This window comes from Rossellomorea aquimaris TF-12, assembly GCF_001648555.1.
Lineage (GTDB): Bacteria > Bacillota > Bacilli > Bacillales > Bacillaceae_B > Rossellomorea > Rossellomorea aquimaris.
Map to the genome: position 1 here is coordinate 1 of NZ_LQXM01000025.1, position 115,343 is coordinate 115,343.

Sequence of the window (115,343 nt, forward strand, 5' to 3'; positions counted from 1 at the left end):
GTTGAGGATTAACGTGTAGAGTTGATCATTAAAGTATAAAGTTGATCATAAATCGTTTCACCCGATAATAAATTCAACCCATTCTTTGAAGTTGAAAATAAATTCATGAAAGTTGAAAATAAAATCTCAAATGTTGATAATATATCTTCTCCACACTCTTTTTCAAATTTAGTGTCACCCTAATTTGACCTCTCAGACTACTTTTTCAACATCCCAACCCTTTAAATTTATCCTTTTTTATAAAACACACTCTATTTGCTTGAAAAAACCACGTTTTTAGCAATTCCAAACAAAAAACGACCCTCCAAAAAGGGCCGCTCTTTCATTATCATATAAAAATTTATCGTACTTCTACCCAGCCATTTTTAATCGCAGTGACAACTGCTTGGGTACGATCGTTTACATTCATTTTTTGCAGAATGTTACTTACGTGGTTTTTAACGGTTTTTTCGCTAATGTATAGTGCTTCACCGATTCCACGATTACTTTTTCCGTCTGCAAGCATTTGAAGCACTTCGCACTCGCGACGAGTTAATAAATGTAGCGGGCGGCGAACTTCTGATTGTTGGAATCCACCAGAGTTTTGCGCGTTAGCCAGGCGCTTGTATTCTGCTACCAGGTTATGTGTTACCTTCGGATGAACATAAGAGCCACCTTCAGCTACCACTTTGACAGCATTGATGAGAGCATCTGAGTCCATTTCTTTAAGTAAATACCCTAGTGCACCTGTTTTTAGTGCATGATTCACATAGTTTTCATCATCGTGAATGGATAAGATGATGACCTTTGTGTCGGGATATCTATTCATAAGCTCACGCGTTGCTTCTACGCCATTTGTTTCCGGCATATTGATGTCCATAAGAACAACGTCTGGTTCATGAATTTCTACCAGGTTCATTGCTTCTGAACCGTCATCGCCTTCTGCGACAACGTTAAAAGAAGGTTCGAATTCCAGGATTCGTTTTACTCCTTCTCTAAATAGCTGATGATCATCAATGATAACAATATTTGTTGCCATGTCATTCGCCTCCCTAAACCTTAGAAAAAATTTACATAGTAAGCGGAACTTGTATGAGTACTACGGTTCCCGCTCCAATTTTTGAGTCGATCGTGATGTCTCCTTCAAGAAGGTCGACACGCTCTTTCATCCCCATAATGCCAAAGGATCCGCTTTTTTGTTTTTCTTTGTCGAACCCTTTACCGTTATCTTTTACGACAACTGTTATTTTGTCTTTCTTTACTTCTACTTTAACTTGTATTTGTTTGGACTGCGCATGCTTTAAAGCATTTTGCACGCTTTCTTGTACTAATCGAAATAGAGCGACTTCATATTTTGAAGGAAGTCTGATATCTAGTCCAATATTCACAAACTGAATACTAGTCTCTTGGTTATACTCTTCGATTGTACTTAAGTACTTTTTGAGGGTCGGGATTAATCCCAGGTCATCTAAAGCCATTGGTCTGAGATCGTAAATGATTCTTCGCACCTCATATAAGGCCGAGCGGACCATACGTTTTAAGTCCCTGATTTCCTTAATGGCTTCATCTGCGCCTCTTTCACGATACACTCGTTCAATTAGATCGGAGCGCATCAAGACGTTGGCCATCATTTGGGCTGGTCCATCATGAATTTCCCTCGATAAGCGCTTTCGCTCATCTTCTTGGGCTTCAATGATCTTGAGTCCGAAATCCTGACGCTGCTTCGCGTCTTCTAATGCCTCATTCACTTGTCTTAGATCACTGTTTAAGTAGTTAAGAACCACGGATATCTGTGAGCACAGATGCTCTGCTCTCTCAATTGTGTCTCCCAACGATTGCAATCGTCGTTCCAGTTCATCACGACGCTCTCTTAGCTGCTGTTCTAGTTGTCTATTCATGGAAAGTTTCATTTGAAGGTCATGTGCCTTCTCGTACGCTTCCCTTACTTGGTCTTCAGAGTAGGTTTGAAAGTGCTTGCTTACTTCTGAAAGCCTGAGCCTTGCAAACTTGGACTGTTGATGAAGACCTTCACCTTCATCAATCACCTTAAAGACCATTTCACGTACTTCATTTAATTCTCTTGTTAATTCTTCAAAATCGTTTCGACACTGCTCTCCAATTTGAAAGATTTCATCCTTACTTTGGTCGACCGTATCCACCATTTTTTTCAGGATGGTATCTAACATCTTGGTGTTTATTTTTTTTAGTGACACGGTACACCCCTCTTTTGTTCCACAATAGTAGTATCTCTAGAATTTAGAATGAAGTTGCTATTCTTCTATAGTAAAATAAATTGGTTTATTTTTCTCATGGTGCAACAGGCTGCCAACATATGTCTAACGACCTATCACCCCTCTATAAAATAATACCTATTATTACTTCAATGGTAAATAACAAAACTCCTTTATTCATCTAGGCATATTCCTACGTAATACTTCTATTAAGGGATTATACGCTCAAGCTCAGTTCAAAAAGCAAGATGATCAACTAGACCATTCGAACTTCCCAGACTGACTAAGGAACACGTGAAGTATTACTATCAGCGTCCATTATACCATGTCACAAATTGTCGGAGATTAAAGTTTCATTACATTGTATTACCATTATTTCATGTAGAACCATATATTTCCTTGTAGGATAAACTCAATCTGTGCAATTTTTTGTTAACTCCTTTATAGTAAGAAGAAGAAAATAAACCTAAACTATTTACCCTTTACATATAGTTCTTAAACATACACTAAAATGGAGGAGAATGAATATTGCTACATCACTATAATACCGTCAAAGGCTACGGAGAAAATGAAATCAATATTGAACGATCTCGGTTTATCGCTCATGTTAATCGGGTTGAAAGTGAAGCAGAAGCTCAAGACTTTATTTCAGATATTAAAAAAAAGCATTGGGATGCGTCTCACAATTGCTCCGCCTATATGATTGGAGAAACCAACCTTATACAAAAAGCAAACGATGACGGGGAACCCAGTGGAACGGCAGGAGTACCAATGTTAGAGGTGTTAAAGAAACGAGATCTAAAAGACACAATTGTCGTCGTCACACGATATTTCGGCGGAATTAAGCTTGGTGCAGGTGGTCTGATTAGAGCTTATGGAAAAGCAACCTCTGAGGGTCTGAATGCCACAGGAATTGTCGAAAGAAGCTTGATGAGAGTGATGAAAACGAAGATTGATTATACATGGTTGGGGAAAGTTGAAAATGAAGTAAGATCTTCCCATTATCAACTCAAAGACATTCATTATTTAGATGCTGTTGAGGTCGAAGTGTATGTTGAGGAAGCTTCTAAAGAGAATTTTGTGGATTGGATGACGGAGCTTACAAATGGACAAGGATTTATTGTAGAAGAAAATATCGAGTATTTAGAAAAGCCAGTCAAAGAGTAATTCAATTTCATTAAAGTTACTTTTCTTACAAAATTAAATGAATGATTTACCTATTAGATATTTTTAGTTAATATATATAGATGCAAGTAATTAATCATTTTTAAAGTAGGGATTATTTTTATGGATATGTACTCCAGAAGCAACTATAGGGCTAGAAAAAGGTTGAGAAAGAAAAGGATTTTTAGAGTCATACTATTTCTCTTTTTAATAATCACAATTGGTGGAGCAACTTTTTTCGGAATTAATTTTTTTACTAATACACAAAGTGCCACAAACAAAATTTATCAAGAGCTTGATCCAGATAAATTTGGTGAAAAGATGAATGATGTTGAAGTAACGAAGGACCCTTTTACAATTTTAATGACCGGCGTTGAAAATCAAGAAGGTGGACTAGGCAGGTCAGACGTTCTTCTACTATTAACTGTTAATCCTAAAACGGAAGAAATTAAAATGCTCAGCATTCCACGAGATACTCTCACATATGTTGAAGAGGCAGGGTATGAGACAAAGATAACACATGCTTACAGTTATGGGGGCATTGAACCTACCATAGAAGCAGTTAATGAATTAATTGATGTTCCAATTGATTATTATGTAACGACAAACTTTAAAGGTTTTGAAGATATTATAGATACTTTAGGTGGTGTCACGGTAGATGTTCCATTTACATTTAAAGCTCAGTTAACAGACAGTCTTCGTTGGAAAACCTATTACGAAGGTAAAATGGACTTGAATGGAAATGAAGCTCTTGCTTATGTACGTATGAGGAAGCAAGATCCCCGTGGTGATTTAGGAAGAAATGAACGGCAACAACAAGTTATCAGAGCTATAATGGAAGAAGGTACATCAATTTCAAAACTACCTAAAATAAATAATGTGATTGAAGACGTGGGTAACAACGTTAAGACTAATATACCCCCTTCTAAGTTTTTAAGCTTTGTAAAACTGTATACCAAAATGAAGGATACTAAAATTGAAAGATTATCTATAGACGGTGTAAATGATTATATAGATGGTGCATCCTATTATTTAGCTAGTGAAGAGTCATTGGATGAACTAACAGATATACTAAATAGCACCTTAGAAAAAAACACATCTTCTAATGAATGATTTCATCACATATATTATGATTTTAAAAAACACAGAAAAAAGGAGTTCCTGCTCTTTTTTTCTGTGTTTTTTACATTTTTTGTAAGATATGGTATTTTTTTATTGGCGAATATCCTCTATTTTTGTCACAATTTACATTGGAATATTTAACAAAATCAGATAAAATAAAACATAGTTTGAAAGATTATCTGAGGAGGAAATTATGAAAAAAATTGTTGTCTCTACTGTTTTAGCCGCTTCTGTCGTATTTCCGTTAACATCTTACGCTGACAGTTTTCCGCAAAATTTGGAAGTTTCTAAGTCAGCGCTAGTAAGAACTGGTGCTACAACAAATTATCAAGTCATCACAAGTCTTGATAGTGGAGAAGATATAAAAGTCGTAGGAGAATTCATTAATAGTTTAGGAGAAAAATGGTTTCGAGTGGATGTAAATGGCAAGCTTGGATGGACTCAAGCTGTGAATTTTGGTGATACCACTTCCTTGGATGTAAAAGCTTTTGTTAACGAAGATAATGTTCATGTTCGAAGAGGAACCTCTACTTCATACGATATTGTAGATAAATTAATGGAAGACAAGGAAGTAACAATTCTAGATGAACATTTAACTGCTAGTCAAGAAACATGGTATCAAATTGCTTATGATGGAAAAATTGGTTGGATGTACGGCACTTTCCTAACTAAAGTGGAAAAACCAACTACTTCTGGTCCTGAGCAATTGGAAAAGGACATGGTAGTAAATACATCTAATACTAAAATGCACACTGGTGCCACAACTGAATATAAAATCGTAACTACCCTTAACGAAAAACAAATTGTTCATACTGTTTCTAAGTTTACGAACTCATTGGGAGAATCTTGGTATCAAGTTGAAGTAAATGCAAATCGTGGATGGATCAATGCTAAATACTTATCTGATGTAGAAGAGAATAATCCTCCTTCCCCTGAAGAAACAAATTCAATAATTCAAGTACAAAAAGCTGAAATTCGAACAGGAGCTTCAAGCGCCTATAAAATTATTAAATATGCTTATTTAAATGAGAGTTATGTAATTATTGACACGTTTAATAATTCTCTAGGCGAAAAATGGTTTCGAGTAAAAGTAGGTGACAGTGCGGGATGGATTAAAAGTAGTTCTTTTGAAAAAAAGCAAGATGTTTCGACTAAGACTGTAACAATAGAGAAGGCCGAAATAAGAACCGGAGCTTCTAGTGCCTATAAAGTCATCCAATATGCATATGAGAATGAAGACCTTAAAGTAGTAGGAGAATTTAGTAATTCATTAGGTGAAAAGTGGTATCAAATTGATTTGGTTACTACAAAGGGATGGATTAATGAAAAAGCATTTTTAGATGCTCTTCCACCAACTCCAGAAAACCCAGATTCTAACGAATATAAATTCACCGTAGGTGCTATCGTTTATTCTAAGTTGGATCAAACGAATGTACATAGTGGTGCTACTTCATCTTATAAAATAGTAACTAAATTGAACGTTAATAGTCCTGTAAACGTAGTCGATTTTTTCACAAACTCTTTAGGTGAAAAGTGGATTAAAGTTCAAATAAGCCCAAGCTTGATAGGGTGGGTTAAAGAAAATGAGCTAAGCAATAATAAGGCATTAGGGTATCCCCTATATATTAGTGTTGATGTAGCAAATTTAAGAAGTGGCCCTTCACTTTCTAATGAGGTTGTAAATCAAGGAGCAAAAGGTGAAAAGTTTACTGCTATTTCTTCGACTAAAGACTCCGATGGAGATACATGGTATGAAATCTCCAAAGATAGCAACGTTTATTGGGCACACGAGTCAGTTGTTTCAAAAACTGAAACACTACTAAACGAGGTTCGTACTATTAAATTATTAAATTCAGTAATTCGATCAGGAGCCAATTACAGTTATCCTATAACAAAATATTTAGCTTACGGTAATAAAGTTACCCTATTAAAAGAATACGTAAACGCATCTAATGAAAAGTGGTATCAAGTTAAAGCAGAGTCAGGCGAAACAGGATGGATGTCTGAATATGATGTGCAGGTAGGATATCCAGTAGGGTACGCAAATAAAGATGGGGTTGCTCTTAGAAGAGGAGCAAGCACCAGTTATAGCGCTGAATCTTACCTTAAGTTAAATGATGAAGTGAAAGTAATTAGAGAACTAAATGGATGGAAAAATGTTGAGACTCTCAATGGTACAAGAGGTTGGATGTTGTCTAGCGACATTTCAGCTATCTCAATGAAACAGCTATCTTCCCCTGTAATAAAAAATCTATGGAAAGAATCAACTATTACATGGTCAAAAACATCAGATTTCCATGTGACGTACGCAAGAAATACATTTAATTCAATAAAAATCTATGGTGATATGACAAGCATTCAAATTCCTAATGAATCTACACCTGGGGTAGAAAAAGCTTATGTATCTATCGCAGCCGACGGAACAAAAGTATTATATGTGACCTTTAAACCAGGATATACCTTTACACTTAGGGAATATTCTGATCGATTATCACTAAAGGTTATGCCTCTTGGACTCCCTGGGAAAAAGATTATCATTGATGCAGGTCATGGCGGAAAAGATACTGGTGCGGTAGGATATTCCGGACTCTATGAAAAGGAAGTCGTTTTAGATACAGCGATAAAGTTAAAAGCAGAGTTAGAGAGACAAGGCGCAACGGTTCTACTCACAAGGGATACTGATGTATTTTTAGAGCTATATGAACGCACAGATATCGCAAATGACTCTGATTATGATGCTTTTGTTAGTATTCACGGAGATTCTCACACGACTACATCAAGAGGTTCGACAACCTATTATAATAAGTCGGTTAACTTTAATGGACCAAAAAGCTATGATTTAGGTCTTACGGTTCAAAATAACCTAGTATCTAATATAGGGACCTATAATCGCGGTGTCCAAGAGCAACTATTTTATGTTAATAGAAAGAATGAACTTCCTAGTATCTTGGTAGAGTTAGCCTTCTTATCAAATCCAACAGAAGAAGCAAGAATGAAAACACAAGAATTTAGAATTAATGCAGCTAAAGGAATAGCTAACGGATTGAAAGAATATTTTTCAACACCTTAAAAGTAGTTTAAAGTAAATTACTAGTATGATAGGATTATAATGGTAATTGTTTGGGGATTCGTGCCCTCGAATCCCCTGAATAATATTTTAGGAGGAAAATATGCAATGAAAAAAATGAAAAAAAAGTCGCTGATACTAATTTTCGGTTTATTAATAGGACTCTCTGGTTTATTCTTTACCCCAATTGGCACTTCCGCAAACAGCAATGTTTTATTAGCGAGTGTAGAATGGGTTACATCACAAATCAATCCTTTAAATTCCAAAATAAGTTCACTAGAAAACAAGGTTCAGACTCAACAAAGTGAAATTGATACTCTAAAAAATCAAGTGGCAGAACTTTCTGGAAGTGATCCATCAACCCCACCTCCTACATCATCATTGCCAAGTGAAGTTTTTGTAACTAAGTCTTCTGCAAACGTTCACTCTGGCGCAACAGTTGAATATAAGATTTTAGCAACTAAACCTTATGGATCTTCCCTCAAAGTAGTAGATGATTTTGTTTCAGGTTCAGGTAAATGGTATAGAGTAGAACTCTCTGCAACTGTAAAAGGGTGGATTTATTCAGGTGACGTATCTACTACTAAGCCATCTACAACAAAACAAGTATTCACTTTCGGTGATGTTTATCTCCGTACAGGTGCTTCGACTGGCTATCAAGTAGTTACTCTTATCCCTAAAGGAACGACACTAACGTATATTCAAACATTTAAAAATAGTTTAGGTGAAACTTGGTATAATGTGAAAACTTCTTCAGGTCAAGTAGGATGGGTATATAGTGGCCTTGCTGAGGTGAGGTAATGATGAAAAAGTTCGGTATAGTTAGTTTTATTTTGTTGCTAATGGTCTCTCTACCTTTAACAGCAATGGCTGCGGATCCGGTCAAATATTCAAACCAAGTAGATGTAAATATAAAAGAATCATCAAGTGTGTATGTTTCACTAAAGGGAAGTTATCAACTAGTCAATCTTGATACACAATCAATTGAGATTCTGCCTGTAAACACTACAGTTTATGGTAAAAAGACTTCAAGCGGTGTTCAAGTTGATTATCAATCTAAATATCAAACATCAGCTAAAGGGTTTGATATTCAAGAGATACCGGGGAATCAAAAGATTGCTATTTTCACTCTTCAAAGTGAGATGAAAAAAGGTGCTTCAAGCGGTTATCCTACAATAAAAACATTTAGTGCTGGGGACAGTGCTACTTATATTCAATCGTTTACAAATTCATTAGGTGAAACCTGGTATAATGTCACTTCGGGTTCTTCCTCTGGATGGGTACTAGGTTCAACCACTCAATTACAAACAATTTCTGGATTGTCTCTAGTTGATGCTAGTGATGGTAGAACCTATAGAGGGAGTTTCTTATTCTCCCCTTCAGGTACTAATGTTAAACTGATTAATTATTTAGGTATGGAAGACTATCTTAAAGGTGTATTGCCTAATGAAATGCCTGCCTCTTGGCATACTGAAGCCTTAAAAGCTCAAGCTATTGCAGCTAGAAGCTACGCATATTCAACGAAGAGCACCCTTTCTAATACAGTTGCAAGTCAAGTTTACAAAGGCTACTCAAGTGAAGATTCCAGAACAAATGCAGCAGTGGAAGCTACTAAAGATTTAAAAGCCGTATATGGCGGAAAACCTATTCAAACGTTTTTCTACTCTACCAGTGGGGGGAAAACTGCTAATATTTCAGATGTATGGAACACCTCTCAACAGCCATACTACACTTCAGTTGCAGATACTTATGAGAATTCACCTCATAGTAACTGGACCCAATCGTTTACTCCTAACGAGATTTTGAAATCTTTTGGAGTAACAAAAGCAGATACTGTATTGTATGACATGTCTTTATCAAAAACTGGTGCTAATGGAGAAGTTTCTGGAGTTACTCTTACTACCTCTGATGGGGTTATCACAAAAACCGGGAACGAAAATACGATTCGTAAATTATTCCCAATTTCAAGTTCAAGCTCCTATGGGATGATCAAATCAAATTGGTTTGATACGAGCTTAACCAAAAGTAAAAATGCTTTTGTTGTTCAAACTGCTTCAGGACAAAGCAATATTTCTTCTGCTGTAGCGCAAACCGTTCAGACAAAATCTGGACAAGTTACACTGTCTAACCCTACTTATTCTATTCAAACCAACTCTGGAGTTATAACTTCAAGTGGTATTACAAGCGTCACAGATATCACTTTAAATGGTAAAGGATTTGGTCATAGAATTGGAATGAGTCAATATGGAGCAAAAGGATTTGCTGAAAATGGCTGGAATGCTGAAAAAATCATAACTCACTATTTTCAAGGATCTACCGTTAGTAAATAAAAAAATCACGAGCCTAGGCTCGTGATTTTTTTATTGCTTAATAGCATTTACTAAATCATCTACAACTTTACTCCATGAATATTCTTTTTGCGCCAGTCTTCTTCCATTCTGACACATTAGTTGATATTCACTTGGATCAAGCTCATGTAGTTGTTGGATTATTTTTGCCGTTTCAACAGGATTCTCAGGTGGGGCAATTCTCCCACATTGATGCTCTTCTAAGATGCTTGCACTTTCACCTGCACCACAATACAAGACAGGTGTTCCAGTAGAAATAGCAGGAAAGATTTTAGAAGGTCTTGCACCTTTAAATAACTCAATGTTTCTTAACGGTACAATACTAAAATCTGTAATAGAAAAAATGGTTGGCATTTCTTCTAAAGGAACTGCACCATAAAATGTAACATTCGTTAAATTTAACTCTTCTTTTATTTTGTGAAGTTTCTCTCTTTCAGGTCCGTCCCCTACAATAAGAAAATGGATATCAGGATTTGAGTCTTTTACTATTTCAGCTGTGTATAGCAAGCTGTCTAATCCTTGAGCATAACCAAGATTTCCACCGTAAGTAAAAACTTTTTTATTTGTTAGATTTAACTTATCTAACAGCTCAATGTTTTTTGGAAGAGGTTGAAAGAATTCTGTATCTACTCCATTAGGCAGTAAGAAAACATCCTCACTTTTTTTACCATGATCAATCATGTAGTCTTTTATTCCTTGAGTTGCTGATGCAATTTTCCATGATTTTTTATAAAGGAAGTTTTCTAACTTCTCTGCCATTTTTATAAAGGATTTATTCGTTACAAGTCCTAGCTTTACTGCAGACTCCGGCCAAATGTCTGCTACATTAAAGACAAATTTAGCTTTTTTCACTTTCGCTCCCAAATACCCAGTTAACCCTAGGAATAGAGGGGGAGAATTACAAATGATCACATCAGTTGGTTTTGCTTTTAATAAAGCAAAGAAAGAGCTAAATGTAAATGAAAAATATGATGCTAACCTTTTCCAAAATGTTCCTTTAGGAGATGGATAAATCCAAGATCGATGAACCGGAATACCATCCCATTCCTCTAACATATAAAACTTACCTCTATAATTTTCAGGTATCACTCCATGAGGATGATGAGGGAAAGCGGTTACCACTTCTATTTGATGACCTCTTCTTAAAAGCTCTTTACTAACCTCATAAACCCTGATTTGAGGAGCTCCTGTTTCTGGAGGGAAGTGTTGACACAAGTATATAACTCTCATTTTTGCCTCCATATTTAATTCTTAATAGTATTTAAATAAGCTTGGAGTTTGTCTCTTAGATCATCTCTTTTCAACGCGAAATCAATTGAAGCTTGAAGAAACCCAAATTTATCTCCAACATCATATCGATCACCATTAATGATATAAGAATAGATCTCTTCTTTTGTTAGAAGTTTATCAATTGCATCCGTTAACTGTATTTCTCCTTTTTTATCAGGAAGAACTTCTTCTAATGTATTAAATATCTCTGGTGTTAGGATATAACGACCAACAATAGCTTGAGTAGATGGTGCTTCTTCTACTGACGGCTTCTCCACAAGACTATTCACTTTATATAAATCGTTGTGTTTTTCAGAGTAATCTACGATTCCGTATTTATTTGTTTCAGAACGTGGTACTTCTTTTGCACCTAAAATACTGGATTCTACTAAATTATATTGCTCAATCATTTGTTTTAATGCAGGCTGTTCACTATCAATGATGTCGTCGCCCAATAGAACAGCGAATGGTTCATTTCCAATAAATTTCTTTGCACAAAGTACAGCATGTCCTAACCCTAGAGGTTCCTTTTGACGAACATAGTGTATATCCACTAAATTTGAAATTGATTCCACTACTTCAAGCATCTCATGCTTACCTGTTCGATCAAGTAACATTTCTAATTCTACTGATTTATCAAAATGATCCTCGATTGCTCTTTTATTACGTCCCGTTACAATAATAATATCTTCTATTCCAGATTGAACAGCTTCTTCAATGATATATTGTATTGTTGGCTTGTCTACAATAGGTAACATTTCCTTGGGTTGCGCTTTCGTGGCAGGCAGAAATCGAGTACCTAGTCCAGCCGCTGGAATAACTGCTTTTTTTATCATGATCTCATCCCCTTTTTTAAGGTTTGATTATATAATTCAAGCATTCCGTTTGCATTATCTATCCAATTATAATGGTTATTAACGTGTTGAATCGCTTGTTGTCCTATCTTTTCTTTTAATTGAGGATTTTCTATCAAGTAACTAAATTTCTCTGCTAATTGATCAGGGCTCTCTTTAGGAACGACGTAGCCAGTTTCACCGTTTTTCACTACCTCAGGTAAGCCTCCTACATCTGAAACAACTACTGGGACTCCACAAGCCATCGCTTCAACAGCAGCTACCCCAAAGCTCTCACTGTTTTCAGTTGAAGGTACAGCGAATATATCCATTTTATTAATATAATTAGGCACATCATCATTAGGAACTTTCCCTGTGAAAACCGTTTTTTCTTCAATGTTTAACTTAGCAGCCAGCCCCTCATATTCTTTTCTTTGAGGTCCGTCCCCGATAATTAACAGGCTTAGGTCTTTTTCAGGGTATTTTTTAGTTACTTGAGAGAATGCCTTGATTAGATCACCAATTCCGTATTTGTCCGAGAGTGCTTTAACCGTCCCAATAACGAGTGAATCTTTTTCTTTCTCATGTGGTATTGGTCGGAATTTTGCTAAATCCACTCCAAATGGAGTAACATATACATTCTTATTTGTGTAAAGGTTTGTTTCCTCTGCCATTACTTTACTTGTAGAGCATATAACTTGAGCTTGCTTAAGCGTAAATTGAACCAATCGCTTATTTAGCATATTTTGTAGTGGGAATTGAAAGATATCTCTTCCCCATACTGATACAAAATGGGGTTTAAAACCTGTTAAAGCTCCCACTAAACCATAGCTGGATACATAATGAGAGTGAAGGATATCGGGCTTATACTCTTGAATTAATTTCTTTAATGCTCTTACACCACTAAAATATGCAAGCTTTCCTGGAAGAAGCTTAGGTAAAACGAACGTATCGACTTTACTAGCATTATCTTCTGAATAGTGGTCAGCAAACGTAACTACCTTCACTTCAATATTATTTTGTTTATAGAATAATGCCCATTTTTGGGTATGAATTGATTTACTAGGAGCGAGCAGTAGGATTCTCATATTTCCTCCCTCGATAATAAATGATGAACTTTTTTAACTCTTGCTTTCCAAGAGTGCTTTTCTAAGAAAGTAGCCTGGATATTTTGCTTATATACCGATTTATTCTTCACCATGGTTTTGATTGCTTCATACATACTATCAGGGTTATCCTCACATATAACTCCATAGCTTCCTTCTTCAATAAAACTTTTTTGAGCTTCACAGTTGGTAGCTACAATAGGCAATCCATTTGATAAATACTCCACAAGCTTTACTGGCACAGAAAAATCATTATAAGTTGATTTGTATCTGGGTATATAAGCAAAGTCCACGGATTTATACAGTTCATTTAAACTCTCACCGCTAACGTGCTTTACTTGAGCGTTTATCGAGTTAATGCTTTCCTTCATTTCTTGCGTTACATTTTTATACTCATCTTCCCTACATACTATAGTTAACGAAACAACACCAGGGTTCGACATATTTAGCTTTCTTAAAGATTCTATTAATAGTCCTAAACCATAGTCCTCATTGTTTATACCACCAACATAGAGGCTATGAAACATGGAGGTGTTTCTTTCACCAGTAGAAGGCCTCATCTTTCCGCCAGGAGGCAAGTTTGCAAAAGTTTGATTAATATCTACAAACTTCCCCATTTCCATGCTAGGAAGGAAAATTACGGAACAGTACTTTGAGTAAAAGCGTTCTTCAAAACGGTAAATGGTTTGCATTATTTTTTTCTTTATACCCTTTAATGGATATAACTCATCAAACTTCCAATACACATCTCTGTAAAACACTCCCACAGGAACCCTCTTTTTTTGTAAAAAGGAAAGGACTTGATAATCAATAAATGGCGCTTTCGGAATGTGATTTGTATCCGTTAGCCAAATTGGAATAGTCTGGTTCTCCATATAGCAATATAACAGGTTGTCTAATTTCCCTAATGCTTTAAGTTCATTAAATTGGTTTTTTCTTTCTTGTGAAGACCCAGATATTAAAATAACATCCAATCCATGTTCTTTACCGAAGTCTTCAAATGCAGAAAGCATTTCGATCGGCCTAAGCTTTGAACCACTATTAGCATTTCGGGATATTGTGAAAGGGTAATATACTAAAATTGACTTCATTAAAATGCTCCTTAACGAATGCTCTGTTTTCTATTAGAAAGGAGGGCTATAACATCATTCTTCACCCTAAATAGGAATAAAAACCCACCGAATAAAACGACTAAAAATACCCAAATCGGATTAAATAAAAAGTCTGTAAATCCTCCTACAATCGTTCTTGGAATATTAATAGTAAAATACACAAACAAACTAATAACCACTGGATCCTTAGGTAATCTAATAAAAATTATATATAATGTTTGTGTCAATATGGCAATATATATTGTACCAACAAGAATACCTATATAGCCAAAGTTCGCGTAAGCCTCTCCAACGTATAGCGTATTTAAGACCCCAGCTGTACCATTTTCAACTTTTTCAGGAAATATCTCTGTCATAACGAGTCTAGCTGATCGAATTTGGTCAATGTCGAATAAATTAATTAAACTCCCAGGCAAACTTTTCCCATGTAGAAAAGGCTGTAATTCACCAAACACTTGAAAATGTAGAAATGTAGGTGAAATTTGGGCGAAAATCAGCCTCCCAACAGGACCAGAGTTAAAGGATAAAAATGAACTTACATCACTGACTCCTTGGATCACAATATACATTGACACCAGAACACCCGCACCTACTGAACCTAATAAAAGGACTTTCTTTACATTTAAGGTCATTTTCCCTACATAGATTCTTAATAGAAAAAACATAATCAAGTAAAAGAAAATAGGTGATTTGGCTAAATCATAAACATTTATGAAAATAGAACCAACAAACAAAATCCAAAATAAGGATTTCCATTTCAAATCTTTTGAGTATATTGAGTAACAATAAGCAATAAGAGAAAGAAGTGGTGTAAGTGCAATACCAAATATATTTCTTATTAAATAATTACCTTGAAAGTTCCTTGCCGCTTCTATTCTCATTTGTCCTGGACTTAAATCTGAATTCCCTACCATTATTTCAAAAATAGGAATTAAAGGTGAATTCAAAATGGTATACAGGATTGCTAAAATTGATACAATAGATAATCCCAAAAAAAACAGGAAAAATTCTTCAGAGTTTTTAAAAATTGGACTGATTTCTTTTTTCAGGTAACGTGGATATTCATTTATCGCATCAAAACCAAATAGCTTAGAAACCATTACTAATATCATAGGAAAAAAAAGCATCACACCTATAATCGTGTAAAATCCTATCCATCGATATTCTTCCTGGGTCAATTTATTAATCATATAGTATTGATCTATCTCTAAGACAATCAACAATGGCCCAATAAAACTTGAGATCAGAAATGAATAGTAATAAGCTATAGAAATCATATTTGGTTGTAATATACTTAAGCTACCACTTGCCTTACGAAACAAGAAGGTTGAAATAAGTAAAACTATAAACCACACGGTTACATGAATCATCACTAAACATCCTTAATGTTTTTCTAAGTATTCTACAATCTTTGCTGATGCATTACCATCCCCAAATACTTCCTTGTATGTTGGATTAACCTCTTTATTTACTGCATCTAAAATCTTCTCTACATCTGTTCCTACAAGTATATTTGCATCATTTTCCAGAGTTTCCACCCATTCTGTTTGTTCACGAACCGTTACACAAGGAACCTTCATAAAGTACGCTTCCTTTTGAACTCCACCTGAATCCGTAACAATCTTTATTGCTTGATCCTCTAAAGTTAGCATATCTAAATAACCTATTGGATCTATGATCTCTAACCCAGGAATTTCATCTATATTTATACCGTATCCTTTTAGCTTGTTTTTCGTTCTAGGGTGAATCGGCCAAACTTTTTTCCCCTCTATTTTTGAGAATGATTCCAAAATATTTCTCATTTTCTCTTCATCATCCGTGTTTTCTGCTCTATGAATTGTGATTAAGTAATAGTCTTTCCCTTTAAGCTCTAATTCAGTAAGAATAGACGTTTTTTCTTTAGCTAATTCTTTATTGTAAAGAACAGCGTCATACATCACGTCCCCAACATTCACTACATTTTCATGTACATTTTCATTTTTTAAATTTTCAATAGCAGTGTCTGTTGGACAGAATAAATAATTTGAAACATGATCGGTCATGATTCTATTAATTTCTTCTGGCATTTTTTTATTAAAGCTTCTTAATCCCGCCTCAATATGTATTACGGGAATGTGAAGTTTTGAGGCAGCTAAGGATCCTGCCAGTGTAGAATTTGTATCTCCATACACCATTAGGTAATCTGGCTTCTCGTCTACAATGATTTCTTCAACCTTTGCTAACATTTCCCCTGTTTGCTTACCGTGATTCCCAGAACCAACACCTAAATAGTAATCAGGTTTAGGAATATTAAGCTCCTCAAAGAAAATATCTGACATATTGCTGTCATAGTGTTGCCCTGTATGAACAATAATTTCTTCGTATTTTTTTCGTAATTCTCTTGAGACAGGAGCCGCTTTAATGAATTGTGGTCTTGCACCTAAAATAGTTAAAATCTTCAATGGTCTTACCTCCATAATAATCAAAGAACCCTACGCAGATTCTTTGATCGATTTTTTTCTTATATCTTTATCCACTCTACTAATTAGTATCATAATAATTAGGAATATCCATCCTCCTGCAATCCACAAATTATGAATTGAGGATTCTTGAATATATATGATTCCTACTACACTGATGATCATAGATAGAAATAATATAGACATTTTCCCATAAGAAACAGGAACATAATATAGTTTTTGACTCTTTTTAAAAATAAACGTAATAGCAGATAAATAACTAATCAAATATGCTGCTACGGCACCCCATACACCAAAAGGAGGGATTAGAGTTACATTTAGTATGATGTTCACAATCCCTACTATACCAAATGTATAAGAAATTATTCCTGTTTTCTTTTGAATAAATAACCCTACTGAGATAATTAAATAATAGAAATTTAAAAAAGTTGCAGCTGAAACTAATGCTACGTATTTATAGGCTTCTGTATACTTCGGATCTAGTATTTTGATAAGCCATGGCATTACAGTTGCTATCGCCATTACACCAAAAATGCCTACTAATAATATCAAGTAGTATACTTTTGAAAATAGTAGAGGACTGTCCTCTTTATCTTTAATGGACATAGAATAAGGTCTCCATGCCATTTGCACTCCACTGGTAAGCAAGGTGATTATTGTAGCAAATTTTGTAGCGGCACCGTATATTCCAACGTCCTCTAAGGTTCCATAATACTTAATAAAGAAAGCATTAGAGTTAGCAATAATCCAAAATGCTAAAGAAGCAGGCACAAGTGGAGTAGCATATTTCAAAATTTCTTTAACCGTCATCATATTAAAAGATGGCTTAAAATACTTCCAACCAAAAAACAGAAGCATAAAAAAGACAAAGGCGTTACTAACCATTCTCCCCATTAGTACACCTTCAGGGGTACGATTGAAAAAACGAATGATTACGTATGAGATGACCGCAATAAGAAGCATTTTTAGCACGGTAAAAATAACAACTCGTATGGTTTTAAAGTCAAATCTAAAAACCATTAACATGACTACGACCATCGTATCAAAAAATAAAACCCCAGCCGCCCAATAAAATAGGGACTGATAAGAAGCATTATCAAAAAATTCAATCGCTAACCACTCGCCAAATACAACAGCTACCATAAATAATATAAAAACGATAAATAATCTAAAGTACATGACCGTTCTAACGTACTCTAATTTTTTATGTTCATTTTTTGTATCAAAATAATAATAAGAGAGAGCCGAGTCAGTCCCAAAAATCACTAAAAAAATTAGCATGGACGTAATTCGATCCATAATATCTAATACTCCATACTCTGCAACAGTTAGGTAACCTGTATAAATAGGAAGCATTAAAAATGCGATTAATTTGGTGCCAACATTCATAAAAGCGTAAAGGAGCGAATCCGCTCCTAAACGCTTTAATTGGGATAACAAGGTTATAGTAGCTCCCGACTATCTACCATACGAAGGTATTTAGCTGGAAGTCCTTTTACTACGGTTTTTTCTTCTGTATCTTTTGTAACAAGGGCACCAGCGGCTACAAATGTTTCTTCTGCAATAGTGACTCCTGGAAGAATAATTGAAGCTCCTCCAACTCTAGCACCTTTTTTAATGTGTGCACCTTTAATTTTTTCAAATCGCTCTTCTGTACGTCCCATATAGTTGTCATTTGTTGTCGTAACACAAGGAGCAATAAATACATAATCCTCTAAAGTGGTGTACGCTGTGATATACGAGTTAGATTGGATTTTTGATCTAGTCCCAATCTTTACATGATTTTCAACTGTAACGCCTCTTCCAACGATAACAAACTCGCCTATTTCAACGTTTTCTCTTACAGTTGCTAAATCAGCAATCAGTGTATTCCCACCAATGTTAGCACCTCGGTAGATAACACAATTAGCTCCAATCGTACAACCTTCTCCAATTACCAAAGCAGGAATGTCTTTTTGCAGCTTAACAGTACTTGTTTTTCCGGGCTTTGGCCCTTTCCCAAGAACAGCACCGTCATCTATTGTTACATTATCGCCAATTACTGTGCCTTCTTGAATGGACACACGATTCCCAATTTGAACATTTTTTCCGATATGAACATTTTTCTCAATGACTGAAAAATGACCAACCGAAACTGATTCATCTACCTGAACAGACTCATCAATAAAATTCATGTTCTCTCCACCTTTGCTTTTTATCATTAAAGTTTAACGTATTTATTTACTTTCTTGATGTCTTTCATTGCATTTCTTGTGTCAAAGATAACAGGGCTTTCTTCAGCAATTAGATTGTAGTCAAAATTACTGTGATCCGTTGTTAATAGAACTAGGTCAGATTGGCTTAGAACTTCTTTCGTTAATTCCACTGGTTCAATCGTATTACCTGATGATCTAAAGGATTTTACATATGGGTCAACTACAGTGTAATCTGCACCTTGTTGTTCTAGAAGCTCAATAATCTTTAATACAGGGGATTCGCGAACATCCTCAATATCTTTTTTATAGGCTACGCCTAATACGGTAACCTTAGCTCCACGTAGAGCTTTACCGTCTTCATTCAAAATTGACATAACACGGTTAATTACGTATTCAGGCATACTATTGTTGATTTCACCTGAAAGTTCAATTAAACGAGTATGGTAATTGTACTCTCTTGCTTTCCATGTTAAATAGAATGGATCGATAGGTATACAATGTCCGCCAAGACCTGGTCCTGGGTAGAATGCCATAAAACCATACGGTTTCGTCTTCGCAGCATCAATAACTTCCCACACGTCAATCCCCATTTTTTCACAAAGAATAGCCATTTCATTTGCTAATGCAATATTAATATGACGGAATGTATTTTCAAAGATTTTTTCCATCTCAGCAATTGCTGGACTTGACACTTCAAATACATCGCCTTCAAGAACATTACGATATAAAGTTGCTGCTACTTCCGTACAGTTTTCTGTTATCCCACCTACAACTTTTGGTGTGTTTTTTGTTTTGAATTGTTTATTACCTGGGTCTACCCTTTCAGGGGAATAAGCTACGAAGACCGTTTCTCCCGTAACAAAGCCTCTATCCTCTAAAGCTACCTTTACAATTTCTTCAGTCGTTCCTGGATAAGTAGTTGATTCAAGAACCACTAAAATGCCTTCATTAGCATGTTTAGCGATTTCTTTTGATGAGCTTTCAACATAAGAAGTATCTGGTTGCTGGTGAATATCTAAAGGTGTAGGCACGCATATAGCTACAGCATCAACATCTTTAATTCTTGCGTAATCAGTAGTCGCTTCGATATGTCCACTTTTAACCATTTCAGCGAGATCTTCGTTTACTACATCACCAATATAATTGATGCCACTATTTACTTGCTCTACTCTTGAAGCTTGTACATCAAAACCGATGACTTTGTATCCTGCTTTTGCTTTTTCAACAGCTAATGGTAATCCTACATACCCTAACCCTACTACTCCAATTACAGCATCTTTTGATTTAATTTTATTTAATAATGTTTCATATGCACTCACACAAACATCTCCTTTAATTCTACTTAATAAATACTTCTTTCCCTGTTTCCGCGGATTCTAAAATAGATAATATTAACTGTACAGGAGCCATACCATCTTCACCTGTTACAATAGGTTCACGATTTTCTTGAATTGCCTTTACCATATCTTCAATAATCCATTGGTGACCAGGCTTACCAAAAGGATCGTTTTGGATTTCTTCCTTCGTTGAACGCACTTCTTCTTCGTTGATGCCTTCAATATCCCATGTCTCAATCAAATTGGCTGTTCTTCCACTAATTTTAGCTGAGCCTTTTTCTCCAAATACGGATAAAGATTCTTCTAGATTCTTAGGGTAAATGGTTGTAGCTGCTTCGATAATCCCTAATGCACCACTTTTAAACTTCACTATTGCTCCAGCTACATCTTCCGTTTCGATTTTTCTTAATCGAGTGGCTACCATAGCCTGAACAGATTCGACTGGACCCATTAACCAAAGCATCAAGTCTAAATTATGAATCGCTTGATTCATTAAAACACCACCATCAAATTCCTTTGTACCTCTCCAAGGAGCTTGATCATAGTATGCTTGGTTTCGATTCCATCTCACAGTGGCATTGGCGTGACTCATTACACCAAATTTTTCATTAGCAACTTGCTCTTTCAACTTTTGAATCGCTGGTCTAAAACGATTAGGGTGAACTACTGCAAGCTTAACACCATTTTCTTTTGCTACCTTATTCATTTCAACAGAGTCTTCCAACTTTAATGACATAGGTTTTTCTACAATAATATGTCTTTTTTTCTCTGCCACAATTTTGGTTAATTTAGCGTGTAACCCTGAAGGGACACAAATATTTACGACATGAATATCTTCATTTTCAATTAACATTTCTTCCAGATCCGTATATGTTTTTACGTTCTCTGGAGCTTCTTTGAGTCGGTCTTCGTTTGTATCACATATTGCTGTTAGGTTAGCTCCTTCTGCACTTTGAATAGCTTCAATATGCTTTTTAGCAATATGTCCCATACCAATAATGGCAAAGTTAATCATGTTTGTAATTCCTCCTAGCGTTTTCAATGTACTTCATCAGAATAAGAAGTCCTATTGTTAACACGAATCCAATAAGAGCACCGACTATTGAGCTTTCTTTCCAATATGTTTTAGGTTTTTGGATTTCCACACCGAACTCTTTGGGCATTTCAAAGAATTCAAGGTCTCCTCTCTTTCGATGTTCTATTTCAATTGCTTCGTTATAGGTATTTTCTTGTTCGTTAATTAATTGAGCCAATGCCTCATATTCTAGGGATGTACCTTCAAAGCTCAATAAATCCTGTTTATATTCTTTTAAAAGCTTATTCAAACCTTCTGACTGTTTTTCAAGCTTATCAAGATATACATTAGTAGCGTCAAATCTATTTTGAACATTGATATTCAAAGCTTCATAATATTTACTGGTTATTAAGTCTAAATCTTTTATTAATTTATCCTTATCTTTACCTGTTAAAACAAATTGAACATAATCATTTCTAGGTACATTGACTTCTAATGAATCATTATGTTTCTTATAATCAAATTCAATATGTTTTTTGTCTTTTAGCTCTTCTTTATTAACAGAACCAATAAAAACAGTCTTTTCTACTTGAATATTAGAATCATGTTTGATTAAATAAACAATCCCAGCACAAAGAATGGCTGTTATCAGAGGTATTATGATAAAAAAATGCTTTTTCTTCCAAAAAAACATAAGGTACTCATATAAAACAAATTTTTCATCATTTTTCGACAATTGAAGTCACCAACTTTCAGAAGTCAGTAAAGAAAACGCCCCCGTAAAGGGAACGTTTTCTCCCTGTTTCTATTTCTTAAAAAACTCAACGATTTTGGATACAACATATTCTTGTTGTTCAATTTTAAGTTCTGGGAACATTGGTAGAGATAATGCTTCTTCTGCAGCTTGATCTGAAATTGGGAAATCTCCTTTTTTATAACCAAGTTCTGCAAATACGGGTTGAACATGAAGTGGCAGTGGGTAGTAAATCATACTCGCAACTCCTTGTTCTTTTAAATACTGTTGCAACTCGTCTCTTCTTTCCACTCTAATCGTGTATTGATGGAAAACATGATAGTTTCCGTCTTTCTCAACAGGTGTTTGAACGAATCCTTCCAACTGCTCATTTAACATCCTTGAATAGTTATCTGCTTTCTCACGTCTTAATTCACTCCATTTATCAAGGTGAGGAAATTTAACGTTTAATACAGCAGCTTGAAGTTCATCTAACCGGCTATTATAACCCAATACGTGGTGGTAATATTTAGGCTTACTACCATGTACACGAATCACTCGACATTTCTCAGCAAGATCTTCATGATTGGTTACGATCATTCCTCCATCGCCATAGGCTCCAAGGTTTTTCGTAGGGAAAAAGCTATATGTAGCAGCAGAACCTAATTCACCCACTGACTTCCCATTTTGTTTTGCTCCGATAGCTTGTGCAGCATCTTCTACCACACCTAAATTATGTTTGTTGGCAATCTTAGAGATTTCTTCCATATCAGCCATTTGCCCATATAAATGTACAGGGATAATCGCTTTTGTTTTTTCTGTAATCGCTTCTTCTATTTTATTTGGATCAATATTAAATGTTATAGGATCAATATCGACAAATACCGGTTTAGCACCAGCACGTGCAATAGCCCCACCTGTTGCAAAAAATGTAAATGGTGTCGTGATTACTTCATCTCCAGGTCCAACTTCTAGAGCTTGTAATGCAATATGAATTGCGTCACTTCCGTTTCCACAACCTATCCCATAATCAACGCTACTATATTTAGCAACATCTTCTTCTAACTTTTTAACATTGTCACCTAATATAAATCGAGATGAGCTCATCACTTCATCTAGGACCTCTAAAACTCGAGGCTTTAAATCTTGATATTGTTCACTTAAATCTAGCATTGGTACTTTCATAATAAATACCCTCCAAATTTTCCAAAAAATAAATGTGTCGAAATACATGTATAGTTTATCACAAACATCTAAATTTCGACGTTTTTTTTTATGACAAATTCATTATAAATAAGTTACATTGAATTTGATAGAATTATTCATAAAAAAAGCTATTTGTGTCATATTATGACACAAATAGCTTCATAAACAAAAGTTAATGACGACCATAAGACTTATGACCAGTAATTTTTCTATATATTGATAAAATCGGTTTGTACTTTACATGTACAATTCCGATCAGTTCCGCAATCAATTCTGTGATAATAAGCAATCCAAAAATGATAAACACACTACCCCATAAAGTTGATTCTGAAAGCAATAATGCTGCTACACTAAAGAGGATACCAAATCCGTAAATCGCTAAAACTGTATTACGGTGAGTTAATCCTAAAAACAACAAACGGTGATGCAAATGGGATTTATCCGGCTCTGATATTGGTTTTTTATTCACTATTCGTCTGACAATAGCAAATGTTGTATCGAATACCGGCACACCTAATATAATAATCGGTATTAAAAAACTAAAGAGCGTCACACTTTTATATAAGCCCAGTAATGACAGAATCGAGATAGAGTAACCTAAAAATAACGATCCTGTATCCCCCATGAATATTTTCGCTGGGTGAAAGTTATAAAAGAGGAACCCAATGATGCTTCCGAGCAATATGAGAGCGAGAGTGAAAATTAATTCTTTCCCTGCCATACCAGCAATGAAAGCGATAGTTGCTATGCCAATACCTGATATCCCAGCAGACAGCCCATCAAGTCCATCAATCAAATTAATTGCATTTGTAATGGCTACTATCCAGAATATTGTTACAGGATATTCCCAATAACCTAAATGTAACTCTCCTACATAGGGAATTGAGATAAAATCGATTGTTAACCCTGAAGCCACAATAATTCCCGCAGCCACTAACTGACCTAAAAGTTTTATCTTTGCACTTAATTCAAATTTATCATCTAAAATTCCAATAAGAACAATGACTATAGCACCTATTGAAATTGCTGTTACCTTTTCTTCATGTAATCCTGCAGTAAAGAAACCTGCAACTACTCCAATGAATATAGCCAATCCACCTAAGCGAGGCATGATCTTACTATGAACTTTTCTTCCATTCGGTTTATCAGTTGCACCAATTTTCTTTGCGAATCTAATGACAAATGGCGTAACAATCAGCGTCGTGACTAATGAAATAATAAAAGCTAATATTATCTGCAAATTCATACATCATCACCTTTAATAGGTTTATTATTAATATTTCCATGCCCTGTATATCGTATCACATCTATTTGGTTTGGCAAGATTTTTTTCGTTTCCACGTATATTTTTTAAACTCCTTCTACATACTAAAACGTTGTTTAGCTATATACAGAGGGGAGTAAATAATTACCAATAGTCCAAGAATTTGTTTATTATGTTATAATTCCTCATGAAATGAAATTTTTAAAGCTTTTAAAAAGAGGAGAAATTAATATGGTAGTGAAGAGTCTTCGTAATCTATTTACCCAACAATCAAAAGAACTAAAACCATATATACAAGTGGTCAACAAAATAAACCAACTGGAGAAGGAAATTTCTGTCTTATCGGATGAAGAACTTAAATGCAAAACTTCTTATTTTAAAGAAGTACTTTTAACTGGGACTCCATTGAATGAACTTAAGGCAGAAGCTTTTGCAGTTGTTCGTGAAGCTTCAAAAAGAGTTCTCGGAATGAGGCATTACGACGTACAATTAATAGGTGGATTAGTATTATTAGAAGGAAATATAGCTGAAATGCAAACCGGGGAAGGAAAAACTTTAGTAGCTACCCTACCAAGTTACCTGCGTGCCCTGGAGGAAAAAGGTGTTCACGTTGTTACTGCCAATGAGTATTTGGCATCTCGAGATTTCGAACAAATGGGAAAGGTTTATGAATTTCTGGGATTGTCAGTCGGGTTAAATATATCTAGCCTAGATGAAGAAACTAAAAAACAATCCTACCTAGCTGATGTTACCTATGGAACAGGTAGTGAATTTGGTTTTGATTACTTAAGGGATAACATGGTGTATGAAAAGGAACACAAAATTCAAAGACCGTTTCATTATGCCATTATCGACGAAATTGACAGTGTATTAATTGATGAAGCAAGAACCCCACTCATTATAGCCAATAAGTCCAACTTTGGAGCAGAACTATTCCAAATAACTTCCTCGTTGGTAAGTGTCTTTCAATCTGATGTAGATTATGAATACATTTCGGAGACAAAACAACTATACTTGTCCGATGAAGGATCTTATAAAATTGAGGAAGCTTTTGGTATTGAAAACTTGTATGATTCAGAACACCAGGAATTACTCCATCATGTGATGCAATCATTAAAAGCAAAAGTTATCATGAAGAAAGATGTGGATTACATCATTCGTGATGGTGAGATTAAACTAGTTGATCAATTCACAGGAAGAATTATGGATGGACGTACATTTAGCGACGGACTCCATCAAGCCATCGAAGCGAAAGAAAATATATTAATTACAGAAGAAAACGTAAGCCAGGCAAGTATTACGATTCAAAATTATTTTAGAATGTACAACATCCTTTGTGGTATGACAGGTAGTGCAACTCCTGCAAAAAAAGAGTTCTTCGAAACTTATCAAATGAGTGTACTCACCATTCCAACTAATCGTCCTTTAATCCGAGATGATTTTGATGATATTGTTTATGCAGCGGAAGCTGACAAACACAAAAAAATCATCCAAGAAGTGAAAGAGATACATTCTACACAACGACCAATATTAATTGGTACAACTTCTATTGAACAATCTGAAAAACTTTCTGAAGAATTAAGAAAAAACGGAATAAAACATCGCGTATTAAACGCAAAAACGGTTGAAGATGAGGCAAAAATGATTGCCACTGCTGGACAAAGGAACGGAATAACAATCGCTACGAATATGGCTGGCCGCGGTACTGACATTATGTTAGGAGAAGGCGTAAAAGAACTTGGCGGATTGTATATCATAGGTACCCAACGACATGAAAGCTTTAGAATTGATATGCAACTTAGAGGACGTTCAGGAAGACAAGGAGATCCTGGTTCTTCAAAATTCATTATCTCTTTAGAGGATGACCTATTTGTCAATTATGATGAAGAAGAAATGGAAAAATTCCTAAAAAGGGTTAAAACGAACTCAGAAGGGCTAGTGCTTACACCAAATCCTCATAAGTTTGTTAAAAGTGTCCAAGAAACGGTTGAATCTAACCACGAATCCTCTAGAAGGCATATTTTAAAGCTAGATACTGTTATTAATCAACAAGGTGAAGTTATTTATGAATTAAGGAATAGACTACTTAATTTAGCACTCGAGAATGTAATTCAAGAATTTACTGAATACCTTAAGAAATCTGTTCAAACAAAACTAAACCACTACTTGGTAGAAGAAAACTATATATCAACTGAAAAATCACGCAATTTACACACTGAATTATCTACTTTACTACTAGACTTACCGTCTGTTAGTAAACTGGAAGAAATAGACAAATCCGAATTGCAGAAAATGATTGATCCCTACATAGTAGAATCAATCGAACGGATATCAAATTTTCAAGCTTCTGAAGAACTAGCTATAAAACTAAGACAATACATGCTCCAATCCATTGACAGGAACTGGATTAACCACTTAGAAATCATAACACTTATTAAAGATGGTATTCTACTAAGAGGATATGCCCAAGAAGATCCGTATCGAATGTTTGAGCAAGAAGCACTTAATGAATTTGAAAATCTAATGGTAGAAATTCAAATGCAAATAAGCACTAGTTTTATAGAATTTATTAAATCTATCAATATATCAAACGAAGATATTCAACGAGAGGAGAGTGAATATGATGAACATATTTAAAAGAAAAACACGTAAAAACAATGATTCAAATATCACAAGCAGTGAAGTTCCAACAAATTCATCTTTGGAAGAAGAAAACTCAACAGTTAAAACCTCATTGATATTCCATTCTGATTGGGAAATGTCGGAACAGGAGAAATACGTTTATAAATTCAAACACGCACAATTAACACCTTTAAAGAAGAATCAAATATCTATTAGCGGCATGAAAATATATGATTATAATGAAGGTTTTGTTACAGTTGCTTTTATTCGTAACACACTTGATAAACCAATCAAATTCGAGGAAGTAGATTTACTATTATTAAATGAGAACGGCCAAGCTTTCGCAAAAAAAAGATTTGACCTAACTTCTTTAAATGATTTGCAGGCAAATAGTTGTATGCCATGGAGGTTCCTTTTTGCTAAAGAGGACCGGCTACAAGATATTCCCTCTACGGAGAATTGGACCATTGCATTTGAATTAAAGAATAAATCATCTGTACAAGAAGAGCACTCTTTAGAATTAGATAAATCATGGGAAAACACCATTAGTACTATCCAAAAAGAACATCTGCAAACTATTGTTAAGCAGTTGCCTCAACTATCTCAAGGAGAATTAAATCTTTTTGGAATCTCTGCTGAGTTTGATGCTCAAAAAAACTTATCCATTACTTTATTGTTAAGAAACGGAAGTAATACAATTGTAAATATTGAACAGTTACCTATTCAATTGGTGGATGCTAAAGGTGATTTAGTTTGTAAAGGTGGATTTAAATTAAACGATTTTAAAGTTAACCCAAATACAAGTAAGCCTTGGAGCTTTGTTTTCCCTGATGAATTAGTACTAAAGAAAAATCCAGATTTCAGTTCTTGGAAAGTACAAATCATCCAACATTAAAAAAAAGAGAGTAGAGGAATTCCTCTACTCTCTTTTTTTAATGTTTTAATATAGTGAGATATGGGTAGGCATATTAGTAATATAGTAACCGCCGCCAACACTGTATTGACCACCGTAAAGTGAATCATAACCATAAACTCGGTATTTAGAACCTGGATACAGGATGCGTGAGAATTCTAGTGAATTATCACTATTTCTCTTCCATAGGTTAATAGGTTTATTTATGACTACGTAACTGTAACTAGGTGGAGCTGCATTATACTCTTCTTCATGATCTATAAAGCTCCTAGCCCCCAGATACCTAGTTTTATAATATGTATTATTGAGATTGGATACTACTACGCCACTATCGGAGGCATGAATAAACTCGTTATCACCTACATATATCCCCGAGTGTGACGGACCAGCCTTGTATGTAGTGAAAAACACTAAATCTCCAGCTTGAAGTTCACTATCGCTAATCTTTTCCCCTTGATAGAATTGATCAGCACTTGTTCTAGGTAAAGAAATTCCGTGGTTTGAAAAGACATAGGTTAAGAATCCTGAGCAATCAAATCCAGAAGGAGTGGTACCTCCCCATTTATAAGGTACACCTGTGAATTTCTTAGCAAAATTCACAATTTGAGTTCCACTTGTAGAAGCTTCAACACCAGACTGACCTGACAACATCACGACCATAGACAAGAGAACAACAACAGAGAGCTTTAGTAGTTTTTTCATTCGAAATCTCCTAGCAATGTTTTGTTAATACAATCTTAATATAGATTAAACTTTCAAAACATTTCATTTATGTTAAAATTTCAACATAATATGACAATTGGATTACAAAAAAAAAAAAAAAAAAAAAAAACTAAGACATTTTTGTTAACGGGTTCGGTTTTCGAGTACAAAAACTAAATTAGCACACCAATTAGAAGTCCAATTCGCAACTGAATTGGACTTCTCTTTTTTGTTGATTTATTAGGGTTTTTATATAAAAAGATGACAAATTCGCACCCGAAATCGTACATCTTTTAACAGGGTGACAAAAGTTATTGTCGTCGTGCGAATTGATATGATAATTCTAATTGGGGTGTTAAAAATTCAGAGGGGGGCTATTGGTTTTATATGTTAAAATAAAAGAAGCTTACTGTAATAACTGGAGATGATGTTTAACTGTTGAGTAAAAGTTGGGGGGAATTTAACTATGAAATTTAGTAAAACATATATTGATAATTTCTTTAATAACATAAATGATTATCATTCAATGGTCGAATTGTTTACTATAGCATATACTGAATTAAAAGAACAAAGCTCCTTACCTGATTGGTATGTTGAATTAAGAGAGATAATTAATTGGCAAGCACATTCCGATAGGTCGGGAGTTTGGACATATTATGAAATATTAAATGATACTTCAGCCACAACACTTATAAGTAGACTTAGAGCAAAAGAAGAAAATGAAATTCTTACTATGTATATGATGGGGATAAATAAATGCAGTAATGAAACCATAATGGAACAGATTGATAATTGGATTTTGGAGAATGAAGAGAAGATATACCAACACTTAAGTAATATATTTATAAGTAATAAACATTGGTTTTATAGTATCTAATTCAAAACTAACAACTGTCTTAAGGGCATTTTATGTTGCCATAATATAAGTAAAAGGACTTGGAACCATATCGGTCGCCAAGCCTTTTTATGCTAATTTACCTACCCAATTGGATGCTAATTCTAATGCGAATTACTATGTGAATAGCACTGTTTATTCAAATTTTGTACTTCAAAACAGAACCCGTTACATTTTTGTCCTAGGGTTTTTTTTACGAAAATTCTGGCCAGTTTTTCTGATATTCATCGTTCTCAATTTTGTCAAGAGTTCTATATTGAAATGGTTCTAATTCATCTTTTTTTACTTTAATATGTTCAACCGCCATCTCGTATGGTATTAATTCAAAATGTTCTTGGTTTTCAGAAACTAAATAGATGCCATTTACTTTCCCTCTGTTTTTACGATCTATCGTAATAATAGAAGGGTAAAATGTATTATTGTTGGCCATTAAGATTGCTTTTGCAGAAATAATTTCATTTTCATCTATTTCAATAGGATCATTACTGATACGATCTAATAGTTTTGTAGCCCATCCTTGTTTTTTGTAACCGCCAATAATTTTAGGAGGGCTACTATTATTTATATTCTGTTCTGAATTGTTGCTCATTTCTAAAAACTCCCTCCGCCAAACAACTTAAAAATTAATTCTTTAATAGAGTAGCATATTCAAATTTGAAAGACAATTTCACACTTATTATATTATATTTACCATTTTACATAAAAAAGCAAGAAAAACAATAGGGAAAATTCGGAATAATTAACCAATTATACCATTAATTTGTATAATTAGCCACTACATTCCTCCTCTATCTATTTTTGAAATTAAAATGTAAGACTTAGGAGCTTTTGTCTTTAAAATATTTCTTGTAGATTCACTGTTGTAGAAAAACGCAAAACACTCTGCAAAATATTCTTCGCTATAATTTTGGTAATATCCTGTATATGGAAAAATATTCTTCGCTTCCTCTTTCCACACCGATTCAAACTCATTAGAGAAAGATAGACGATTAAGGATGACTTTATCAATTGTATGACCTGCTTCATGTAGAATTAAATTGATTGACCCATGGCCAGTTCCGATAGATAACTTTGAGATATTTAAGGCGATAACCTTCCCCCCACCAATACCAGGCACATCATCCCACGTCTTTCCTGTTTCTTCCCACCCTCTTGGTACTTTTCCTTTTAAATGTGAAAATTCATTAAGGTCTGTAATGTTTGTAGAAATTAATTTTATATGAACAGTGTTCTTATCTAATTCCTTTAAAAGGTATAAAGGCAATTTGTATAATATCTCTTTAACCTGTTTTATTCTTTCTGCATTTTCATCTTGAGTAGATAGATTGATAATAATTTGATCAACTAATTTTTCTTTTTCTTCTAAATCTTGATTGAAATAAAAATCTTTTTTAACTTTCTCAATTTTCCACTTTGATGGAGTGTTATACATAATATATCCTTTCATATTCGTAACTACATATGAACCACCAACAGAGAATTGTAAGTTAACTGGATTGTATGCATACACACGATACGTTTCACCAGGATATAATATTCTTGAAAAGACTAGGCGATTACTTTCCTTTTTCCATAAGTTTATGGGCTTAGTAATGGTTAGTTTTCCTATTTGTCCAACTTTAAGCTCCATCCCATCCCAATATACTTTTGCGTCTGCTATTCTTGGAGAATAAATAATAGAAAAGACAAAAATAATTATCATAACTTTATGAATAATTCCATTACGATACATTAAGAAACGCCCCTTTCTATAAAGTGAATATTATTTTTTATTATACTGTGATTTACAAACTCTTCGAAGAGATTTTACTATTAAATGAATAATAATTAAGAAGAAATAGTGCGGGATAGTGAATTGGAAAATGAGAGATTCTATGAAAGGACTTCGTTTCTTTAAAAATAGCATAAAGAAGATGTCGAAAGCATGAGAAGTTTGCCTTCACTGAAAATTTAATTCAAGATGAACTTGTCGAAAAAACTCTAATACACGTATAATATGCTTTAGTGACAAATTAAAAGATTGACAGGAGTACTTCACATTGATATTCAATTCCTATGAATTCCTTTTCGGTTTTTTGCCGGTTACTCTGATTCTTTATTTTTTAATAAATAAAATTGGTAATAGCAAAAGCTTTTCAAAATGGTGGCTAATCTTTACCTCTTTATTTTTCTATGGATTTTGGAATGAGAATTATTTGCTATTAATCATCGTATCTATTTTTACTAATTATTTTATAGGCAAAATGTTTAGTAAGTCCGTTTCCAAGAGAAAAGGTATTTTGATCTTTGGCATTTTTTTTAACCTTTCTTTATTAGGTTATTTCAAATATTATGATTTTTTCATCGAAACCGTTAACAAACTATTTTCATTTAATATTCCTTTTCTTCATCTTGCTTTACCATTGGCTATAAGTTTTTTTACTTTTCAACAAATTGCTTATATCGTAGATTCTTACAGAGGAGAAACTAAAGACTATACATTTAGGGACTATGCACTGTTTGTTTTGTTTTTTCCTCAGTTAATTGCTGGCCCAATCGTCCATCACAAGGAAATGATGCCTCAATTCCAGAATTCTGTAGGTATTAACTATGAAAACATAAGCAAAGGTTTATATATTTTCTCAATCGGTTTGTTCAAAAAAGTAGTGTTAGCTGATACATTTAGTGTTTGGGCGACAACAGGTTTCTCACACCCCTCGCAGTTAACATTTATTGAGTCTTGGATATCTTCCTTATCTTATACTTTACAATTATATTTTGATTTTAGTGGGTATACTGACATGGCTATAGGGGTAGCTCTTTTATTGAATATTAAACTACCTGCAAACTTTTTATCTCCATATAAAGCAAGAGATATTCAAGATTTTTGGAGACGTTGGCATATTACATTAAGTCGGTTTTTAACCCAATATTTATATATTCCATTAGGAGGAAACAAGTTAGGTTTATTTAGAACCTATTTAAATATTTTCATTGTATTCTTTTTAAGTGGATTATGGCATGGTGCTGGTTGGACCTTTATCATTTGGGGAATTCTACACGGAATCGCCTCAATTACCAGCAGATACTGGAAGAGTCTTGGCAAACCCCTTCCACATTGGTTCGCTTGGTTTGTTACCTTTCAATTTGTCAATGCTGCCTGGGTTTTCTTCAGAGCCGACGATGTAAATGATGCACTTAGCATTTTAAAGAGTATGATTTCTATTCAAGAATTACCACGCATTGTTAATTGGGACTATTTGTATTCTCTAAATATCATTGAGTTATCTAGTAGCTCACTATTGAAATTATCTTTATTTCTATTAGGTGGACTTGTGATTGTATTATGTACAAAGAATTCTATTGAAAAGATGGAATCTATGAAATTAGATTGGAATCTTGCGTTTTTCACCGTAATTCTATTTATCCTTTCTATTTTGAACATGACAAAAGTTAGTGAATTTCTATACTTTAATTTTTAGGTGATTATATGAACCCTTATCTGAATTGGTTAAAAAAAGTAATAATCGCTTTCGTTCTATTTGTAATCAGTATTGTTCTACCTATCATTTCATTTAATTATTATATTGACCCTCTTTGGTTATTCGGTCATAAAAATCAATGGAATGATATACAACAAGGATTTAACGAGCGACAGCAAAAAGTGAATAAATGGACTTTCTCTGAAAGCAAAAAACAGACCGATGCTTTATTATTGGGTAGTAGCCGCTCAACCTATTTAAACGAACATGATTTTAAGGGTATCAATGTCTACAATTTTGCTGTTAGTTCTATGCAAGTCGAGGAATATGAAGGGTATGTAGAATATGCTAAATCTCAAACAGGAAAAGAATTTGACTATATTTTTTTAGGATTGGATTTTTTTGCAAGCAATACATTTCGACCTGCTCCAGAAAAAAAGCCATCCTATTATATTGAGAATACAAACAGCTATCTATACCGTCTTAAATCATTAGCCTCCATTGATACTCTTAAAAAAAGCATAGTGGATTTCCAATCATCTAGAATTAATAAGCCAACGTTTATTGACCATCGCTATTATTCAAGGACAAATATTGCCAAACCTTTTAGTGCACCAATTGATCTTGTGAATAGACGTATTGAAACAAATATCTATGAACATTATCAAATGCCTGAACGCTATAAATATGATTCAAATATTAAAGATATGCTCATTCGATTAAAGGAGAAAAACCCTCATACAGAGTTTATCGTCTATACTACACCTATTACGTATCCGAGAATGGCCGTTGAACTGCAACAAAAAGAATATTGGCAAGGGTACACAAATTGGTTAACAGATATTGTAGATGTTTTCGGTGAAGTACATCACTTTATGACGGTAAATAAGGTAACAACAAATCTTAGCAATTTTGTTGATTCTCATCATTTCAAACCAGAGATCGGCTCTGATATCATTGATCATATTTGGAATAAATCTAATCAAACTAACGAGAATTTTGGGGTCGATATTACCAAGAAGAATATTGATGAATCGATAAAATCAACTAAGCGAGACTTAAAGGAATATGAGAATTCAATATTCTCTTACTTAGAACCGATAAAAGGCACTAAAATCTTTGAATGGAACACTGCTAGGTTCCAGGGACCATTAAAATCTAGTTCAATATTAGATCAAACACATCCTTTTCAAATAGTCGGACTTAAAGGTGATTTTCAATTTATTAATAAAGATTCTTCTTTACTCATTCAACCAACGAATGTTAAATCATCACCCCTTATTCAACTTGGTTATCAACTTGATGAATCTATAGAAACAAAGAGTGAGAAAAGATTATCTGTGATTATTTCTTTAAAGGGATTGGTGAAAAATCCTGGGGATGTCCAGCTTTTCATTCAGGATCAGGCTAACGATACGTGGGAAGGGGTAAATTACAATACAATTATCAGTCCTAATCAAACACGTGCATTCAAGGTAAGCAAAGTAATTCGTGACCATCCTTCTTCTGTTTTATTCGGGATTAAGTGGACAGCAGATAATGAGTCTGAATGGGTTCAAATTGAAAAAGTAGAAGTATTTGAAGAATGACATTTTGACGTTTTCTAGTCTTATCGGAAAGCGTCATTTTTTATTTTCAAAATTAATCTTTTACTATAAACTTTTTGTTAAATATTCCGTTACTACTATTATAAAACTATTTACTGAGAAAGGATTTATTATGACAAGGATTACCCATATTTGTTTTATTGTTTTTTTATTTGTGTTTTCTTTTTCAATTCCCTCTAATGCTCAATCGAATGATATTTTAGAAGAGGTACGTGAAAACATAAAAAATCATTATTATAAAACAGTTGATGACCATATTCTTAATTTGTCTTCATTAGAAGAGATTCTTTCCAATCTAGATCCTTATTCAACATACTTTTCACCTGAGACCAACTCATCTTTTCAAAATTCGATCAATAATAAATATATTGGGATAGGAATTGCCCTTTCTCATGAACATAACAAATATATTATAGAGCATGTTTACCCTTCATCTCCTGCTGACCTTGTAGGTATTGAGGAAGGGGATCAAATTTTGCAAGTAGACGGGGTATCTATCGTAGAATTAAGTACAGAAGAAGTATTACATAGGTTAAAAGGAGAGGTTAATACTGAGATATCGTTAACGATAAAAAGGCTTGATCAAACAAAGCGCTTTTTATGTATGAGAGAGTATATTACCCTTCCCACTGTAACCTTTAAAAAGTTAGGAGAAAATGTGGGATATTTATCTATAAGCAGCTTTAGTCAAAGCATGGTTAGTGAGCTAGACTATTGGATTAACCAATTTCCCGATACTGACGACTGGATTATTGATCTTCGAAACAATCCTGGAGGATATGTCTCTGCTGCTCTAAAGATGATTGGAATGTTTCCAAATGTTGAAGATGCAATTATTGTTGAAAATCAATATGGTAGAGACATGATTCATCCACTTTATCAAAATAGCAAATTTAAAAACCGAGTGGCTTTATTAACAAATTCATTTAGTGCCAGTGCATCAGAAATTGTCACAGCAGCTGTAAAGAATACGAAAAATGTACAAATTTACGGAGGTCAAACATATGGAAAAGGATTGATGCAATCAATCATTCCTCTTTCTAACTCTGGTTCTCTTAAATTGAGCACGTATCAGTTTTATACACCAACTGGAGAAGAAATCCATAAAAAAGGAATAGCACCAAATATCCAAACACTTCTACCCTTAAAAGATGCACACCATGACTTGATTCATGCCAGGTACCCATCTTACAAGAGAATAGCTTCATTAACATCCATTTCAACCACCTCACTGTTTTCTGTTTCATTTAGTCAATTGGTGGATGTGACTTCCTTTCAGCATTCTATGGTTACGTTGGAAACATTAGGTGGAAAAAACGTATCCGTCATTCTTTATGGGAACAATCAGAATCTGTTTGTCCAGCCTATGGAGGAATTAATTCCAAACGAAAGATATGTACTTATCCTTCATCCTGGATGGCATTCAAGTGACGGAAAAGCTTCTACAGTAGGAACTATTTTAGATATTCAAGTTTCCAACAACGAAACTATCAATCCGGTAGATATTGAATAAATATATATAGATTAAGAAAAACTTGAAATATTGAGTGATTCTAACAATATTTCTATCTATTGGATATTATATTAATGCCAAACTACGGTTTGATTAAACTACATTTACAAAAAGGATTTTCGATAGATATTCATATACTATATAAGAGGTAATTTAATTGAGTTACTTTACTTCTTTAAGGATGTGACAATCATGAGTAAGACACGTGGACATATCACGGAAATCCATTTTCTAAGGGCTATTGCCTGTTTACTTGTTCTTCTTGTCCATGTTTCTGGTTCGTTCTATTATGAACATGGAGAACAATACAATGAATTTACTTTATTTGTAAATCAAATCAGCCGTTTTGGTACTCCTATGTTTGCTTTAATTAGTGCTTTTCTTCTGTGTTATCAAACAAAAATGAAAGGTTTTAATCTTAATAGATTTATTTCTAGCAGGTTTACAAAAATAGGCCTTCCTTTTTTATTTTGGAGTGTCTTTTATTTAGTATTTATGTATTTTGTTCAAGACTCTAATCCCCTCGAAACGGGAAAAAGATTATTTCTTGTTAATTTTGCTTTTGGTAATTCTTTTTATCATTTATATTTTATGTCGATTGTATTTCAATTTTATTTATTATTCCTTGTATTACAGCTTTTTCGATCTAAAAAGAGTTGGACGTTTTTACTGATCATATCAATTATTATAAATGTTTATTTCTTGCATTCATTTCAGCCTGGTCAATATGAAGGTATCATTGGAGTTATCCTTAGTCAGAGGGCATTCTTACCTAATTGGATCTTTTTCTTCATATTTGGTGGATTTTTAGCCTATTTCTGGGATCCCTTATTAGATGCAGCTAAAAAATACTCTTTATATTCAGGTATAGCTGTACTATTGGTTGTCCTTGCTGCTGTTTGGGAATACAAAGTTATGGGTTCGATTGATTCAAATCGTTCAAGTAATATCATTAATATTCCTTTAATTACTATATTTATTATTGGCATTGGGGACCGTATAAATCAAAACAAGTGGATCAGTCGTTTTCTGACTCAAATCGGTACGTTATCCATGGCCATATACCTTGTCCATCCGTTCGTATTGTATTGCTTTCAGGCATTTGCTCCTAAACTCGTTTGGCATACAGCAGCCTTTCCAATCGTCTTTGTTATCATCTTATTAGGTTCGATTGGGATGATAAAGGTAATTCAAGCGGTACCTTGGAATCACTATGTTCTGACTATTCCTAAAGTCAAAATTACTAATCAAAAGAAAATGGTAGGAAATATTCCTTTTGATGTGAACTCTACTTTTCAAAAGTCTTAGTAACGGCATAATTATTATTTTCAACCCCTAGTTAATTATACTAGGGGTTCTTCCTAGTGGATATTACATTGGTTTCCTCTAATATGCCCTTTTTAACAAATCAATTGGTAAGTTCCCAATTACAAAACTTTAGTATCACCCAGCAAACGGGAATATTTATTATTCCTTAAATTCATAGGTGAGAACACGAAAATTCTTAGGAGTTAATACCCTCTTAAAATTTTAGATAAAAAAGAACATACACTCACTTGTAAAGAGACATGTGTCAGATCAAATTTGTAACATTATTTCGTTTCTTACAAAAATTTATTTTTTATCGAAAATGTGGGTAATTATGATTATTTTTGATTTTTATCTCTTGAAAAATGGTATTTTGTGGGTTTTGTGTTACGGTATTATTACAAATACTTTTTGGGAGGAAAATAATGAAAAAAATTCTTGGTGGAACCCTTATATATCTTCTACTATTTGGAATTTTTATAGGTAACGCTTCAGCATATAATCACACTCATAGACTTGCAGTAAAGTGGGACGCCTCAACTTTAGTTGAAGGTCAAATTGGTCGAGTAACGCTATTAGAGGCTTCGGATCTCTATTTTTACTTTGAAGATATTTCAAAAACAAAAAACCAAAGAAAAAAAGAATCAATATATAGGGTCTATAATTACAAAAAAATTGATGGTGTTTATTACTATGGTGTAGGAGCTGGTTTCTATATAAAAGATACACAGGGTATCTTTTATGAAACACCTTCGTCGGTAAAAAAAAGACAGTTAAAAGATTTAGTCATTGTTGACCTAATAACTGACCCAACATTTTCACTTATTCCTGATGATGGGAAATTAGCAAACTCTTACCCTCTTCATTATTCTATTGAAACAATCTCTGAATTAACCGGATATCCAATCAAAATGAATGGTAACGTAAAAATATTAGAAACACCTTTATACATTTATTATCAAAATAAAGGTGAACAAAAACTTTCTAAAATACAAATTCATTGGCCATACGAACCTTCCTGGACCGCAGAAAAACTCGCGTCCATCTATGAAGAAAGAAATGAATATAGCCTTTCTGATACTTCTACTAATAAATTACTTTATGGATCTATCTATACAAAACTCACAATATTATTCCAAGAAGATCCTCATGAAGCTATTATTACTTTAGAGAAAATGAAATAAGGAAAGCTATACTCTTATCCTTTTTTGCTTTTGGTTATGAACTGCTATAATTGTTTGAGATAATGTCCTCGTTTTCAGGGATGGAAGTGGTTGGTCTCAAGCGATTTTAATAAAAAAGGAAAGAGAGTGAGAACAGTACTGTTCTCACTCTCTTTCCTTTTTTATTAAATTTAGTTTAAACCAAATGCTTTATTCCATTCTCTTTGCCAGGCATTAAATGGATCGTCGTTTTCATTAACTAAAAAGCTACATACTTTCAATTTCTCGAACTTCATTAACCCCAGAAAAGTTTGGGTTTGGAGATGATTCAACATCTACATAGGAGTCATCATACAATATCACACTTTTACCTGCTTAAAAAATAGAAGAGTTTATATATCATGTCATTCCATGAAATCCAAAGTATATTTCTCGACTTTTATCTAAGTTGGTCCATTTAGTAATCCCCGCTAGTTAAGCATGATCAAATATCACCTGTAAATTTTGATCCGTTTAAAGTAACTTCTAAAGAATCAGTTGCCGTTATGTGTACAAAAGGTGTGTTTAATGAATGTCACTTTACTGTCAGTACCTACTCCCTCAACTATTGTAGTTGATGATGCAGTGTTAACAGTTTATTTTAGCGATTGTACAATAAATCCAGTTTAGACTTACTCGGCGTTTCATATTTAATGTATCCATTCATTTTTGTAATGTAATAACCTCCTCCTAGGCCATATTGACCAAAATATAAGTTATCGTAACAGTAAACTCGATACCTTTCTCCTGGCCATAAAATTCTACTGAACTCTAGGCTATTGTCTGCATTGCGCTTCCACAGATTAATTGGAGTTTGAACTGTAATTCTACCTATCTGACCTTTTTTTAATTCAGCTCCATCCCAATAAACCTTTTGAGTTTTTAGTGTAGGTGTTGTTGTAGGTGTTGTTTGTTTGGTTAGATCTTCCCCTTCAACATAAAAGGCTTTGTATTCAAAAGGATCATACCCAAATTCACCTTCCTGAGCGTTCAAGAATAAATATCTGGCGGTGCTTGGATTTGCAACATATTCATAAACCGTAACCTTTTCTTCTGATTGCTCAACTCTGTCAGCCTCGCTTTTAAAAGAATAGTTGTTCAGATATCTAATATAAGGAGTGACCTTGTCGGTACCATTCCACTCACTATCTTCTTTTTTCGTAATTTCAAATACAAGTGTACCTGCATTCTTTCCATAAACATTTACAGTGTATCCAGAGATCACTTCTAAATTTTTGTTATGGACTTCATTTCCTTTCATCTCTTCTCCACCATCAAATGCCAAAGTGTTACTAATTGGTAAGAGCATAAAAACTAATAAAACCATGATTGTTTTTTTCAATGTAATAATTCCTCCATTTTTTTAATTTTTTTACATACTTACCTAATATCGGTTTATTTTTTAATTTTTTTAGGTATAAAGTAGTAAAATGTACTCTATTTTCCTTTACTTAAATAGAGTATCTACAACATTCTTTTCTATTAGTTGAAGAATTTTATACTATTTAATTGCATAAAAAAAAGAACCACTGAATGACAACAAGTCATCAAGTGATTCTTTTCCAATTGAGGGAGTGCTAAATTAAAATTATTGAATAATCTTTAATTTAGCACAATCCTCCTTTATGAAGAGTCCGAAGACTTCTTAATTTTTATTACTTAGAAACAATTCCGTCTTTAACATTATTTCCGTTTGCATCAACTAGGTTAGTAGACTTGAATTCAACAGAAATGCTATCAGTCATAGCAAAATCATTAGTAGTTGTAACAGTTAGTTTACCACCAGATACTGAAGCAGTAGCTGGAGTAACAGTAGATCCTGCAATCTTAACAGTTAGACCATTAATAGATCCATTTACAGCATCTTTAACTGTTTCAGAGAAATCTACAGTGAAAGTCTTGCTGTCCATTACAGAAACCTTAGTAGCCATTGGAGCTACACTTTCTTTTAATGAAACTAGAGTAGTTTGCTTGCCATCTTTAAGAGTGTTACCTGCAGTATCAACTACGTTTTTAGCTTCAAATACATAGCTTCCATTAGCAGTAATAGATCCTTGAGGTAAAGTGAAACGTACCTTTTTAGTTCCATCTACAAATTGTAATTGAGTTCCAGAAGGCAAAGCTTGTCCTCCAAGAGTATAGTTAGCAGCATTAGTTGCAGAAGAAGTCACATTTACAGCATATTCAAGTGTAAATATGTTGTTATCTGAACTTACAACTACAGGTGTAGAAGCAAACTCAACTGAGTCAGTAACAGTTCCTGGAGCTGGTGTGAAAGTACCAGAAGATACATTAAATGTAAGAGCGCCAGTCATAGCATTTCCAGCAAGATCAGTTACTAATCCATTTGCTAATTCAAACGTGTAAGTTGAGTTAGCGTCTAAATCTACTGAAAGCTTAACAGTATTTAATTCTGCTCCTTCAATCTTACCGTTACCATCAACATCTACTCCAGTTCCAGAAGTATCAGACACTGTAGTTGTACTGCTAGTATAAGCAATACCGTTTTGAACTTTCTTTGTAAGAGTTCCAGAAGCAACTTTTACTGGCTCATTGAAAGTCAGGTAAATTGCATCCACATCTGAAGTAGCCGCTTTGTCATCTGCAACTAGTAGTTTAGCTGAAGAAGAAGCGAAAGATGGCTTAGTTGTATCTTTTGCTAATGTAGTTGAGAAAGTGAATGCATCCCCAGCATTGTTAGCAGAATCTTTGAAGCTTTCTACTTTAACAGTAGTATTGATAAAGTTTGCTCCACCCAATGCAGAAGCTGCATCAAGAGTAAATTTAGTTTTATCATTTGTATCTTTGATTTCTGTATCAGTTAGATAAAATGCTGTAGTGCCCACAGTTACTTTAGCATACTCATCCGTTCCAAAAACTGCGTTCAGATCTTGCTTCATTAGTTCTTCAGAGAAGTCTAATGTGATTACAGTTCCATTAACAGAAGTTGAAACAGTTGGCTTAGAGCTATCTACTTCAGCTTTTGCAACAGTAAAGTTTAACCCGATTGGGTTAGCAATGTTATTAGCAAAGTCTTTTGCTCCAACAATGTCAACTTTGTAAGACTTCTCAGCAGTTAAACCAGTAACTGTTAGAGTTTTGCCATCAGCACTTAAAGTATAATCTGATGTTACAGTAAGTTCAGATCCATTCAAACTTACAGTTCCAGCAGTTTGTACTGGTTCAGCAAACTTGATTACAGCAGTAGTACCTTTAGCATCAACAGATGCAACTGAAGGAGCTTTTGTATCTGCAAACGTGAATAATGTGTTATATTCCACAGTTTTCACAGTTGCATCAGCTTTAGTTTTAATTGAAGCAACAGTTAACTTAGCGTTAGTCACTTTCAACTCATCACTAGTTCTAAGTGTAACTGTTTTTCCATCTGCAGATACAACAGGAGTACCGGTAAAAGTCTCTCCAACTAATGCATAGTGAGCAAGATTTTCAGCATCAGTTTTATCTACAGCTTTGTTGAAGCTAACAACAAGTTCTCTAGCGTTAATCGCACTTACACCAGTAACCATTGGAGTCATAGCAGCTTCATAATCAGCTTTAACGTCAACTACCATTGTTTTTAATCCAGCTGCAAATTCGCCAGTGTATTCATCAGAAGAATCTAGATCAGATAAGAATGGCTCAGCTTTATCAATTTGTGCTTTAGCAGCATCTAAGTTACCTGCTGCAATGTACATTTCAGCTTTATCATAAGCCATTTTGATTGTAACAGGAATCATAAGAGCGTCTCTTGCACTGTCAGCTACTTCTTTGTATTGCTCTAACATTAACTCACGAGGAGCTTCTCCGTAGAACTTATAAAGGATAGCAGTTGCTGCTGAAAGTTCATAAGAAACTTCATGGTAATACTTTTCAAGTTCATCCCAGTTACCAGCTTCGCGTGCTTCTTCAAGCTTCACAAGTTTTGGTTGAAGACGAACTGTTGCGTATGTATACGCATCGATATAAGGGATAACACGTTTAGAGATGTAAGTGTTATAAACAGAATCTAGATCTGCTAATAACGCATCCTTGTTAGTTGCATTAGAAGCAAGTACTGATGCTTTCGCTTCAGCATAAGACTTCTTTGCTTTGTTGTAGTGTGCGTGGATTACAGATTCTGCTACTAATTTACCCTCAGTTTGTGGAGGTGTGCTGTACGCATAGTAAGCAGCCTTCATATCCATTTTTGCACTATCTACAACTGATTGTAGATTTGATGCTGCATCCGCTTGTGCTGGAGCAGTAGCTACTAGTGCTGATGCTGCAATTGTTGATCCTGCAATAACTTTAATTGCTTTTTTCTTGTTCATAATGATGAACGACTCCCCTCAATTTATAAATATGTAGTTCAATGATCAAGTCTAATAGTGATCATTGACTATCAGACTTAACGTCTACTAATTTACCATTTTATGAAAATATCCCCGTTCGAAACACCGTCATAAAACAGTAGTGTAAGTAAATAAAATGAAATATTATTTCCATATTTATCTTACGTTTTCTATAATAATACAATTTTAGAGGAAAATCTAGGGTATATTACAATTTTATTCTTTTTTTACAAAGAAATTTTTTCCAAATATCTTTTTATTATCCTTTTTTATCTAGTTTCTTTACATTTAAGTTACATTTATCACTCCTTATTATATCTAGTATAATAGTACTTTATTTTACTCAACACTTTCACTTTATACAAACGAATAGGCTTTTATGGCTACTATCGGGTTAAATATTTTTTAATAAATGGTTTTCTTCTATTATTAATTCAGCACCCCATTTATTTTAATTTCAGTAACAAAAGGAAGAAATGATCTTTATGTAAATAAACGATATAAAAAACGGTCCTCACAGTTTTTTGTGAGGACCGTTTTTTATATCATTTAACTCATTAATTTTATTAGTAATATACTTGATATATTTATCATCTTCTTGCAGCTCAAATACGGATAAAGCTTTTTTCATATTCTTTTTTGCTTTTTCCGGATTATTCACTAGTTCATAATTATATCCAATATGATAATGCAACTCGCCTAACAAATACAGGCTATCTTTATTTAGGCACCATTTAATAGCATCCTCACAATATTGGCAAGATTCTTCTATTCTATTCAATCTTGTCAGTGCTCTGGCTAAATTATACAACAACCTTGTTTTGATTGTGTAATCGTTCATATGTGGGAGGGTCTGAAGATGACTTCTGATTTCTTCGAATACCTTTAATGCTTCATTGATATCTTCTTTGAAATAGATAGCCCCAATGGTAAGTAAGATTTCTAATTCTCTCTCTAATAATATTTTCCCTTTGATATGAGTAATCGCTATCGCTTGACGAAGAACATTGATGGACTCTGTTAATTCGTTTTTTACTTCATATAAATAAATACCTTTATGCCACAGAAGTAATTGCATGTTTTTATTATTTTGTAGGAAAAGTGGGTTTACCTCCTCCGCTTTGACAATCTCCATCATTTCTTCATAGCGTAGATTTCTTCTCATAATCTGAAGCTGTTGAGTTACTTCTCGAACATAGTCAAGTCTGGGTGTAGTTCCTATATCAAAGAAGTAGTTTACATCCACTCCTAACTTTTGTGATATTTGATATAAAGTGGATGCATAAGGGAATACATCTCCTTTTTCAATTTTACTAATTTGTGCTTGAGTGCATATTCCTTCCGAAAGCTCTTCTTGAGATAGTCCGCTATTTTTTCTGAGCTCTTTTATTTTTTTTCCAACAGCAGTAAAATCCATCTAACCCTCTCCTAAATATGCCTAAAGTTATATTTTCACAAGAAAATGAAAGAAAATATCATTTTTACAGTTTATAACTAAGATATAAGACATTAGATTCAAATTATAGATATTATTATAATATGATTTAATTAGAATAACACTTTATTATACTAATCTTATCGAATTTTTATTTCAATAAGAAAGGGAGGAAAGTCCTATGAAAAGACGTTTTCTTGCATTATTGACTGCTTCAATCCTTATTTTAGGTATCTCTGGTATATCTGTAAGTTCAGTTGAACAAGCGGGTACTATTACACTTCAAAAAGAATTACCAAACGCTTATTAATAAAAATCAAACCTAATATCTTTTATTGAACACTCTTGTTTCGTCGAGAGTGTTTTTTAATATTCTTTTAAGAATATTCCTAAAGTTATAAGTTTGATTAATAAAGGGACTTTTATGCAAGAAACAAAAGGTATATATTAAATATCCCTTAATGAGTCTAAATACCTTATCCCCTACAATCTGATAGGATGAAAGTACAATATAAGAAAGGGGGCTTCATGATGAAAGACATAAGCATGAAAGTAAATCCTCTATATTTGGAAGTAGATTTGTCGATTGCGTTTCAATTCGAATTTGAACAGGGTGGTAATAAGGTCGGTGAAGCTCTTGTATCAATTTATCCTACAAACGAGAAAAACATCTCAATTCGCAAAGGTAAACATATCTCCGTTGCGAAACAAACCAAAGTAGCTGTTATTGATCATTTCGATGTGATTGGAGAAGTTGAAGAAGTTTGCATGAAAAAACTTAAATACTTTCTAAGCGTAATTGGAATTAGCGATGTACAAGCGGGCTATAAGATAAATCGTGGATTTGGTAAATAAATACGTATTAAAGGCTTTTTATTTATCAACAAGGTCCGTCCCTAGGAGGTTGCTTCCTTTTGAGGGACGGACCTTGTTTTTTTTAATTACTATAACTTTTGTTTGTGGCCTTCCCTGTTGTCATTGGGGTAGATTCTCCAGATTTGTTAGGCGGCACCTTACTTGATATTTTTAAAGAGACATTCTATATTTATTATATTTTTCATTAGGTTTGATAAAAAGCTTAAATGATAATCATCTCCAAGAAAGGTTTATAACCCCTTCTTCTTCATTATTCCTTTAAGATTTTATCCTCATCTGATAGATCCCTGGTTTCTATTCTTATACGTGAGTTTAGTTCACTTTTTAAATGTCTTTTTTTAACGTACTTTCTTCAAATAGATCTTTCTTTGGCAAAGAACTTCTAACTAGTCTAGATAAATTCAAAATGATATGGCTGCTGTACCAAAATTTATAAAAATATGTCCTTCTTCTTTTTTCAGTTTTGTTGAAGGATTTTAAACCTTATTTTCCTTTTTATGACTAACGAACTTCATTTATATTTTCTTTTAAATTCTTCTTTTGTGTTGTGTGAATTTATTCTCATTCATCAGTCCCCTCCTTTTGAAGCGTGACCTTTAATTTCTGTCTTCCTCTTTCCAATCGTGTCCGAACAGTAGATGAATTAATATTTAGGAGTTCTCCAATTTCTTGGGTTGATAGTTCTTCATAATAATATAATAGTATGATTTCTTGGTATTTAAGTGGGAGCGCAAAGATGTGCTGAGATACCTTATTTTTCTCTTCAGACTTCAAAAACTCTTGTTCCGGGATAGCAACAACTGCTTTGTTAAAAAATCGATGAAATTCATCAACTAACTTGTTTCTTCTAAAATAGGCAGACTTCCTATAGTCCTTGCAATGGTTCACAGTTATTCTATAAATCCAAGTTTTATAGGACGAATCCTTATGAAAGTTGTCAATTGAATGGTATGCTTTAATAAATACTTCCTGACAAATATCCTGTGCTGTTGACCAATCCTGCACATATAAATATGCAAGCTTTGTAATTTGAGTTTCATAACTATCAATTAACGATTCAATCAAACGCTCTCTATTAGTCTCCTCCAAAAGCCAATACCCTCCCCCTCACATGTTGTTTATATCTGTTAAAAAACGCCTTCCCTAATGTTTTTTAAAATGGATATTAAGTAGCTCCCATTTTTCGGGAGGAAATCCTAAGGATTAATCACTATCCAACCTACTAACAAAAACTTCCTGCCTTAGTCATAACAAGCAGGTGTTAATTCTCCATTTCTTGATGTAATACTATTGTATGAATATTTGATTTGTCTCCCGGTATATTCCTTTAATAACCGCTTCAATTCTTCATGAGGATTAAGAATAAACGATAAATCGAAAGTTATGTTCTGTCGTGGTTATAAAGATATCTGTGTCTGATTTTTACCATTTACTTTTTTCTTTTATCTTTTAAATGTGCATCAATAGGTTAACTACCATCACTTTCAGTTTTGGTTTAGCTATTCCAGGTCACATTTTTAAATTACTGAGGCCCTTTCCAACTGTCCTTCTATTTCTGAATATTAACAGAATCATCGGTTGTTCCATTTTTCTTCTTGAAAGACACCCCTCACGCATTCTTCAGTAGAATCAACGGTTGTTAAGCAAACAACCAAAACAACATATATGATTATGACTACGATTTCACACCAAACTATTTCCCCCATTTGTTTCTTGGCAAGTTTGAATGTGTCTATTTAGATTGTTTCTTATAATTATCATGCTTCAATTATTCTAATGGAGATTTCCCATTTAATGTTAGACGAAACAAGGAAGAGCAATGTCTCAATTATTTCTAAGTAAATATAAAGATTTATATCCCTATACAGTATTCTTCTTATTATATACTCTTAATAAAGGTAAACTAACACACTGAGGGACGGACCTCCAAGTAGGTCCGTCCCTCAGTATTTATATTTTTTTATTCCCATTTTGGATTTAGCCAAACTATGTCTGGGTATCCCCATTTGTTGAGATTCTCATCTTTCTTTCTTCCATGGACGTAATAATCTGCTTTTTCTAGGGTTTCTTCATACTTATAAATATAAATCAGGTAGGAATAAGAGTGCCATAAGGATGTTTCTTGTAAATCCTGTCCAGATACTTTGGTTAGTTCTTCGAGAAATTTATGAGATATATCCTTAATCATTTCATCGGACGTGTTTTCCGGGACATAAATACCATATTCTAACCATTCAGATTGACTATACTGTTTAACTTCCGTTGCCTCAGTCGTGTTAATAATCCTTTCACGAGCCCAAGAAAACCACTCGCTATTATAGTCTTCGGTTTCCTCGTCTTGTTGATATGAAACCTCGCTATCATACCATTCAGAGTTAATGTTATTTTTACGCAGCTCCACCAATGTAATTGAGGACCCCAGGTCAATGATTTCAATATCTTCATTTCTTTCTCCAGTGCTAATTGTATTAAAACCCTCCAGTCTCATTTCAATTTGATAATCACCTAAACCATATACAGCTAGGAAATAATCATTTAAAGCATCAAAATAGTAAATGGGTTCACCAAAAACCTCTATTACTTGTTTTAATTTATAACCTGTATTTCCATGGACAGATCTGATTGCATTTACGTATCCATCTTCTGCATGAGTGTATGACAAATGATACTCTTGAATCTTTTGATAGATACCATGCCCGGTTACAATGAGATCTTTATTTCCATATTCTTTTTTGATGCTTTCATAGGAATCTCCAATATTAAAAGAAGTAAGGTAGAAATTTCCTTCTCTGGCTGCTTTCTTAAACCCTTCAGGATTATTCATTAATTGTGAGAAGTCAAAAACCTGAGTTGACTGGTTTGTTTCTTTTTGTTTTGTTTCTTCTTGATTTTTTTGTTCTTCATTTTTACTCTCTACTTCTTGCTTCCTTCTTACTTCCTCTTGATTTTTTCTTTCCTTCTCTGCTGATTTTTGATATATTATCTTTTCATCCCTCAATTTTTCTTCGAATTCGTCGGATGGAATGAATGTATATTGAGCACTTGGTTCCTTTATATCCTCTACCTTCATTTCTTCAACCAATTCTATTCTTGAAAGATAACTGCTACTTAATATCGTGACTAATACTATTACCATTAGTGCTGCTGCAAAATTGGTGAGGGGTTTATTTCGTTTTATCACTTTCGAATTTTGCTTTTTAATTTTTGTCATTATGCTTCTTTTCTGACTCACCAATTCAATATCTTGAAACATTTCCTTGTCGAGCTGTTTCTTTAAGTTCTCTAAAGGGTCCCTACTCATTAGTTAACCTCCTCTCTCCCATTAAAATTTGCAATATTTCTTTTCTCTCGATCAAAACCATTAGGAACAGTTGAATTCTTCATCTGATAATTCTTCAAAAGGATAGATTTTCCCATGAAAAAAACTTGCATCTAATAGTCCTTTAAAATTTAATTGCAATCCGATATATCTAAATTTTATAACTTAATTCCCCGCTAAAAGTATTAAATGATTGGCAGTAGACAAATCCTGAACATAGAAATAAGTAAGCTTTAGGATTCGGTGTTCAAATTCTTCTATTAACCTGTCAATTATCTTCCCCCCCTAATCTGATGTACAATACTCCCTATATATTTCTCTCCTATTAATCCAACCGTCCCCATCGTTCAGTTTCAAAAATTCATTTTTTATTTGAAGTACAGCCTCTCTTTTTGTGGTTTTTCTAAAGATTAGACGATTCTTGTGTTTTGAGTGTCTCAAAATGGTTTGATTTATTTGAAAGATTTTATTAATGAAGAAATTAAGGAGGAGGCATTTGACAAGAGGTTCTATTTTATCTCGTTCTATTTACTGAAGTTTTTACAATAGAAAAAGGTATATCCAATTAATGAAGGGATATACCTTTTTCTAGATAGATTATTGGTTGAGTAATTCAAGTATTATTAGCGCCGCCCTCCTACTCGTCATATCCCTTACATCCAACGTAGGATCAATCTCCACAATATCCATCATCTCAACCTTCGGATGTACCAGTGCCGTTTCAATGGCTTCAGATAGTGTATCAGGATGCATTCCCCCAGGTCCGATGGCAGGACAACCAGGAGCGTAGGCTTGGTCTAGCACGTCCATATCGACGGATAGGTAGATGGTGTCGACTTTGTCTTGAAGCTGTTGAAGTGATTTTGTGATTATGTCTGTGATTGGGTGTTGTCTGACGTCCTTCATCGTGTAGACCGTTACACCTTTTTCTATCGCATAATCGTGATAGGCTTTCGCATTGGCATAGTTTCGAATCCCGATTTGAATGAGGTGTTCTCCTTGAATGTGTCCACCTTCTATTAACCTTCTAAACGGAGTTCCATTCGTTGGTCCGCCATCATCGGTGTTTCTGAGATCATGGTGAGCATCGAATTGTATGATTCCTACTGTGCCCTTTGTTTCCTTGATGGCTTTGACTGCAGACGTAGTGATTGAGTGGTCACCGCCTAAGATGATGGTGAAGGGTGCAGCGTTTGAATTTGCGACTTCTTTAACAGATTGATAGATTCGTTCGTGACAGTCTTCTATGGATGTTGGGTGCATAGTGATGTCACCGAAGTCTATAATTTTTTTGTTGGCTTCGGCGAGGTCCGTCCCTTTTTCAATGTTGTACGTTGTAAAGGAATTCAGGCATTTTCTTATGGCGTCTGGTGCAAAGCTTGCTCCTGAGTGGGAGATGGAGGGCTTGGAAAGGGGAGCGCCTAGGATAGCGATGTCCCCTTTCTCCCCTTCTCCCCACGGAGCCAGAAGCTCGGCTGCTTTTGTTGTATACCGGTCCTTGAATTGGGCCTTCCCTGCCGGTTTAATGTGTTGAAAATTGGTCATGAAGCTTCTCCTTGCGATAGATGATTCGTCCATTCTTGATCACCGTGTGGGTATGGTTCACGCCATAATGATACGGAACATAATGATAGTTCGGTACGTCCCATAAAACGATATCTGCTTTTCTTCCCTTTACAAGCTTCCCGGCCTGTTCACCTCTATTGATGGCATAAGCAGCATTTACCGTAACGGCATTCCAAATTTCTTCCGGTGTCATTTTCAGTTGAAGTGATGCTAGGTTCATAATGAACTGGAGATTCTCTGTTGGTGAGCTTCCTGGGTTAAAATCTGTTGAAAGAGCCACTGCTGCTCCCGCTTCCATCATGCCACGAGCGTTGGCGAATTTCCCTTTGTTTAAATAGAAAGAAGTACCTGGAAGAAGCACAGCAATTGTGTCTGTTGCGCCAAGTGCTTGGATTCCCTTTTCTGACGCTCCAACTAAGTGATCACCGCTAGTAGCACCAATTTCTGTCGCCATTTCCGTCCCACCCAGTGGATCGATTTCATCGGCATGAATTTTCACAGAAAAGCCCTTTTCCATCGCTTTTTGTAAAAATTGGCGTGACTCCTCCACGGTGAATACTCCGGTTTCACAGAAAATATCAACAAACTCCGCTAGGTTTTCTCTTTCTATATCATTTAACAACGAGAGCATTTCTTTTAAAAATTCCTCTGAGCGACCTTTGTATTCAGGTGGAATCGCGTGAGCTCCTAAGAAGGTTGAAACAATATCTGCTGGATGCTCTTCGTTTAGCTGTTTCGCTACAAGTAATTGCTTCATTTCTGTTGGACGATTCAGTCCGTAGCCGCTTTTCGCTTCAACGGTTGTCACACCATAAGAAATCATGCGGTTTAGGTGAAAGCGTGCTTTTTGGAGCAGCTCTTCTAATGATGCTTCCCGAGTGGCTTTGACTGTTGATAAAATTCCGCCACCCTGCTTTAGAATTTCTAAGTACGGGACCCCTTGTTGTTTCAGAGCCATCTCGTGTTCTCTTGAGCCACCAAACACTAGATGCGTGTGAGGGTCAACAAGTCCAGGAGTAACAAGCTTTCCTTCTGCGTCAATTCTTTCGGTTGCTTTTAGCTTTTGTGCTTCTTCATGTGTGCCGATCCATTCAACAAGTCCGTCCCTCATTCCGATGGCCGCATGCTCTAAAACAGGAAGACTGCTCATTTCTTTTCCTTTTAGAGGTCCGTCCCTATGGTCCATTGTGAGGAGTTGGCCAATGTTGTCGATGATGATGTCGAAGTGTTGGGTCATGTTATTCATCTCCTTTTTTCATTGGAATTTGGATGTTGTGTTTTTCGGCTGTTTCTTCGGCGATTTCGTAGCCTGCGTCTGCATGGCGAATGACTCCCATACCTGGGTCTGTTGTAAGGACTCGTTCTAATCGTTCTTGAGCAAGGTCCGTCCCGTCTGCTACAACCACCATTCCAGCGTGCAGGGAATAGCCCATTCCAACTCCTCCACCGTGGTGGAAAGAAATCCATGAGCCACCAGCCGCTGTGTTGATAAGGGCATTTAGGATTGCCCAGTCACCTACTGCATCGCTTCCGTCCTTCATACTTTCCGTTTCACGGTTCGGTGAAGCAACGGAACCGCAGTCCAAATGGTCACGGCCAATAACGATTGGAGCTTTCAGCTCGCCATTTTTTACAAGCTCATTGATGGCTAGACCCATCTTCACTCGCTCTCCGTAGCCTAACCAGCAGATTCTTGATGGCAGTCCTTGGAATGCTACCTGCTCCTGTGCCATGTCAATCCAGCGATTCAATGCTTCGTTTTCTGGGAAAAGCTCCTTGATAAGTCGATCCGTTCTATAAATGTCCTCAGGGTCTCCTGATAGAGCAGCCCAACGGAACGGTCCTTTCCCTTCGCAGAATAATGGACGAATGTAAGCTGGAACGAAACCAGGAAAATCAAAAGCATTTTCCACTCCTTCGTCTTTCGCTACTTGTCGGATGTTGTTTCCATAATCAAATACAATAGAGCCTCTGTTCTGGAATTCCAACATCGCTTCAACGTGTTTCGCCATACTTTGCTGGGAAAGCTCCGTGTATTTCTTTGGATCGTTTTTTCGAAGCTCGTTCGCTTCTGCGATTGAGTAGCCTAATGGTACATATCCGTTTAATGGATCATGAGCAGACGTTTGGTCTGTTACTACATCGATATTCACGCCTCTTTTTAAAAGTTCATGATGTACTTCCGCTGCGTTTCCAAGTAATGCGATGGATAGCGGTTTTTTGTTGTCACGTGCTTCATAAGCCATCATCAGTGCCTCTTCAATCGACTCTGTTTTTACATCACAATATTTTGTGTCCAAGCGTTTTTGAATACGTTCTGGATCCACATCAACAGCAATAACTACTCCGCCGTTCATCGTAACCGCAAGTGGCTGTGCTCCACCCATTCCACCAAGTCCAGCCGTTAGGGTAATCGTGCCTTGAAGTGAATTGTTAAAGTGCTTCTTTGCCAGTGCTGCAAACGTTTCATAAGTTCCTTGAAGAATTCCTTGTGTTCCAATGTATATCCAGCTTCCCGCTGTCATTTGTCCGTACATCATCAAGCCTTTTTGATCAAGCTCGTGGAAGTGCTCCCAGTTTGCCCATTTTGGCACAAGGACAGAATTAGAAAGAAGAACTCTTGGTGCTGCTTTGTGTGTTTTGAATACACCAACCGGTTTTCCCGATTGAACAAGCATGGTTTCATCGTTTTCCAGGTTACGCAGAGTATGGACGATGGCGTCAAAGGACTCCCAGTTACGTGCTGCTTTCCCGATTCCACCATATACGACTAGTTCTTCAGGAATTTCCGCTACTTCAGGATCCAAATTGTTGTATAGCATGCGAAGGACGGCTTCCTGCTCCCAGCCTTTACATTCGAGGTCCGTCCCTCTTTTTACATTCACGACGCGTTTGTTTGTTTTAACCATTGGTTGTTTCCTCCTTTGTTTTGGTTGTTTTATTGATGGAGCTTAACTGGAACTGTTTCAACCATGTGTTGGCGTTTTCTATGTCTTTAGAAAAGATGCGATCCTTTGTAATAGAAGGAACAACCTTTCTCGCTTCTTCGTAAAACTGACGGGTTTTACTTGCCAGGAGGTCCGTCCCTCGATGCTCGACTGCTTGCAAGTTGCAGATGAGTTCGACAGCGAGGACTCTTCGGGCGTTTTGCAGGATTTGATAAGCATGTCGTGATCCGATGGTTCCCATGCTGACGTGGTCTTCCTGGTTGGCTGAAGATGGAATGGAGTCCACGCTTGCAGGGTGAGCCAGTGTTTTGTTTTCAGATACGAGTGAGGCTGCACAGTATTGCATGATCATGGCACCCGATTGCAGTCCAGGCTGCGGACTAAGGAACGGTGGCAGATCATTGAGCTGTGGATTTACCAGTCTTTCGATACGTCTTTCTGAGATGTTTGCCAGTTCAGCAAGGGCGATTTTCATAAAGTCCATGGCAAATGCGATTGGCTGACCATGAAAGTTCCCTCCTGAAATAATCTTTTCTCCGTCATCAAAAATCAGTGGATTATCTGTTGCAGCATTCATTTCGATTTCCAGCTTTTCTTTTACATAATCAAGTGCCTGCCAGGACGCTCCGTGAACCTGAGGGATACATCTTAACGAATACGCATCCTGCACACGTAGTTCCCCTTGCTTGGTTGTTAATTGACTATCTTGTAAATAGTTTCTGATTCGTTTTGCCGTTGCTACTTGTTGAGGATACCCTCTTACAATATGAATATCTTCGTCGAAGGCATCCATGATTCCTCTAAGCCCTTCCATTGTTAAACTTGCGATTATTTCACTTTGGTATGCAAGTTCCTCTGCCTCAAGGTAACCAATCACACCCATAGCCGTCATAGCTTGTGTTCCGTTAATAAGAGCCAGCCCTTCCTTTGCTTGAAGCTGGATAGGGAAAATGTTTTCTTTTGAAAGAACAGGCAGCGTTTGATGGATTTCACCTTTGTAGTGAACCTCTCCTTCTCCCATTAAAGCGAGTGCTAAATGAGAAAGAGGTGCCAAGTCTCCACTGGCCCCGAGTGAACCCTGCTGTGGAATAACTGGATGAATGCCTTTGTTCAGAAATTCCGTTAAACGTTCTACAATAACCGGTCTGACACCGGAGTACCCTTTTAACAGAGCATTTGCTCTTAATAGAAGCATCGCCCGTGAAACATTTTCTGGAAATGGTTCCCCAACGCCACATGCATGTGAATGGATTAAGTTAAGCTGCAATTCCTCAACATCCTCAGCATCAATCAACACATCACTAAACTTTCCAAAGCCTGTGTTAATCCCATACACCACACGTTTCTCTTTCACAATTTTCTCAACTGCTGCCCGACTCTTCTTCACCCTCTCCATACTCACAGGCGAAAGCATCACCTGCTCCTTCCCATAAACAACCCTCTTCGCTTCCTCCAACGTCAACGAACAACCCGTTAACTCAACCATTCCAATCACCCCATATTTTAGGGACGCACCTCCAAAAGTTGCTTCTCCAACAACCTCTCGAGACAAACCCCTTTAGATTAATAAAACGTTTAATGTTACTTGATTGCTTTAAAGTACCGAGGGACGCACCTTTGAGTTTTCCGGCCCCTCCCTCAAAAAACACAAAAAGAGACTCGACCAAAGACAGACCTCTGCCTTTAGTCGAGCCTCCTTTCAACTAATATCTGTAGGCTCTTCTTTATATATGATTTATTCCTAATCCAATCGTTTCGTGCTCTAACCCTTTTATCGGTGCACCAATCGTTCCATACAAGGCAACGGCAATCCACTCGCCTTCTTCCTCGTTCTCATAGGGAGTTCCTCTAACGACGGAGAACCGTAATCCAACCGTACGTAAAATTTCCCCAAGCTGAGTATGTCCACGGGTCACACCTGTTAATGCTTCCATAATGGCATGGTACAAAGCATGCATCTCCCGGTAGAGATCTTCCCGGACGATATCACTTCTCTTCGCTGCTGTTTCAATGGCAGCGACTATCTTCTGACTGTCCATAGAACCAATTTTACCGGTACAGTAGCTCCAATTTAATTCATTGAAATGCTGATTCCACTCTTCCTCTTCTCTATCCAAAAGTAAAAGTAGCATCGCATTCTTTCCAATACGAGATTGCTCGATCTGTTTCAACTGGCATTCGCACCTTACTTGAAAATTCTAAAAATACTAATAACTACTTATATTGTATGGTCTTCGGTGAAAGAGGTCAACGGAAAAAGTGCTGATTTTACAAACTTAGAGAGGTAGTTTGGTAGCGTGGTAAAGGGTTTTATGTGGGACTTAGTAAAGACTATTTTGAGGTCCGTCCCTCAAAAATGAAAGTAGACGTCCCTATTGATAGGTTCGTCTAGTTGTCATCTTTCATTATTCTTCTTGTTTGTTGCTATTTCCTTTGTATACTTCTGGGTGATTCATAAGGTATGTTACGGTCCCTTCGTCATTTCGGAAACTAAGATAAGATAGAATATCATTCTTATCTTCTATTGAAAGTGGAGTGTCGTTCGGGTAGAGTGGACGAATGTTTATTTTGGTTTTTCCGTTTTGTTTTTCAAGAACCACTTTGCAATCCTTTGGAATCTGATCATCAACCCGAACAAACTTAAAGGGTATTACTTGCTTAAAATCGATTGGAACAGCAAACAGTGTCGTAAAACCAACCGTTTCGAGAATTCGATCAGAATACATAATACATTCTAATGCATGTGAGAATCCGGGAGGTCTACTGACAACGACGAGTCGATTGTAGTAATGCTGACCTTGAAACACAACTAGGTGCTTTTTCTTCCTCGTGTTTATCTTTCTAGAAACGTGAAAATCTTCGAAAACTAAGATAAAATCTTTTTTCATCTTCTCCTCCTTAGATACAGGTCTATTTTCCTACACTTAACGTTTCGACATATTTTTCCAATTTCCTGTAATTTTTTCCAAAAATATTTTATTTTTTTACCACTTTAGTTGTAATTTCTTCTTTTTCAATATATTCCTTATAAAATTTCACTTGTGGCTCGGGAAAATAGGACAGAGTTTTTGTTTTTGAGAGGAGTGGGTTATGAATGGAGTGAAAATAAGAGGGGTAACTACTCCATGGATAATTTTCAGCTCGAGAAATTAATTTAGCTTGAACTGGATTCTGATGGATATACCTGCTCAACTGAAGAAAATAAGCGGTGGAATCTACGAGGGTGGAACCATATCGTCCTTGAAATAGATGACCAATAAAATCATATTTTTTATTGAAAAATACAGCGTAACGTGTGTGAAGAGTTCTAAAAATTTGAGCAAGGGGAACGTGGTGGGTTTCAAGTAGTAAATGAATGTGGTTTGTCATGAGACAATAGGCATGGAGGGTAAAAGGGTATTTATCTTTCGTGTCTTGCAAGTAATATAAATATTTCTCCCGGTCTTCAATGTGGAGGAAGAGATCCTGCTTCCGATTTCCTCTAGCTGTAATGTGGTAGGTGGCTCCAGGAGACCAATTACGAGGGTTTCGAACCATTAAAACACTCCCTTTTCATTATTTTCACCCTGTTTTTATTCGACACTACTTGTCAAAAATCCTCTTTTTTCACTGAAAATCATTTGAGAAGAGGTCCGTCCCTCAAATAGACCTCTCCATTGATTAGGTTAGTTTTCTTATGAGTAAGTAGCTTTGATTGTTTGTGGCGGATAAGATTGGTTTGTGTTTTTACGAGATTGATTTTCTTGGTTGAAGTATCAACGAAGTAGATGAGCCGCTTGTTTCCGTAGTTTCCTTCACTGAAAATCAACCCCTGCTAAACAAACCCCTATGATTCTATGAGAAAACTTCGAAGACGAAGAAAAAAAGCGCTTAGATTCCATTTGGGAAAACTAAAGCGCTTTTTCGTTATTATTGAATGTATATGCAGTTTGCAATTCTTGTTTTAACCAATGTAACATTTTATTGGCATCCATATTCCCTTGTTGACCCTTGTCGAATGCTTTTTGCATGACAGAGAGAACATGTTGCTCATTACTGGTTTCCCTTTTCAAAAGACAACCTCCTACAAATTAGAACAATTTATATTACTTTATTACACTTATTATCTACTATTCAAACATCAATTTATAGTTATATTACCATATTTATACAAAGGAGAAAATGAATTTTCTTTGTCTAAATTTTTACGAATCGGTATTCCTTCGTACTTTTCACCTATAAATTCCACTCTTCATCATCCGATATAAAGATGGTATGGTCATGAAAAAGGCAAAATCATCGAAAGGTGATGACGCAAAACTAAAGGGGCTTATTGAGCCAGCCAGTTACCAGCCAAAGGAGTGTATAAATTGACAACGTTTTTAACACCAGAAGAAATAATGGAAAAGAAAAAAGCTCGTAAAATGTGGATGTACATAGGTCTTTTTGTATTTACCGTAGCACTAATTGGGGGGACTACCTTCCTTACATATCATATCTAAAAGCGTCCATTCGACGCTTTTTTTATTTCTTTAAAATTCATTCTACAATTTATGGAAAAATCCGATTGTTTTCGATAGAATAAGAGAAGTAATCTAAACTAGTTGGGAGCCAACCATTAATGCATAAAGAAGTCAGACTTATCAGAGGATTAAGACACCCATCCCTCTTCTTTTATCAATTAAAAGAAATGGAAGGTATTAAAGGTTATCGTCAAAAATTAATTCTTCTTTTTATCCTATCAGCCATTATTTTTGGTGTTGTTTCATCATTTGGCGTGGGGATGGACCCTCTTTCAAAGGAGCTTACTAAACTATCAGCCTCTACTTATGAATTAGAAAAGTTCATGTTTTTCATAGGAAGGCTTATTGCAGGATTGCTTTATGCAGCCATTCTGTTGTTTATTCCTTCTCTCATTTATTGGACTATATCTGATGAAGGGGAATATCGTAAGCTTGTCGTCACTCAATTCATAGTACTCATTATTTTACTAATTGAAAGACTGACTTACATCCCTTTGTCTTTATTCTTTTCACTAGAGTGGTTTTCGTCTCCTCTTTCACTTGGAGTAATCGCTCAATACATAACTTCAAAAGAATGGGTTATTTATTTCTTTGGCTGTTTTTCCTTTTTTAAAATTTGGATCGTCTACCTTCAATATAAAGGTGTCAAAAAACTTACCGAGCAAAAAAATTGGCTGGTATGGCTTGTTATACTCACTAGTAATTTACTTTTCTGGAGTATTACGGCATTTTTAGCCTATCTCGATTTATCAACTCTATTCTAACTACCTAAAGGCTGTGATCGATTATGAATAAAAGAAAAATTTTATATAGTTCTCTAACTGCATCACTTCTTTTTGTAGGAGTTAATGTCTATCTTATTGAAAAGGCAGAAAGCAAAATCGACCGCGAAGTTCGTATTGAGGATTGGGAGTCAGTACATAAAGACAATTTGGTGAAAGAACTCCCAAAATCAGGTGTTGTTACTTCTGAAGAAGAAAGCTACTTATACTTTAATGACGAATTTGGATCCTTCAAAAAGTTCCTGGTCAAGGAAGGCGATAAGATCAAATCCGGCACTTCCCTATATGAATATGAAGTAACGGATCGTACTCAGCAAAAGAATGTTTTAGAATCGGAAGTTGAACAGCTAGAAGATGAGATTGATAGTATCGAAGACAATGTTTCAGACTTGAAGCGTTTAGAGTCCTCTCTTCCATCTGGCTCTTTTAATGATGAAGATATTCCCATTGAAGCAAGTGCTCTACAATCAGAATATGAATTAAAAAAAGAAATTGCATCAAAAGAATTGGAAATAGACCGCCTAAATAATCAAATTGACAACCTGGAAAGACAAATCTCTGATATTGAGTCTTATTCTTCGACAATCACCGTACAAAGCAGCGTGGATGGAACGATTAAGGAGCTTTCTCATGAGGTTCTTAATCCATTGATCACCATCGCATCACAAACAATTGCGGTTACAACTGATTTAACTGAGAAGGAAATCATAGACGTTGAAGAAAACATGAATGCTACGGTGCAATCCGAAATCGAAAAGGATTCCCATAAAGGTTTGGTCACCAGGGTTGCTACTCTACCTAAAAATGACCCACATTTGCAAACGGATAGCGTGTACCCAGTGGAAGTGAAAATTCAAGATGAAGAAAACAAGCTTCTCCCTGGACATCATGTTCTTTTATCCATCATTACGGAGGAAGTAAAAGGGGCACTTACTGTACCAATTACGGCCATTGAATCATCTGGTTCAACGAAATATCTTTGGATTTTGACAGAAAAAGGTACAGTCGAAAAACGCAAGGTAAAAACAGGGCTCAGCGTTGATGGCAAACAACAAATCAAATCGGGTGTAAAAGCTGGAGAGTACTATATTGTTTACCCGGATGAGATACCTGCATTGAAAAAAGGAGCTGCATTTATTACAGCTCTTGACTGGGACAAGATTAAACTTCGAGATCTAAAGAAACTAGAACGCCCATCTGTCTTAGAGAATCTACTTTTAGGCATTTTGGAGCGAAAATAATGGTATCAGAGACTGGCTCTTTTAAGGAGCCGGTCTTTTTTTGATCGAAAACCATACATATTCCTTTTTTCACAAGAAATACTACTTGGTAAAGTAGCGTAACGTCTAAAAATAAGGAGCAATCTCATGAACATTCTAAAACGAATCCTCATACTCACCACTCTCTTCTCTCTACTAGCCTTCTCTCTCCCATCCCCGACCCTATTCGCTGCCTACACCACCCCACCCAAAAACGTCATCCTCATGATCATGGACGGCACCAACTCCGACATCATCACCTTATCCCGCTGGTTTCGAGGGACGGACCTCCATTTAGACGACACTCTCACAGGAGGCGTTCGCACCTATTCAATAGAATCAGCCATCACCGATTCAGCCGCTGCGGGAACCGCCATGGCAACGGGAATGAAAACAAAGGCTGACTACATCGGGATGAATGATAAAGGGCATCCCGTCCTTACGGTTCTTGAAGCTGCAAAGCTTTCTGGCTACGAAACGGGGATTGTCGCGACTTCACCAGTTCAGCATGCCACTCCCGCCGCTTTCACGTCACACGTAAAGAACCGGGATGAGTTTGGCGACATCGGAGAGCAGCAGGTTTATCAAAATCTCGATGTGGTACTTGGTGGTGGAGCCGCTTGGCTGAAGCCAAAAGGAAAAAACTCCGTTAAAAACGATGATGGCATGCTAAAAACAAAAGAAGTCAGTCGTGAAGACGGAGAAAACCTCGTCAACACCATCCGCTCATCTGGATATTCCTTTATCAAGACGAGGGACGGACTTCCCCAGGCGCCATCCACTAATAAATTATGGGGTGCCTTTGCAGAAGAAGATATCGCTTACGAAATGGACCGAAAGCTATTAAAACCTCAGGAGCCTTCATTAGCAGAGATGACAAAAACAGCTATCAAACGACTGTCCCATAGCGAGAAGGGTTTTTTTCTTATGGTTGAAGGCAGTAAAGTCGATTGGGCAGCCCATAAGAATGACCCAGTTGGGATGATCAGTGAAGTACTCAGTTTTGATGATGCCGTTGGAGAAGCATTAAACTTCGCTCGTGCGAATCAAAATACGATGGTGATTGCAGTAACAGATCACGGAAACAGTGGGTTAACTTTAGGGAATGAACAGACGAATCTTAACTACAAAAATCAACCGACTGGAAATTTCATCAAGCCTTTAAAAAAAGCGAAACTCACGGTGAAGGGTGCCAGTTCTCAGCTAAAGAAAAATCGTACAAATCTAAAGGACGTTCTTGCCTCTTACGGATTACACCATTTGAGCAAACATGAGTACTCTGCCATGAAAAAAGCAAAAAGTGTAGAAGACTTAGAGAATGAAATGGTTAAACTTCTTGCTAAAAAAGCACACCTCGGTTTCACCACTCATGGTCATACGGGTGAGGATGTTTTTTTATATGCCTATGGTCCTGGCAAACCCACGGGTCTCATTGAAAATACTTCGATACCTCATATCATTGCCGACCATCTAGGATTCTCTTTGACCAAAGGGAGATTTGCCTCATGGTATGTCGATGGGATGGAATATTTTAAACAGAGAGGATACTCTGCTTCCATCCGTAAACAAAATCCGAGTAATCCTGAATTTGTTGTAGAGCATGGCGACTTAGTATTGCGTTTTCCTGAAAATAAGAACTTTTACATAAAGAATGATGAAAAAGTTACGTTGAAGAGCGTGAATGTGTATAACGGGGAAACGTTTTTTATTCACATGGAGGAATAGCATTACCATTCGACAATTTACCCGAATTCCCCTTTCTTCCAGATTTCGGGTCCTCATATTCCCTTCCCCCCTCCTTTTACGTTATAATAAAAGAATGCGATTTTATAGATTGGAGAGGTTGGTTGATGTCGATTCGTATTCAGGAGCTGAAGGATAAATTACTTCCCATGAGTCAGTCGATACAAAATGAGTTGGATTCGAGTGCTGATGAGAGCAAGAATGTTGTGTCTAAGGGACTTCTGCTGTTCCGTCAAAATCTGGTTTCTCATGTAAAAGTGCGTGAAGAAGAAGTGACAGCTGAGGTACAGGATGTGACGCCTGTTAGCGTTGAGCTTAATTTCTCTTTTCCTCTTTTGAGTAAATGCTCATGTCCACAAACAACGTGGTGTCGACATCAAATGGCGACCTTTTTTGTTCTATACAATAAGGTTGGACGGGTAAGTGTATGGATTCAAGATTGGCGCAGTCAGTCTACCAAGACAGGAGATCAATCCAGTGCCTTGGAAAATTTATTGAAAAAACACGGTCATAACGGAGGCTTGCGTAAAGCAAGTGACCTTCTTAACGAACGGAAAACAAGAGGGAATTCTCCCGAGGATTGGTGGCTATTTTTCGAGAGTCTATTAAAGCAAGAGGATCTAGAGTTACTTGAAAGACAACCATACTTAATGGACGTCCATGTACAGAACATCACCAAACGGTTTATGAAGGAAGCTCCCTTTGAACGCGAATGGAAGCCTCTTTATCAGCTGTTTGCCACCCTGTTTCTGTCCATTCATATTGATTTATATTTACAGCAACGGAAAGTTGACTTAAATCGTGAGCAGTATAGCATGTACGATTTTCTCCTGGGTGAAATGGAGGAAGCCGTGGAAAAGCTGTCGATTCATGCCATGCCATTCAGCTTTGATCCGTATATTGCTTTTTTGAAAAAGAAAACCGTTGAAATGAGTGACTCTCAGGAACAAAGCACTCTGATGAAGGCGGAGGTTTATCGATTCCTTTGGTATTATTTGTTCAAGCAAAAATCTTGGCGTAAAGATGAAGTAGCGAGATTAGAAGAAAGTTCGGAACAAGATTCTGCCTTCTATCAAGTAGCTCTTCTACATCAATATCTACTTTTAGAGGATCTTGATAAAGCCAGCCATGTGGTGGACAACTTAGGAACTGAACTCGTAACCTATTCTGAATTTTGGCTAAGAAAATTTTTCGTAGGAAAACGGTATGAGGTTGGATTCTTTCTTGTGAAAAATATTTTATCAAGAATGCCTGATTATATTGGTCAGCTAGATTATTATGAAGCGACACGCTTTGTCCGCTGGTTTGTGCGTGTATTGCCGATGGACTGGCTGATGGAAAAGGATCGAGGTCTGGTCAATGAGCTCCTTCTTTCTATGCTCCCGTATAGCTTCTTTACGTATAATGAATATTTGATTAACGTGAAAGCCTACCGTGAGTGGGTTGAGCTTCAGAAATATATGAGCTACTCCATTCAGGAAATGGATGGGATGGGTTTACGCGATGTATACAAGGAAGCACCTGAGCTTGCTCTTCCTATTTATTATACTGGTGTGCTGAATGCCATTGAGCAAAAAAACCGTGACAGCTACAAGCTGGCCGTTCGTTATATGAAGAAAATTAGAACCATCTATAAAAAAACAAAGCAGACGGATAAATGGGACGTCTATTTAGACTATATTTTAACTCGGTACAAACGATTGAGAGCATTTCAAGAAGAATGCAGAAAGGGTAAGTTAATCGATGCTTAAACTGTCTTCCGTAAAAATCAATGTCAGCACAACTGAATATGAAGACCGTTTTTTCATTACAGCTGAAAATGCTGATGGAGAACGCTTATCACCGACGGAATGGAAAAACCAGCTGTTTCTTTGGCATGAAGAAAGCTATTACGGAACTCTCTTGCAAGACTCTATAGATGAAAAAGGGATTGTCGTAACCAAATGGCAGCTCCTTACTTTGCTTGCCGGTGAGCATTTCAGCTCCATGATCCAATGGGATTGGGATGAAACAGGTCAGGCCTGTATTGCCATTGCTCCTGTTATCTATGAATCCATTGAAGCTGGACGCTGGCTGCCCCGATTCGAAGAGTGGCAGGAAAAAGGACTGCAATTTCACATTCCTGAGGAAGTTTGGTCGAATTTTAATGATGAGTTTTGGGAGGAGGAGCTTCCTGGTGGAGGTCCGTCCCTCAAAGAACTTACTTCTGATTGGTTTCAGGGTGCTCTGAATGAGGCGATGGCGGTTGGTGGTTCGAGTGCGATGAAGCGAATTCAGAGGTTGAAGGAAAGCACGTTGACGTCTGAGGAGCTGGATGCGTATTTTGATGAAAAGCGTTGGAGTGAATGGATCGCTGGTGAGGATGAAGAGCTTCCTTTTTCCATGGGGCTTCGAATTACTGAGCCACTTGATGAGGATGAATCGTGGCAGCTTGAAACGATTTTACGTGACCGCAAGAAAACCAATCGCGTTATTTCATTAGCTGAAGATACAGTTCCTGTTGCTTGGAAAAACCATTTACCAGAGGTTCGCGAAGAGCAGGAACGCTGGATGAACATGATGCCTTTGTTGCGTGATGGGGATGGTTCCCTGCGAGACGCTCTTGGTGAACAGGATGCCTGGGATTTTCTATCTGTGTTAAGCGAGAAATTCATCGATTTGAATATAGAGATTCTATTACCGTCCTGGTGGGAAGCCATGAAGGATGCCCAAGTTCTCGTAAAAGCAAAACTAAAAAACAGCGATACAAGCTATCGTCCATCCTTCGTCGGTTTAAATGCCATGCTCGATTTTGATTGGCGATTATCTATGAATGGCGTCACTTTGTCAGAGGATGATTTCAACCAGTTAGTGGATGATCAGCGACGACTTGTGAAAATCCGCGGTCAGTGGATGAAGCTGGACCCTGCTATGATTCGCCGAATTCAACAAATGATGAGTAAAGCGAAGGAAGAAGGATTTTCGATTCAAGATATGCTTGAGCAGGAGCTTGTTCCCCGTGACTCTGATGAGCCTGAAATCGAAGCTGATGACGACTATGATCCGTTTGCATACGCCCGTATTCAGCTGGAATTGAATCGTTCTATGAAAAAGATGATTCACCAGCTTACAAATGTGTCATCGATTCCGCTAACAGAAACCCCCGATGCATTTCAAGGAGAGCTCCGTCCCTATCAGCAGCTGGGGATGAGCTGGATGCTATTTTTACGTAAGTATGGTTTCGGAGCTTGTTTAGCAGATGATATGGGACTTGGTAAAACCGTTCAATTGATTACGTATTTGCTTCATATAAAGGAAACAGAAAAGCCGGAAACACCTTCCTTAATTATCGCTCCTACTTCCGTACTTGGAAACTGGCAGCGTGAGATTGAGAAATTCGCTCCTGAGTTGAAGGTCCATCTTCATTACGGACCTAATCGTTCAAAAGAAGAAGGATTTTCAAGAGATATTAACGAAATGGATATCGTTCTTACCTCTTATGGGTTATCACATATTGATTTTGAAGAGCTCTCACAAGTGGATTGGACCTCGATTTCTTTAGATGAAGCGCAAAATATTAAGAATTCGAACACGAAGCAATCCCGTGCAATTCGAAAATTAAAAGGAAAGCATCATATCGCCTTAACAGGGACACCTATGGAAAACAGACTATCGGAATTATGGTCCATCTTTGATTTCCTGAATCATGGATATCTCGGCGCGTTTACACAGTATCAAAAAAATTATATTGCTCCTATTGAGAAGGATGAGTCTGAGGAGAAAGTAAAAGAGCTTCAGGCTAAAATCAAACCGTTCCTACTGCGTCGAACGAAAAAAGACCCGGAAGTAGAATTGAACCTTCCTGAAAAAATCGAGCAAAAAGAATACTGTCACTTAACGGCTGAACAAGCCGCTCTCTATGAGCAATTGGTGCAGGAAACCTTATCTCAGCTTGAAGCATTGAGCGGATTCGAACGAAAAGGATTAATCCTCCAAATGCTAAACAGGCTAAAACAATTATGCAACCACCCTGCTCTTTATTTAAAAGAGCCTGACCCTAAATCGATCTTATCTCGTTCAGAGAAAATGCAGAAATTAAAGGATATTGTGGAAGTAGCCCTGGAATCTGGAGAAGCGTGCTTAATCTTCACCCAGTACATTTCCATGGGTGAAATGATTCAAGAAGTAATGAAGCAGGAATTCAACGTAGATGTTCCATTCTTAAATGGAAGCATGCCAAAAGGAAAGCGTGATGAATTAGTCGAGAAATTCCAAAACGGCGAATTCCCCGTCTTCCTTCTGTCTCTAAAAGCTGGAGGAACGGGACTTAACCTAACCGCCGCCAATCACGTTGTCCACTATGACCGCTGGTGGAACCCAGCCGTTGAAAACCAGGCAACCGACCGAGCCTACCGAATTGGACAACAACGCTTCGTCCATGTCCACAAGCTTGTCTCATCAGGCACTCTCGAAGAAAAAATTGATGCCATGTTAGAGAAAAAACAAGCCCTAAACGACGAAATCATCAGAAGCGACCAATGGGTTACTGAATTGTCTGATCAAGACTTGGAGTCGTTGTTGGTGTTGGAGTAAGTTGTTGAGAATAAGTTGAGAGGGACGGACCTTGGGAGGTCCGTCCCTCGATTTTTTCCCGCGAAGTGAAGTTTGCACATTTTGGTTGGTTTTTCGCACATTCTTTGTTTGGTTTCGCACATTCTTGGTGGCTTTTCGCACATTTATAGCCGCTTTTCGCACATTCTTTGTTTATTTCCGCACATTCTCAATCCCATGCCCCGATTTCTCTACTCACTCCTCTACTAATACACCTGAATTGGGCCACTTTGAGTTAGAATTTGGCCAGAATCCTGAGGAATTGGGCCACTCTTCACATTAATTGGGCCACTTTCCAGACGTATTGTGCCAAATTGTGAACAACACAAAAAAACGCCGGCTCCTAAAGAAGCCGGCTCAATATGAAGACAAAAAGGGGAACTGCATTACTTAACATAGACTATTCTTCTTTTTCTAAGGAGGTTGGTTAGAGGAATGGTTCGGTGAATATTGAATTTAAGACATCATTTATAGGTTGAATTTTTTTAATGGAATTCTAAGAAGTGGTTTTCAAGGCTGGATCAGGGTACTCATAGCCTTGTTCGAGGGCTGTTACTCGCTGGGATAAGTAGAAATTTTCTACATTTGTTCGAGCGACTTTTTTGATTAGTTCTTCCGTTAATTTTTCCATACCTTCAATTTGTTGTAGAAGGGTTTCCAACGTTACCATGACTTCATCTCCTTTTTGTTTAAAACGGGATTTCGATTGGTTCCTTTTTTGACTGTTCAGGAGCTGGTTTGCTGTCTAGGAATCTAACGGATTCGGCTACTACTTCCGTTACATAGGTTCGTTTACCTTGGTCGTTTTCGAAGTATCTTGTTTGAATTCTACCGGTTACTCCAATCACTGATCCTTTCCGACAATATTTTTCCGTGTTTTCTGCTGTTTTGTTCCATAAGGTGCAGAGCACGAAATCTGTGTCAATCTGACCCTGCTGGTTCCTGAATTGTCTGTTTACAGCAACAGCAACATTCAAAACAGTTTTTCCATCTAATGTTTTTCGAGCTTCTGGATTTTTCGTAAGCCTTCCAACTAGAGTCACTTGGTTAATCAATTGGGTTCACTTTCTCCTTTCTTTTTAAGGTGATTACATCTTACAATTCTTTTTCTCCTGTTGTAAAATAGTGAATTTGCCAAATTCAAGCGAAATCTGCCTCGAATTTCACAAATTCTCCTAGGGGAATTTCCCATTTTCAACCTCAAAATGGTCATAAAAATACAAAATTGCATATTTCGATATTTTTTTCATGCCGCGTGCAATTAGATATTTGTTATGGAATCAATTGTCACTATGATATAATTTTTATAAAACCTAGAAATGGGAGATGTTCGTTCATGAAAACCTTTAAAGTCATTTCACTTCAAGTAGTCGAAAACGATGAGCTACGTGATTTTGAAATAGTGGACGGTCTGATTATTAATAAAGAGGATGAACACCAAACGTGGCTTGTAGAAACTTATTTATCAATTGATGAGATTGATTTTTTCAAAAAGGCTCAGCAACAAGAAGAGGAATTAGAAATTCAAGTTGTGATATCTCATGAAGCAAATGATCCAGCTGCTTTCATGACCTCTATCCGCTGTATTAAAGAGATGGATGATCATGTGAGTATTATGTTTGAAGGAAAATTAAAAAAGAATCGAAATGAGTATGCAGAAATCCTTTTAGATGATCTTGTCCAAAAAGGTTTTTCAGGCGAAGAACTTGTTCGGGAATTCCGAGAGAAAATGGTATCTAAGCCTCGTATTTCTGCTACGGCAAAGCCTAGTGTCTAGGCTTACTCAATTGTGTAATATTTCATATGGAGTGAAGGCAAACACTTTGATATAATTAAATTATTACTTTTTTTATTTTGAACTTCTTAGGTAGGTGTACTCAGTGATTGGCGAAAGAGTTAAAAAATATAGACAAGAAAAAAGAATGTCCATGACCGAGCTTGCTGATAAAGCGGGTGTAGCCAAGTCATACTTAAGTTCGATTGAACGTAACTTACAACAAAATCCTTCCATTCAGTTTCTTGAAAAAGTCTCTTCTGCCTTAGGTATACCGATGGATTCATTGTTACACGATGAACCAGAAGATCACAGTGTCGATCGTGAGTGGGTCAAGATAGCAGAAGAAGCGATGGATTCAGGAATTACAAAAGAACAGTTTAGAGAGTTTATTGAATTCAACAAGTGGAAATTAGGCAATAAATAAAGTCTTGCGATTCATTCGCAAGACTTTATTTATGATCAAATCGCCTTATATTCTGTATTTAGCTCTTGGGACTCAGTTTGTAGAAACTCTCTAATCTCTTTTTTGGATATTCCGGCATCTAAGGCTTGTTTGACTAATTCAACCCACTCTTGATCTACTTCTCTATTCCCCAAATTATTTCCCTCCTAAAATACATTAAACGTATTCCAGGCAATCCAGCCGCCCTAGTATTATATGTACTTAACTTCTAATTCCAATGAAGTAACTATCTATTTATGTGAGTTAGCACTAATACAGTAGACCTGTGACTTTGCGTCCCTACCTTTCAATAGGTTTGCCTTTGTCTGCCCCTTGTCTTTAATCATATTTTCATTATACACATAGTACTATTATCCTTATGTTATTTTTTGTCTATTCTGAAAACTTTTTAACTCTTTTTTACTACAATACAACAGTTATTTTGACAATTTGTATGCATATTAGTTCAGTAAAGAAGTGATTTGACATAGATGGTGGTGGTATTTGTCGAAACATTATAGATATCTTTTGCTTACATGAATGTTATAGGCCTCTATCTTTTTTCTTAGGGGAATGATTTTGTCGGGTCTTAAGGATGAGGTATAAAAGGGTGCGTCTGTTAAGTTCATTCCACAAGATGGGCAGATCCAATCTCCTATTTCTGTGCTACTAAAGGACGAACGAGTACAACGATTGCAGATTTTTTTATACATTAATTCACCTCTCTTCTTTTTCTATTAATATATTAAATAGTTATAAATAATATTCGTTATAGTGAAATTTTCTAAAACCTAGTTCTTTATAAAGAACATTTTATGTTTAGTATAATACAATATGGAATTTATTAATACCTTTAATTTTAATTTTTTCTTAATTAAGAACACAAAAAAGCAGAGGCTACTTTTTCTGCCTCTGCTTTTACATTACTCGTCCTTATTATCCTTATCCTGCACATCAATATCATCTTCTATTACTTCTTCTTCAGGTGTGTTTTCATCCTTAGCAGCGTCTTTATCACCTTGTACGTTCTTATCCTCGGACTCATCTAATTTGTTGTCATCCATGTCTCCGTTTTCATTCATTCCCTCATCCTCTGGAACTTCTTCCTCCATTGGCGCTTCATCTTCTGGTGGTGGCTCCTGGTTTACGTTACAGCCTACTAGAAGCATTGCTGCCAGTGCAGAACCACCAAGTATTGATAACAATTTTTTGCTCATGATGTATAACTCCTTTCTTCACGTGTAAATTAATTAAGACCGATACTTATGGTCTTTCGTTAGCTTTCCCAAAATTTATTATAACTTGCATCAGGTTATAGATTTTTTGCATAGATTTATACGGTAAATAAGAAAAAAAACCGGACTACCTATTAAGGTGTCCAGTTTATTATTCATTCCTTACTCTTGCTTATCTCCAAGAGCAAACATCATTTCCAGTTCACATGCTACTTCACCATCAACAGTAGCAATACCTTTTCCTTTACCGATTACGCCTTTAAAACGAACCATTTCCACTTCAAGTCTCAGCTGGTCTCCCGGTTTGACCTGACGCTTAAATCGGCATTTATCAATTCCAGTGAAGAACGCTAATCGTCCGCGGTTCTCTTCTTTTTTCAGCATAGCCACAGCTCCTACTTGAGCTAGTGCTTCTACAATAAGAACCCCTGGCATTACAGGGTAATCAGGAAAATGCCCGTTGAAAAATTCTTCATTCGTCGTCACATTTTTAATCCCAACCGCTTTCTTTCCTTCTTCCACTTCTAAAATTTTATCCACCAATAAAAATGGATAACGATGGGGAATAATATCTTTGATTTGATTAATATCAAGCATCATAAAAATCCTCCTACCAATATGTATGTTCCTCTATTGTACAGAAATACCGTGTGAATTGGAATAGCACGAATGGTTTGAGAAAAAAACACGATGTTTAGGTCCGTCCCTCAAAGTGGGGTCAAAAGTTGATCCGTTTGCATACGAAATTGCATATCGATTAAGAGACCAGATCCCTTTGATTTGGTCTTTTCTTATTCCTTTTATATTAACGATTATTGGGTTTTAGCTCATAATATGTCCATTTATTTTCAATTAAGATAACATGATGAAAATAATAAAAATTGTCATTAAAATGCTGTTTGCTGAGTTGATTTGATACACTTAAAAGGGAAGTATCATCTTGTGTTAAAGTAAGTTAGTGTTTAATCGTTAAAGGAGAGAAAGTAGTTGGAGTCGTATCTCTTAGATTTGTTTAAGGTATTAGGTGATTTTGCTATTGCGTTAAGCATTATATTGAATATTTTTATTAGTGTTCTTGGAGTAGTACCAAGCGTTGTGATCACTGCTGTAAATATAAAATTTTTCGGATTTGAAAATGGATTATTCATATCGATTATTGGGGAAGCACTTGGCTCAATTGTTAGTTTTTATCTATATCGTAAAGGCATAAACAAACTATTGAATTCGAAGGAAATAACCAATAAATATGTAACAAAATTAATGAAGTCAAGAGGAATAGAAGCGTTCTGTATGATCATCTTTCTCAGGGTATTTCCTTTTATTCCTTCAGGTATCGTGACGTTAGCGGCTGCTATAAGCAAAGTTGGGATAATCAATTATTCCGTTGCCAGCACAATAGGAAAAATACCTTCGCTGGTGATAGAAGCGTATTCTATTCAGCAGGTCTTGATATGGAATTGGAAAGGAAAAGGAATATTATGTTTATTTTTATTATTCAGCATTTGGTTTATATATAGTAAAAGTAGAGGGAAAAAATAAAAACAGAGCGCTTGGATTTCAATGTCCTCGCGCTCTGTTTACTTTTCCCATGGTGCTTAGTTCTTTTGAACAATGTCGATGATGTGCTGCCAGGTTTTTGCTTTGAATACGTCAGATGGGTTTCCGTCTCCGATGACTCCGTAGCCAACCATGGCACCTAGGACGAGACTTCCTGCAAGAAGAAGGACAAACAGAAGGATTCGAAGCCAGATTGGAAGCATTCGAACACGAACCCAACGCTTTGGTTTGGGTTCTTCCAGTTGTTTACTCTTTTTTTCTGCTTTTACTGATTCTCTTGTTTTTTCTTCTTGTAGTAGGTCTTTTTCACTCATAGCATTTAACTCCTTTTAGCGTATCCCGTTAACAAGGCCCATCATTTGATCTGCAAGGGAAATTGAACGAGTTTGAAATTGGTACGATCGTTGGACATTCAGCATATCCGTCATCTCTTTACCGATATCTACATTTGAAGACTCTAACGAATTCTGGACCATTGATATACCTGTACGGTCGGCTCCAGCAAAATTTGTTACGACTTCATCTTCGGTCACACCTAGTTCTTGAAGATTATCAGCAAACCCTAATAGATTACTTCCATATTGCTGAAGAAATTGAGGTTTTTCAACTGATATGATTCCTAAATTCACTTGTTGTGAAGCTCCGTTTTCTTCTGAGATGGTTAAAACTCCATTATCCCCCATCTCAAATGTTGAAGCGTCACTTGAAAATGTGATGTAGTTATCGTTTTCATCTAAAACAGGAAAACCACTCCCATTTACCAGTATGGATTCACCATTTCCTGTTGGACTTACGAAGAATGCTCCGTCTCTTGTATATCGAACATCACTTGAATTTTCATCTTGGACAAGTACTTTGAAAAATTGTCTATCATTGGTCAAAGCGAAATCCAAAGGTCTACCTGTTGATTTTAATGATCCTTGAGTTAAGATGAGCTGGGATTGTGCAAGTTTAGCTCCAGTTCCCTCTCGAACTCCAAAAGGCGTCAGTCTGCCTGTTTCAAATCGATCTACGCGCTGGTTATTTACCTGTTGAACGAGCAGCTCAGAAAATGCCGCTTCTTTTCTCTTATATCCCGTAGTATCAGCATTTGAAAGGTTATGACCAATCATATCCATTTGTTTTTGCAATTGGCTTAACGTATTGGTTGCTGTAATCATTGTTCGATTCATGTCATAGCCCCTTTTATTATAAGGTATTCAGTGACGAATTACATTTACAATCGTATAACTATCCGTTTACTCGACCAATTTCATTAGCCGCTTTTTCCATACTTCTATCATAGGCTTGAAGAATCTTTTGATTTGCTTCAAAGGCTCTATAAGCCGTTAACATATCCGTCATGGTTCGAGATGCATCCACATTAGAACGTTCGAGAAAGCCTTGCTGAGTTGAAAATGCTACATCATTTTGATTATAAGCATTGGCAAGGGGCTCGTTTTCTTCAGTTGCAAACAAGCCGTCGCCTTGTTTCACTAATCGATGGGGATTTTCAGAAAAGCCAATGCCAAGTCTTCCTACGACATTGTCATTGACGATGATTTGCCCATTTTCACTCACATCGAATTGGTCGCTGTCTAATTGAATTCTTGCTCCGTTATCATCTAGTACATAAAAGCCACTATTGGTTGTCAGAAAACCGTTTCCGTTTACAGTAAGGTTTCCATTTCGAGTATAACGGGGGTCTCCATCTGGTCCTTCAACCGTTAAGAATACAGATCCTGCCGAGCCAGTTTCTTCGTTCACGGGCATAGAAATATCTACTAATGCCAGGTCTGCTTTTCTACCTGTTTCTTGCAGGTCTCCTTGGATATAGGAAGGAATCGTTTCTTGCATGTAAACGCCAGTATTTAATTCTCCTACCTTTTTATTAAAAGGTAGTGAGAGTTTGTTCTCAGTGGGAATGGTTTTCGTGTCCATTCGTTCTAAGAGCATTTTTGGAAAGGCACGCATAGACGACTGATCTGCTTTGTAGCCAGGAGTGTTAGCATTCGCCATATTATTTGTCAGCATTTCTGTTTTCCGTTGTTGAGCAAGCATCCCAGATGCTACCGTATAAAATCCTCGAAACATAGTTTCACCTCTTTACCGTTCTCGTTCTCGTTCTCGTTCTCGTTCTCGTTCTTGCCTTTATTATATCGGTTGACGGAAGGAATTGTTGCGTGTTTTGGAAAGAGAAGATATTGGAAATAAATTAACTGATTCTTCTTCTGGAAATTTTATCGATATTTTCAAGCATTAATCCTGTACCAACAGCCACACAGTCCATTGGATTTTCTGCAACTAAAACGGGTACCTTCAACTCTTCTGCAAGAAGCTGATCCATTCCGTGAAGAAGAGCTCCTCCTCCAGTTAAAATGACACCTCGGTCAATAATATCTGCGGAAAGTTCAGGTGGCGTTTTTTCAAGCACGTTTTTGGCAGCCTGTACAATGACGGACACTGATTCACGAAGTGCGCCTTCAATTTCTTTAGAATTAATGGTAATGGTTCTTGGAAGACCTGAAACCATATCTCGACCTCGAATATTCATTTCATTCAGTTCTTCTTCATCACGGTTATCAGAGAACACAGTTCCAATCGTTACCTTGATATCCTCAGCCGTACGTTCACCAATTAGAAGCTTGTACTGTTTTTTAATATAGTTAAGGATCTCATGGTCAAATTTGTCTCCAGCCATCTTGATGGATTGACTTGTTACGATATCACCCATAGATAGAACCGCAACGTCCGTTGTTCCTCCACCAATGTCTACGACCATGTTACCTGTCGGGTTGAAGATATCCATTCCAGCTCCGATAGCAGCCACCTTTGGTTCTTCTTCTAAGTATACTTTCTTACCGCCGCTCTTCTCAGCTGCTTCTCTGATTGCCTTCTGTTCAACACTTGTAATGTTCGTTGGACAACAGATAAGAATTCTTGGCTTAGAAAGAAAGCCTTTTACATTCAATTTATTGATAAAATGCTTAAGCATGGCTTCTGTTACATCAAAATCAGCGATAACCCCATCTTTTAGAGGACGTATTGCTACGATGTTTCCTGGAGTACGGCCCACCATACGACGAGCTTCCTCCCCGACTGCTAAAACTTTACCTGTGTTTTTATCTAAAGCCACAACAGATGGCTCATTTAAGACAATCCCTTTTCCTTTTACATGAATTAAAACATTAGCCGTTCCAAGATCAATCCCAATATCTTTCGCGAACATCTTGTGTTTCTCCCTTCTTCTACTCCAAAATAATCGTTTTTTATTTCATCTATGTTTGGTTGTTTGTAGTTACGTTAAAGTGTTACGTCAAAACTTTCACCTAATTCACTATTTTACCATAAAAATGTCGAAATAAGGTGTACATTGTCAAAAAAATGTATTGAAATTGTTATTTTTTTGAAATGAAGCGGACGGTTTATTTCATGAGTGTAAAAAAGATCTTACATTCCCGTTGTAAATAGATTTTTAAAGATGTTCAGTCACGCACCAACTGGCTTGATTACACGACGTAAACCTTAGCAAAATAAAAAATACACCAAGCGCTCTCCATTTGTCTGGGGCTTGGCGTATTTCCACTAGCTGTGAAGCTCTTCTTTTTTGTACTTTTGTTTCGTGGCTTCTCCACCTCGTAGATGTCGGATTGATTTATGATAATCGAGTATTATTTTGACTTCATTCGCTAGTTCTGGGTTAATTTCTGGCAGGCGTTCTGTTAGATCTTTGTGAACAGTACTTTTGGAAACGCCAAACTCCTTCGCAATTACACGAACAGTTTTTTTCGTCTCCACGATATACTTGCCAATCTTGATTGTTCTCTCTTTGATGTAATCGTGCACACCACTCGACCTCCCTAAATTGGATGTGAGAAGTGTGAAATGAGACTCGTTTTCGGGAACAATGAAATACCACAGACCGCTACACAAATCCTCTTATGCACGCGGCAGAAAGCTTTATTTTTTAATCATGCTAGCTTCCTGATGTTAGAACGTATGAACAGATACTCAGCTAATATAAAGTAGTAAAAATACGATTCCTCACCTCAAACACTCTCTAATATTTTTGATAGGTTTGTATCATTTTATTACCCTATGTCCCCATATATGCACAAAAAACACAATAAGGACAAGGTTCGAGCGTAATTTTCTGAAAAATCAATTTGAGGGACGGACCTCCATTCCATTCTTAGACGTTCAAGAAGGATGATAAATGCCATTTGGAAAGACAAAAAAACCTCTCACTAAAAGAGCAAGAGGCACTAAAATATTCAATTACTCACTCCCACGACTAACCCGTATTAGCTCACCCCATGTGCTCACATTCTGTTCTTTTAGGAGCTCTAATAGCTCCACAAATAAGTAAGCCGTCGTAAGAGCATCTTGTAAGGCTCTATGTCTTGGGTATATACGAGTTCCAAACATTTGGGCGTAACGTTCGAGATCCCTCATATCATTCGAGGGTGTAAGATATCCAATCATATTTAACGTATCAATACTTGGACCTATTTGCAGATTCACACTTTCTTTCTTCATTTCACTTTTCAGAACTAATTCATCAAATCGTACATAATGGCCAACGAGACTATCTACATTATTTCCTTCTATAAAAGTGAAGAATTGTTGAATCACCTCTATTGCTTCAGGAGAATGTTCGACATCCTTAGAGGTAATTCCAGTTAAATGGATTATTTCCTGAGAAATGTGTCGATGTGGATTGGAAAATGTCTGAAAGGTGACTTTTTCCTTCACCTCATATCCTTCTACTTTAACAGCTCCGATTTCTAGAAGACGATCCTCTGCTGCAACTCGAAATCCTGTCGTTTCTGTGTCGAACACAACAAAGGTTAAATCCTCAATTTTCCGATTCAGGGGAATTAAATCATAATGTACAGGACATTGGATCTTTTTTTTAGAAAAAATGAAGGTCATCACCTCATCTAGTTTAGGGAGTAATGGGAAAGCATCATTTGTTGAAACTCTCGAATGGTTTTCACACTTTTGTATAACACCTCTTTTTTCTGAGTTGAAAGGGAGGAAAGGTGAATCTGGTCACCTTGTTTTTTCCTTTTCAATTCCATATAAAGCTTCATCATTTCTTGAAATGCTTCAAGTAGTACCTCTTCAAACTCACTTGAAATAGATCCTTTTTCCTTTAAGAATCTGATTTTCGTAAGGGTTGATCCTGTTACGTGTCCATGGGAAAGACTTAAGATTTGCAGAGCATGATGAAAAGGAAACAGAATTTCTTTTTTGATGGAAATGCTTTTACGATCCATACCTAATAAAGAACGAATAGAAGAGTGAAGAACTGGTACTGGCTTAGTCTTCTCTACTTGGGCTAAACGTAGCATCAGGATTTTGGCATTTTTCAGTTGTTTTTCTGTGTTTTGTTGAAACGTTCGATGGACCGATTCATCTCCATATAAAAATCGATACGAAAAAAAATTTTGGGCGGTTAATAGGGTTTCTTCTGAAGAATGAATCGACCATTCTCTCACTCTTTCTTCCCACCTATTCAAACCCCCTCGCCAGTTTTGCTGATTACTCATCATCCCACCGTCGCATAGACGCAATCCTGCCTTTGCTAAGCCCTTCACTACTTTTTCAGACAGATTATAAAAATAGTTTACAGCTTTTTCATCTTGAGTTTCATAGACCAGGAAATGATCTTGATCGGTTAACATGAATTGCTCTTCTCTTCCTGCCGAACCCATGACATAGAAGGCGAATGAACAAGGAGCGATTTCCCCTTCTTGTTCCAATTCTAACTCTGCTTGTTTGAGGACTCTCCTGTACAGACGATCAATCAGTCCAGACATGATATCAAGGATGTTTAGAACAGGCGCTTGCCCATTCCAGAGGCTTGCTAGCATTCCTTCTAGTATGGGTTTGATTTTTTCTAAAGGGAATTGCTGATCTTCTATTTTTCTAGCATTTGTTAAAGCTCCTGTGTGACTGGCTTTCATAATATCCTGCATGGTGATGATTCCCACAGGTCCGTCCCTCTTTTTTGTATCTGTGACGGGGAGGTGTTTGATGGAGTGGTCGATCATGGTGGTGAGGGCTTCGTAGAGGTAGGCTTGCTGGTGGATGAAGGTTGGGTTAGGTGTCATCCCTTGTTTTACTGGTTGGGAGAGAGGAGTGTCCCCTGCGAGGCACCTGGTGACGAGGTCTCTTTCTGTGAGAATACCAACGATTTGTTCGTTTTCTATTACAATAACGGAACTGACTCTATTCTTTCCCATCTTACTAGCCGCCTCATGTAACGACTCGCTACTCTCTACAGTTATCACCTTCTGGACCATCACATCATTCACTCTTTTTAAGATAGTTGCTCGTTCTTCAATCCCGGTGGTCTCCTTAACTTGTTTGGATAAAGAATAGTATACATCCTGCAATCGTTTTGACGTTTCATTTAGCAGGAAGTTCTTTATATAAGTCTCCTCCCAATAATCTTCTAAACTTTTATATGGAACGAGACATAGCAGGCCATCCATTTTAGCCCTTACTTCAACAGAAGAGTAGAGTCCCTTACTTCTCTCTCCTTCTTGTAAAAAAGAATAAAGGCTTGATAGACCTAGAATTCCACCTTGAGATATGATCTCCAGAACCTCTTCTTTTCCTTCTCCCTCCTTTGGCACCACCACCTCTACCTCACCTTTTACGACTAAATAGAGTCCTAAGCGATCCTCAAAGCTTTGAATAATGGAGTGATTTGCTGTATATCCAATCTCTTTACATTGGATTAATAGGGAAAGAGCTGTACTACGCTCCATCCCTTTGAAAAAAGGATGGCGCAGTACAGCTTTTTGAAAGGATTCATTATGATTTGAAATCGACATCGTCATTCACCCATACTTCACCATTTTTAAACGTCATCTGTTCTGGGTAACGTAAATCCATGACCTCTTCCTGGATTTTTTGAGATGGTGCTTTTGTGATAAGGGACACAACGATATTCGCGATAACAGCTGCTGTCGCTCCAAACACCCCTGCACCTGTATCGATAATACCAAATAGACTAAAGCCTGATTTGGCTAAGAAAATATAAGTGAAGGTGACGCATAATCCTACAAGCATTCCAGCGATAACCCCTTGGGCATTGGACCTTCTCCACCAAACCCCGAGAATGAGCGCAGGAAAGAATGTACCCGATGCTAACGCAAAGGCCCAGGCTACAATTTGAGTAATGACTCCAGGAGGATTCAAGGCCACAATTCCAGCCAGTACCGTTGCTACCACGATAGACCAACGTGCAACAGCGAGACGATTTTTCTCCGTTGCATTTGGTTTAAATACACGATAATAAATATCATGAGCAAATGAAGAGGAAATAGCAATCATCAGCCCACCTGCTGTTGATAAAGCTGCCGCCATGGCTCCAGCTGCTACAAGTCCAATGACAAACACTCCGAGATTAGCAATTTCAGGTGTAGCCATAACAACGATATCATTGGAAATCATAATTTCCTTCCATTGTAGAATGCCATCACCACTTGTATCAGCAACCTGCAATTTCCCTGTATCAACCCAGGAAGCAGTCCAAGCAGGCAGCTCACTTATCTTACTTCCCGCTACCTTTGTCATTAAAATAAAGCGGGAAAACGCTGCATAGGCAGGTGCCGATAAGTAGAGAAGTCCTATGAAAAGCAACGCCCAAGCCCCTGACCAACGAGCCGCTTTCATCGTGGATACTGTGTAGAAGCGCACAATGACATGTGGAAGACCCGCTGTTCCAGCCATCAACGTAAACATCAGGGCTATAAATTGCCACTTCGTTCCGTTCGTAAACGGTGCAAAGTATTCAGAGACACCCAGCTCCCGATCAAGCTCTCCAATTTTTCCAACAAGCTCACCATACGAAATCCATGGCGCGGGGTTTCCTGTAATTTGAAGTGACATGAAAATAACGGGTATTAAATAAGCAATAATAAGGACGATATACTGAGCAACCTGTGTCCAGGTAATTCCTTTCATTCCACCAAAAGCCGCATAGAAGGCAATGAGAATAACTCCGATCATCGTTCCCACCTTGGCGTCAATTTCAAATAGTCGACCGATAACGACACCAGATCCAGATAGCTGACCAATAGAATAGGTAAAACTGATAATAATAGTACAGAGGGCCGCAATCACACGAGCCGTATGACTGTTATACCGGTCTCCAATAAATTCCGGTACTGTGTAGCGCCCATATTTTCGAAGCTGAGGTGCTAACAAGAACGTTAATAGTAAGTATCCGCCTGTCCAGCCCATTATATAGGCTAGTCCATCATAACCTAGGATCATCACCGTACCTGCTAGTCCAATAAAGGAAGCAGCACTCATCCAATCTGCTCCAATGGCCATTCCATTGAAAATTGGTGGTACACCTCGACCAGCTACATAAAAGTCTGAAGTTGCTTTCGCTTTATTGTACACCGCTATCCCAATGTATAACGCAAACGTCAAAAGAATTATGGATGTGGAGACTAAAAACTGTAAATCCATCTATCGTTTCCCCCTCTACTATACTTTCTCTTTAGTGATCTAACGTTTTCCCGTAGCTTACTTGTTCATTTTTCTTTTCATCAATTCCATATTTCTTATCAATACCGTCACTGACCTTCGCATTGATAAAAAGCAGAAGAATAAAGATAACGATACTACCTTGTGCTCCCATAAAATAATGGAACGGAAAGCCATTGATGGTCATCTTTGAAAAGCTCTCTGCAAATAAGACCACTCCAAAGGATGAAACGAGCCAAATGACTAAATACAGGGCCATATAGCGGTTTTTTTCTTTGAAATATCGATCGGCTACAGCTCTTTCAATTTTCTTCATTTATGTAACCCCTTTTCAATCTGTTTATTTTAGACTAAAAATAAATTTAACTGTCTCAAAAAATGGCGCAGGTACTATGGCGATTTGAAAAATAAAGTAAACAAATAAAGACAAAAATGGAACGGTTAAGAACAACGCTCTTTTCTTTTTTATTGCGAAGACGATACAAGCTACTGTTATGAGTAAAAACAAGATGAAGTAACCCAATCTTTCACCTCCAACTAATTAATATTGAATATTCTGAACATTTTATTCATGACATCATTATCTTTATAGAGAAAAGCTTGGTCAATACATACTTTACGACAAATTCAATTTCAATTTTTTAAAAGTATTTTCTTACGATAGTGATTTTTAAAGAACTTATTAGATTTCATTATTGGAAATGTTTTTCCAATGTAGTAACCTTCTTGTCGAATTTTAAGGAAATATTTGTATTAAATTCTGAAAGCAAAAAAACTGACTAGACGGGAAACTCCCGCTAGCCAGTTTTTATTTATTGATTACTCATTATCCTTTGCGTCTTCCTTCTGATCAGCGTCTTCTTGCTTCGGCTTTTTTTCTGCCTCTTCTTGTTTGCCTTCAGTCGCGTCTTTTTCAGAAGTATCATCTTCTACTGCATTTTCTTCTGCTGGTTCGGCTTCTGGCTGATCACCTGAAACATTTTTCTCTTCTACATTTACTTCTTGAAGAGTAGCAAGGGATTTGTGGAAGTAATCCAGTGGATTAACAGCTACATTTTCCTTGCGAATTTCAAAGTGTACGTGAACGCCAGCATCTTCGTTAAACAGGCTCTTTCCAGCTTTTGCGATAACTTGTCCTTGATCGACGATATCTCCAACTGCTACATCAAAGTCTTTGACTGATTGATAACGAGTGACAATTCCTTTGCTGTGCTCGATTTCAACTGTGTTACCTAAAAGTGAATCCTCTTGAACCTTTGTAACCGTTCCACTCATAGCTGCTAGAACATCAAACTCTTTCCCATCCATGGAGATGTCGATTCCCTGGTTTGGATAATACATATTTCCATACACCACTAAAGCTGCTTCCTGTTGCTCAGCAGAAGCTTCAGAATCGTAGAATTCTTTTTCGATTACTGTATCTTCTGGATTTTGAACTGGCATCACAAAGTTTTCTAATGTACGATTAACTTCTTCTGCCGGCTCATTAAACTCGTTGTCTGTAGGAATTCCATCATAGCTGTAATCCTTGGCTTTTTCCGACACATCATTTCCTGCTTGGTACCACAGAATCCCCGTGATAATGATTGCTGCACTTGCTAAATAGATTGCTGGGTATGCCCAACGTTTTTTCAAAAAGTTTTGAGAAGGTTGTTTCTTTTCTTCCTCTCTCATTTTCATCACCTCAGCAATCATTCTGAACAGAATTCTGAAAATATATACATATTCCTAAAAAAATTTTTAATTCTTATCTTTCGACAAAACCAATTAAATTATGTATTATTTTAAAAATAAGTTTGAACTAAGCTACAAATGTGGCATTACATAGCTCTCTATACTCCTATATCATGGTACAATGAAGAAAAAGAAAGGACTTGCTTATGAGAATATTGCTTAAATTTGCTTTAACTGCTGCGCCTTTTCTCTATATGATTCTCATATGGGTCATGTCCAGCAATCCTGACGATGCTGTCATTCGCTTCCCAAACGACACTTGGGATCGTTTTATAAAAGAATCTCTCCATCTCATTGAATTCGCCATTCTCTATGGATTATTTGTATTGGCTCTGTTAGCACATGGAATGCTTCGTTATACATTAAACTTTGCCGTAGCATTGATTGCTATATTTTATGGCTTTATCGATGAAATTCATCAATCTTTTGTTCCTTACCGCTCTTCAACAATGATTGATGCAGCGAAGGATTTACTTGGTGTTACCATTCTCTTTTGGATCGTCAATCGCACCTATTTTAAAAAATCCCATCACTTCTTAACAAAGTTTATGAAGAGTATTGAACACTATTTTGAAGGAATAAAAAAGGATTGATTCTTTAAAGGCTTTCAGCACGCCTTAAAGAATCAATCCTTTTATTTTATCGTTGTGCCGTCACTTTTTTCAGGAGATTGTCGGACTTTGTAATCTCTACACCTTTATAATAATGGGTAACAATTTCCTGATAGTCTTTCCCCTCTTTCGCCATACCGTTTGCTCCATATTGGCTCATTCCTACACCGTGTCCAGAGCCTTTCGTCGAGATGACAATGTGATTATCCTTTAAATACCAGGTAAAATCTGAGGATCTCAAGCCAAGCTTATCTCTTATTTCCCTGCCCGTGAAACCTTTACCGCTAATCTCTACATTTGCTACCCTTTTTCCTTCTGTTCGGGAAGTGATGGTCCCTACTGAACCATCATTCGGCAAGGCCACCCCTAATTTCTGCTGAAACTCGTTAATTGGAATGATCTTGGTATCCTCAAATCTAGGAGACGCTGAATCCCAAGGACTCTCCACACTCCTTAAATACGGTAATTCAGCCTCCCAATAAGCCTCGGAATTTTCCGTATATCCATTACTAGTCGAAAAGAAGGCGGCTGTAATAGGCTTTCCATTATAAGTGAGAACCTGGCCCATCGTTTCTCGTACTGCTTCTGAAATTTTGTTGATTTTCCATTCATAATCAGCACCCCAAAGATTCGCAAGCTCCTTTTGATTTTTATAAACCTGATGAGTAACCGTATCCGTTACATCAGCCCCTTTTGGAACATTGGCGTCATCTATAAGCAGATGATTGACAATATACGTCCTTGCAGCAAGAGCCTGTGCTTTTAATGCTTCTTTTTCAAAATCTGCCGGCATCTCTCCAGCCACTACTCCTACAACATACTGTTCTAAAGGAAGTTTTTCAATTAGATCCTGTTTTGATCGGTAGACAGCCACTTCTACGGAATCCCCTAATTCTTCAACAGATGGTGGATTCTTTAGCTTTTCATCTAAATTTGCTGTTTCTTTGTCTGAGGAGAAAGGGAGTACAAGGAGTGTTGGTACGATAAAAATCATGCTAATGAAAATTGAGAAGATAATCAGTACTGGTTTTAATTGCTTCATGTTCGCTGCCTCCAATGCAAGAATAAATAGGAGAATGCCCTAGCACAATTCTCCACTCATTTACATATGTATGGTAGTGGACAAGCTTTTATGAGAATTTTATATAGTTGGGGGATGTTTTTCTTTTGAGAGTCATGAAGCTCACTTTCCGCTCTAAATAGCCTATTTTATTGAGGAAGGATGAGAAACCTCTTACTGTTATATAAAAAACGAGCCGACTTCCACCATAATCAATCCGATTTGGGGTGTAATCGAGTCAGTTTACCTAGTAATCAATCCATTCCAAACTGAAATCGATCCAAAACTTTCAATTATCGATCCGTTTTCCAATTCTATACAAACACACCGTAAACAAAAAAAGTAAGCTTCTCTAAAAGAAAAGCTTACCCTTTTTTCTAACCTATTTTATGCATCTTTAATCATGTTTTGTTCAGAAACTGCTACATCTGCTTCTTCAACGTCATTAATACGTTCGATGTCAGCACCTAAGCCCGCAAGCTTTTGGTGGAAGTTCACATATCCACGATCTAAGTGCTTAAGTTCTGTTACGCGTGTATAGCCGTCTGCTACTAGACCAGCAATAGATAGGGCCGCTGCTGCACGTAAATCTGTTGCAGCTACTTCTGCTCCTTGTAGCGCTGTAGGTCCACTCATGATAACGGAACGACCTTCAATTTTAATGTCTGCTCCCATGCGACGGAATTCTTCTGCATGCATGAAACGGTTTTCGAACACAGTCTCAGTGATTACACTAGTACCGTCAGCTGCAAGAAGCAGGGCCATCATTTGAGATTGCATATCTGTTGGGAAACCAGGATGAGGCATTGTTTTGATATCGACTGATTTCAACTTTTCCGGTCCAATAACGCGCAGACCTTCTGCTTCATCAATAATGGTTACACCCATCTCTTCCATTTTGGCAACTAATGAAGATAAATGCTCAGGAATTGCTCCCTTTACAAGAACATCTCCTTGAGTAATAGCAGCTGCCACCATAAATGTTCCTGCTTCGATGCGGTCAGGAATTATGCTATGCTCTACTCCGTAAAGACGGTCAACACCTTCAATACGAATCGTGCCAGTACCAGCTCCGACAACATTTCCTCCCATTTTGTTCAGGAAGTTCGCTAAATCAACAATTTCAGGTTCTTTTGCTACGTTTTCTAGAATCGTTGTTCCTTCTGCAAGAGCTGCAGCCATCATAATGTTTTCTGTCGCTCCTACACTTGGGAAGTCAAGATATACTTTGGCACCTTGTAATCTGCCATCAACTTCTGCTTCGATAAAACCATTTCCAACCTTCACTTTTGCTCCCATTGCTTCAAAGCCTTTTAAGTGTTGGTCGATTGGTCTTGATCCAATAGCACATCCACCAGGTAGAGCTACACGAGCTTTACCAGTACGTCCTAATAATGAGCCCATTACTAGAACTGATGCACGCATTTTGCGTACATATTCGAATGGTGCTTCTACAAATAACTCTCTTGATGCATTCACGATAACTTCATCAGAGTTAAACTCAACATCTGTATTTAAATGACGTAATACTTCATTAATCGTATATACATCGGAGAGTGGTGGTACGTTTTTAATTATACTTTTTCCTTCACTTGCTAATAATGTAGCAGCGATGACAGGTAAAACGGCATTTTTTGCTCCTTCAACTTGAACAGTACCGCTTAAGCGCTGACCGCCGCGGACGATAATTTTTTCCAAGGTATTCCCCTCCGCGTCCAATTTCTCTATATTAATATTCAATGATTAGGATGGGTGTGCCAATGACAAAGGTTGTCTTGGTGCCCAATCCACTTTTCCGAAGACCTAGTTGTATGTTCATTTCATGATTTTTTGTTGGTATATTCCGTGACATTTGTTTCGAATATGCTGAAATGGAGTAAAAGTCATCTTCTTTTAAAGATTCCAATTCTTGAGCATCTAAATTAGACATCAAATCGACAGCTTGATTCGACAAAACTTTATCAAGCTTATCATTGAATTCGCCTTTTATACAAGAGAAAATCATAGGTTTATTAGTGAAAATGATTTCCATATTTGGGATAAAATGTTTCTTTAAATACTGCTTTGTTTTTTCTCCCAATGCTTTCTGATCACCACGTATTTCATACATAATATACGAGACACCATGGTCATTTGTAAGGGTGTGCTGAATCTTAATCGTTTCTTCCCCGTGAGAACTCTGACGAACTCCCACAACGATTATTTCTTCGGCTTTTTTATTTGTCACCCATTTAAAATCAGAAAATTTTTCTTGCATAGTCATACTATATTTGGCAAATCCTTTATTCGTGAAGCTTTTTCCATTTTCTCTTGCATATAGAGACCATTCAGTTACTTGACCTTGTGTTTGATCAATAGCCTGATCAAGCTTTTCGATGTCTAATAAATGATTGGCTTCGATAGTGTTGTTCCCATTAAAGACAGGAAGAAAACCTAATCCAACAAAAAATATTAAAAAAATGTAAAGATACCGTCTCATTTTCCATTCCTCCCCTTAGTAAAAGTCTTTCCGATTAGGGGGAGAACATACTTTCAAAATGTCGTCATCTTTTTACAATTCTCTTCATTGTTGAATGTCCTGTTCGTGTGAATCGTTTAATGAAACTTTTTCACAAAGGTACAAACACAAAATCAATCTTACTGAAAACATGCGGTGATGAAAACATGTAGGAAGTCCTATTTTTTAACAGAAAAGCGGAAGATGTAAATGTAATTGAGAATATTTACTCCTTTTCGCTTAAACGTGACTACTACTTAACGATTTACTGAAAGAATACAGGTAGCTGCTGAGACCATAAGTAATAGTCTAGTAAAAACTTGCTGACGGCTGACCCGATTGCAATTGTTAATAAGATATACAATAGTCTTCCTTGAGCTACTCGATTTTTCTTCAATAGCTTATCAAGCTGAATAGCTTGAAGAGACCAAAAGGTAATCCCAAAAACAAATAGATGAACAATCATGCTTATAAGGGCCTGCTGACCGAAGCTTTCTACCATTATTCTTCCTCCAATCGAATATTTTCGACACACTTAGTCATTTTACCACATAAAGCTCTCACAATATATGTAATTTACAAAATTTTTAAGATGAGTTTTGTTATGAGATTTCCTTTGAGGTCCGTCCCTCAAATGGGCTCTTTTTTTTGGGGGTTTTTTCTCTCTTATTTAGAGCAACAATGATGTGGATGTTTATATTAAAAACCTTTTCCTAACATCTCATGGAATACGTATATAAAAACAACTATCTTCATCATTCCAACTGGGTTGTTTATAGGGTTATTTGCTCTTTATCTTTGGGTCCAGTGGTTAACTTAATTTGAAGGGGGTATTAAATGACGAATAAAATTTTATATTCAATTTATTCGTGAAGTCATACGAGTAGAGTTAGCAGGAGGAAAGTAATCAACGGCTACTTTATAAGGGTTGGAAATGAAGTTCTCATGCTTTTTGATGGGAAAGATTACGTTTTACGAGCTATATTCAAAATATCCAGTTGTTAGCCAAAGATTCCTGTGGAAATTACTGAGCCACTGAAATTTCTTTGGTTGAAGATGATGATGAAAATGCTTTAAGAAAAATCCATAGGAAGCTTTTTAGAAATCTACACAACCGGCAACCAGTCTATACACGGTTATATTACAAGTATTATGAATGGTTACTTAACATTCTTTTCCCCCATGTATAAAACGATGCTGATTCCCCTTCAACACTTAGATTGGATCATTCCAAATTCTAGTCAATCTTCACCATCCGTCTTTAATTTAGGAATCGGAGAGGATTCTATCGGTAAAATTGATAGAGTAGAAGATAATATTATAGAAATCATTACTGCCAAAGGGGAACCTAGCTTTGTCGATATAGGGCATATCCAATCGGTACACTTGTGTTAGATACTCAAAAAACACCTTTCCAATTGGAAAGGTGTTTTTTATTAGAAATTACGTTCGGAAACGTTAATTCTGTTCATGGCACGCTTAAGTGCAAGCTCGGCACGACGGAAATCGACGCTTTCCTGTTGTGCCTGAATGCGACTTTCTGCGCGGCCTTTTGCTTCTTTAGCTCGTTGTACATCGATAGCTTCTGCTGTTTCAGCAGACTGTGCTAGAATTGTCACTTGTTCAGGACGTACTTCTAAAAATCCGCCACTGACAGCTACAAGCTCAGTGTTGCCACCTTTTTTCAGGCGTACCGCACCGATTTGTAGTGGAGCAACCATCGGAATGTGTCCAGGTAAGATTCCAAGCTCACCGCTTTGAGCCTTTGTGCTCACCATTTCCACTTCTGAATCGTACACTGGGCCATCGGGAGTGACAATATTGACTTTTAATGTCTTCATTTTCTTCCCTCCTGGTCCCTAATTATACCTCTACGCCCATTTCCTTCGCTGCAGCTAATACGTCCTCAATTGGACCTACTAGACGGAATGCATCTTCAGGAATGTGATCGTATTTACCTTCAAGAATATCAACGAAGCCTTTAACTGTGTCCTTCACTTCAACGTAAGAACCTTTTTGGCCAGTGAACTGTTCTGCAACGTGGAAGTTTTGAGATAAGAAGAATTGTACACGACGTGCGCGGTGTACTGTTAACTTATCATCATCAGAAAGCTCATCCATACCTAGGATCGCGATGATATCTTGAAGTTCTTTATAGCGCTGTAATGTTTGTTGAACGTTACGAGCAACATTGTAGTGTTCTTCTCCAACAATCTCAGGAGAAAGAGCACGAGAAGTTGATGCTAAAGGATCTACCGCAGGGTAGATACCCATTTCTGAAAGCTTACGCTCAAGATTTGTTGTTGCATCTAAGTGAGCGAAAGTTGTTGCAGGAGCTGGATCAGTGTAGTCATCGGCAGGTACATAGATCGCTTGGATCGATGTTACAGAACCTACGTTTGTTGACGTGATACGCTCTTGTAATTGACCCATTTCAGTAGCAAGTGTTGGCTGGTAACCAACGGCAGAAGGCATACGTCCTAGAAGGGCAGAAACCTCAGAACCTGCTTGCGTGAAACGGAAGATGTTATCGATGAACAGAAGTACGTCTTGACCTTGCTCATCACGGAAATATTCAGCCATTGTAAGACCTGTCAGGGCAACACGCATACGTGCTCCTGGTGGCTCGTTCATTTGACCGAATACCATCGCTGTTTTCTTAATAACGCCAGAATCACTCATCTCGTGGTAAAGGTCATTTCCTTCACGAGTACGCTCTCCAACACCGGCGAATACAGAGATACCACCGTGCTCTTGGGCGATGTTGTTAATAAGCTCCTGGATTAATACGGTTTTACCAACACCGGCACCACCGAATAGACCGATCTTACCACCCTTGATATATGGTGCAAGTAAGTCTACTACTTTGATACCTGTTTCAAGAATCTCAACTTCTGTAGAAAGTTGATCAAAAGTAGGTGCTTGTCTGTGAATTGGATCGCGACGGGCACCTGCTTCTAGAGGCTCATCTAAATCGATTGATTCACCTAGAACGTTGAATACACGACCTAAAGTTACATCCCCTACTGGTACAGAGATTGGTGCTCCTGTATCAAGTACGTCAGCTCCACGTTGTAAACCGTCCGTAGAAGCCATAGCAATCGTACGTACAGAATCATCACCTAGGTGAAGGGCAACCTCTAATGTAAGTTCAGCTCTATCTGCAATTTGGACCTTTAATGAGTTGTAGATATCAGGAAGTTGGCCACTGGCAAACTTGACATCAACAACTGGACCCATTACTTGAAGAACGTGTCCTTTGTTCATCTCTTTCCCTCCTAACTAGCTTTTGACAAAAACTTTATAAAGTATAAACGGTTATAAAAACCGTTATCGTTCTATTCCAGTGCCGCTGCCCCACCAACAATCTCAGTGATTTCCTGAGTGATGGCTGCTTGACGTGCACGGTTAAATGATAGTGTAAGGTCACTAATGATTTCCTTCGCATTATCCGTTGCATTTCTCATGGCTGTCATACGAGCAGCATGCTCACTTGCTTTACCGTCCAATAATGCACCGTAAATCAAGCTTTCAGCGTATTGAGGAAGCAACACTTCCAGGATCTCCTCTGCAGAAGGCTCAAATTCGTAAGAAGTAAGCTTCCCTGAAGGAGTCAGATCCGTTAACGGTAATACTTTTTTCTCCGTAACATCCTGTTGGATTGCACTTACATAGTGGTTGTAGAACATATACAGTTCATCATATGCCTCAGACGAGAACATACCAACCGCTTTGTTTGCGATATCCTTAATGTCTGCGAAATTCGGTTGATCCGGAAGACCAACGACTGTTTCCAAGACATTATAGCCTTTTTTACGGAAGAAATCAGCACCGACACGGCCTAGAGCAATAATGGCGAATTCATCATTCGAGCTGTGACGCTCTTTAATTCGATTGCTAACAGCACGGATTACGCTACTGTTATATGCCCCCGCCAAACCACGATCTGATGTAATGACCAAATACCCGGTTCTTTTAACGGGGCGGGAGACTAGCATCGGATTCCTCACACCTTGACTACCCGCTGCAACGGATGTCACCACTTCTTGAATTTTGTTCATGTAAGGAACGAATGACTTAGCATTCGTCTCCGCACGATTCAATTTAGAAGCCGAAACCATTTCCATTGCTTTGGTGATTTGACTTGTCTTTTTGGTAGAAGTAATACGAGTTTGTATATCGCGTAACGATGCCACTGGTTCTCACCACCCTTTACATATTGTCAGACGTAAGGGAGCTTGGTACGAGAGCACAAGCTATTCCCCTACGGTTGTTGTTGCCGTTTAGCCGACAACCTTTATCCCTTATTCAGACTTAATGAATGTCTTCTTGAATTCATTGATAGCTGCTGCCATTGCATCGTCTTCAGGAAGACCTTTAGTCGTACGAATATGGTCTAACAGTTCAGTATGGTTGTGATCTAACCAGCTTAGGAATTCACCTTCGAAACGACGAATGTCTACTACTGGAATATCATCTAAATGACCTTTTGTAAGTGAATAGAAGATCATAACTTGTTTTTCAACTTTAAGTGGTTTGTTAAGATCCTGTTTCAGTACTTCTACTGTACGAGCACCACGATTTAGTTTCGCTTGTGTCGCTTTATCAAGATCAGATCCAAATTGAGCAAATGCTTCAAGCTCACGGTAAGCAGCTAAGTCAAGACGAAGAGTACCAGAAACCTTTTTCATTGCTTTAATTTGTGCGGATCCACCAACACGTGATACGGATAAACCTGCATTGATCGCCGGACGAACACCGGAGAAGAATAAGTCAGATTGTAAGAAAATCTGTCCGTCAGTGATGGAGATAACGTTTGTTGGGATATAAGCTGAGATATCTCCAGCTTGTGTTTCAACGAATGGTAATGCAGTGATGGAACCTCCACCTTTAGCATCACTTAACTTCGCTGCACGCTCAAGTAAACGAGAGTGTAGGTAGAATACGTCACCAGGGAATGCTTCACGACCTGGAGGACGGCGTAATAATAGGGAAAGCTCACGGTAAGCCGAAGCCTGTTTAGAAAGATCATCATATACAACAAGAACGTGCTTGCCGTTATGCATGAACTCTTCACCCATAGTGATACCAGCATATGGTGCTAAGAATAGCATTGGAGCTGGTGAAGCAGCTGATGCTGTTACAACGATTGTGTAATCTAAAGCACCGTGCTTACGTAATGTCTCAACTGCGTTACGTACAGTTGATTCTTTTTGACCAATTGCAACATAGATACATATCATGTCTTGGTCTTTTTGGTTTAAAATTGAGTCAATCGCAACAGATGTTTTACCTGTTTGACGATCTCCGATAATTAATTCACGTTGTCCACGACCGATTGGAACTAAAGCGTCAATCGCTTTAATACCTGTTTGAAGTGGCTCGTGTACAGATTTACGATCCATAACACCAGGAGCTCCACCTTCAATTGGACGTGTTTTTGTTGTAGCAATTGGACCTAATCCATCAACTGGTTGTCCAAGTGAGTTTACAACACGACCTACTAGTTCTTGTCCTACTGGTACTTCCATGATACGTCCAGTACGACGAACCTCATCGCCTTCACGAATGCCTGTATATGGTCCGAGAATGATGATACCAACGTTGTTCTCTTCTAAGTTTTGTGCCATTCCCATGACACCGTTAGAAAATTCAACAAGCTCTCCAGCCATGACATTGTCGAGGCCATGAGCACGAGCGATACCGTCACCGATTTGGATAACTGTACCTACGTCGCTTACTTTCATCTCAGACTGATAGTTTTCAATTTGCTTTTTTATCAGCGCGCTGATTTCTTCCGCCTTGATGCTCATGAATTTCACCCCTCATTTATACGAAAGTTAACGAATTAGTTCACGCTCAAGACGAGTTAATTTACCTTGCAGGCTTCCATCATAAATACGGGTTCCGATTTGAACCTTGATGCCGCCAAGTAAATTTTCGTCTGTCACATTGGTAATTCTAAGTGATTGTTTTCCTACTTTTTTTGCAAAAGAAGATGATAATGCTTTTTGCTCATCTTCACTTAACGGACGTACAGAGTACACTGTGGCATCTGCAACACCGTGTGCTTCATTTGCTTGTTCAATGAACGCATCCACTAAACCAACAATTTGATCCGTGCGATGACGGTCTGTAAGAAGCATTAAAGTATTTGATACATATGGTGAAGCAGTTGAAAATGCTTCTTGTATAATCGCTTTCTTCTTATCTAACGTCAGCTTTGGGTTTTCAAAAAGAACACTTAATTCCTTGTTTTCTAAGAAAACAGCTTTTACTGCGCGTAACTCTTCTTCAATTGCTTCAAGTTGATTATGCTCCTGGGCAATTTCGAAAAGAGCTAACGCATAACGCTTTGCAATTGTAGAGTAGCTCATCGCTCTTCCCCTACCTCATGAATATAATCGTTAATTAACTTCTGTTGGTCGTCTGCTGAAAGTTCTTTCTCGATAACCTTAGAAGCAATAAGTACTGATAAAGATGCAACCTGTTCGCGTAGTGCTGTAACAGCTTGTTCTTTTTGTGTTTCGATTTCACGCTTAGCTGACTCTTTCAAGCGCTCTGCTTCTAAACGAGCAGTTGCGATAATCTCTTCACGTTGCTCAGAACCTTGTTTCTTAGAGTTTTCAATCATTGTTTGAGCTTCTTGGCGTGCTTCTTTAAGAAGCTGCTTTTGCTCTTCTAAAATGTTGTTTGCCTCTGTGCGGCTCTTTTCTGCTGCTGAGATTTCACCAGCGATATGATCCTCACGTTGTTGCATAATCCCCATTAACGGTCCCCAAGCAAATTTCTTAAGAAGCGCCATTAGGATAAGGAACATAACAAGTTGGAAAAGGATATCTCCACTATTAAAGTGGCCACCTGCAGTTTCACCAATAACGAATGCGTTAGTTAACATACTCGATTCACTCCCTTCAAGAATCGATTGGATCTTATTTTTTAATAAAGAACAAATCTATACTTGCTCGAATAATTCTTTCAGTACATACGAATGGCGAAGATAATCGTCAAGACGAACTTCGCCATTTAACATTATTGCGTCAGTTCTATTAGCTTCCTAGTGCGATGAATGCAATAACTACACCGATGATTGGAAGTGCCTCAACTAATGCGATACCGATAAACATTGTTGTTTGTAAAGTACCTCTTAATTCTGGTTGACGTGCAATTCCTTCTACTGTACGACCTACGATAAGACCGTTACCAATACCTGCTCCTAGTGCTGCTAAACCAACTGCGATTGCTGCTGCGATAAGACTCATTCTAAAGTTCCTCCTTTAATGTATAAGAAAAATATTTTTTACATATATGTTTGTCCACCGTAATGAACAGGTATATATTAATGGTCGTGGCTGACTTTGTGAGCCATATAAACCATTGTTAACATACAGAAAATAAATGCTTGGATTGACCCAATAAATACTGAGAACCCTTGCCATGCAAGCATGGGAGCGATTGCTCCAATAAGACCGCCAGGACCACCATTCACGGCTAAACCTGCGATTAATGCTAACAGAATTTCACCTGCATAGATGTTCCCGTAAAGACGTAGCCCCAATGTAAGAGTATTTGCAAACTCTTCAATGATTTTTAGCGGGAATAACCACCACATAGGCTTGAAAAAGTCTTTACCGTATTCACCGAACCCTTTCAATCTGATTCCATAATAATGGGATAGTGCTACCACCATAACTGCAAGAGTCAGTGTGATTGCCGGATCGGCTGTAGGTGATTTCCACCATAGCTCATGATCATACACAACTGAGAATGGAAGCCCCAGCATGTTTGATACAAAGATATACATGATAATAGTGAGACCTAAAATATGAAAACGACCACCCGTTTTCCAGTCCATGTTACTTTTAATAATCCCTTTAACAAAGTCCATAACCCACTCGAAAAAGTTTTGCATTCCAGTTGGTTTAAGAGCTAAGCGCCGTGTAGACAAGAGAGCAATAATAAACACAATGGCAGATGCGACCGTGATCATCATTACGTTGGCCAGGTTAAAAGTCAGACCCATAAAATCGGCTAAAGGTGCTTCATGATTCAAAATACTTCACCTCTCTTCCCCGCTATTTATTAGTTTTAAAAGTGCTAAAAAAATAATCTATCATAATGACAATATAGGTTGTCATTAATCCAATAATAAGACTTAGGAGATGAAATGTTTCTGGAAAACGGGTAGCAATTATGACACCTAAGGCTGCTGCAGCCATCCTGGAAGTGGTCCCTAGTGATCTCACTTTTTTTCCTGCTAAGACGGCGTCTCCAAATTTGGTGACTCGCTTTGCCATGCCCCAGTGCATAAAGAAACTTAAACTTGTCCCTAAAATTAACCCTAAGAATACTGATTTGTGGGCGGTGAATCCCCAACCCAGGACGTAAATAGAAAGCACGTATACTATGTATTTCCGCTGTCTATTAAACATTTGATGAAGTTCCGGCATATCTTATTATTCTCCTAAGAAGAAATGTCGTACTGTACGAAGCATCGCATAGATTCCTGCTGCTAACCCCAGGAGTAATCCGATGATTAAAAAGAGTGGTGCTGAATCTACTTGTTGATCAATCCATTTCCCTAGAAAGATTCCTATTAAAATAGAACCAACAAGCTGTGATAAAATGGCAGAATAAATCGCCATCGCTTTATATGGGCTTTGGTTTTTTTGACCCATTTTAACCCTTCCCATCCATTAAAAATTGAAGGTGAGTTAAACACTATTCATATGATGTAAAACCGTTTTCATCATGCTTATACACTTGTGAAAACCCTATCATTTTACATCCTTTGTAAGCATACAATAGGGCTTTATCTATGTCAATGCAATCAAGTTAAAAAGTTCACAACCTATCCACGCGTTTCAAAATTGTTCACATTTTCAACACATTTACTAGAAAAAAAGGCGCAAAATATTTAAACGTGCCCTTCACAGTATAAGCGTTTTTTGCTTTTTGGGGTTATCTGATCGCCTTCTTCAACTCCAATAGAAGCTGTGACAATTAGGACTAAATAACCTCATCGTCTGTGCTCTCAAACTCTACCAATTGCCCAACCATTTAATAGACATTAAATCATTATGCCCCCCTCATTATATAGAAAATTCCGTTATGGAGTAACCCATGAATTTAATGTAAATACTTCCAATCAGTCAGAAACGAAGCTCATTCAACCATCAGTATCACCACTATGAAACAGAAATTAAAACAAAACCGGATTTCTTTAAATAGAAATCCGGTTTTGTTTTAACTTATTTCGTTCCATATAGTCGATCGCCTGCGTCTCCTAAACCAGGGACGATGTAGCCTTTTTCGTTAAGCTTTTCATCAAGTGCTGCAATATAGATATCTACATCTGGATGTTCTTCCTTGATAGCATCTACCCCTTCAGGACATGCAACTAAACACATGAAAGTAATGTTTTTTGCGCCACGTTTCTTTAATGAATTAATCGCTTCCACTGCTGAACCACCAGTCGCAAGCATTGGATCTACTAAAATGAAATCACGCTCTTCAACATCACTTGGAAGCTTTACATAATATTCAATCGGTTTTAGAGTCTCTGGATCACGATATAATCCTACATGGCCAACCTTAGCCGCAGGGATTAGCTTCAGAATTCCATCAACCATTCCTAAGCCTGCACGCAGGATCGGAACAATCCCTAATTTTTTTCCTGTAAGGGTTTTCGCCTTCGCTGTGCTCACAGGCGTTTCAATTTCAATCTCTTCAAGGGGAAGCTCACGTGTAATTTCAAACGCCATAAGTGTAGATACTTCATCTACCAGCTCGCGAAATTCCTTTGTACCTGTGTTCTTATCACGTATAAACGTTAGCTTGTGTTGGATTAATGGATGATCAAATACATATACTTTTCCCATTCGACTCTCTCCTTTAAATTCATTTTATGTAAAAATAATTTATCTATATCATTTACACCTTTGACTATTGTACATAAAAGACTATTTAAGAGCAATAAGATAGGGAATGTGTAATGAAATCGTTAGAATGTTTTTAACAACTTCCTTTAATCTATTCTATTATTCTATTGACTCTGTTAATTAAAGTGTGGATTGGTTCTAGCAATGTCTATTAAAAAACCTCCTTAAAAGGGAGGTCCGTCCCTAATAAAGAGGTTTTTTTAGAATCCATTATCTTTCAGGATATAATTCGAATTTGCTTGTTAAGTCGAGAACACGCTTGCGTGCTTCTTCCAGCTTTGCCTCATTTTCGTGGTTTTTCAATGTCAGTGCCATGATAGAGGCAATTTCATCCATGTCTTCTAAACCGAAGCCTCTAGATGTTACAGCTGCAGTACCAATACGCACTCCACTCGTTACGAAAGGACTTTCCGGATCAAACGGGATTGTATTTTTGTTTACAGTAATCCCAATTTCATCTAATACCTTTTCAGCAATCTTCCCTGTTAAACCCAGTGAACGAAGGTCAATTAATAATAGATGATTATCGGAACCACCTGATACTAGATTAATCCCTTCTTTTACTAATCCTTCTCCTAAGCGCGCAGCATTATCGATAATGTTCTGAGCATACTCTTTAAAAGAATCCTGCAACGCTTCTCCAAATGCAACGGCTTTTGCAGAAATAACATGCATTAGAGGTCCACCCTGTAGTCCCGGGAAAATAGATTTGTCGATTTTCTTCGCAAACTCTTCTTTACACAGAATCATCCCGCCACGAGGACCACGTAGTGTTTTGTGAGTCGTCGTTGTCACGAAGTCTGCGTATGGAACTGGATTCTGATGAAGTCCAGCCGCTACTAATCCAGCGATGTGAGCCATATCTACCATTAAATATGCGCCCACTTCGTCTGCGATTTCACGGAATTTAGCAAAATCGATCTTTCTTGGATACGCACTTGCTCCTGCTACAATCAGCTTCGGCTTGTGCTCTAACGCTTTTTGTCTTACATCTTCGTAGTTGATTAGGTGCTTCTCATCATCCACACCATACTCTACGAAATTATATTGAATTCCACTGAAGTTCACTGAACTCCCGTGAGTTAAATGTCCGCCATGAGATAGATTCATTCCAAGAACTGTGTCCCCTTGTTCTAGAATGGTAAAGTAGACTGCCATATTGGCTTGTGCTCCTGAATGGGGTTGAACATTCGCATGCTCCGCTCCAAAAAGTTCTTTCGCACGGTCGCGAGCTAAATTCTCAGCTACATCTACGTGCTCACAGCCACCATAATAGCGACGACCAGGGTACCCCTCTGCATACTTATTCGTTAAAACGGAGCCTTGTGCTTCCATAACGGCTTCACTAACAAAGTTTTCAGATGCAATTAACTCGATTTTCGTTCGCTGACGCTCTAATTCATCTTGAATCGCTGCATAAATTTCCGGATCTTGCTTGGCAATCTTACTCATACATATCCCCCTTTTAATCATAGGCCCAACTTCTCTAGGTGCCTCATTGATTCATTCACTACCATTCTATCATGATTAATAAAAACTCGAAATAAAAACGTATAGGCAAAATGGAATGTTCGTGTTTGGAGAGGGACGGACCTTGAAGAGGGATTGTATTGTTGATGAAGGTTAAGATTGGTTGATTTTTCGGGGGTGTGTGTTTGTCGAAAAATCGGTAGCTCGCTGATATATTTCGAATTTCGCTCGATAAATTGAGAATTTCGCTGATATATTTGTTTTTTCGCTCGATAAATTCCAGATTTCGCTGATATATTTCTTCGGCCCTCACAAAAAGCATGGAATCTCCATTTGGAATCAGACAACTCTCCCATTAATGCTTAATTAGCTATGTATTCTCTATTAATTAATATGAAAAACAGCTATTTTTCATAAAAATATGGAGTTTTTGCCCCAATCCTGGGTCCAAAAAAGAGGTGCGTCCCTCATCGCTTTAACGCAACGAGGGACGCACCTCCGATATCAGATTTATTCATTCATACACAGCCCGCACTCCACCAATTAACTTTGGTCTTGTTTTCGCAAGGGTGACGTGGGCTTCACCGAGGCTTTTTTGTGATACTCGGATTGGGACCGCAACGTGTTTTAGGTGCATTCCGATGAAGGTGTCACCGATATCAATGCCGGCATCTCCTTTGATGTGTTCGACCATCGCGGGATTTGAAAAGGAATGGTACGCATGAGTCGCCATGGCTCCACCGGCTTTTCGCACAGGAACAACGGTTACTTCATCCAGACCTCTCTGTTCAACTAGCTCTCTCTCCACCACTATGGCCCGGTTCAAATGTTCACAGCATTGAAAGGCAAGGAAGACTCCAAGGGAATCCGAGAAGGTTTTCAGCTCAGAAAAAATCATTTCTGCCACTTCAATGGTTCCCGCTGTACCAATTCGTTCTCCCATTACTTCAGACGTGGAACAGCCTACAACAAAAACTTGTCCCTGTTTCATTGGAACCTTATTCTTAAAATCGTGTAAGATTTCTTGTAGTTGTTCTTTTAGTTGAGCGATTTCCATGAAATCCTCTCCTTAATGTTTGTCTTCGTAAGCGGCAATTTTCCCTATTCGATTGGCGTGACGTCCGCCTTCAAACTCTGTTTCTAACCATGTTTTAGCGATTTCACGTGCTAGTCCCGGACCGATGACACGTTCACCCATAGCAAGAATGTTGCTATCATTGTGTTGACGAGTGGCTTTTGCACTGAAAACGTCATGCACAAGGGCACAGCGAATGCCTTTTACTTTGTTCGCAGAAATGCTCATTCCAATTCCAGTTCCACAGATGAGAATTCCACGATCAAACTCTCCACTTGCTACTTTTTCAGCTACTGGCACTGCATAGTCTGGATAGTCTACAGAGCTTCCACATTCACATCCGAAATCCTCAAACTCCAACCCGATTTCTTCTAATAATGATTTGATTTCTTCACGAATAGTTACTCCACCGTGATCTGATGCAATAGCGATTTTCATTCTACGTCACTCCTCTATTTTTTCTATTGTTTGTTAGTTTTATTTTGACATACCCATTTCAATATATAAAGTTTTTGATAAAAAAACTAGCATGAGAAATCATGCTAGCTGTTTTTCTTATAAATGGAAACGAGTAATTGTACTCTTTAACGATTCTGCTTGTGCCTTCAGATTTAACGCCAATTTTTCTACGTTTTCCATTACTTCTGCTTGCTCTTTTGTGGATTCTGATACTTCTTCAGCACCTGCTGAGGTTTCTTCTGCTATGGCTGCTACTTCTTGTGATTGTTGGGAAGTTAATTGAATACTATCCATTTGTTGATCCACAAGCGTTGAGATTTTTTTAACAGAGTCAGCCACTTCATGAATGGTGTGGGTCATGACTTCTATCATTTCATTTGTCTTCGTACCTTTTTCCGCTTCACTGTTGGCAGAGTCTACTTGAGACGTGATTTGTCCGACTACATTTCCTACTTCGGTTTGGATGTTTTGGATCAGTTCAGAAATTCCCTGAACGGCCTTTCCACTTTCATCTGCCAGTTTACGTACTTCCTCGGCAACGACTGCAAATCCTTTTCCGTGCTCTCCTGCACGTGCTGCTTCAATGGAAGCATTTAATGCTAGTAAGTTCGTTTGATTCGCTATATCTCCAACGAGTTGAATAATTTGTTCTACTTTTTTCGCATTATCTTCTAAGCGACGAACCGCTTCTAAGGAGTCTTCGTTTCCTTTTGCCAAACGACTAATTCCCGATACAAGGGAGTGAATGACTTCTTTACTTCCTTGAAGCTCTGTCACCATATTCGTCGATATTTGCTCAGATGACTTGGAATGATTCTGCACTTCCTGAGCGATGCGAATGACGTCTTCAACGGACTCAGCTGTTGTCTGAATAGACATGGCAGAGCTTTCGGCACCTGCTGAGATTTCACTGATTGTTTTTGAAATCGAATCGGCTTGAATAGAAGCCATTTGCGACGCCTTAGATAAATCAATTACATTTGAGTTTGTCTTATTGAAGTTCTCATCGATACTCGACACCATATCACGAAGGTTATGAAGCATACGATTAAATGCTAACGCCAACGAACGTATCTCGTCATCAGATTTCGGAACCTCTACTTCTACGGCAATATCCCCTTCTGCTGCTTTTAACGCAGCCTGCTCTAATCGTTGAAGTGGTTTGACGATAAACCTAGCGGCAAAAAAGGCAAGTACTCCTGACCAGAATACACCCATTCCTAGCGTCATGCTCGTAAAGGCAAATTCACTTACATTCGGTGCGAAATTTGGCTTAATAAAATAAATGAAAAATGCACTGGTTGAATATGTTACCACGGCAAGAATTGTGATAAAAAATACTAATTTCTTTCTAAGACCTGATTTGTAACCTTTCACTTTCCCCATCCTTTTTTCTCTCTCCCCATCTAAGTCAATCTTTTTCTTTTTCTAGCTTTATGATTAATTCCTCAATCAACTCATTCAGTTCTCTGTAAGTATGTCTATAGATGTCGACGCTTCCTCCAAAGGGATCTGATACGTCCAAGTTGCCTGGATCAGTAAGTACGTATTCCTTTAAAGTGAAAATTTTATCCGCCACAGAAGGATACTGATCAACAATGGCACGTTTATGATTGGAGGTCATCGTAAAAATATAAGAAGCCCAGTCCAAATCTTCCTTCGTTAACAATTTAGATTGATGTCTATGTATTATATCGTTCTCTTTTAGAACTTCTTTAGCCTGAAATGAAGCATCTGTTCCATCCATGGCAAAAACACCCGCAGACTTCACTTCAAAATCCTCATTTCCTCTATGCTTTAAAACCGCTTCCGCCATAGGACTTCTGCACGTATTTCCCGTACAAACAAACAAGATATTCATAAGTCATCCTCCTTATCACCTATTATAAATTATTTTCCATCCCACCCATAGCTCATTCACAAAGAATACATAAAGAAAAAATACCACAACAAAAACGCCCCACCACCAATCGTGAGGGACGGACCTTCTCTTTATTCAATCAAAACGATTTACAATGGAAGCAGCAGCTTAATCCCAAATGCAAACAAAATACTCCCACCTAATGCCTCACTATATGCACCTAATACCCCTTGAAACTTTCGACCGATTAATAGACCCGTCCATGTTAGAATCGTTGCAGCCATCCCGAAGCAAACAATGGCCACAGCTGTTCTAGCACCGAAGATTCCTAATGTTAGTCCCACTGAAAAGCTATCCAGGCTTACGCTCAAGGCAAAAAGGAGAAGTCCGAATCCTACGGGAGAAATGAGGGTGTTTTCATCTTCTTTAAAGCTCGACATAAACATTTGTACTCCAAGGACAATGAGGAGAATTCCCCCTGCATATGCTGCAAAGGAACCGAATGTTTGTGATAAAAATTTCCCTGTGACCATTCCTAACAAAGGCATCCACACATGAAAAATCCCCACCGTTAAGCCTATGTATAAAATTTGCTTTAGCCTGAGCTGGAACATCCCCATACCGATTCCAATTGAAAAGGCATCCATTCCAAGAGCAAATGCCATTAACATCAGGGTTATCAATTCTCCAAGCATAGTCGTCAATTTTTCTTCCTCCTCTGGACGTGCCTTCAAGACAAACTTATGCATGTCCAGAGGAAAATAGAATCAGAAAACGAGCAAATAAAAAGCTCCTATGGAAACCATAGGAGCGAAAATTAAGGTTTAATTACACGGTAACCTGCTGCCTTTTGAAGGCGGTTCATAATTGCTAATCCAACGCCTTTTTCAGGGAACATTTCAGAGAAAATGATATCCACATCACTTCCGTTAAAAGCTCGTAACGTATCGTATAGGTGGTGTGCAACCGTATGAAGGTCCCTTCTCTCACCTACTGAAAGAATCGTATCCGCATTGAAGTATGCAAGATATTCTTTAGTCGTCAATACACCGACCTTCATCCCTTCTGCCCGTTTTTCATCTACTAATTGTTGAATATACTCTCTGCTGCCGTCCACTAAATAAACAGGTGCATCAGGAGCATAATGAGTATATTTCATACCAGGTGACTTCGGAGCTCCTTTTCCTTCTTTTAAAGATGGATCTACCGCAACCTTACCTACAACTTCCTCAATTTGTTCTTTGGTTACACCACCAGGACGCAGGATTACAGGAATTTCGCCAGTACAATCCAATACCGTCGATTCTACTCCAACTCCCGTCTCTCCACCATCGACTACTCCAGCAATTCTACCTTCCAGGTCATCGATTACGTGCTGAGCCGTTGTAGGACTTGGTTTACCCGATCGGTTTGCACTAGGGGCCGCTATTGGAAGTCCTGATGCTTCTATAATCGCCAGAGCCACTGGGTGATCAGGCATGCGAATGGCTACGGTATCTAAACCTGCCGTTACTTTGCTGGAAAAGACCCCTGCTTTATTTTTAAAAATAAGCGTTAATGGCCCTGGCCAATAGGCCTCTATTAATTTAGCCGCTGCCGATGGAATATCTGCTACGAGCTCTTCTAATTGAGTCTTATTTGATATGTGGACAATAAGTGGATTATCAGATGGTCTACCCTTAGCTTCAAAGATTTTTTCAACAGCTCTATCTGATTTTGCATTCGCACCTAAGCCATAAACCGTTTCGGTTGGGAATGCAATCACTTCATCTTGTTGAAGAATGGTCGCTGCATCCACAATTTGTGGATAACTTTCTTTACTATCCACATCATTTTCCACAATCCAACGTTTTATCATTTCTGTCATTCACCTTCTTCATTCAAACATCAAACTATTCACAAAGTGTGGATAAACACTGAATAATTAAGTGTTCCACAATTCTACTTCTTTGAAAGTATAAAAGAAACCTCTCGAATTCTCAAGTGCTATCCACAAAACGTGAATAATTTAAATACCGCTGTGGATAAACCTGTGGATGAATGTGAATAATTCTGAAAACAACAACATTTAGGGAATAAGAGAATATTGTCGAATTTCAAACAAAAAAACTGAATCAATTTTCAATATAAATGATTCAGTCTTACGTTTATTTATTTTCTATAGTAATCGATTTTTGTCGAACTTTCACTTTAGATATCAAGCTTCATGATGATACAGTTATCCACAGTGGATAACTTTTTGGCATGAACAAAGCTGTTTAATTCATCCACAGAAGCATTATGTTCCTGTTGAAAACCAAGAAGATCAAAGAATGTTAGTGACGCTTTACGATTTGAAATTAAATAAAGTCGACTAAGCTCCTTTTCTTTTGCCAGCTTTAAAATTTCTTGGAAGAGAGCAAATAATTCTTCACTATCAAATGAAGAGGTAACAACGAGTGAGCGGAGAAGACCCGTTTTGTCCTGAACTTCAATTCCTAGAGTCCCTATAACATTTTTATGAGAATCTTCCACTACTAAAAAGCAATCAATGCTATCTTTTATTCCTTCTGTACTTAATCCTGCCTTCAGTAAAAAAGCTACGATCTCATTAATGTCTTCATATGTTGCTTGGCGAATCACCTTTAACATGGTTTGTCCTCCCTTTTCTATCATCCTCTACTGATACTTTATGAATGAGAGCAGAGAATAGAACTAAAAATGCTAGAAAGAGAGAGTGACACACAAAAAAAGCCCCATCAAATTGATGAAGCCTAATTGAACCAGCCCTTCACTAAATCTACTATGAGAAAACGTACCTCCACTTCCTCCTCATCGCCTTCTTCTACAAACACGGTTGCCTTTTCCACCTTATTCGTTACAGTTGAAGAGGTTCCCATTAGATTGTTCAATTTGCTTACGTTCTGTTTCGTTTCTGCATCATCATCAACCTCTGTCACTTCATTCCCGCTTGCTTCAACCTTCGTTTCAAATCCAGGGCTTCTAACTGCATTGCCAGTAGAGAAATCAAGGAAACATAGAGGAGGGTATAATACACACCACCAGTTGGCTCCTTCTCCTTTTCCTAACGTGATCAATACGGCTTCATATTCTCCTGCAGGGTATAAATACTGCCCATATAATTTTGTGGGAAACTGAACGGTTCCAAACTCGATTTGAACCGATTGATTTAAGCCTTCTTCTTCAACCACTCTCTCGGCAATTTTTTGCAGCTTTGGTAATCCTACCTGTATGACATTCTTTGCTTCTTCATGGGAGGTTAAGTCTCCAACCCAAATGGCTATCTCTTTATTAACTTCATCACGGACAAGTCTTTTGACTGCTTGATCTTTCTCAATATCGCTATTAGCTAGAATTCGTAAACGAATGGCTTCCTCTGGAATTACCATTGTTTCTTGTGCCACCATTTCTTGCTTTGGTATATATAAACTTAAAATCGTTCCAAGTGAAAGAATCAAAATATACAATACAACCACGTTTTTTGTTTTCATTATCTCTCCACCTTCCCCTCAGTAAAATAGTCTAGTCAAAAGGGGGAAATCTTAAACTAGTAAAATAACATTTTTTTGGTGGTTAGAGATAAGTGAAAATGGATACGGTTATTCCGCTCTTAAGTTGATTGCAGAGAGAGTACGTATTGCTTTCACTCCAATCATCTGTTTACTAGAAAACAACAATCTTTGAGTCACAAAAAAACCCCTAATTAACATTAGGAGTTTCTCAGTTCTATCTTTTCACACAAAACACCATTCGATCTTTTCCATTGATATCATGAACAACTTCCACTTCAGCCTCTGGGAATGTATTTCTTAGCATCTCAGCAACGGTCTCTCCTTGACCTACACCTACTTCAAAGCCGATTAAGAAACGATCCTTCATTACTTGAGGAAGCTCAGTCATTAGTCTTTTATATAAGTCATAACCATCCTTACCGCCAAATAAGGCAAGCTCCGGCTCATGCTCAATTACGACATCTGATAATGTTTCACGATCTGTTAAGGGAATATAAGGTGGATTGGATAATAAAATATCCAGCTTCACACCTTCTTTTATCAAGGGCTGCAATAAATCCCCTTCATAAAAAGAAATCTCTGCATCTAAACGCTCACTATTTTCTTTCGCCACAGCTAAGGCTTTATCTGAAATATCTACTGCCATCATGTTTACTCCATATCTTTGAGCCGCCTCTAGCTTCAATGTAATAGCGATGGCACCACTACCCGTTCCAATATCCGCAGCCTTTAATGAAGAAGCTTCCTCTGAAAACATCTTCATTTTTTCCAACCCGTAATAGATAAGCTCTTCCGTTTCAGGTCGTGGAATCAACACATCCTCACTCACCACAAACCGTCGACCATAAAACTCCTCAAAACCAATAATATGCTGAATTGGCACACCATCCGCATGCTCCTGAATCCCAGCCTGAAATTCCTCCCACTTCTCTTGAGGGACGGACCTCCGCTGATCTGCCAATAGCTGCGAGCGCTCTTTCTTCAAGATATGCCGTAAGTATATTTCACCCACATTTTCATCACGGCCTCTTTCGCCTAAAAAAGAAGAAGCCCATTTTAGGGCTTCAAATATAGTTGGCATTAAGACTCTTCCAATCTTTCCAGAAGCTTGGATTGATCTTCGATTATAAGTGCATCAATGACTTCATCCATTTTACCTTCAAGAATTTGGTCAAGCTTTTGAATCGTTAAGCCTATGCGGTGATCCGTTACACGATTTTGTGGGAAATTGTACGTACGAATACGCTCAGAACGGTCACCTGTTCCAACAGCTGATTTACGATTCGCATCATATTCAGCTTGAACTTCTCTTTGGAACTTATCATATACTCGAGCACGCAATACTTTCATTGCCTTCTCTTTGTTTTTAATTTGTGATTTTTCGTCCTGACACGAAACCACTACACCTGTTGGCATGTGTGTTAAGCGAACGGCAGACATCGTGGTGTTAACACTTTGTCCTCCTGGTCCACTTGAAGCAAAGGTATCAACGCGAATATCTTTATCATGAATATCCACTTCAACCTCTTCTGCTTCTGGAAGACAGGCAACCGTTGCTGTTGACGTATGAATACGTCCACCAGATTCTGTTTCAGGAACACGTTGCACACGGTGTGCACCGTTTTCGTATTTCATTTTGGAAAACGCGCCATTTCCGTTAATCATAAAGATAATTTCTTTATAACCACCTACACCAGTAGTGTTTGCTTCCATGACTTCAATTTTCCAGCCTTGGGTTTCTGCGTAACGACTGTACATACGGTATAAATCTCCCGCAAACAGTGCCGCTTCATCTCCACCTGCTGCACCACGAACCTCCATGATTACGTTCTTATCATCATTAGGGTCCTTAGGGATTAATAATATTTTTAAACGATCTTCTAGCGCTTCGATTTGTTCTTCGAGCTCAGATACTTCTTCTTTCACCATTTCACGCATCTCAGCATCTAGCTTGTCATCTAGCATCGCTTTCGCATCTTTAAACTGCTGATTAATGTCTTTATATTCTCGATACGCTTCTACCGTAGCTTGAATATCTGATTGCTCTTTCGAATAATCTCTTAGCTTTTTTGGGTCATTCACAATTTCTGGATCACTTAACAGTTCGTTTAACTTGTCATAGCGATCTTCCACTGCTTGTAAACGATCGTACACAGCTATTCACCTCAATTTTAATCCATAACAGTCTAATTATATTATATGAAGTATGTAAACACAAGAACCATAAGGAAGCTGAGGTGGTAAATTGGGTTTATATGTAAAACGGATTGGTTTGTAGCTGGATTGGATTGATTATCGTCGTTTTCGGCTAGATTTTGGTGGAAATCGGATCGTATTTCTCGTAAATCGGACCTATTTTAACTATTTTCGGATCGATTCCCCACGCAAACAACATTAGGCAGGCAGAAACCTGCCTACCCGTTCTCTATCGCTCTGTAATTTTTACATTTACATTGTATCGAGGAATGGCTTTTTCTAATCTTTTCTTTAATTTTGCTTCTTCTTTATCAATTTGAGCCGTATTCATTTCTTTTCGAGTATGTGCTGTCACCCACATCTGTTCTCCATTTATCCATACTTCGTCTGCATCGTATTCTGTATATTTATTTACTACTTCCCTAGCTTTATCTTCGTATACACCCATTGTGGTTGAAGTGTTTTCCATTGAATTCGTTAAATTAGGGAAATTTGGGTTTTGATTTGTTATTTCTCTCACATTTCTATCTTGTCGGTTGTCTAATTTGTCTGTTCGATTATCAATAAATCGGGTTCCATTTCGATCTTCATGATAGCCGTATTCTGACTCCTGATTCACTCCGCAGGCTGTCACCAAAATAAACACAAGCGTAAAAAACAGAGCAAGTAGCATTCTTTTCATTCAAAACACCTCCTGTATTTAGGATTTCCATCTCGGAGGTGCTTATGTTGGTGTTTTTTGCCTATAAAAAAAGCAAAGCCTCCTATACAGGGACTTTGCTTATAATAAAATTATAATTCCTTTACCATATCAGGTGTTACGCTAATTCCTTTTGGAACTTCATGATGATGACGGCATCTTGGTTCATATGCTTCAGATGCTCCAACCAGGATGATGGGATCATCATATCCAGCTGGTTCACCGTTGATTAATCGTTGTGTTCGACTGGCTGGAGAGCCGCAAACTGCACAAACTGCTTGTAGCTTCGTTACTTGTTCTGCAACGGACATAAGGTCTGGCATTGGTCCAAATGGTTCCCCACGAAAATCCTGGTCTAGTCCGGCTAAAATGACGCGGTATCCACTGTTGGCTAATTTTTGAACGACGTCCACGATGCCTTCATCAAAAAATTGAACCTCATCAATAGCGACTACGTCTACCTTTGGATCTAGATGTTCAAGGATGATTGTTGAACTTTCTACGGCATGGGCAATGACAGAGGTACCGTTGTGAGATACAACTGATTCATCACTATAGCGATTATCTAGTTTCGGTTTATACACAGCAATTGCCTGTTTAGCGAATTGGGTGCGTCTTACTCTGCGAATAAGCTCTTCTGATTTTCCAGAGAACATACTGCCGCAAATGACTTCTACCCAACCCGTCTGTTTCATGACATACACGAAAGCGCCTCTCCTTCCTAACGCAATATTTTATAGAAAAATTGACGAAAAACGAACGACAAATACAATATCTTTATCATAAAGCATTCCTTTATGTACGAGAAAAATGCTTGAATTCCTGTTATTTGACAGAAAAAAAGAGGCACAGCTCTTAAATAACTGCCTCTATGTCTAAAAATAAAGCTTTAAACGTAATAAAAAACAGGCAAGCATGAAGATCCTTGCCTGTTTTGATGAAGTGAAGAACAAAATCCTATGCAGCATTTTGTTCTTCTATTTCTTCATTATTGTTGTTTTTCTTTAAGACCGTATTTTTTGTTGAAACGGTCAACACGTCCACCAGCATCGGCGAATTTTTGACGGCCTGTGTAGAATGGATGGCATTCAGAACATACCTCAACGCGCATTTCTTCCGCTACAGAACCAGTTTCAAATTCATTACCACATGCACAACTAACAGTGATAGTGTTGTAATTAGGATGAATTCCTGATTTCATTTCTTTTCATCTCCTTCCGCCCTGAATCATCTGAAACAGAGTAATTTATTACGAGATATATGCGATATGAGCATAAGCATGAGAGTTATAGCCAGCCCCTTACCGCATCCAATTTTAAAAACACATTGATAATAGTATAACAAGGACAAGTGATTTTTGCAACCTACTAAATGGAAAATTAGCGATCACTTTTTCACTTGAAATGGAATCCGATTTACAGCTTAACGCTTCTTGGATTCTTCTGTCAACACATTGAAAAATTCTTCATTTGTTTTCGATTGCTTTAGCTTACGCATAAGCTTTTCAGCAAAATCCGGCTGATCCGACATGGCTTTTCGAATAGCCCAAAGCTTCTCAAGGTGATCTGGCTGAATAAGAAGTTCTTCTTTACGTGTACCAGAACGACGGATATCAATCGCTGGGAAGATACGGCGTTCAGCTAGTGAACGATCAAGATGAAGCTCCATATTTCCTGTTCCTTTGAACTCTTCATAAATGACATCATCCATACGAGAACCGGTGTCAACAAGAGCAGTAGCAAGTACTGTCAAGCTTCCACCTTCTTCAATATTACGAGCAGCACCGAAGAATCGCTTCGGACGGTGGAATGCAGCCGGGTCAATACCACCAGAAAGAGTTCGTCCACTTGGTGGGATTACCAGGTTATAAGCACGTGCTAAACGAGTAATACTATCCATAAGAATGACAACGTCACGCTTGTGTTCCACTAAACGCATGGCACGCTCAAGAACCAATTCGGCTACCTTGATATGATTTTCTGGCACTTCATCAAAAGTAGAGCTTACGACTTCCGCTTCAACCGAACGTTCGATGTCCGTTACTTCCTCTGGACGTTCATCAATAAGAAGAATGATTAGTTCTGCTTCTGGATGATTCATTGTGATAGAGTTAGCAATTTCTTTAATCAGCATCGTTTTACCCGCTTTAGGCGGAGCTACTACTAATCCACGTTGACCAAAACCTACTGGAGCAATTAAATCCATCACTCGTGTAGAGATTTTATTTGGTGTCGTCTCTAATTTCATTTGGCGATCAGGATATAAAGGCGTTAAACCAGGGAAATGAACACGTTCTTTCGCTGCTTCTGGCTCTTCTCCATTTACCATTCCTACATGAAGTAATCCAAAGTAACGCTCGTTTTCTTTTGGAGGACGTACTTTTCCAGACACTTTATCTCCATTACGCAGATCAAAGCGACGAATTTGAGAAGCCGAAATGTAAATATCCTCAGAACTTGGAGAATAATTGATTGGTCTTAAAAATCCAAATCCTTCTGATTGGATAATTTCAAGTACACCTTCCATAAAGAAGAAGCCCTCTTGTTCTGCACGAACTTTAAGAATGGCAAAAATCAATTCTTTTTTTGTTAATTTACTATAATAAGAAACTTTGTATTGTTTGGCTAGCTCGTAAAGCTCTTTTAGCTTCATATTTTCTAAGCTAGAAATTGTTAACTCTTCCATTATGACACCACGCTTTATTAATTTGTTCTACCATAGATATCGATTTGATGGGTAGTTTTTAAAATGAAGAAGTAATCGTTGAAGCATATTAAAGGCTTTTTTCTATTAAGAACCTTTGTAAGAGAATAAATGCTGAAGATAAAAAACCTAATCTATTGTAACCTTATTCTAGTGTAAAGTGCAAGGAGCCTTTTAAGGGCCTATCATATAATAAGAAAGATAGGTCATATTAGCCAATCTCCTATGAAGGTAGACCTCATATGTTTTCCCTATTTCTTTAAAAGTAATCTCTAGTGAATAAATAAAAGGAAGGTAATTTAATGAAAATTAGGTAGCTTCATACTAGAAGAAAAAAATGAATGATAAGATTCCTGAAAGGGCAGAGGTTTGAATCTACCCTTTCATGGATTCTTAGTAGAAGAGTTTATTTCATGACCAGGTTAGGCTTTTTCTGAAGGCTGTGACGTCCATCAATGAAGCGGACTGTTCCAGACTTTGCACGCATAACGACAGAGTGAGTTAAGCCGTATGCCCCTTTAAGCTGAACACCTTTTAGCAATTCACCGTCAGTTACTCCTGTTGCAGCAAAAATGGCATCGTCTCCACAGACAAGGTCTTCCATTCTTAAAACTTTTTCTACATCAAGTCCCATGCTAATGCAGCGTTTAAGCTCAGCATCGTTTTGAGGAAGAAGCTTTCCTTGTATCTCTCCGCCTAAGCATTTTAATGCAACGGCTGCAAGCACTCCTTCAGGAGCACCGCCTGAACCAAATAAAATATCTACACCCGTATGATCAAACGCTGTATTCATAGCACCTGCAACATCTCCATCATTGATCAGCTTAATTCGAGCTCCTGCTTCTCTAAGCTGTTGAATAATGTGTTCGTGACGCGGGCGATTTAAAACAGTGGCAACGACATCTTCAATGTCCTTGTTTTTCGCTTTCGCTACGGCCTTTAAATTATCGATAACAGAAGCATTAATATCGATTTTCCCGACTGCTTCTGGTCCTACTGCTATTTTATCCATATACATATCTGGTGCGTTTAGTAGGTTTCCGTGGTCCGCCACTGCTAATACAGCCAGTGCATTCCATCCTCCAGAAGCAACAATGTTTGTTCCTTCTAACGGATCTACAGCTACGTCTACACGTGGACCATAGCCTGTCCCTAGTTTCTCACCTATATATAGCATTGGTGCTTCGTCCATTTCTCCTTCGCCGATTACAACAGTTCCCTTCATAGGGACGGTATCGAAAACGTCACGCATTGCAGAAGTAGCAGCATCATCTGCTTCATCCTTCTTACCGCGACCCATCCACCTAGCCGATGCAAGTGCAGCTCCTTCAGTTACTCGAACTAGCTCCATTGATAAACTTCTTTCCATGTATATAGCCTCCCGTATTCCCTTTTGTTTTACAATAAACGAAATTGTATAACATATTAACAGATTTATTGTAACACATTAGAGGGATTAGGGAGACTTTTTTTAAAAAAAGGTACACAATAGCTCTTAAGGTAGAGAAATTTACACGTTCTTTCCAACTATGACTTTAATTGCTCTAATTCTTCTGCTGTCATTTTTTCACGCCAAATGGTTGCTCCAAGTCCTTCGAGCTTTTTCACAAGATCGCTGTAACCACGATCAATATGTTCAAGACCTGTTACTTCAGTGACTCCTTCGGCCATAAGACCAGCAATCACAAGGGCTGCTCCTGCTCTTAAGTCACTTGCTTTCACCTTTGCCCCTTGTAGTTGAACTGGGCCATTTACGATGGCGGAGCGCCCTTCCACTTTTATCGTGGCGTTCATTCTTCTTAATTCGTCGATATGCTTGAATCGAGCCGAATAAATTGTATCCGTCACAACAGCTGATCCCTCTGCTCTATTTAATAAGGCAGTAAAAGGTTGCTGTAAGTCTGTTGGAAAGCCTGGATATACCAATGTTTTAATGTCCACGGCCTTTAGCTTGTCTGCTCCACCAATAAAAATTTGATCATCGTTGGTTTCAACAGGAACGCCCATTTCCCGGAGTTTCGCAATGACCGATTCCATATGTAAAGGGATGACATTGTCTACTAAAACCCCTTTTCCAACCGCAGCTGCAAGAATCATGAAAGTACCAGCTTCGATACGGTCTGGAATAATGGTGTGACGACACCCATGAAGCTCATCTACTCCATCAATTCTGATAACATCGGTTCCTGCCCCTTTAATCCTGGCTCCCATATTACTTAATAACGTAGCAACATCGATAATTTCCGGTTCTTTTGCTGCGTTTTCAATAATGGTTCTGCCTTTGGCACGAACAGCTGCAAGCATAATATTAATAGTTGCCCCTACACTTACAACATCGAGATAGATTCGAGCACCTTTTAATTCGTCAGCCCGAAGATAGATAGCCCCTTGCTCATTGGTTACTTCAGCTCCCAGGGCTTCAAACCCTTTAATATGCTGATCGATGGGACGAGGTCCAAGATGACATCCACCTGGTAAACCAATTGCCGCTTTTTTAAAACGACCCAACATTGCTCCCATTAAGTAATAAGAAGCTCGTAGTTTCTTTACTTTCCCACTAGGTAACGGCATGGATACCATTTGACTTGGGTCAACAGTCATATCTCCATCTTCTAACTGAACTGTTCCACCGATTTCTTCTAACAAGTCTTGTAGGGTTCTTACATCAGAAATATCAGGTAACCCTTCAATCGTTACTGGAGAATCCGCAAGAATAGTTGCTGGTATTAAGGCTACTGCGCTATTTTTCGCTCCACTTACTTTGATTGTTCCTTCAAGTGGGTAGCCTCCTGCAATTTTAAGCTTTTCCATTTTAAACTCCCTTCCCTGTTCATTGATGAGGACGTTTGTCTACTAGTTGATAGACAATGAAATTCTCAACCAAAGACAAAAAGGATTATTTTTCCAATAGTAGACGGTCTAAGAAGTATTGTCTACTAGTTTATACATAATTCTTTAAAACATGTATAGGATAAACGAATTTTTTTCGGTTAGCCCATTTGACCTACTCTTATCGATTGTTCCAGTCGTTAAGGAATGCTTCAATTCCTTTATCAGTTAAAGGATGATTAAATAATTGCTTTAACACCTTAAGAGGAACCGTTGCAATATGAGCACCTCTCATAGCAGCTTCAGTAATGTGCTGCGGGTGACGAGTGGAAGCAGCGATGATTTCTGTTTCTAAACCATGAATCGCAAAGATTTCAGCAATTTTAGAAACAAGCTCTAGACCATCATGGCCGATATCATCTAATCTTCCTAAGAAAGGAGATACATACGTCGCTCCAGCACGAGCAGCTAAAAGCGCTTGGTTCGCACTAAATACTAACGTAACATTCGTTTTAATTCCTTCTTTAGCAAACGTAGATGCAGCCGTTAATCCATCTGGCGTCATTGGAAGCTTTACAGTAATGTTTGGCGCTATTTTCGCAAGCTCTCTACCTTCTTTAATCATTCCTTCTGCATCCGTTGCAATGACTTCTGCACTAACGGATCCAGGGACGAGCTCCGTAATTTCTTTCAGGCGTTCTTCGAATGTCACATTTTTTTCCTTTGCTACTAGAGAAGGATTGGTTGTTACTCCTGAGATGACGCCCCAGTTGTATGCTTCTCTGATTTCATCCATATTTGCTGTATCAATAAAGAATTTCATTTTATAAATCCCATCCTTCGACAAAATTTTCAATAAACTTTAAGTAACGGAAAGGACTGACCCAAAAGGTTCAATCCCTCTCCTGGTGCCAGTCCTATCCAACCGTTTCATTCTATTTCTACCCCATAAGGAAAGCCTTTAATCGAAATTAGAACACTTTCCAAATATCGCCTTTATCTTTACGCTTTGTTAGAAGAACCAAATTCGCGCATTTTACCAATTACTGTTGCCTTGATTGCTTCACGAGCTGGTCCCATGTATTTACGTGGATCATAAACTTCTGTGTCAGCCGCTAATACTTCGCGTACTGCTTTAGCAGAAGTGATTTGATTTTCAGTGTTTACATTGATTTTTGCCGTTCCGTAAGAAATCGCTTTTTGGATATCCTTAGTAGGGATTCCAGTTCCACCGTGAAGTACTAATGGTACTCCTGCAGCAGCCCCGATTTCTTCCATTTCTTTAAATCCTAGGTTTGGTTCACCTTTATATGGTCCGTGTACTGAACCTAGAGCAGGTGCAAGCGTATCAATACCTGTACGTTCTACAAGTTCTTGACACTCTTTAGGATCTGCATAAATGACACCGTCAGCAATGACATCGTCTTCTTGTCCGCCAACTGTTCCTAGTTCTGCTTCAACAGAAACACCTTTAGAGTGAGCATATTCTACCACTTTAGAAGTGATTTCAATGTTCTCTTCGAAAGGACCGTGAGAAGCGTCGATCATAACAGAAGTGAACCCTGCATCGATTGCTTCTTTACATTTATCAAAGCTTGAACCATGGTCTAAGTGGATCGCAACAGGTACTGTAATGTTTAAGTCTTCCATAAGACCTTCAACCATTTTCACAACTGTTTTGAAGCCACTCATGTAACGAGCTGCCCCTTCAGAAACACCAAGAATAACAGGTGATTTCTCTTCTTCAGCAGCTTGTAGGATCGCTTGAGTGAACTCAAGGTTATTCAGGTTAAATTGACCTACAGCATAGCTGTTCTCTTTTGCTTGAATAAGCATTTCTTTCATAGAAACTAAAGGCATATTTATTTCCTCCCTTTATTGTAGTCAGTGTACCATTTGGGTATAAATGGCGGTGTTTTTTACAGCACCTTATGACATTGTTTACAATTTCACTTGTATCATACCAAAAGAGAATTGATTTTACCAACCGCAGAGTCGAAATGTTAAAAATACTACTATTTTTACTATTCGCACATTAACGCTTGGCAGGAATATATTGTTTCACAGCTTGGCGAATATCATCAATATCAAACGGCTTGGCAAAGTGCGTAAGGGCTCCAAGATCCTTTGCTTCCTGAATCATATCCAATTCTCCATAAGCTGTCATGATTATGACGCGTATGTCTGCATCCTTCTGTTTCATTCTTTTTAAAATTTCAATTCCATCCATACCTGGAATCTTCATATCAAGTAATACTAAATCTGGGGAATGGTTATCTACTATTTCTAGTGCCTGAATTCCATTAGCTGCTTGAAAGGTTTGGTAGCCTTCCTTTTGCAATACTTCATTTAATAGGATTCTTATACCAAACTGATCATCCACAATAAGAATTTTCTCATTCATTCGACTTATCCCCTTTTTATTGAAATTTAGTTTATGTAAATAAGTAATAAAAACGATTTATTATATCTCTATTACTTCTCTCTTTCTAGCAAAATATCCTTCTTTTTCTCAATATTTTACTTGTGACCATCTTCCCCTATATAATAAGCCTTACATTCATAAATGTCGAAGAGGAAGTTATAGGTTTCAGTAAAGGAGTAGAGAGTATGATAAAAATGTTTACCACCCAATTAACAGGACTATTTAAAAGGATATATGATAAACAAGAATTTCAAATTGAGGATGCCTCCCGTTTACTGGCTCAAGCTGCCATCGGGCAAGGAAATATTTATTTACAATCCTATGGTGAAATGGAGGCTGTAACAGCGGAAGCCCTTTATGGTGCCGAACCTTTACCTTCTGCAAAGAGATATGACTCCTCTGTCAAACTGACTGAAGCAGACCGTGTATTCGTTGTTAGTCGACTTTCAACAGATGAGGAAGCTCTTTTATTCGGGAAAAAATTAAAGGCAGAAGGTGTCCCTTTTGTGGCTATTTCCGGCTTAGTAGAAGCGGAAGATAGCCTGGAAAAAATAGCGGATCTTCATTTAGATACAAAAGTGGTAAAAGGATTACTTCCTGGAGATGAAATAGGAGAAAGAGTATGCTTTCCCTCAAGTATGGCAGCCCTTTATCTTTATTTCGCCATTGGGTTTGTCATTCGGGAAATGTTAGAAGAGTATGAAGAGTAGATAGATATTCGGGATCCATTCCTTGGTTAGGGATGGGTTTTT

Annotated in this window: 107 protein-coding genes, 1 pseudogene and 2 riboswitches; of the genes and pseudogenes, 26 read left to right on the plus strand and 82 right to left on the minus strand. The window is 37.4% G+C overall.

Annotation, left to right across the window (positions count from 1 at the left end; all coding sequences use genetic code 11):
* Nucleotides 1-340 precede the first annotated feature (340 nt).
* Both IQI_RS06615 and IQI_RS06620 read right to left on the minus strand, forming a co-directional pair.
* Complete coding sequence (locus tag IQI_RS06615) at nucleotides 341-1,018, minus strand: response regulator transcription factor (RefSeq protein WP_064091863.1); 678 nt, start codon at nucleotides 1,016-1,018, stop codon at nucleotides 341-343.
* Between the two features lie 31 nt (nucleotides 1,019-1,049).
* A complete protein-coding gene (locus IQI_RS06620) occupies nucleotides 1,050-2,192 on the minus strand; it encodes a sensor histidine kinase (RefSeq protein ID WP_064091864.1) in 1,143 nt (380 codons plus the stop codon).
* Nucleotides 2,193-2,738: 546 nt separating this feature from the next.
* Here IQI_RS06620 and IQI_RS06625 point away from each other — a divergent pair.
* The 5 genes from IQI_RS06625 (at nucleotide 2,739) to IQI_RS06645 (ending at nucleotide 9,893) form a co-directional block, all read left to right on the plus strand.
* Nucleotides 2,739-3,377 carry a YigZ family protein gene (locus IQI_RS06625; protein WP_064091865.1) on the plus strand — a complete coding sequence of 213 codons (639 nt, stop codon included), beginning with the start codon at nucleotides 2,739-2,741 and terminating at the stop codon, nucleotides 3,375-3,377.
* 162 nt (nucleotides 3,378-3,539) lie between these two features.
* Entirely contained in the window at nucleotides 3,540-4,487 is a 948-nt protein-coding gene (locus IQI_RS06630; RefSeq protein ID WP_231893393.1) for an LCP family protein, read from the plus strand.
* Nucleotides 4,488-4,689: 202 nt separating this feature from the next.
* Nucleotides 4,690-7,566, plus strand: a complete 2,877-nt coding sequence (locus IQI_RS06635; protein ID WP_082892613.1) for an SH3 domain-containing protein — start codon at nucleotides 4,690-4,692, stop codon at nucleotides 7,564-7,566.
* Nucleotides 7,567-7,671: 105 nt separating this feature from the next.
* On the plus strand, nucleotides 7,672-8,364 hold the full coding sequence (locus IQI_RS06640) for an SH3 domain-containing protein (protein WP_064091866.1): 693 nt from the start codon (nucleotides 7,672-7,674) through the stop codon (nucleotides 8,362-8,364).
* A 2-nt stretch (nucleotides 8,365-8,366) separates the two neighbouring features.
* Nucleotides 8,367-9,893, plus strand: coding sequence for a SpoIID/LytB domain-containing protein (locus tag IQI_RS06645; RefSeq protein WP_064091867.1), 1,527 nt, complete (start codon nucleotides 8,367-8,369; stop codon nucleotides 9,891-9,893).
* Nucleotides 9,894-9,923: 30 nt separating this feature from the next.
* Here IQI_RS06645 and IQI_RS06650 read toward each other — a convergent pair whose 3' ends face one another.
* From IQI_RS06650 to IQI_RS06710, 13 genes are all read right to left on the minus strand, one after another.
* Nucleotides 9,924-11,141, minus strand: a complete 1,218-nt coding sequence (locus IQI_RS06650; RefSeq protein WP_064091868.1) for a glycosyltransferase family 4 protein — start codon at nucleotides 11,139-11,141, stop codon at nucleotides 9,924-9,926.
* A gap of 14 nt (nucleotides 11,142-11,155) precedes the next feature.
* Nucleotides 11,156-12,016, minus strand: a complete 861-nt coding sequence (gene galU / locus IQI_RS06655) for a UTP--glucose-1-phosphate uridylyltransferase GalU (RefSeq protein ID WP_064091869.1) — start codon at nucleotides 12,014-12,016, stop codon at nucleotides 11,156-11,158.
* Nucleotides 12,013-13,101, minus strand: a complete 1,089-nt coding sequence (locus tag IQI_RS06660) for a glycosyltransferase (protein ID WP_064091870.1) — start codon at nucleotides 13,099-13,101, stop codon at nucleotides 12,013-12,015. Before IQI_RS06660 ends, galU begins: the two co-directional genes overlap by 4 nt.
* Nucleotides 13,098-14,210, minus strand: coding sequence for a glycosyltransferase (locus tag IQI_RS06665; RefSeq protein ID WP_064091871.1), 1,113 nt, complete (start codon nucleotides 14,208-14,210; stop codon nucleotides 13,098-13,100). Before IQI_RS06665 ends, IQI_RS06660 begins: the two co-directional genes overlap by 4 nt.
* 11 nt (nucleotides 14,211-14,221) lie before the next feature.
* On the minus strand, nucleotides 14,222-15,601 hold the full coding sequence (locus IQI_RS06670) for an O-antigen polymerase (RefSeq protein WP_064091872.1): 1,380 nt from the start codon (nucleotides 15,599-15,601) through the stop codon (nucleotides 14,222-14,224).
* Nucleotides 15,602-15,613: 12 nt separating this feature from the next.
* Nucleotides 15,614-16,672 carry a non-hydrolyzing UDP-N-acetylglucosamine 2-epimerase gene (gene wecB, locus IQI_RS06675; protein ID WP_064091873.1) on the minus strand — a complete coding sequence of 353 codons (1,059 nt, stop codon included), beginning with the start codon at nucleotides 16,670-16,672 and terminating at the stop codon, nucleotides 15,614-15,616.
* Nucleotides 16,673-16,702: 30 nt separating this feature from the next.
* Entirely contained in the window at nucleotides 16,703-18,130 is a 1,428-nt protein-coding gene (locus IQI_RS06680) for a lipopolysaccharide biosynthesis protein (RefSeq protein ID WP_064091874.1), read from the minus strand.
* A gap of 2 nt (nucleotides 18,131-18,132) precedes the next feature.
* On the minus strand, nucleotides 18,133-18,864 hold the full coding sequence (locus tag IQI_RS06685) for an acyltransferase (protein ID WP_064091875.1): 732 nt from the start codon (nucleotides 18,862-18,864) through the stop codon (nucleotides 18,133-18,135).
* 26 nt (nucleotides 18,865-18,890) lie between these two features.
* On the minus strand, nucleotides 18,891-20,204 hold the full coding sequence (locus IQI_RS06690; protein ID WP_064091876.1) for a nucleotide sugar dehydrogenase: 1,314 nt from the start codon (nucleotides 20,202-20,204) through the stop codon (nucleotides 18,891-18,893).
* Between the two features lie 19 nt (nucleotides 20,205-20,223).
* Complete coding sequence (locus IQI_RS06695; RefSeq protein WP_064091877.1) at nucleotides 20,224-21,237, minus strand: Gfo/Idh/MocA family protein; 1,014 nt, start codon at nucleotides 21,235-21,237, stop codon at nucleotides 20,224-20,226.
* On the minus strand, nucleotides 21,230-21,973 hold the full coding sequence (locus IQI_RS06700) for a hypothetical protein (RefSeq protein WP_064091878.1): 744 nt from the start codon (nucleotides 21,971-21,973) through the stop codon (nucleotides 21,230-21,232). The genes IQI_RS06695 and IQI_RS06700 overlap by 8 nt, the downstream gene beginning before the upstream one ends.
* A gap of 69 nt (nucleotides 21,974-22,042) precedes the next feature.
* On the minus strand, nucleotides 22,043-23,155 hold the full coding sequence (locus IQI_RS06705; protein ID WP_064091879.1) for a DegT/DnrJ/EryC1/StrS family aminotransferase: 1,113 nt from the start codon (nucleotides 23,153-23,155) through the stop codon (nucleotides 22,043-22,045).
* Between the two features lie 193 nt (nucleotides 23,156-23,348).
* Nucleotides 23,349-24,422, minus strand: a complete 1,074-nt coding sequence (locus tag IQI_RS06710) for a glycosyltransferase family 4 protein (RefSeq protein WP_064091880.1) — start codon at nucleotides 24,420-24,422, stop codon at nucleotides 23,349-23,351.
* Nucleotides 24,423-24,671: 249 nt separating this feature from the next.
* On the opposite strand from IQI_RS06710, the gene secA2 reads away from it, so the two are divergent.
* Together secA2 and IQI_RS06720 are read left to right on the plus strand one after the other, a co-directional pair.
* The gene (secA2, locus tag IQI_RS06715; RefSeq protein WP_064091881.1) at nucleotides 24,672-27,077 is read left to right on the plus strand and encodes an accessory Sec system translocase SecA2; all 2,406 of its coding nucleotides are present in this window, start codon (nucleotides 24,672-24,674) and stop codon (nucleotides 27,075-27,077) included.
* Nucleotides 27,061-27,957 carry an accessory Sec system S-layer assembly protein gene (locus IQI_RS06720; protein ID WP_064091882.1) on the plus strand — a complete coding sequence of 299 codons (897 nt, stop codon included), beginning with the start codon at nucleotides 27,061-27,063 and terminating at the stop codon, nucleotides 27,955-27,957. Before secA2 ends, IQI_RS06720 begins: the two co-directional genes overlap by 17 nt.
* A gap of 45 nt (nucleotides 27,958-28,002) precedes the next feature.
* Here the strand turns inward: IQI_RS06720 and IQI_RS06725 are convergent, their stop codons facing one another.
* Nucleotides 28,003-28,677 (minus strand): C40 family peptidase, encoded by a 675-nt coding sequence (locus IQI_RS06725; RefSeq protein WP_064091883.1) that lies wholly within the window; start codon nucleotides 28,675-28,677, stop codon nucleotides 28,003-28,005.
* 466 nt (nucleotides 28,678-29,143) lie between these two features.
* On the opposite strand from IQI_RS06725, the gene IQI_RS06730 reads away from it, so the two are divergent.
* Nucleotides 29,144-29,554: a hypothetical protein gene (locus IQI_RS06730; protein ID WP_064091884.1), complete on the plus strand. Its 411-nt coding sequence runs from the start codon at nucleotides 29,144-29,146 to the stop codon at nucleotides 29,552-29,554.
* 211 nt (nucleotides 29,555-29,765) lie between these two features.
* Here IQI_RS06730 and IQI_RS06735 read toward each other — a convergent pair whose 3' ends face one another.
* Nucleotides 29,766-30,161: a hypothetical protein gene (locus tag IQI_RS06735; RefSeq protein WP_064091885.1), complete on the minus strand. Its 396-nt coding sequence runs from the start codon at nucleotides 30,159-30,161 to the stop codon at nucleotides 29,766-29,768.
* A gap of 186 nt (nucleotides 30,162-30,347) precedes the next feature.
* Nucleotides 30,348-31,304 carry an anthrax toxin lethal factor-related metalloendopeptidase gene (locus tag IQI_RS06740; RefSeq protein ID WP_231893394.1) on the minus strand — a complete coding sequence of 319 codons (957 nt, stop codon included), beginning with the start codon at nucleotides 31,302-31,304 and terminating at the stop codon, nucleotides 30,348-30,350.
* Between the two features lie 307 nt (nucleotides 31,305-31,611).
* Here IQI_RS06740 and IQI_RS06745 point away from each other — a divergent pair, with 307 nt between their 5' ends.
* The 5 genes from IQI_RS06745 (at nucleotide 31,612) to IQI_RS06765 (ending at nucleotide 38,645) form a co-directional block, all read left to right on the plus strand.
* Nucleotides 31,612-33,033 carry an MBOAT family O-acyltransferase gene (locus IQI_RS06745; RefSeq protein WP_064091886.1) on the plus strand — a complete coding sequence of 474 codons (1,422 nt, stop codon included), beginning with the start codon at nucleotides 31,612-31,614 and terminating at the stop codon, nucleotides 33,031-33,033.
* Nucleotides 33,034-33,041: 8 nt separating this feature from the next.
* The gene (locus IQI_RS06750) at nucleotides 33,042-34,622 is read left to right on the plus strand and encodes a hypothetical protein (RefSeq protein ID WP_064091887.1); all 1,581 of its coding nucleotides are present in this window, start codon (nucleotides 33,042-33,044) and stop codon (nucleotides 34,620-34,622) included.
* A gap of 130 nt (nucleotides 34,623-34,752) precedes the next feature.
* Nucleotides 34,753-36,153, plus strand: coding sequence for a S41 family peptidase (locus IQI_RS06755; RefSeq protein WP_156509857.1), 1,401 nt, complete (start codon nucleotides 34,753-34,755; stop codon nucleotides 36,151-36,153).
* Between the two features lie 192 nt (nucleotides 36,154-36,345).
* Complete coding sequence (locus tag IQI_RS06760; protein ID WP_064091889.1) at nucleotides 36,346-37,461, plus strand: acyltransferase; 1,116 nt, start codon at nucleotides 36,346-36,348, stop codon at nucleotides 37,459-37,461.
* Nucleotides 37,462-37,886: 425 nt separating this feature from the next.
* Nucleotides 37,887-38,645, plus strand: coding sequence for a hypothetical protein (locus IQI_RS06765; RefSeq protein WP_064091890.1), 759 nt, complete (start codon nucleotides 37,887-37,889; stop codon nucleotides 38,643-38,645).
* A gap of 619 nt (nucleotides 38,646-39,264) precedes the next feature.
* Here the strand turns inward: IQI_RS06765 and IQI_RS21025 are convergent.
* From IQI_RS21025 to IQI_RS06780, 3 genes and pseudogenes are all read right to left on the minus strand, one after another.
* Nucleotides 39,265-39,570: pseudogene (locus tag IQI_RS21025) on the minus strand (bifunctional 2',3'-cyclic-nucleotide 2'-phosphodiesterase/3'-nucleotidase); the annotation flags it as partial.
* Nucleotides 39,571-40,318: 748 nt separating this feature from the next.
* A complete protein-coding gene (locus IQI_RS06775; RefSeq protein WP_064091892.1) occupies nucleotides 40,319-42,973 on the minus strand; it encodes an Ig-like domain-containing protein in 2,655 nt (884 codons plus the stop codon).
* A gap of 535 nt (nucleotides 42,974-43,508) precedes the next feature.
* Complete coding sequence (locus IQI_RS06780) at nucleotides 43,509-44,411, minus strand: helix-turn-helix domain-containing protein (protein WP_064091893.1); 903 nt, start codon at nucleotides 44,409-44,411, stop codon at nucleotides 43,509-43,511.
* Nucleotides 44,412-44,610: 199 nt separating this feature from the next.
* Between IQI_RS06780 and IQI_RS21145 the strand changes: the two genes are divergently transcribed.
* Together IQI_RS21145 and IQI_RS06785 are read left to right on the plus strand one after the other, a co-directional pair.
* Nucleotides 44,611-44,739: a hypothetical protein gene (locus IQI_RS21145; protein ID WP_268874477.1), complete on the plus strand. Its 129-nt coding sequence runs from the start codon at nucleotides 44,611-44,613 to the stop codon at nucleotides 44,737-44,739.
* A gap of 221 nt (nucleotides 44,740-44,960) precedes the next feature.
* Nucleotides 44,961-45,284 carry a hypothetical protein gene (locus tag IQI_RS06785; protein ID WP_064091894.1) on the plus strand — a complete coding sequence of 108 codons (324 nt, stop codon included), beginning with the start codon at nucleotides 44,961-44,963 and terminating at the stop codon, nucleotides 45,282-45,284.
* 582 nt (nucleotides 45,285-45,866) lie between these two features.
* On the opposite strand, the gene IQI_RS06790 is transcribed toward IQI_RS06785, so the two are convergent.
* The 10 genes from IQI_RS06790 to IQI_RS20575 form a co-directional block, all read right to left on the minus strand.
* On the minus strand, nucleotides 45,867-46,394 hold the full coding sequence (locus IQI_RS06790) for a sigma-70 family RNA polymerase sigma factor (RefSeq protein WP_064091895.1): 528 nt from the start codon (nucleotides 46,392-46,394) through the stop codon (nucleotides 45,867-45,869).
* A gap of 871 nt (nucleotides 46,395-47,265) precedes the next feature.
* Nucleotides 47,266-48,606 (minus strand): FH2 domain-containing protein, encoded by a 1,341-nt coding sequence (locus IQI_RS06795; RefSeq protein ID WP_064091896.1) that lies wholly within the window; start codon nucleotides 48,604-48,606, stop codon nucleotides 47,266-47,268.
* A 615-nt stretch (nucleotides 48,607-49,221) separates the two neighbouring features.
* Complete coding sequence (hutG, locus tag IQI_RS06800) at nucleotides 49,222-50,169, minus strand: formimidoylglutamase (protein ID WP_064091897.1); 948 nt, start codon at nucleotides 50,167-50,169, stop codon at nucleotides 49,222-49,224.
* Nucleotides 50,147-51,427 carry an imidazolonepropionase gene (gene hutI, locus IQI_RS06805; RefSeq protein ID WP_064091898.1) on the minus strand — a complete coding sequence of 427 codons (1,281 nt, stop codon included), beginning with the start codon at nucleotides 51,425-51,427 and terminating at the stop codon, nucleotides 50,147-50,149. The genes hutG and hutI overlap by 23 nt, the downstream gene beginning before the upstream one ends.
* Nucleotide 51,428: 1 nt before the next feature.
* Entirely contained in the window at nucleotides 51,429-53,099 is a 1,671-nt protein-coding gene (gene hutU / locus IQI_RS06810) for a urocanate hydratase (RefSeq protein ID WP_064091899.1), read from the minus strand.
* Nucleotides 53,092-54,624, minus strand: coding sequence for a histidine ammonia-lyase (hutH, locus tag IQI_RS06815; RefSeq protein WP_064092115.1), 1,533 nt, complete (start codon nucleotides 54,622-54,624; stop codon nucleotides 53,092-53,094). Before hutH ends, hutU begins: the two co-directional genes overlap by 8 nt.
* Before the next feature lie 238 nt (nucleotides 54,625-54,862).
* A complete protein-coding gene (gene hutP / locus IQI_RS06820; RefSeq protein WP_082892614.1) occupies nucleotides 54,863-55,309 on the minus strand; it encodes a hut operon transcriptional regulator HutP in 447 nt (148 codons plus the stop codon).
* A 234-nt stretch (nucleotides 55,310-55,543) separates the two neighbouring features.
* Nucleotides 55,544-56,026, minus strand: coding sequence for a hypothetical protein (locus IQI_RS06825; RefSeq protein WP_064091900.1), 483 nt, complete (start codon nucleotides 56,024-56,026; stop codon nucleotides 55,544-55,546).
* An 88-nt stretch (nucleotides 56,027-56,114) separates the two neighbouring features.
* Nucleotides 56,115-56,675, minus strand: a complete 561-nt coding sequence (locus IQI_RS06830) for a transposase (RefSeq protein ID WP_064091901.1) — start codon at nucleotides 56,673-56,675, stop codon at nucleotides 56,115-56,117.
* 353 nt (nucleotides 56,676-57,028) lie between these two features.
* A complete protein-coding gene (locus IQI_RS20575) occupies nucleotides 57,029-57,190 on the minus strand; it encodes a hypothetical protein (RefSeq protein ID WP_156509858.1) in 162 nt (53 codons plus the stop codon).
* A 206-nt stretch (nucleotides 57,191-57,396) separates the two neighbouring features.
* A riboswitch (cyclic di-GMP riboswitch) is annotated at nucleotides 57,397-57,471 on the plus strand.
* A 16-nt stretch (nucleotides 57,472-57,487) separates the two neighbouring features.
* Here IQI_RS20575 and IQI_RS21150 point away from each other — a divergent pair.
* From IQI_RS21150 to IQI_RS06855, 6 genes are all read left to right on the plus strand, one after another.
* Nucleotides 57,488-57,619: a hypothetical protein gene (locus IQI_RS21150; RefSeq protein WP_268874478.1), complete on the plus strand. Its 132-nt coding sequence runs from the start codon at nucleotides 57,488-57,490 to the stop codon at nucleotides 57,617-57,619.
* A gap of 119 nt (nucleotides 57,620-57,738) precedes the next feature.
* Nucleotides 57,739-58,404 (plus strand): hypothetical protein, encoded by a 666-nt coding sequence (locus tag IQI_RS06835; RefSeq protein WP_064091902.1) that lies wholly within the window; start codon nucleotides 57,739-57,741, stop codon nucleotides 58,402-58,404.
* Nucleotides 58,405-58,427: 23 nt separating this feature from the next.
* Nucleotides 58,428-59,663: an efflux RND transporter periplasmic adaptor subunit gene (locus IQI_RS06840; protein ID WP_064091903.1), complete on the plus strand. Its 1,236-nt coding sequence runs from the start codon at nucleotides 58,428-58,430 to the stop codon at nucleotides 59,661-59,663.
* A gap of 126 nt (nucleotides 59,664-59,789) precedes the next feature.
* Nucleotides 59,790-61,406, plus strand: a complete 1,617-nt coding sequence (locus tag IQI_RS06845) for an alkaline phosphatase (protein WP_064091904.1) — start codon at nucleotides 59,790-59,792, stop codon at nucleotides 61,404-61,406.
* A gap of 125 nt (nucleotides 61,407-61,531) precedes the next feature.
* Entirely contained in the window at nucleotides 61,532-63,175 is a 1,644-nt protein-coding gene (locus IQI_RS06850; RefSeq protein WP_064091905.1) for an SWIM zinc finger family protein, read from the plus strand.
* Nucleotides 63,168-65,996, plus strand: coding sequence for a DEAD/DEAH box helicase (locus IQI_RS06855; RefSeq protein WP_064091906.1), 2,829 nt, complete (start codon nucleotides 63,168-63,170; stop codon nucleotides 65,994-65,996). Before IQI_RS06850 ends, IQI_RS06855 begins: the two co-directional genes overlap by 8 nt.
* 514 nt (nucleotides 65,997-66,510) lie before the next feature.
* Here IQI_RS06855 and IQI_RS20580 read toward each other — a convergent pair.
* Both IQI_RS20580 and IQI_RS06860 read right to left on the minus strand, forming a co-directional pair.
* Complete coding sequence (locus IQI_RS20580) at nucleotides 66,511-66,684, minus strand: hypothetical protein (RefSeq protein WP_156509859.1); 174 nt, start codon at nucleotides 66,682-66,684, stop codon at nucleotides 66,511-66,513.
* Between the two features lie 19 nt (nucleotides 66,685-66,703).
* Nucleotides 66,704-67,069, minus strand: coding sequence for a single-stranded DNA-binding protein (locus tag IQI_RS06860; protein ID WP_064091907.1), 366 nt, complete (start codon nucleotides 67,067-67,069; stop codon nucleotides 66,704-66,706).
* 281 nt (nucleotides 67,070-67,350) lie between these two features.
* Here IQI_RS06860 and IQI_RS06865 point away from each other — a divergent pair, with 281 nt between their 5' ends.
* Nucleotides 67,351-67,791: a YwpF family protein gene (locus IQI_RS06865; protein WP_064091908.1), complete on the plus strand. Its 441-nt coding sequence runs from the start codon at nucleotides 67,351-67,353 to the stop codon at nucleotides 67,789-67,791.
* Between the two features lie 103 nt (nucleotides 67,792-67,894).
* A complete protein-coding gene (locus IQI_RS06870) occupies nucleotides 67,895-68,215 on the plus strand; it encodes a helix-turn-helix domain-containing protein (RefSeq protein ID WP_064091909.1) in 321 nt (106 codons plus the stop codon).
* Between the two features lie 35 nt (nucleotides 68,216-68,250).
* On the opposite strand, the gene IQI_RS20255 is transcribed toward IQI_RS06870, so the two are convergent.
* From IQI_RS20255 to fabZ, 3 genes are all read right to left on the minus strand, one after another.
* Entirely contained in the window at nucleotides 68,251-68,388 is a 138-nt protein-coding gene (locus IQI_RS20255) for an anti-repressor SinI family protein (RefSeq protein ID WP_082892615.1), read from the minus strand.
* 33 nt (nucleotides 68,389-68,421) lie between these two features.
* Nucleotides 68,422-68,564, minus strand: a riboswitch (cyclic di-GMP riboswitch).
* 592 nt (nucleotides 68,565-69,156) lie between these two features.
* Nucleotides 69,157-69,450 carry a hypothetical protein gene (locus tag IQI_RS06875; RefSeq protein ID WP_064091910.1) on the minus strand — a complete coding sequence of 98 codons (294 nt, stop codon included), beginning with the start codon at nucleotides 69,448-69,450 and terminating at the stop codon, nucleotides 69,157-69,159.
* Between the two features lie 180 nt (nucleotides 69,451-69,630).
* On the minus strand, nucleotides 69,631-70,065 hold the full coding sequence (gene fabZ, locus IQI_RS06880) for a 3-hydroxyacyl-ACP dehydratase FabZ (protein ID WP_064092117.1): 435 nt from the start codon (nucleotides 70,063-70,065) through the stop codon (nucleotides 69,631-69,633).
* A gap of 390 nt (nucleotides 70,066-70,455) precedes the next feature.
* Here fabZ and IQI_RS06885 point away from each other — a divergent pair, with 390 nt between their 5' ends.
* Nucleotides 70,456-71,007, plus strand: a complete 552-nt coding sequence (locus IQI_RS06885; protein ID WP_064091911.1) for a TVP38/TMEM64 family protein — start codon at nucleotides 70,456-70,458, stop codon at nucleotides 71,005-71,007.
* Nucleotides 71,008-71,063: 56 nt separating this feature from the next.
* Here the strand turns inward: IQI_RS06885 and IQI_RS06890 are convergent, their stop codons facing one another.
* The 11 genes from IQI_RS06890 to IQI_RS06940 form a co-directional block, all read right to left on the minus strand.
* Nucleotides 71,064-71,339, minus strand: a complete 276-nt coding sequence (locus IQI_RS06890; RefSeq protein ID WP_064091912.1) for a DNA-directed RNA polymerase subunit beta — start codon at nucleotides 71,337-71,339, stop codon at nucleotides 71,064-71,066.
* A 15-nt stretch (nucleotides 71,340-71,354) separates the two neighbouring features.
* Nucleotides 71,355-72,197 (minus strand): flagellar hook-basal body protein, encoded by an 843-nt coding sequence (locus tag IQI_RS06895; protein WP_064091913.1) that lies wholly within the window; start codon nucleotides 72,195-72,197, stop codon nucleotides 71,355-71,357.
* A 58-nt stretch (nucleotides 72,198-72,255) separates the two neighbouring features.
* Entirely contained in the window at nucleotides 72,256-73,098 is an 843-nt protein-coding gene (locus tag IQI_RS06900; protein ID WP_064091914.1) for a flagellar hook-basal body protein, read from the minus strand.
* Nucleotides 73,099-73,219: 121 nt separating this feature from the next.
* Nucleotides 73,220-74,233: a rod shape-determining protein gene (gene mreB / locus IQI_RS06905; RefSeq protein ID WP_064091915.1), complete on the minus strand. Its 1,014-nt coding sequence runs from the start codon at nucleotides 74,231-74,233 to the stop codon at nucleotides 73,220-73,222.
* A gap of 356 nt (nucleotides 74,234-74,589) precedes the next feature.
* Nucleotides 74,590-74,850, minus strand: coding sequence for a sporulation transcriptional regulator SpoIIID (gene spoIIID, locus IQI_RS06910; RefSeq protein ID WP_064091916.1), 261 nt, complete (start codon nucleotides 74,848-74,850; stop codon nucleotides 74,590-74,592).
* A gap of 432 nt (nucleotides 74,851-75,282) precedes the next feature.
* A complete protein-coding gene (locus IQI_RS06915) occupies nucleotides 75,283-75,939 on the minus strand; it encodes a 3'-5' exonuclease (protein WP_064091917.1) in 657 nt (218 codons plus the stop codon).
* An 8-nt stretch (nucleotides 75,940-75,947) separates the two neighbouring features.
* Nucleotides 75,948-77,852 (minus strand): DUF294 nucleotidyltransferase-like domain-containing protein, encoded by a 1,905-nt coding sequence (locus tag IQI_RS06920; RefSeq protein ID WP_064091918.1) that lies wholly within the window; start codon nucleotides 77,850-77,852, stop codon nucleotides 75,948-75,950.
* Nucleotides 77,833-79,500 carry a sodium:solute symporter family protein gene (locus tag IQI_RS06925; RefSeq protein ID WP_064091919.1) on the minus strand — a complete coding sequence of 556 codons (1,668 nt, stop codon included), beginning with the start codon at nucleotides 79,498-79,500 and terminating at the stop codon, nucleotides 77,833-77,835. The genes IQI_RS06920 and IQI_RS06925 overlap by 20 nt, the downstream gene beginning before the upstream one ends.
* Before the next feature lie 31 nt (nucleotides 79,501-79,531).
* Nucleotides 79,532-79,834, minus strand: a complete 303-nt coding sequence (locus IQI_RS06930) for a DUF4212 domain-containing protein (protein WP_064091920.1) — start codon at nucleotides 79,832-79,834, stop codon at nucleotides 79,532-79,534.
* A 24-nt stretch (nucleotides 79,835-79,858) separates the two neighbouring features.
* Nucleotides 79,859-80,041, minus strand: coding sequence for a hypothetical protein (locus IQI_RS06935; RefSeq protein ID WP_064091921.1), 183 nt, complete (start codon nucleotides 80,039-80,041; stop codon nucleotides 79,859-79,861).
* A gap of 296 nt (nucleotides 80,042-80,337) precedes the next feature.
* Nucleotides 80,338-81,192: a M23 family metallopeptidase gene (locus IQI_RS06940; RefSeq protein ID WP_064091922.1), complete on the minus strand. Its 855-nt coding sequence runs from the start codon at nucleotides 81,190-81,192 to the stop codon at nucleotides 80,338-80,340.
* A gap of 206 nt (nucleotides 81,193-81,398) precedes the next feature.
* Here IQI_RS06940 and IQI_RS06945 point away from each other — a divergent pair, with 206 nt between their 5' ends.
* A complete protein-coding gene (locus IQI_RS06945) occupies nucleotides 81,399-81,845 on the plus strand; it encodes a VanZ family protein (protein WP_082892617.1) in 447 nt (148 codons plus the stop codon).
* A gap of 46 nt (nucleotides 81,846-81,891) precedes the next feature.
* On the opposite strand, the gene spoIID is transcribed toward IQI_RS06945, so the two are convergent.
* From spoIID to IQI_RS07120, 35 genes are all read right to left on the minus strand, one after another.
* Complete coding sequence (gene spoIID / locus IQI_RS06950; RefSeq protein WP_064091923.1) at nucleotides 81,892-82,905, minus strand: stage II sporulation protein D; 1,014 nt, start codon at nucleotides 82,903-82,905, stop codon at nucleotides 81,892-81,894.
* 405 nt (nucleotides 82,906-83,310) lie between these two features.
* Nucleotides 83,311-84,621, minus strand: coding sequence for a UDP-N-acetylglucosamine 1-carboxyvinyltransferase (gene murA, locus IQI_RS06955; RefSeq protein ID WP_064091924.1), 1,311 nt, complete (start codon nucleotides 84,619-84,621; stop codon nucleotides 83,311-83,313).
* Between the two features lie 31 nt (nucleotides 84,622-84,652).
* Entirely contained in the window at nucleotides 84,653-85,402 is a 750-nt protein-coding gene (locus IQI_RS06960; RefSeq protein ID WP_064091925.1) for a YwmB family TATA-box binding protein, read from the minus strand.
* Nucleotides 85,403-85,685: 283 nt separating this feature from the next.
* The gene (locus IQI_RS06965) at nucleotides 85,686-85,922 is read right to left on the minus strand and encodes a DUF1146 family protein (RefSeq protein WP_064091926.1); all 237 of its coding nucleotides are present in this window, start codon (nucleotides 85,920-85,922) and stop codon (nucleotides 85,686-85,688) included.
* 934 nt (nucleotides 85,923-86,856) lie between these two features.
* Nucleotides 86,857-87,261 (minus strand): F0F1 ATP synthase subunit epsilon, encoded by a 405-nt coding sequence (locus IQI_RS06970; protein ID WP_064091927.1) that lies wholly within the window; start codon nucleotides 87,259-87,261, stop codon nucleotides 86,857-86,859.
* A gap of 22 nt (nucleotides 87,262-87,283) precedes the next feature.
* The gene (atpD, locus tag IQI_RS06975; RefSeq protein ID WP_064091928.1) at nucleotides 87,284-88,687 is read right to left on the minus strand and encodes a F0F1 ATP synthase subunit beta; all 1,404 of its coding nucleotides are present in this window, start codon (nucleotides 88,685-88,687) and stop codon (nucleotides 87,284-87,286) included.
* A gap of 71 nt (nucleotides 88,688-88,758) precedes the next feature.
* The gene (locus IQI_RS06980; protein ID WP_064091929.1) at nucleotides 88,759-89,616 is read right to left on the minus strand and encodes a F0F1 ATP synthase subunit gamma; all 858 of its coding nucleotides are present in this window, start codon (nucleotides 89,614-89,616) and stop codon (nucleotides 88,759-88,761) included.
* Nucleotides 89,617-89,724: 108 nt separating this feature from the next.
* On the minus strand, nucleotides 89,725-91,233 hold the full coding sequence (atpA, locus tag IQI_RS06985; RefSeq protein WP_064091930.1) for a F0F1 ATP synthase subunit alpha: 1,509 nt from the start codon (nucleotides 91,231-91,233) through the stop codon (nucleotides 89,725-89,727).
* A gap of 27 nt (nucleotides 91,234-91,260) precedes the next feature.
* Nucleotides 91,261-91,797 carry a F0F1 ATP synthase subunit delta gene (locus IQI_RS06990; RefSeq protein WP_064091931.1) on the minus strand — a complete coding sequence of 179 codons (537 nt, stop codon included), beginning with the start codon at nucleotides 91,795-91,797 and terminating at the stop codon, nucleotides 91,261-91,263.
* On the minus strand, nucleotides 91,794-92,318 hold the full coding sequence (gene atpF / locus IQI_RS06995) for a F0F1 ATP synthase subunit B (RefSeq protein WP_064091932.1): 525 nt from the start codon (nucleotides 92,316-92,318) through the stop codon (nucleotides 91,794-91,796). The genes IQI_RS06990 and atpF overlap by 4 nt, the downstream gene beginning before the upstream one ends.
* A gap of 151 nt (nucleotides 92,319-92,469) precedes the next feature.
* Nucleotides 92,470-92,682: a F0F1 ATP synthase subunit C gene (atpE, locus tag IQI_RS07000; RefSeq protein ID WP_032086923.1), complete on the minus strand. Its 213-nt coding sequence runs from the start codon at nucleotides 92,680-92,682 to the stop codon at nucleotides 92,470-92,472.
* Nucleotides 92,683-92,759: 77 nt separating this feature from the next.
* Entirely contained in the window at nucleotides 92,760-93,473 is a 714-nt protein-coding gene (atpB, locus tag IQI_RS07005; protein ID WP_064091933.1) for a F0F1 ATP synthase subunit A, read from the minus strand.
* A 22-nt stretch (nucleotides 93,474-93,495) separates the two neighbouring features.
* Nucleotides 93,496-93,870 carry an ATP synthase subunit I gene (locus IQI_RS07010; RefSeq protein WP_064091934.1) on the minus strand — a complete coding sequence of 125 codons (375 nt, stop codon included), beginning with the start codon at nucleotides 93,868-93,870 and terminating at the stop codon, nucleotides 93,496-93,498.
* Nucleotides 93,871-93,876: 6 nt separating this feature from the next.
* A complete protein-coding gene (locus IQI_RS07015) occupies nucleotides 93,877-94,098 on the minus strand; it encodes an AtpZ/AtpI family protein (RefSeq protein ID WP_064091935.1) in 222 nt (73 codons plus the stop codon).
* A gap of 573 nt (nucleotides 94,099-94,671) precedes the next feature.
* Complete coding sequence (gene upp, locus IQI_RS07020) at nucleotides 94,672-95,301, minus strand: uracil phosphoribosyltransferase (RefSeq protein ID WP_064091936.1); 630 nt, start codon at nucleotides 95,299-95,301, stop codon at nucleotides 94,672-94,674.
* 270 nt (nucleotides 95,302-95,571) lie between these two features.
* Nucleotides 95,572-96,813, minus strand: a complete 1,242-nt coding sequence (locus tag IQI_RS07025; RefSeq protein ID WP_064091937.1) for a serine hydroxymethyltransferase — start codon at nucleotides 96,811-96,813, stop codon at nucleotides 95,572-95,574.
* Between the two features lie 532 nt (nucleotides 96,814-97,345).
* Nucleotides 97,346-97,888 (minus strand): TIGR01440 family protein, encoded by a 543-nt coding sequence (locus tag IQI_RS07030; RefSeq protein WP_064091938.1) that lies wholly within the window; start codon nucleotides 97,886-97,888, stop codon nucleotides 97,346-97,348.
* Nucleotides 97,889-97,900: 12 nt separating this feature from the next.
* Nucleotides 97,901-98,344, minus strand: coding sequence for a ribose 5-phosphate isomerase B (rpiB, locus tag IQI_RS07035; protein ID WP_064091939.1), 444 nt, complete (start codon nucleotides 98,342-98,344; stop codon nucleotides 97,901-97,903).
* A 117-nt stretch (nucleotides 98,345-98,461) separates the two neighbouring features.
* Nucleotides 98,462-99,751 carry a methyl-accepting chemotaxis protein gene (locus tag IQI_RS07040; RefSeq protein WP_064091940.1) on the minus strand — a complete coding sequence of 430 codons (1,290 nt, stop codon included), beginning with the start codon at nucleotides 99,749-99,751 and terminating at the stop codon, nucleotides 98,462-98,464.
* A gap of 25 nt (nucleotides 99,752-99,776) precedes the next feature.
* Entirely contained in the window at nucleotides 99,777-100,226 is a 450-nt protein-coding gene (locus IQI_RS07045; RefSeq protein WP_064091941.1) for a low molecular weight protein arginine phosphatase, read from the minus strand.
* A 149-nt stretch (nucleotides 100,227-100,375) separates the two neighbouring features.
* Nucleotides 100,376-100,921: a manganese efflux pump MntP gene (locus IQI_RS07050; protein ID WP_408007166.1), complete on the minus strand. Its 546-nt coding sequence runs from the start codon at nucleotides 100,919-100,921 to the stop codon at nucleotides 100,376-100,378.
* A 122-nt stretch (nucleotides 100,922-101,043) separates the two neighbouring features.
* Nucleotides 101,044-102,084 (minus strand): L-threonylcarbamoyladenylate synthase, encoded by a 1,041-nt coding sequence (locus IQI_RS07055; protein ID WP_064091943.1) that lies wholly within the window; start codon nucleotides 102,082-102,084, stop codon nucleotides 101,044-101,046.
* Nucleotides 102,085-102,416: 332 nt separating this feature from the next.
* Nucleotides 102,417-102,857, minus strand: a complete 441-nt coding sequence (locus tag IQI_RS07060; RefSeq protein WP_064091944.1) for a GNAT family N-acetyltransferase — start codon at nucleotides 102,855-102,857, stop codon at nucleotides 102,417-102,419.
* Nucleotides 102,858-102,979: 122 nt separating this feature from the next.
* Nucleotides 102,980-103,717: a stage II sporulation protein R gene (gene spoIIR, locus IQI_RS07065; RefSeq protein WP_064091945.1), complete on the minus strand. Its 738-nt coding sequence runs from the start codon at nucleotides 103,715-103,717 to the stop codon at nucleotides 102,980-102,982.
* Between the two features lie 235 nt (nucleotides 103,718-103,952).
* Entirely contained in the window at nucleotides 103,953-104,819 is an 867-nt protein-coding gene (prmC, locus tag IQI_RS07070) for a peptide chain release factor N(5)-glutamine methyltransferase (protein ID WP_064091946.1), read from the minus strand.
* Nucleotides 104,819-105,892 (minus strand): peptide chain release factor 1, encoded by a 1,074-nt coding sequence (prfA, locus tag IQI_RS07075; protein WP_064091947.1) that lies wholly within the window; start codon nucleotides 105,890-105,892, stop codon nucleotides 104,819-104,821. Before prfA ends, prmC begins: the two co-directional genes overlap by 1 nt.
* A 271-nt stretch (nucleotides 105,893-106,163) precedes the next feature.
* Nucleotides 106,164-106,616, minus strand: coding sequence for a hypothetical protein (locus tag IQI_RS07080; protein WP_064091948.1), 453 nt, complete (start codon nucleotides 106,614-106,616; stop codon nucleotides 106,164-106,166).
* 110 nt (nucleotides 106,617-106,726) lie between these two features.
* Nucleotides 106,727-107,338, minus strand: a complete 612-nt coding sequence (locus IQI_RS07085; RefSeq protein WP_064091949.1) for a thymidine kinase — start codon at nucleotides 107,336-107,338, stop codon at nucleotides 106,727-106,729.
* 284 nt (nucleotides 107,339-107,622) lie between these two features.
* Nucleotides 107,623-107,835 carry a 50S ribosomal protein L31 gene (gene rpmE / locus IQI_RS07090; protein WP_064091950.1) on the minus strand — a complete coding sequence of 71 codons (213 nt, stop codon included), beginning with the start codon at nucleotides 107,833-107,835 and terminating at the stop codon, nucleotides 107,623-107,625.
* A gap of 221 nt (nucleotides 107,836-108,056) precedes the next feature.
* A complete protein-coding gene (rho, locus tag IQI_RS07095; protein ID WP_064091951.1) occupies nucleotides 108,057-109,319 on the minus strand; it encodes a transcription termination factor Rho in 1,263 nt (420 codons plus the stop codon).
* 424 nt (nucleotides 109,320-109,743) lie between these two features.
* Nucleotides 109,744-110,706, minus strand: a complete 963-nt coding sequence (gene glpX / locus IQI_RS07100; RefSeq protein WP_064091952.1) for a class II fructose-bisphosphatase — start codon at nucleotides 110,704-110,706, stop codon at nucleotides 109,744-109,746.
* A 158-nt stretch (nucleotides 110,707-110,864) separates the two neighbouring features.
* Nucleotides 110,865-112,148 (minus strand): UDP-N-acetylglucosamine 1-carboxyvinyltransferase, encoded by a 1,284-nt coding sequence (locus tag IQI_RS07105; protein WP_064091953.1) that lies wholly within the window; start codon nucleotides 112,146-112,148, stop codon nucleotides 110,865-110,867.
* A gap of 199 nt (nucleotides 112,149-112,347) precedes the next feature.
* Entirely contained in the window at nucleotides 112,348-112,989 is a 642-nt protein-coding gene (fsa, locus tag IQI_RS07110) for a fructose-6-phosphate aldolase (RefSeq protein ID WP_064091954.1), read from the minus strand.
* Nucleotides 112,990-113,168: 179 nt separating this feature from the next.
* Nucleotides 113,169-114,026 carry a class IIb fructose-bisphosphate aldolase FdaB gene (fdaB, locus tag IQI_RS07115; protein ID WP_064091955.1) on the minus strand — a complete coding sequence of 286 codons (858 nt, stop codon included), beginning with the start codon at nucleotides 114,024-114,026 and terminating at the stop codon, nucleotides 113,169-113,171.
* 175 nt (nucleotides 114,027-114,201) lie between these two features.
* Complete coding sequence (locus IQI_RS07120) at nucleotides 114,202-114,570, minus strand: response regulator (RefSeq protein ID WP_064091956.1); 369 nt, start codon at nucleotides 114,568-114,570, stop codon at nucleotides 114,202-114,204.
* A gap of 206 nt (nucleotides 114,571-114,776) precedes the next feature.
* On the opposite strand from IQI_RS07120, the gene IQI_RS07125 reads away from it, so the two are divergent.
* On the plus strand, nucleotides 114,777-115,301 hold the full coding sequence (locus tag IQI_RS07125; protein ID WP_064091957.1) for a DUF2529 domain-containing protein: 525 nt from the start codon (nucleotides 114,777-114,779) through the stop codon (nucleotides 115,299-115,301).
* Nucleotides 115,302-115,343 lie beyond the last annotated feature (42 nt).

What these genes read in the sequence shown, in the direction of transcription:
- IQI_RS06635 (WP_082892613.1), top strand. Translation starts at nt 4,690, where the DNA reads ATGAAAAAAATTGTTGTCTCTACTGTTTTAGCCGCTTCTGTCGTATTT.
- IQI_RS06670 (WP_064091872.1), bottom strand. Translation starts at nt 15,601, where the DNA reads ATGATTCATGTAACCGTGTGGTTTATAGTTTTACTTATTTCAACCTTC.
- IQI_RS06780 (WP_064091893.1), bottom strand. Translation starts at nt 44,411, where the DNA reads ATGGATTTTACTGCTGTTGGAAAAAAAATAAAAGAGCTCAGAAAAAAT.
- IQI_RS06825 (WP_064091900.1), bottom strand. Translation starts at nt 56,026, where the DNA reads ATGAAAAAAGATTTTATCTTAGTTTTCGAAGATTTTCACGTTTCTAGA.
- IQI_RS07080 (WP_064091948.1), bottom strand. Translation starts at nt 106,616, where the DNA reads ATGAAAAGAATGCTACTTGCTCTGTTTTTTACGCTTGTGTTTATTTTG.
- IQI_RS06965 (WP_064091926.1), bottom strand. Translation starts at nt 85,922, where the DNA reads ATGGTAGAAAGCTTCGGTCAGCAGGCCCTTATAAGCATGATTGTTCAT.
- IQI_RS06855 (WP_064091906.1), top strand. Translation starts at nt 63,168, where the DNA reads ATGCTTAAACTGTCTTCCGTAAAAATCAATGTCAGCACAACTGAATAT.
- IQI_RS07040 (WP_064091940.1), bottom strand. Translation starts at nt 99,751, where the DNA reads ATGGGGAAAGTGAAAGGTTACAAATCAGGTCTTAGAAAGAAATTAGTA.
- IQI_RS07030 (WP_064091938.1), bottom strand. Translation starts at nt 97,888, where the DNA reads ATGGAAATCGCTCAACTAAAAGAACAACTACAAGAAATCTTACACGAT.
- hutU (WP_064091899.1), bottom strand. Translation starts at nt 53,099, where the DNA reads ATGGTTAAAACAAACAAACGCGTCGTGAATGTAAAAAGAGGGACGGAC.
- IQI_RS06760 (WP_064091889.1), top strand. Translation starts at nt 36,346, where the DNA reads ATGAGTAAGACACGTGGACATATCACGGAAATCCATTTTCTAAGGGCT.
- IQI_RS06775 (WP_064091892.1), bottom strand. Translation starts at nt 42,973, where the DNA reads ATGAACAAGAAAAAAGCAATTAAAGTTATTGCAGGATCAACAATTGCA.
- IQI_RS06845 (WP_064091904.1), top strand. Translation starts at nt 59,790, where the DNA reads ATGAACATTCTAAAACGAATCCTCATACTCACCACTCTCTTCTCTCTA.
- IQI_RS07025 (WP_064091937.1), bottom strand. Translation starts at nt 96,813, where the DNA reads ATGAGTAAGATTGCCAAGCAAGATCCGGAAATTTATGCAGCGATTCAA.
- galU (WP_064091869.1), bottom strand. Translation starts at nt 12,016, where the DNA reads ATGATAAAAAAAGCAGTTATTCCAGCGGCTGGACTAGGTACTCGATTT.
- IQI_RS06930 (WP_064091920.1), bottom strand. Translation starts at nt 79,834, where the DNA reads ATGAAGAAAATTGAAAGAGCTGTAGCCGATCGATATTTCAAAGAAAAA.
- rho (WP_064091951.1), bottom strand. Translation starts at nt 109,319, where the DNA reads ATGGAAGAGTTAACAATTTCTAGCTTAGAAAATATGAAGCTAAAAGAG.
- IQI_RS06875 (WP_064091910.1), bottom strand. Translation starts at nt 69,450, where the DNA reads ATGAGCAAAAAATTGTTATCAATACTTGGTGGTTCTGCACTGGCAGCA.
- IQI_RS06695 (WP_064091877.1), bottom strand. Translation starts at nt 21,237, where the DNA reads ATGATTAACTTTGCCATTATTGGTATGGGACATATTGCTAAAAAGCAT.
- IQI_RS06970 (WP_064091927.1), bottom strand. Translation starts at nt 87,261, where the DNA reads ATGAAGACATTAAAAGTCAATATTGTCACTCCCGATGGCCCAGTGTAC.
- IQI_RS06830 (WP_064091901.1), bottom strand. Translation starts at nt 56,675, where the DNA reads ATGGTTCGAAACCCTCGTAATTGGTCTCCTGGAGCCACCTACCACATT.
- IQI_RS06890 (WP_064091912.1), bottom strand. Translation starts at nt 71,339, where the DNA reads ATGAGTGAAAAAGACCTACTACAAGAAGAAAAAACAAGAGAATCAGTA.
- IQI_RS06920 (WP_064091918.1), bottom strand. Translation starts at nt 77,852, where the DNA reads ATGTCGATTTCAAATCATAATGAATCCTTTCAAAAAGCTGTACTGCGC.
- IQI_RS06945 (WP_082892617.1), top strand. Translation starts at nt 81,399, where the DNA reads ATGAGAATATTGCTTAAATTTGCTTTAACTGCTGCGCCTTTTCTCTAT.
- IQI_RS06795 (WP_064091896.1), bottom strand. Translation starts at nt 48,606, where the DNA reads ATGAGTAGGGACCCTTTAGAGAACTTAAAGAAACAGCTCGACAAGGAA.
- fsa (WP_064091954.1), bottom strand. Translation starts at nt 112,989, where the DNA reads ATGAAATTCTTTATTGATACAGCAAATATGGATGAAATCAGAGAAGCA.
- IQI_RS07120 (WP_064091956.1), bottom strand. Translation starts at nt 114,570, where the DNA reads ATGAATGAGAAAATTCTTATTGTGGATGATCAGTTTGGTATAAGAATC.
- IQI_RS07125 (WP_064091957.1), top strand. Translation starts at nt 114,777, where the DNA reads ATGATAAAAATGTTTACCACCCAATTAACAGGACTATTTAAAAGGATA.
- IQI_RS06725 (WP_064091883.1), bottom strand. Translation starts at nt 28,677, where the DNA reads ATGAAAAAACTACTAAAGCTCTCTGTTGTTGTTCTCTTGTCTATGGTC.
- IQI_RS06850 (WP_064091905.1), top strand. Translation starts at nt 61,532, where the DNA reads ATGTCGATTCGTATTCAGGAGCTGAAGGATAAATTACTTCCCATGAGT.
- IQI_RS06840 (WP_064091903.1), top strand. Translation starts at nt 58,428, where the DNA reads ATGAATAAAAGAAAAATTTTATATAGTTCTCTAACTGCATCACTTCTT.
- IQI_RS06660 (WP_064091870.1), bottom strand. Translation starts at nt 13,101, where the DNA reads ATGAGAATCCTACTGCTCGCTCCTAGTAAATCAATTCATACCCAAAAA.
- IQI_RS06755 (WP_156509857.1), top strand. Translation starts at nt 34,753, where the DNA reads ATGACAAGGATTACCCATATTTGTTTTATTGTTTTTTTATTTGTGTTT.
- IQI_RS06710 (WP_064091880.1), bottom strand. Translation starts at nt 24,422, where the DNA reads ATGAATTTGCAGATAATATTAGCTTTTATTATTTCATTAGTCACGACG.
- IQI_RS06990 (WP_064091931.1), bottom strand. Translation starts at nt 91,797, where the DNA reads ATGAGCTACTCTACAATTGCAAAGCGTTATGCGTTAGCTCTTTTCGAA.
- prmC (WP_064091946.1), bottom strand. Translation starts at nt 104,819, where the DNA reads ATGCCAACTATATTTGAAGCCCTAAAATGGGCTTCTTCTTTTTTAGGC.
- upp (WP_064091936.1), bottom strand. Translation starts at nt 95,301, where the DNA reads ATGGGAAAAGTATATGTATTTGATCATCCATTAATCCAACACAAGCTA.
- mreB (WP_064091915.1), bottom strand. Translation starts at nt 74,233, where the DNA reads ATGTTCGCGAAAGATATTGGGATTGATCTTGGAACGGCTAATGTTTTA.
- hutI (WP_064091898.1), bottom strand. Translation starts at nt 51,427, where the DNA reads ATGACCCAACACTTCGACATCATCATCGACAACATTGGCCAACTCCTC.
- IQI_RS06960 (WP_064091925.1), bottom strand. Translation starts at nt 85,402, where the DNA reads ATGAGACGGTATCTTTACATTTTTTTAATATTTTTTGTTGGATTAGGT.
- IQI_RS07060 (WP_064091944.1), bottom strand. Translation starts at nt 102,857, where the DNA reads ATGTTAAAGGTGATTCGCCAAGCAACATATGAAGACATTAATGAGATC.
- IQI_RS06645 (WP_064091867.1), top strand. Translation starts at nt 8,367, where the DNA reads ATGAAAAAGTTCGGTATAGTTAGTTTTATTTTGTTGCTAATGGTCTCT.
- IQI_RS06685 (WP_064091875.1), bottom strand. Translation starts at nt 18,864, where the DNA reads ATGAATTTTATTGATGAGTCTGTTCAGGTAGATGAATCAGTTTCGGTT.
- IQI_RS07105 (WP_064091953.1), bottom strand. Translation starts at nt 112,148, where the DNA reads ATGGAAAAGCTTAAAATTGCAGGAGGCTACCCACTTGAAGGAACAATC.
- IQI_RS06900 (WP_064091914.1), bottom strand. Translation starts at nt 73,098, where the DNA reads ATGTTTCGAGGATTTTATACGGTAGCATCTGGGATGCTTGCTCAACAA.
- IQI_RS21145 (WP_268874477.1), top strand. Translation starts at nt 44,611, where the DNA reads ATGAAAAGACGTTTTCTTGCATTATTGACTGCTTCAATCCTTATTTTA.
- glpX (WP_064091952.1), bottom strand. Translation starts at nt 110,706, where the DNA reads ATGGAAAGAAGTTTATCAATGGAGCTAGTTCGAGTAACTGAAGGAGCT.
- IQI_RS07055 (WP_064091943.1), bottom strand. Translation starts at nt 102,084, where the DNA reads ATGATAAAACGTTGGATTGTGGAAAATGATGTGGATAGTAAAGAAAGT.
- IQI_RS06835 (WP_064091902.1), top strand. Translation starts at nt 57,739, where the DNA reads ATGCATAAAGAAGTCAGACTTATCAGAGGATTAAGACACCCATCCCTC.
- IQI_RS07010 (WP_064091934.1), bottom strand. Translation starts at nt 93,870, where the DNA reads ATGCCGGAACTTCATCAAATGTTTAATAGACAGCGGAAATACATAGTA.
- rpmE (WP_064091950.1), bottom strand. Translation starts at nt 107,835, where the DNA reads ATGAAATCAGGAATTCATCCTAATTACAACACTATCACTGTTAGTTGT.
- spoIIR (WP_064091945.1), bottom strand. Translation starts at nt 103,717, where the DNA reads ATGAAAACAAAAAACGTGGTTGTATTGTATATTTTGATTCTTTCACTT.
- rpiB (WP_064091939.1), bottom strand. Translation starts at nt 98,344, where the DNA reads ATGAAAATCGCTATTGCATCAGATCACGGTGGAGTAACTATTCGTGAA.
- IQI_RS06915 (WP_064091917.1), bottom strand. Translation starts at nt 75,939, where the DNA reads ATGACCTTCATTTTTTCTAAAAAAAAGATCCAATGTCCTGTACATTAT.
- IQI_RS06650 (WP_064091868.1), bottom strand. Translation starts at nt 11,141, where the DNA reads ATGAGAGTTATATACTTGTGTCAACACTTCCCTCCAGAAACAGGAGCT.
- IQI_RS06740 (WP_231893394.1), bottom strand. Translation starts at nt 31,304, where the DNA reads ATGTATCGTAATGGAATTATTCATAAAGTTATGATAATTATTTTTGTC.
- hutH (WP_064092115.1), bottom strand. Translation starts at nt 54,624, where the DNA reads ATGGTTGAGTTAACGGGTTGTTCGTTGACGTTGGAGGAAGCGAAGAGG.
- IQI_RS06925 (WP_064091919.1), bottom strand. Translation starts at nt 79,500, where the DNA reads ATGGATTTACAGTTTTTAGTCTCCACATCCATAATTCTTTTGACGTTT.
- IQI_RS20580 (WP_156509859.1), bottom strand. Translation starts at nt 66,684, where the DNA reads ATGGTAACGTTGGAAACCCTTCTACAACAAATTGAAGGTATGGAAAAA.
- hutG (WP_064091897.1), bottom strand. Translation starts at nt 50,169, where the DNA reads ATGACCAATTTTCAACACATTAAACCGGCAGGGAAGGCCCAATTCAAG.
- IQI_RS07045 (WP_064091941.1), bottom strand. Translation starts at nt 100,226, where the DNA reads ATGAATATCTTGTTTGTTTGTACGGGAAATACGTGCAGAAGTCCTATG.
- fdaB (WP_064091955.1), bottom strand. Translation starts at nt 114,026, where the DNA reads ATGCCTTTAGTTTCTATGAAAGAAATGCTTATTCAAGCAAAAGAGAAC.
- atpF (WP_064091932.1), bottom strand. Translation starts at nt 92,318, where the DNA reads ATGTTAACTAACGCATTCGTTATTGGTGAAACTGCAGGTGGCCACTTT.
- IQI_RS06720 (WP_064091882.1), top strand. Translation starts at nt 27,061, where the DNA reads ATGATGAACATATTTAAAAGAAAAACACGTAAAAACAATGATTCAAAT.
- atpD (WP_064091928.1), bottom strand. Translation starts at nt 88,687, where the DNA reads ATGAACAAAGGACACGTTCTTCAAGTAATGGGTCCAGTTGTTGATGTC.
- IQI_RS06940 (WP_064091922.1), bottom strand. Translation starts at nt 81,192, where the DNA reads ATGAGAGAGGAAGAAAAGAAACAACCTTCTCAAAACTTTTTGAAAAAA.
- IQI_RS06750 (WP_064091887.1), top strand. Translation starts at nt 33,042, where the DNA reads ATGAACCCTTATCTGAATTGGTTAAAAAAAGTAATAATCGCTTTCGTT.
- fabZ (WP_064092117.1), bottom strand. Translation starts at nt 70,065, where the DNA reads ATGCTTGATATTAATCAAATCAAAGATATTATTCCCCATCGTTATCCA.
- IQI_RS06765 (WP_064091890.1), top strand. Translation starts at nt 37,887, where the DNA reads ATGAAAAAAATTCTTGGTGGAACCCTTATATATCTTCTACTATTTGGA.
- IQI_RS06865 (WP_064091908.1), top strand. Translation starts at nt 67,351, where the DNA reads ATGAAAACCTTTAAAGTCATTTCACTTCAAGTAGTCGAAAACGATGAG.
- IQI_RS06895 (WP_064091913.1), bottom strand. Translation starts at nt 72,197, where the DNA reads ATGAATCGAACAATGATTACAGCAACCAATACGTTAAGCCAATTGCAA.
- IQI_RS06730 (WP_064091884.1), top strand. Translation starts at nt 29,144, where the DNA reads ATGAAATTTAGTAAAACATATATTGATAATTTCTTTAATAACATAAAT.
- IQI_RS06665 (WP_064091871.1), bottom strand. Translation starts at nt 14,210, where the DNA reads ATGAAGTCAATTTTAGTATATTACCCTTTCACAATATCCCGAAATGCT.
- atpA (WP_064091930.1), bottom strand. Translation starts at nt 91,233, where the DNA reads ATGAGCATCAAGGCGGAAGAAATCAGCGCGCTGATAAAAAAGCAAATT.
- IQI_RS06615 (WP_064091863.1), bottom strand. Translation starts at nt 1,018, where the DNA reads ATGGCAACAAATATTGTTATCATTGATGATCATCAGCTATTTAGAGAA.
- secA2 (WP_064091881.1), top strand. Translation starts at nt 24,672, where the DNA reads ATGGTAGTGAAGAGTCTTCGTAATCTATTTACCCAACAATCAAAAGAA.
- IQI_RS07015 (WP_064091935.1), bottom strand. Translation starts at nt 94,098, where the DNA reads ATGGGTCAAAAAAACCAAAGCCCATATAAAGCGATGGCGATTTATTCT.
- IQI_RS06640 (WP_064091866.1), top strand. Translation starts at nt 7,672, where the DNA reads ATGAAAAAAATGAAAAAAAAGTCGCTGATACTAATTTTCGGTTTATTA.
- IQI_RS06735 (WP_064091885.1), bottom strand. Translation starts at nt 30,161, where the DNA reads ATGAGCAACAATTCAGAACAGAATATAAATAATAGTAGCCCTCCTAAA.
- IQI_RS06785 (WP_064091894.1), top strand. Translation starts at nt 44,961, where the DNA reads ATGAAAGACATAAGCATGAAAGTAAATCCTCTATATTTGGAAGTAGAT.
- IQI_RS06705 (WP_064091879.1), bottom strand. Translation starts at nt 23,155, where the DNA reads ATGAAAGTACCAATGCTAGATTTAAGTGAACAATATCAAGATTTAAAG.
- spoIID (WP_064091923.1), bottom strand. Translation starts at nt 82,905, where the DNA reads ATGAAGCAATTAAAACCAGTACTGATTATCTTCTCAATTTTCATTAGC.
- IQI_RS07050 (WP_408007166.1), bottom strand. Translation starts at nt 100,921, where the DNA reads ATGCTTGGAGAATTGATAACCCTGATGTTAATGGCATTTGCTCTTGGA.
- atpE (WP_032086923.1), bottom strand. Translation starts at nt 92,682, where the DNA reads ATGAGTCTTATCGCAGCAGCAATCGCAGTTGGTTTAGCAGCACTAGGA.